Source organism: Luteimonas changyuni (assembly GCF_039548395.1).
GTDB lineage: Bacteria > Pseudomonadota > Gammaproteobacteria > Xanthomonadales > Xanthomonadaceae > Luteimonas.
In genome coordinates this window covers 1-115,343 of the sequence record NZ_JBCLUZ010000006.1, presented here as the reverse complement: position 1 = coordinate 115,343, position 115,343 = coordinate 1, and the positions used below count along the sequence as shown (strand labels likewise).

Below are 115,343 nucleotides of genomic sequence, written 5' to 3'. Positions count from 1 at the left end.
GCCGAGGCCTGGAAGAAGGCCCACGGCTACGCCTACGAGATCGCCGCCGACTATTCGCATCCGGTGGTGCGCTCGGCCAGCTTCCTGCTGACCACGGTCTGGAACCGGATCTTCCGCGGCGTGCTGGTCCACCACCTCGACCAGCTCAAGGCGGTGGCTCCCGGCAACGAGATCGTCTACGTGCCCTGCCATCGCAGCCACATGGACTACCTGCTGCTGAGCTACCTGCTGTACACGCGCGGCATCGTGCCGCCGCACATCGCCGCCGGCATCAACCTCAACCTGCCGGTGATCGGCACCATCCTGCGCAAGGGCGGCGCGTTCTTCATCCGCCGCAGCTTCCGCGGCAACGCGCTGTATTCGGCGGTGTTCACCGAGTACGTGGCGCAGCTGGTGGCCGGCGGCTACTCGATCGAGTACTTCATCGAAGGCGGGCGCTCGCGCACCGGCCGCCTGCTGCAGCCCAAGGGCGGCATGGTGGCGATGACCGTGCGCGCCTTCGTGCGCCAGCCGACGCGCCCGGTGCTGTTCCAGCCGGTGTACATCGGCTACGAGAAGCTGATGGAGGGCAACAGCTACTTCGACGAACTCTCCGGCAAGCCCAAGGAGGGCGAGTCGATCTGGGCGCTGCTGTGGGGCATCCCGAAGGTGCTGCGGCAGAACTACGGCCAGGTGGTGGTGAACTTCGGCGAGCCGATCGCGCTGGCCGACGTGCTGGCCGAACACGCGGCCGACTGGGACGGCAAACCGCTGTCCGACGAGGACAAGCCGCAGTGGCTGGCGACCACCGTCGACGCCACCGCGCAGCGCATCCAGGAGCGCGTCAACGGCGCCGCCGACGTCAACCCGATCAACCTGCTGGCGCTGGCGCTGCTGTCCACGCCCAAGCACGCCATGGGCGAGGGCGACCTGACCGCGCAGATCGTGCTGTCGAAGAAGCTGCTGGCCGAAGTGCCCTACAGCGCGCTGGTGACGGTGACCCCGCATTCGCCGGAGCAGATCATCGCCCACGGCGAGGAGATCGGCGTGCTGCACCGCGTGGTCCACCCGCTGGGCGACGTGCTGCGCGTCGACGGCGAGACCGCGGTGCTGCTTTCGTACTTCCGCAACAACGTGGTGCACCTGTTCACCGCCTCGGCCTGGATCGCGTGCTGCTTCCTGCACAACCGGCGCATGGCGCGCGAAACCCTGCTGCGCATCGGCCGCGGGATGTATCCCTTCCTGCAGGGCGAGCTGTTCCTGCCCTGGGACGAAGAAGGCTTTTCCGCGCGCATCGACGCCACCATCGACCTGTTCGTCCGCGAAGGCCTGCTGGAGCGGGTCAGCGAGGACGACGGCGGCATCCTCGCCCGCCAGGCGGGACAGTCCGACGAAGTATTCCGCCTGCGCGCGATCGGGCATCCGCTGCAGCAGGCCTTCGAGCGCTACTACATCGCGATTTCAGTGCTGGCAAAGAACGGCTCCGGCGCGCTCGGTGCCGGCGAACTCGAGAGCCTGTGCCAGCTCGCCGCGCAGCGGCTGAGCCTGCTGTACGCGCCCGCGGCACCCGAGTTCTTCGACAAGGCGCTGTTCCGCGGCTTCATCCAGAAGCTGCGTGAAATGGGGCTGGTCAGGCTGGACCAGAACAGCAAGCTCGCCTTCGACGAACGCCTGGCCTCGTTCGCGCGCGACGCCAAGTTGATCCTGGGCCGCGAGCTGCGGCACACGATCGAGAAGATCAGCCCCGAAGCGGCCCGGGAAGGAGAGGCGCCGGGCGCGCAAGGGGGCTGATGTACCGGTAGCAACGCGGTCCGCCGCCGAAGACCGGGACGCGTCCGCAGCAGGCAAGCCTGCCGGCTTCCTGTCCGGTCATTCAGGCCGGCTCGTCGGGGATCAGCGCCGACTCCAGGCGCTCGATGCAATCCCTGAGCTGCAGCTTCTGCTTCTTCAAGCGCTTGACCAGCAGCTCGTCCGCGCCCGGGTCGAGCTGCAGGCGCGAGATCGCGACATCCAGGTCGCGATGCTCCGTCTTCAACACCAGCAGGCGCTGGGCGAGTCGGCTCTGCTCGGGCGTGTCCGGGGAATCCATGCCCCGCCGAGGTTACACGCTGTCCGCGAACGGCGCCGGTAGAATGCATGCTCCAATGAGCACCGTCCCGTCCATCGCCGAACCCGCGCCCCGCGCCCGCAACAGGCTGGCCGACGAACCAGGCGTCGCGCCGCACGCCGGCAACGCGTCCTGATGCTCCGTCAACGCTCGTCCCGACCCGCATCCGCGGGCCGCCGCCGCGTCGCCTGAGACAGCGCGCGCACATCCTGACCCCCCACATCGACCACGGCAGCCATTCTCCATGTTCTTCCGCAACCTGACCCTGTTCCGCTTTCCCAAATCGCTCGACCTGGATGGCCTTGAAGAGGCGCTTGCCACCCATCCGCTCAAGCCCGTCGGCCCGCTGGAGCTGTCGTCCAGCGGCTTCGTCGCCGCGCTCGGCCGCGAGTCGGAGGCCTACAGCCATCGCCTCAACGACGCCGCCTGGGTCGCGGTCGGCGGCGAGGACCGGCTGCTGCCAGGCGCCGTGGTCAACGACATGCTCGCGCGCAAGCTCGACGAAGCCGAGGAGCGCGAAGGCCGCCGCCCCGGTGGCCGCGCGCGCAAGCGCATGAAGGACGAGCTGATCCACGAACTGCTGCCGCGCGCCTTCGTCCGGCCCTCGCGCACCGACGCCATGCTCGACCTCAAGCACGGCCTGTGCATCGTCGATACCTCGTCGCGCAAGAACGCCGAGGCGGTGGTCTCCGCGCTGCGCCAGGCGCTGGGCAGCTTCCCGGCGCTGCCGGCGAACGCCGAAGTCGCGCCGCGCAGCGTGCTGACGGGATGGATCGCGGGCGAGCCGCTGCCCGAGGGCCTGTCGCTGGGCGAGGAGTGCGAGCTCAAGGACGGCAACGACACCGGCGCGATCGTGAAGTGCCAGCGCCAGGACCTGGGCAGCGACGAGATCAGCCACCACCTCGAGGCCGGCAAGCAGGTCACGAAGCTGGCGCTGGTGCTCGACGACCACGTCTCGTTCGTGCTGGGCGAGGACCTGGTGCTGCGCAAGCTCAAGTTCCTCGACGGCGCGGTGGACCAGCTCGAAGGCGGCGACCGCGATGACATGCGCGCCGAACTCGATGCGCGCTTCATGTTGATGTCGGCCGAAGTGCGGCGTCTGTTCGAAATCCTCGAGCCGGCGCTGAAGCTGTCGCGCGTCGACGCCTGAACGCGATGTACGTGCGCCGCATGCACGCACACCGCATGCGCGCGCGCCGGTAGAATCCACACATGTCGTCCCTGCTCCGCCTGCTGCTCACGAAGTCCCCGGCACCGGGCACCCGCAACATCCAGCGCGACACCATCGCGCTGGCGATGGACGACGGCAGCGAGGTCGCGGTGCTGCGCGTGCGCGACCCGCGCGCGCGCCGCCTGCGGCTGTCGGTCGACGAACGCGGTGCGCGCCTGACCCTGCCTCCGCGCGCCAGCGTGGTCTCGGGCGAACGCTTCCTCGAACTGCACCGCGACTGGCTGCAGGCCCAGCTGCGCGCGCACGCCATCGACGACATCGTCGCGCCGCTGGAGCGCGGCACCACGCCGGCGCTGCCGCTGCGGGGCGCGATGGTTTCGCTCCGCTGGGAGCCGGGTCGCTATGCCTGCATCGTCCGCGATGGCGACGGCCTGGTGTTCCGCCACACCGGCCGCGGCGGCGACGACGCGCTCCGCCGCGCCCTGCGCGATTTCTACGAAGGCGAGGCCCGCGCCGACATCGGCGCGTGGCTGCCGCGCTACCTGCCGGGGCTGCCGCGCGCGCCGGCACGCGTGCGCCTGAGGGCGATGTCCTCGCAGTGGGGTTCACTGGCGCCCGACGGCACGCTCGCGCTCGACCTTTCGCTGGTGCTGGGCCGGCCGGCGGCGTTCGAATACGTGCTGGTGCATGAGCTCTGCCACCTGGTGCACGCCGATCATTCGCCGGCGTTCTGGGCCGAAGTCGAGGCCCGCTGCCCCGACTGGCGCACCGAGCGCGACTGGTTCCGCGAGCATGGCCGGCGACTCAAGGCGATGCTGAGGGTGCTGTCCGGTCCACCCGTCTGACATCGTTGTACGGATCAGGCCACCACGTTGGCGAGTCCGGAGCGAGTCCAATGCACCCCCCACTGCTTCCCGTGCTCCTGGCCGGCCTGGTACTCCTGGGAAGCGGCTGCCAGAACGCCGCGGACGCCGCGGCCGAAGCCGCGATCGAGCGCGCCACGGGCAAGCAGATGGACGTGGCTCGCGACGGCGACCGGCTGGACATCCGCGGCAGCGAAGGTGCGATGAGCATCGCCGCGGGCGATGGCGTCGCGCTGCCGACGGACTTCCCCGGCGACGTGTTCCTGCCGGCGAACTACGGCATCAACAGCGTGATGGACGTCGGTGGCGCGCGACTGGTGAGCCTAGAGGCGGAGGGTTCGGTCACATCGATGTTCAAGGCCGCGCGTAGCGACATGGAGCGCAAGGGCTGGTCGCAGACGCTGGCGATGCAGCAGGCCGACAGCGCCATGCTCGGCTTCAGCCACGGCGAGCGGGAAGCCACCTACACCTTCACCGGCCGCAATGGCCAACAGCTCATGGTCGGCATCCAGCTGCGCGACAGGGCCACGCGGCACTGAGCCGCGCTCAGCCGGCGAGGAAGCCGCCGATCGCGGCGGCGACCGCCTGCGGATCCTCCATGTGCAGATGGTGGCCACCGGGCAGCACCTGCAGCTCGCCGGCGGGCAGCAGCGCGGCGCGCGCGCGGCGCACGGGATCAGGCAGGTAGGGCTGGGCGGGATCGGCGAACAGCACCCGGGTCGGACAGGCGATGCCGGCCACCAGGTCCTCGACCTGGGCCTCGGTCATGCGCACCATCGTCGGCAGGGTCAGGCGCGGATCGCTGCTCCAGCTCCAGCCGCCGTCCACCGCCAGCGTGCCGCGCTCGACCAGCAGCCGCGCGGCGGCGTCAGCCAGGCCGTTGGCCTTCATCCGTGCGCGCACCGCGACATCGAGGTCCGGGAACACGCGCAGGCGCTTGGCATCGAGCGCGCGCGTGGACGCCACCGCTTCGCGCAGCCGCTCGACGGTGCGGCCGGGCTCTTCGGACAGCGCGCCCAGGGCTTCGATGGCCACCAGCCGCTCGATGCGGTCGGGGCAGGCCGCGGCCACCAGGCTGGCGATGCCCGCGCCCATCGAATGCCCGAGCAGCGCGAAGCGATCCCAGCCCAGCGCATCGGCGATGTCGAGCACGGTATGCACGGCACCGGCGAAGGAGTAGTCCATGCCGCGGGGCAGGTGGTCGCTCGCGCCGTGTCCGGGCAGGTCCGGCGCCACCAGGTCGACCGCGCCGAGCAGCGGCGCCAGCGGCACGAAGCTTGCGGCGTTGTCGAGCCAGCCATGCAGGGCCAGCACGCGCGGTGCGCCGGCGTCGCCCATGCGCAGGCCGCGCACGATGCCCATCGGCAGCGCGAGCGCGAAGTCGCGCATCAACGCCATGCGTCGAAACCGCGGGTGGCGATCGCCGCGAGCGCAGCGGCGTGCGCGGGCGCATCGTTGAGGCAGGGGATATAGGAGAGCTCCGCGCCGCCGGCCTCGCGGAAGAACTCCGCGTTCTGCAGCGCGATCTCCTCCAGCGTTTCCAGGCAGTCGGCGGCGAAGCCCGGACAGGCGACGTCGACGCGGCGGACGCCCTCGGCGGGCAGGCCGCGGACGGTGGCGTCGGTGGCCGGCGACAGCCACTTGCCGCCGCCGAAGCGCGACTGGAACGTGGCCTGCCAGGCATCGTCGGACAGGTCGAGCGCGGCGGCGATCGCGCGCGCGCCGGCGAGGCACTGCTGCTGGTAGGGATCGCCCTGGTCGACCAGGCGCTGCGGAATGCCGTGGAAGGAAAACAGCAGCCGGTCGCCGCGGCCGTTGGCCGCCCAGTGCGCGCGGATCGAGTCGGCGACCGCGGCCACCCACGCGGGATCGACATGGTAGTCCTCGACCATGCGCGCGGCCGGCATCTCGCGCGCGACAACGTCGGCCATCGAGGCGGTGGTGGTGGTCGAGTACTGCGGGTACAGGGGCAATACCAGCACGCGCGCGCCCTGGCCGCGCAGTTCGCGCAGCCGGCGGGTGAACGCGGGCTCGCCGTAGCGCATCACGTGTTCGACATGCACGCCGGGCAGCAGCGCCTGCACCGCCTGCGCCAGCCGGCGGGTGTGCACTTCCAGCGGCGAGCCGCCATCCATCCACACCTCGGCGTATTTGTGCGCGACCTTGCGCGAGCGCAGCGGCAACACCACCAGCCGCAGCAGCGGTTGCCAGAACAGGCGCGGCAGCTGCACCACGCGGGGGTCGGACAGGAACTCGAGGAGGTAGCGCGACACGGCGTCCGCGGTCGGCGCGGAGGGCGTGCCAAGGTTGGCCAGCAACAGGACGTCGCGGGCTGGAGGCGTGGCTTCGATCATGATCGGCTGCTGGCGTCTTGCGTGCGGGCGCGGCCCGCCAGTGTACGGTCAGGCCATGCGGTCCGGAGCGGCGGCACCCGGGCTCACCGCCGATTCATGGCCGCGCGACTAGCCTGACGGCCCACGCGGCGCGGTCGACATCGCACGCCCCGGGTCGCATCCTCCCAATACCGCCGTATCCGCCACGGAGTCGTCCATGACCGCCAAGCGCCACCTGCTCCGCCTGCCTGTCCTCGCCGCCGCGCTGTGCCTTGCGCTGGTTGCCGCGCCTGCATCCGCCGGCCCCGAAGAGGATGCGCGCGCGCTCAACGCGGTGCGCGTACTCACCGACATCCAGGCCATCCCGGAGTCGGCGATTCCGGAAAAGCTGTTCGACGAAGGCCACGCGATCGTGGTCGTGCCCGACACCCTCAAGGTGGGCCTGGTGATCGGCGGCCGCCGCGGCCACGGCCTGATGTCGGTGAAGAATCCCGACGGCACCTGGTCCAACCCGAGCTTCGTCAAGCTCACCGGCGGCAGCATCGGCTTCCAGGCCGGCGTGCAATCGGCCGACGTGGTGCTGGTCTTCCGCAGCCAGCGCGGCCTGGAGTCGATCGTCAACGGCAAGTTCACCCTCGGCGCCGACGCCGGGGTTGCCGCCGGCCCGGTGGGCCGCAACGCCTCGACCGCCACCGACGGCGAGCTCAAGGCCGAGATCTGGTCGTGGTCGCGTGCGCGCGGCCTGTTTGCCGGCGTGGCACTTGATGGCGCCGTGCTCTCGATCGACGACGAGGCCAACGAGGCCACCTATGGCCGCGACACCACGCCACGGATGATCTTCGAGGGCCGCGCCACCGGCCAGCCTTCGGCCGCGGTGGTCGACTTCCGCGACAGCCTGGAGGAGGCCACGGCATTGGCGCGTGCCAATCGCGGCACCGATGGAGCCTCGGGCGCCACCGCCGGAACCGACACCGCGGCGGCCACAGCGCCCGCACCGGTCGTCGAGACCGCGCCCATCCGCTCCGACAGCGTGCCGCCGCAGGGCCCCAGCGCGTTCCAGCCGGTCGACGACGCCCCGGTGACCTCCGAGCCGCTTCCGGCCGACGGCCTGCCGGCGCCGCTTCCCGATCCCATCGACTGACGCGCCGGATGCAGCGCCCGCGGTCCATGCCGCGGGCGACTTGGTATCCTGAGCGCCCGAACACACGCAGGTAGCGGCATGGGCAGTTTCAGCATCTGGCATTGGATCATCGTCCTGGTGGTCGTGCTGCTGATCTTCGGTACCAAGCGCCTCCGCGGCGCCGGCCGCGACCTGGGCGAAGCCGTCAAGGGCTTCAAGAAGGGCATCGCCGACGAAGACGACAAACCGGCCGGCCAGCTCGGCGACCAGACCCGCGACGGTGAGCGCAAGACCGAGCGCGACGACGACACCGTGCAGCGCTGATCCCGGCGCGGCGGGCCGCACGGCATGTTCGACCTCGGCTTCACCGAACTGGCGCTGGTGGCGCTGGTGGCGCTGGTGGTGCTCGGCCCCGAGCGCCTGCCGAAGGCCGCGCGCTTCGCCGGCCTGTGGGTGCGGCGCGCGCGCGCGCAGTGGTATTCGGTGAAGTCCGAGCTCGAGCGCGAACTGGCCGCCGACGAACTGAAGCAGAACCTCGACGCCGCGCGCACCGCGGCCACCGACCTCGAGCGCGAAGTGCGCACGGCGGTCACTGACGTCGACCGCGACGTGCGCCAGACCGGCGAAGACGCGCAGCGCGGACTCGTGGCGCTTCGCGACGAGCTTGCCGGCGGCGTGGAGCCCGGCGCCCGCGCCGACGCGGCTGCGGACACCGGCGCGGACAGGGCCACGGAGGCCGAGGCCGCGGGCGACGTCCACGCCGATTCCGGCACCGGCACCGCGGCTGCGGACCCTGCAGGCAGCGACCCGCCCCCACTGGCCAATGGAGACACCGATGGCCGGCACTGAGGGCGAAGGCCACATCTTCGACCACCTGCTCGAGCTGCGCAGCCGGATCATGCGCGGGCTGGCCGGCCTGGGCGTGGTGCTGCTGGTGCTGCTGCCGTTCGCCAACAGGCTGTATGCCTGGCTGTCGGCGCCGCTGGTGGCCAAGCTGCCCGAAGGCGCGCACCTGATCGCGGTCGAGGTCGCGTCGCCGTTCTTCGCTCCGCTGAAACTCGCGTTCTTCGCCGCCGTGGTGCTGAGCATGCCGTGGCTGCTCTACCAGGCCTGGTCGTTCGTGGCGCCGGGGCTGTACAAGCGCGAGAAGCACCTCGCGCTGCCGCTCCTGGCAAGCTCGCTGCTGCTGTTCTACGCCGGCTGCGCGTTCGCCTTCTACGTCGTGCTGCCCTCGGTGTTCGGCTTCCTCACCATGGTCACGCCCGAGGGCGTGGAAATGATGACCGACATCAACGCCTACCTCGACTTCGTGCTGGTGATCTTCCTCGCCTTCGGCATCAGTTTCGAGCTGCCTGTGGCGCTGGTGATCCTGGTGCTGATGGGCTGGGTGACGCCGGCGCAGCTGAAGGAATCGCGCGGCTACGCGATCGTCGGCATCTTCATCCTGGCCGCGGTCATCACCCCGCCGGACGTGATCTCGCAGCTGCTGCTGGCGATCCCGATGTGCCTGCTGTACGAGGCGGGGATCATCGCCGCGCGCATGGTCGCGCCGCGGCCCGACGCCGCCGGCGACAGCGGCACCGGCACCGGCTGATGCGCCCCGCCGGCTTCTGGCGGCGCTGCGCGGCATGGACGTTGGATGCGGCGCTGGTGGCGCTGCCGGTGCTGCTGCTGTGCCGGGATGCCATGCACAGGGCGGCGGCAACGTTCACGCAATCCTGGGGCGCGCTGGTCGATGCCGTGGCGCAGCGCATGGCGGCGATGATCCTGTCCCCCGCCACGTCCGCTTCGACAGCCCCCGACCCGGGCGCCATGACCAGCCTGGCCCGCGACTCGCTGCGCGATCCAGCCCTGCTCGCGGCCGCGGCCGACCTCCAGTCGGCGCTGATCGGGCTGCTGGGCGTGCCGATGGCGGTCTTCGTAACCCTGTTCCTGGCATGGTGCGTCGGCTTCGAACGCTCACCGCTGCAGGCCACGCCCGGCAAGCGCGCGCTCGGCCTGCGCGTGGTCGACCTGGCCGGCGACCGCATTGGAACAGGTGTGGCGCTCGCAAGGTTCCTGGCCGGCACCCTGTCGTGGCTGAGCCTCAACATCGGCCACCTGCTGGCCGGCCTTGCGCCCGATCACGCGGCGCTGCACGACCGGCTCAGCCGGACCCGCGTGGTGCTTGCACCCGGCGCACCGGAGCGGATGCCGCCATGGGCCACGGCCTGGCTGGTCCTTCAGGCGGTCGCGTGGCTGGCAGCCCTGGCCTGGGCCGCGCAGGCGATGGCCGTGCCGATGCAGGCGGCGCTGGACCGGGCGCTGTGGGGCTGAGCCGGGTCAGGCCACCACTTCGTGCTGGCTGCCACCCTCGGCCGGACCGTCGCAGACATCGCGCCACATGTAGTACATGACCCCGAACATCACCACGTACAGCGCAACCATCGCCGCAAGATAGGCCGGCGCGGCAAGCACCATGCCCAGGGCCGGATGCACCATGCTGCCCACGCCCATCAGCACCGCCACGACCAGGCCCAGCAGCAGCAGCGCCACCATCCCGGCCACCGTCACCACGATGCTCAGCACCAGCAGCGGCAGCAGGTTGCGCAGGGCGCCGAGCAGGCCGTCGCCCAGGGCCTCGCCAATGCCCCGGCCGCCAAGGGCGACCTGCCCCAGGGCGATCGCGTAGGCACCGTTGAAAAACATGCCGACGATGAACAGCAGGCCGAGGAAGGTGCCGAGGCCGCTTGGCAGCGGTGGCAGCACCGGCGTGGTGCCCGGCTCCGCGCCCTCGAGCGCTTCGAACACCGAACCGATCTGGGCGAAGAAGTCGCCGCCAAAGGCGAACGCCACGGCGCCGAACAGCACCATGCCAACCGCGATCAGCCCCAGCAGCACGCCAATCACGCGGCCGGCGCCCTGGCCACCGCCGAAGACATCGAAGATCGCCGCCGCGCGGGTTGGCGCACCGGATTCGCTGGCGTGCAACAGCCGCAGGTAGCCTGCGAACAGCGGACCCATCACCAGCAGCGAAAACAGCACCGAGAAGCCCATCAGCGCGATCATCACCCCGGCGCTGGTGACGCCCAGGACGCTCTGCACCACGATCTGGATGAGGCTGGGCACCAGTGCAACCAGCATCATCAGCGCCGCGCCGCCAAGGACCGCGCGCGGGTTGCCGCCGCCCAGGTTCACGGCGTTCATCAGCCAGCGCCAGCCGGAAGCCGGGCCCATCGTGCGTGTACTCATCCAGTGTCCCCGGGTAGCAGTGTGTCCGTGGCGACGCCACGCCCGCTTATCGTAACCCGGCGACCTCAGGCGTGGCGGCGCGCGCGGCGCACGAAGCGGCGCAATACCCGACGTGCGTCCGGCGCGGCGCGCACACCGGCGCGCATGGCGGCCGGGTCCAGGCCTTCGGCGGCCAGGCTGTCGCGGCGCGCGTCGATATAGCCGCGCATGTGGCCGGCGCTGAATTCCGGGTGGAACTGCACGCCCCAGGCCGCGTCGCCCCAGCGGAAGGCATGGTTGTCGTCGAGGTCGGAAGACGCCAGCGCGACGGCGCCGGCCGGGAGTTCCAGCACGCTCTGCAGATGGGTGGCCTGGGCCAGGAAGCGCTCCGGCAGGCCGGCGAACAGCGGATCACCCTTGGCCTCCGGACCCGGGTCGATGGCGACGGTGCCCATCTCGCGGCCGCGGGGGTTGTCGGCGACGGTGCCGCCCAGCGCGTGCGCCAGCAGCTGGTGGCCATAGCAGATGCCGAACAGCTGCGCGCCGTCGTGGGCCGCGTCACGAAGCCAGTCGGCCGTGCGCTCGCTCCAGGGTTCGCGGTCGCTGACCATGGCGCCGGAGCCGCTGACCAGCACGCCGGCATAGCCGCGATGCGACGGCGCTGCGTCACCGGACTGCACATCGACCACCTCGACCTCGCCGCGCGACAGCCCGGCGGCGGTGCGGATCCAGTGCGCGAAGCTGCCGTGGCGGCGCATCGATGCCACGGGACGGCCGGTCTCGAGGACCAGGAAAGGAGGTGTGTTCCGGGGCATGCAGTGCAACCTTGGACGTGCGGCCGCGGGGCGCGCGGGGGCGGCCGCTATACTAGCCCGCCCTCCATCCACGCCGCCTCCGGCGGGCACGGACCGCGCATGACCGCACCCACTTTCCAGCAGCTGATCCAGCGGCTCAACGACTTCTGGGCCGCGCAGGGCTGCGTGCTGGTCCAGCCGCTCGACCTCGAGGTCGGCGCCGGCACCTTCCACCCGGCGACGTTCCTGCGTTCGCTCGGGCCGGAGCCGTGGAACGCCGCCTACGTGCAGCCCTGCCGCCGTCCCACCGACGGCCGCTACGGCGAGAACCCCAACCGCCTGCAGCGCTACTACCAGTACCAGGTGGTGATGAAGCCCTCGCCCGACAACATCGTCGAGCTCTATTTCGAATCGCTGAAGAGCGTCGGCGTGGACCCGCTGGTGCACGACCTGCGCCTGGTCGAGGACAACTGGGAATCGCCGACGCTCGGCGCCTGGGGCCTGGGCTGGGAAGTCTGGTTGAACGGCATGGAAGTGACCCAGTTCACCTGGTTCCAGCAGGCCGGCGGCATCGAGTGCAAGCCGGTGCTGGGCGAGATCACCTACGGCCTCGAGCGCCTGTGCATGTATCTGCAGAACGTCGACGACGTGTTCGACCTGGTGTGGACGCACGGCCCCGACGGCACGCCGGTCACCTATCGCGACGTGTACCACCAGAACGAAGTCGAACAGAGCACGTACAACTTCGAGCACGCCGACGTCGCCGAGCTGTTCCACCGCTTCGACGCCTGTGAGGCCGAGGCGATGAAGCTGGTGGAACTCGGCCTGCCGCTGCCCGCCTACGAGCAGGTGATGAAGGCCAGCCACAGCTTCAACATGCTCGATGCCCGGCGCGCGATCAGCGTCACCGAGCGCCAGCGCTACATCCTGCGCGTGCGCAGGCTGTCGCAGGCGGTCGCCGAAGCCTATTTCGCGCAGCGCGAGAAGCTCGGCTTCCCCGGGCTGAAGTCCGCCGCGAAGAACGTCGCCTGACAGGGAGCCACAGCGCATGACCGAGGTCTTCTCCATTGCATTCGTCTACGCCTGGTCCGCGCCGGTGGCGTTCGGATTCTTCGCCGCGTACTGGGCGCAGCAGACCGGGCGCAATGCGTGGCTCTGGCTGCTGTTCGGCGTGCTGCTGATGCCGCTGGCCGGCATCGTCCTGCTGATGCTCAACGGCGACCGCAAACCGACCACGCCGGGCAACGGCCTGGGCCACCTCATCGCGGTCAACAAGGACCTTCCGTGACCGATACCGCTCCACTCCTGATCGAACTGGGCACCGACGAACTTCCCGTCGCCGCGCTGCCGGGCTTGGCACGCGCGTTCCTCGACGGAGTCCGCGACGCACTCACCGCGCGTGGCATCGCCTTCGCAGAGGGCGCACGGCCGCTGTACGGACCGCGCCGGCTCGCCGTCCTGCTGGACGGGGTGGCCACGGTGCAACCCGACCGCGCGTCCGAAGTGCTGGGCCCCTACGTCAACATCGCCCTGGACGCCGAAGGCCAGCCGACGCGAGCGCTGCAGGGTTTCGCGCAGAAGGCCGGCGTCGACTGGAGCACGCTCGAACGCACCACCGACCAGAAGGGCGAGCGTTTCGTGCACCGCTCGGTGACAACCGGCGCCGCCACGCGCGACCTGCTGCCCGAGGTGCTGGACGAAGCCATCGCGGCGATCCCGGTGCCCAAGGCGATGCGCTGGGGCGCGCATGCGCACGCCTTCGCCCGCCCCGTGCACTGGCTGGTGGTGCTGCTCGGCGGCGACGTGGTGCCGGCCAGTGCCTTCGGCATCGCGTCCGACCGCATGAGCCGTGGCCATCGCTTCATGCATGACCGGCCGGCCTGGATCGGCGCACCCGGCGACTACGTCGACGCGCTGCGCGGTGCGAAGGTGCTGGTGGATCCCGAAGAGCGCCGCGCCGCCATCATCTCCGGCGTCGAGGCCGCAGCCACGAAGCTCGGCGGCACCGCGCGCATCGAGCCCGGCAACCTGGCGCAGGTGGAATGCCTGGTCGAATGGCCATCGGCCGTGGCCTGCTCCTTCGACCCCGGCTTCCTGGCCGTGCCGCAGGAGGCGCTGGTGGCGACCATGGAAGCCAACCAGAAGTTCTTCCCGGTGCTGGGCGGGGACGGCCGCCTGACCGAGCACTTCATCGGCGTGGCCAACATCGCCTCGCGCGACGAATCCGAAGTGCGCAAGGGTTACGAACGCGTGATCCGCCCGCGCTTCGCCGACGCCCGCTTCTTCTTCATCGAAGACATGAAGCAGGGCCTGTCGGCGATGAACGACGGCCTGGCCACCGTGACCTACCAGGCGAAGCTCGGCAGCGTGGCCGACAAGGCCGCGCGCGTGGCCGCATTGGCGGAGGCGCTGGCACCGGCGGCGGGGATCGACGCGGCGCTTGCGCGCCAGACCGCGCTGCTGTCGAAGGGCGACCTGCAGTCACGCATGGTCAACGAATTCCCCGAGCTGCAGGGCATCGCCGGGCGCTATTACGCGATCCAGGATCCAGCGCTTGCGGGACTGTCCCCTGGCGATCGCGAGGCGCTGGCCAATGCGCTGGACGAAGCCTGGCAGCCCCGCGGCGCCGGCGACGCCATCGCGCCTTCGCCGCTGGGCCGGCTGCTGGCGATCGCCGAACGCATCGACACCCTGGCCGGCGGGTTCGCGGCCGGGCTCAAGCCCACCGGCAACAAGGATCCTTTCGCCCTGCGCCGCAACGCGCTGGCGCTTGCGCGCACGATCATCGAAGGCGGGCTGGAGCTGGATGTCCACGGAATGCTGGACTCCGCGCGTCGGCTGGCATTGGCCGCCATGGTCGACACCGCCGACTCCGCACTCGCCTCGGCAAGCGGCGAGAAAGAGCAAGCCCGCGCCCGCAAGTCCCTGGAGCAGGCGGTCGCCGAACGCGACGCGGACCAGCATTCCGCCGTCGATGAACTCTACGACTTCGTCATCGAGCGCCTGCGCGGCTACTACGCCGGCCGCGGCGTGCCGGTGCAGCAGTTCAATGCCGTGGCCGCGCTGCGCCCGGCGTCGCTGCGCGACTTCGACCGCCGCATCGACGCCATCGCCAGCTTCGCGAAGCTGCCCGAGGCCGAGGCCCTGGCCGCCGCCGACAAGCGCATCCGCAACATCCTGCGCAAGGCCGAGGGCACGGTGCCCGATACCGTGGATCCCACGCTGCTGCACGAGCCGGCCGAACAGGCCCTGGCCGCCGCGGTGGAATCCGCCTACGCCGACACCGGCGCGCCGCTTGCCGCCGGCAACTACGGCGATGCGCTCGCGCGCCTGGCCCGGCTGCGGCCGCAGGTCGATGCGTTCTTCGACGCGGTGATGGTCAACGCCGAAGATCCCGCCCTGCGCGGCAACCGCCTGGCGCTGCTGCAGCGGCTGTCCTCGCGACTGGGCAGCGTGGCGGCCATCGAACACCTGTCGGCCTGACACCGGGCCCGGGCCGGATTGCGTTAATCGCGCCTCGACACGCCCCCTGTATCCTTCATCGATGCATCCGCCCCGCCGCGCACTCCTCGCCGCCCTTCTGCTCGCAGCCACCGGCGGCGCGCATGCCGTCAGCGTCTCCTCGGTCGAGGTCAAGGGCCTCGACGACGAGATGGAAGAAAACGTCCGCACGTCGCTGTCGCTGGTCGATGCCATCGGCGATGAACTGGGCTGGCGCCGCCTGGGCTACATGCTTCGCGCCGCGGATGACGAGACCCGCGAGGCGCTGGAACCCTTCGGCTACTACTCTCCGCGGATCGTGGTCGAGCGCGTGCGCAACGGCGAGCGCCGGGTGGTGCTGGACACCGCTGCGACCGAGGGCCAGGACGCGGCCGATACGGCGGCCGCGACCGCGGCCGTGGTCCGCGAGGCCGACCGGGACCCCGGGCGCGCGCGCGACGACGCGCAGGCGCCGGTTTCGGTGGTGATCACGGTGGAACCCGGCGACCCCGTGCGCGTGCGCCGCGCCGACATCGCCATCATCGGCGATGGCCACGACGACCCTTACCTCAGCGAAGAGGTCGACGACTTCATTCCGCGCGAGGGCTCTGTACTGCACCACCCGACCTATGAAGCCAGCAAGGCGCGGATCAGCCGCCGGCTGGCGGAGCGCGGTTATTTCGACGCCGATTTCTCCGCCCGCCGGGTCGCGGTCACCCGCGCCGAAGAAGCCGCCGACATCGAACTGGTCTGGACCAGCGGCGACCGCTACGACATGGGCGCAACGCGCTTCACGCAGGCGCCGCACGAGGTGGTCGACAACAGCCTGCTCGAACGCCTGGTGTACTGGGAAGAAGGCCAGTACTACCACCAGGGCCGCCTGGACCGCCTGCGCACCTCACTCAACTCGCTCGATTATTTCAGCCGCGTCGACATCACCCCGCGCCCCGGGGAGGCCGAGGACGGCCGGGTGCCGGTGGACGTCACGCTCACGCCGGCCAAGCGCGATGTCTACAGCGCCGGCCTGAGCTACGGCACCGACAGCGGCGCCGGCGTCCGCCTCGGGCAGGAGCGCCGCTACGTCAACCGCCGCGGACACAAGGCGCTGTGGCAGGTGGACTATGCCCAGAACCGCAAGACCCTGACCCTGCAGTACCGGATCCCGGCCTTCCGCTGGCTCGACGGCTGGTACACGGCCAGCCTGCAGGCCGCCGACGAGCAGACCGACTACATCGACACCCGGCGCATCGAGTTCGTCGCCAGCCGCAGCGGCCAGTACAACCGCAACCTCAACCTGGTGGCCTCGATGCACGCGCTGCGCGAACGCTGGGCCTACGAGTACGAGGCCGACGCCGATCCCACGACGCCACCGGTGTACCGCTATGCCACGTTCACCTATCCCTCGCTGCGCGCGACCTACGTCGACCTCGACGACGCACTGTTCCCGCGCAGCGGCTACAGCGGCAGCTTGCTGCTTCGCGGCGGTGTGGAAGGTGCGGGCTCCGAGGCCAGCTTCGCCCAGGTCCACGCGCGCGCGCACTGGTACCTGGGCATCGGCGACAGCGACCGGCTGATCCTGCGCGGCGAGTACGGCCGCACCGAAACCAGCGCCCTGGTCGACATGCCGCCGAGCCTGCGCTACTACGCCGGCGGCGACGGCAGCATCCGCGGCTACGAATGGCGCGAGGTCGGCCCGCGCGTGGTCGACGATGACGACGACAGCTTCGCCCTGGGCGCGCGCCATGTGTTCACCGCCAGCGCCGAGTACGAACACTACTTCGGCGGCGGGCCCTGGGGCATCGGTGCCTTCGTCGACACCGGCAGCGCCTACGACGGCTCGCCCGACCTGCGCACCGGCGTCGGCGTCGGCCTGCGCTGGCAGACGCCGGTCGGCCCGCTGCGGCTGGATATCGCCCGCGGCCTGGACGATCCGGATTCGCCCTTCACCCTGCATCTCAACATCGGGACCAGCCTGTAGTGGCCCGCACGCCCGACCCCACTCCCGAAGAGCGCGAGGCGCGGATCGCGGATCTGCGCGCGCGGCGCAAGGCGCGCATGCGCGCGCTGGCGATCCGCAGCGCCATCGGCATCGCGGCGCTGCTGGTGCTGGTGCTGGTGGTGGCGTGGTGGCTGCTGTCGACGCTTGGCGGCCGCGACTTCCTGCTGTCGCAGGTGGTGTCGCGCCTGCCCGCCGGAACCACGCTGGAATGGCGCGATGCCGAAGGCCCGGCGTCCGGGCCGCTGACGCTGCACGACGTCGCCTTCCAGCAGCTGGTCTGTCCCGAAGTCGACGACACGCCGGTGCCCTACGGCCAGTGCGCGGCGCCCAACGCGCTGCGCTTCAGCGCCAGGCGGGTCACCATCGACCCGGCGCTGCGACCGCTGCTCGGCCGCGTGCTGCGCCTGGACGCGGCCGAGGTCGAGGGCGCGGTGCTGGAGCTGCCGCCGTCCGACGACGGCGAACCGTTCTCGCTGCCGCGCTGGCCCGAGGTGCTGCCGCAGATCGAACCACCGCTCGGCCTGCAGGCCGACGCCATCGAGATCGACGGTTTCCGCGTGCTGCGCGGCGGCGAGCCGATGATCGACATCGCCAGCGTCCGCGGCGGCATGGAGGCACGCAGCGGGCTGCTGCGCCTGCAGGACATCGTTGTCGACAGCGACCGCGGCGTGTTCAGGGCCGGCGGCGAGTACGCGCCCGGCGACGACTACCGCATGGACCTCACCGCCTCGGCGCTGCTGCCGGCGCCCGCGGGCAGCACGCGGCCGCGCCTGGGTTTGGTGGCACGCGGCAACGTGGCCGCGCTCGACGTGGCGCTGTCCGGGCATGCGCCGGCACCGGTGCGCGCGCGTCTGGGCCTGCGCGGCGGCGAGGACGCGCCGCGGTGGACGTTCACCGCCGCCAGCGAAGCGCTCGATCCCGCGCTGCTGGCAGGTGCCGGCGAGCCCGGCACGCCGCTGGCCTTCGACCTCGACGCCCGCGGCACCGGCGGCCGCGCCGAGCTGCGGGGCGACATCGCGTACGGCGAATTCCGCGCCACCGTGCAGCCCTCGGTGGCCATCCTCGATGAGCAGGTGCTGGAGTTCGACCCGCTGGTGGTCGACGTGCTCGACGGCCGCATCACCGTCACCGGCCGCGGCGACTTCGCCGATCCGCAGGCCGCCAGCGTCCGCTACGCAGTGCTTGCGCGCGGCCTGGCCTGGGCACCGACGCCCGCGGACGGGGCCGCCGCCGATCCCGCCGCGACCGTGCACGCCGACGCCGATATCGGCCTGGCCGGCACCGCCGAGGCCTGGGCCGTGGTCGGCCAGGCCACGCTCACCCGCGATGGCGAAGCCGCCGAGGTCGAGCTGCGTGGCCTCGGCGACCAGTCGCGCCTGGACCTGCGCAGCCTGGTCGCGCGCACGCCCGGCGGCAGCCTGGACGGCAGCGGGCACGTGGCCTGGGCGCCGGCGCCGGGCTGGTCGATCGATGCCGAACTCGCCGGCTTCGACCCCGGCTACTTCGCCCCCGATTTCAGCGGCGCGATCGACGGCCGCATTTCATCCACCGGCAGTACGCGCGACGACGGCGGCCTCGAGCTCACCGTCGATGCCAACGACCTTGGCGGCCAGCTGCGCGGACGCCGGCTCTCCGGCAGCGCCAGCGTCGCCATGCACGGCGCCGCCACCGGCAGCACCGCGCCGGCGGCCTACGAGGGCGAGGCCGCGCTCAGCGTCGGCGGCAGCCGGATCGACGCCCGCGGCCGCGTCGACCAGCGGCTCGACATTGAAGCGACGCTGGCGCCGCTGCAGCTCGACGACCTGCTGCCCGGCACCGCGGGACGCGTCCAGGGCACGCTCACCGTCGCCGGCGAGCGCAACACTCCCGACCTGCGCGCCGACCTCGACGGCAGCGGGCTGCGCTATGGCGACTACACCGCCGACAGCCTGCAGCTGCGTGGCCACCTGCCCTGGCGCAGCGGCGGCGGCGAGCTCAAGCTCGACGCGCGCGGCGTGCAGGCGGGCCTGGCCCTGGACACGCTGGCGCTGCGCGCGCGCGGTGCGGTCGAAGACCTTCAGCTCGACGCCGAGGCCCGCGGCGACATCGGCCACGCGACGCTGTCCGGCAGCGCCCGGCGCGGCGGCAACGGCCTCTGGCGCGGCGCGCTCGACGCGCTCCAGGTCGCCCCTGCGGTCGGTGCCGCCTGGCGCCTGCAGTCCACGGCCGCCTTCGCCCAGGCAGCGGGCGGGCGCTGGACGCTGTCGCCGGCCTGCCTGGCCCCGGAGGTCGGCGGCCACCTTTGCGCCAGCGCCGACTGGCCGCGGCAGGGGCTGTCGATCGACGGCGAACAGCTGCCGCTTGCCCTGGTCGCTCCGTACCTTCCCAAACAGGGCAGCGGCCGCCCCTGGTTCCTCGAGGGCAATATCGACATCGACGGCCGCCTGCGCCCGGCCGGCAATGCCTGGCAGGGCCATTTCAACCTCGCCTCGGCCAGCGGTGCGCTGCGCACCAGCGCGCGCTCACGCCGCGACGTGCTGTCCTACAGCGGCCTGGCGCTGGACGCGGAGTTCGATGCCAACCGCATCGCCGCAACGCTCGGCCTGGGTTTCAACGGCAGCGGCCGCATCGACGCGCAGCTGCGCACCGGCTGGGACGCGTACGCACCGCTGGAAGGCAATATCACCGCTGCCACCAGCGAGCTGACCTGGCTTGAACTGTTCTCGCCCGACATCGTCTCGCCCGAGGGACGCCTGGACGCCGACGTCAGCCTGGCGGGCACCCGCGCCGAACCGCGGCTTGGCGGCAGCGCCGCCCTGACCGGTTTCAGCGCCGAGATCCCGTCGCTGGCTATCGCGATCGTTGATGGCCAGGCCCGGCTGGAGGCCCTGCCCGACGGCAGCGCGCGCATCAGCGGCACGCTCGGCACCGGCGGCGACGGGCGATTGGCGATCGACGGCAGCCTCGGCTGGCAAACGGAGGGCTCGCCGCTGCTGCTGCAGGTGCGCGGCGACAACGTGCTGCTGTCCGACACCCGCGACCTGCGCGCGGTCGCCAGCCCCGACATCGAGGTGCGCTATGCCGCCGGCCGGCCACTGCAGGTCAGCGGCCGGGTGCTGGTGCCAAGCGCACGCATGGACCTGGAGCGGCTCAGCGACGGCGTCTCGGCGTCGCCGGACGTGGTGGTGCTCGACCCGGTCGATCCCGAAGAGGGCCCGGCCATGGCGATGGAGCTCGACCTCACGCTCGCCATGGGCGATGACGTGCATCTGAACGGTTTCGGCCTCGAAGGCGAACTGACCGGCGAGCTGCGCGTGCTCTCGCGCGCCGGTCGCGAGATGACCGGCCAGGGCATGCTCGAAGTCGGTGGCCGGTATGAAGCCTATGGCCAGGAGCTGGCGATCACCCGCGGCCGCCTTGAATGGTCGAACACGCCGGTCTCCGATCCGCTGCTCGACATCCGCGCCGAGCGCAAGGTCGGCGACGTGACCGCCGGCATCAACGTCGACGGCCGCGCCTCGGCGCCGCGCGCCCGGGTCTGGACCGATCCCGCCAGCGACGAGTCGGAAGCCCTGGCCCTGCTCGCGCTGGGACGCCCGCTGTCGAGCCTGAGCGGCCGCCAGGCCAGCGACCTCGATGCCGCATCCGCGGCGCTCAACGCCGGCGGCAGCCTGCTGGCAGGGCAGCTGGGCAAGCAGATCGGCCTCGACGACGCCGGCGTGATGGAATCGCGCGCGCTCGGCGGCAGCGTGCTCGGCATCGGCAAGCAGCTGTCACCGCGGCTGTACGTCGGCTTCGGCGTCTCGCTGCTGGGCACCGGCCAGGTGCTGACGCTGAAGTACCTGCTGCGCAAGGGCTTCGACATCGAAGTCGAATCCAGCACCCTGGAAAGCCGCGGCTCCGTCAACTACCGCCACGAACGCTAGCCGGCTTTCGCAGGAGCGGCTGCAGCCGCGAAGCCCTGTAGGAGCAGCTATAGCTGCGAAGCGTTCGTGGGAGCAGCTATAGCTGCGAAGCCGTTGCGGGATCGCCTGCAACCATAAAGCCATCGCTTCGCCCCGGTCGCGGCCATGGCCGCTCCTACAAAATCAGTTGCAGCAGCAGCTGTAGCTGCGAAGCCGTTGCGGGATCGCCTGCAACCTCAAAGCCATCGTTCGTCCCGGTCGCGGCCATGGCCGCTCCTACAAAATCAGTTGCAGCAGCAGCTGTAGCTGCGAAGCCGTTGCAACAGCAGCCACCCGCGAAGCCCTTGTGGGAGCAGCTATAGCTGCGAAGCCGTTGCGGGATCGCGTGCAACCTCAAAGCCATCGCTTCGCCCGGTCGCGGCCATGGCCGCTCCCACAAGTTCGTGGCTGGCGGCGGCAGCCGGAATCAGCTGGCGGCGGCGCTCACGGCCCGGCCGTCGCCGGCACGATCCGGGCGCCGCGCAGGCCGGGCACGCCGTCGTGGACATCCGTCCAGACCACGTGCGCGATGCCGCCGGCGACCGCCAGCTGCGGGAAGCCGGTGCCGCGGCCGCGGCCGGTGAGGTGGGCGACACCGATGCGCTCGAACTCCGTGACCAGGTCCGGCGAGCGCCGCGACAGCCACAGCGACTGGCCACCGTTTTCTTCCCGCAGCCACAGCACCCAGGCCTGGCCATCGCCGAGTGCAATGGCGACGCGACCGTGCACCGCTTCGCCGCGATCAAGCGTGACCGGTGCAGCGAAACTGTCACCGGCATCTCCGCTGTAGGCGATGCGTACCTCGGGCACGTCGCCATCGGCGGCCGTGTACCAGGCGACCACGGCCGTGTCACCGTCGGCGGCCACCGCGGGCCCGTTGACCGGGCAGGCCGGCATCACCCAGTTGTCGGCGTGCACCGCCTTCGGCGTGGTCCAGGCCTCGCCGTCCAGGCGCGTGGCCAGGATGTCGCGCACTTCACCCTCGGCGCGGCCGCGATAGACCAGCAGCGGACCGCGCGCGGTGACCGCGGCGCTGGTCTGGCAGCAGTCGCAGACGCTGGCGTCGATCTCGACGTCGGCGGCCTGGCGAAGGTGGCCGTCGAAGCTTGCGGCGCGCAGGGTCATCGCAGCCGGGTCTGCAACGGCAGCGGCACTGGCGGCGTTCGTCATCGCATCGGTGCCGCCGCTGGCGGCATTCGTTGCCGCGCCCGTCGTCGCACCGGTTGCCGCGTCGCCCGCTGCGCCCGCTGCGTCCGCTGCGTCGTGGTCCGCGTGCCCGTTGCCGGCAGTGTTGCGCCCGTCCAGCCACGCGATCCCGAGCGTGCCCTGTCCCTGCGGCCATATCGAGACGAAGCCGTGTTCGGTCTGCGTGCCGTCATCGTGCGGGCTCACCGGCTCGCTCCAGCTGCGGCCGCCGTCGAGCGAGGTGCTCAGCCGGACGTCATAGGCATAGGGCGCGTCGCCGTTCTTCTGCAGCCAGTGCGCCCACAGCGCGCCGTTGGGCGTGGCCATGATGTGCGGCGTGTCGGCCCAGTTGACGAACATGCTGTTGCCCACCGCGATCGTCACCGGCGCCGATTCCCAGCGCGCGCCTGCGAGGTCGTAGCTGGAGAACTGCAGGATGTGGCGGCGCCCGGGCTGCGAATTGGTCCAGGCCAGCAGCAGCTTCCCGCCGTCGACGGCGGCCAGGTCGGGAAGCGCCGAACCGGGCAGCATCGCCGGCAGCGGCCATTCCTCGACCACGCGCGCGGCGGCGGGATCGACCGCGGCAGTGGACGCCGCCGGGACGGGTGCCGGTGCCTCGCTGCCGCATCCGGCAACAAGGCCCAGCGCGGCAAGGGTGATCATGGCGATGCGCATGCCGGCAGCGTACCGTAGGGATCGACCATGTTCACCACCGTCGCCGCCTATACCGATCCGATCGAAGCCCAGCTCGCGGCCGGCCTGCTGCAGGCGGAAGGCATCCCCGCGCGCCTGGACGATACCGGCACCGCGATCGCCAACTGGGAATGGCGGCTGGCCATCGGCGGCATGCGGCTGCGCGTGCCCGACGCGCAGGCCATCCACGCGCGACGCGTGCTGGCGGCGCTGGACGCCGGTGAATACGCGCTGGACGAGGATGCGCCGTTCGACGAAGGCGACCAAGGCAGCATTCACGGCGCCCACGGCCTTGAGCACGTGTCTGTCGCGGGCGATACCGGCGGCAGCGGAGACCGCAGCTCGCGTGACTCCCGGCGCGAAGCCGGCGCGCTGCATGCACCCGACCGCGAAAGCGTCTCCAGCCGAATCGCCTGGGCGGCGCTGATGCTGCTTGGCCTGCCGCTGCCCTGGCGACGCCGGCGTGACCACGGAGCGGCAACCCGCCGCGTGTGAGCGCAGCGCGCCTGACCCGCGCGCGGCGCGCTGTCAACGGGTTCCGCGCATCGCGATGCGGGGCCACAATCGGCGCCTCCGCGGCTTGCGCCGCCCGATGCAAGACCACTGATGGCTGACCCCAAGACCGCGCTCGCGCGCAAGATCGCCCGGACCATCGCCGATGAGATCGGTGCCCGACAGACCCAGGTCGAGGCCGCCGTCGGCCTGCTCGACGAAGGCGCGACCGTGCCCTTCATCGCGCGCTACCGCAAGGAAGTCACCGAGGGCCTGGACGACACCCAGCTGCGCGATCTTGAAACGCGCCTGGCCTACCTGCGCGAACTCGAAGACCGGCGCGCCGCGATCCTCGCCACCATCGACGAGCAGGGCAAGTTGACGGACGAACTGCGCGCCGACATCGAGGCCGCCGACAGCAAGGCGCGCCTGGAAGACCTCTACCTGCCGTACAAGCAGAAGCGCCGCACCCGCGCCCAGATCGCGCGCGAGGCCGGGCTGGAGCCGCTGGCCGACGGCCTGCTGGCCGATCCGGCGCAGGTGCCGGAGGAATTCGCGCTGCAGTTCGTCGACGCCGAAAAGGGCGTGGCCGACGCGAAGGCAGCGCTTGAAGGCGCACGCGCGATCCTGCTCGAGCGCTGGGGCGAGGACGCGAGCCTGGTCGGCGAACTTCGCGAATGGCTGGCAAGCTGCGGCGTGATCCGTTCGAAGGTGGCCGAAGGCAAGGAGGCCGCGGGAGAGAAGTTCCGCGACTACTTCGACCACGCCGAGCCGCTGTCGAAGATTCCCTCGCACCGCCTGCTGGCGCTGTTCCGCGGCCGCCGCGAAGAATTCCTTCAGCTTGAACTCGACCCGGGCGCCGACCTCGACGCCGGCAACGCCTACGCCGAGGGCCGCGTCGCCCTGCAGGCCGGCATCCGCAACGACGGCCGCGCCGCCGACGCCTGGCTGCTCAACGCCTGCCGCCTGGCCTGGCGCGCGAAGCTGCAGCTGCACCTGATGCTGGACCTGTTCGCGCAGGCGCGCGAGAAGGCCGAAGCCGAAGCCATCACCGTGTTCGGCGACAACCTCAAGGACCTGATGCTGGCCGCGCCCGCGGGACCGAAGGCCGTGCTCGGCATCGACCCGGGCATCCGCACCGGCTGCAAGGTCGCGGTGGTGGATGCGACCGGCAAGCTGGTCGCGACCGACACGATCTATCCGCACGAGCCACGCAAACAGTGGGACCAGTCGGTGCACACGCTGCGCAGGCTGTGCGCCGAACACGGCGTGCAGCTGGTGGCGATCGGCAACGGCACCGCGTCGCGCGAGACCGACCGCCTCGCCGCCGACGTCATGAAGGCCGCGCCCGAACTGAAGCTGCAGAAGATCGTGGTCAGCGAGGCCGGTGCCTCGGTGTACTCGGCGTCGGAGCTTGCCGCGAAGGAGTTCCCCGGCCTCGACGTGTCGATCCGCGGCGCGGTGTCGATCGCGCGCCGCCTGCAGGACCCGCTGGCCGAACTGGTCAAGATCGAACCCAAGGCGATCGGCGTCGGCCAGTACCAGCACGACGTCGACCAGTACCGCCTCGCGCGCGCGCTCGACGCCCGCGTCGAGGACTGCGTGAACGCGGTCGGCGTGCATGTGAACACCGCATCGAGCGCGCTGCTGGCGCGCGTGTCCGGCCTGTCGTCGACGGTGGCCGCGAACATCGTCGCCCATCGTGATGCCAACGGCCCCTTCAAGCGCCGCAAGGACCTGCTGAAGGTGCCGCGCCTGGGCGACAAGACCTTCGAACAGTGCGCCGGCTTCCTGCGCATCGCCGACGGCGACGAGCCGCTGGACGGCTCCGCCGTGCACCCGGAAGCCTATCCGGTGGTCGAGCGCATCGTGGCCGCGACCGGCCGGCCGATCCACGCGCTGGTGGGCGACGCCGGTTTCGTGCGCACGCTGAAGGCGCGCGAGTTCACCGACGAGCGCTTCGGCGAACCGACCGTGCGCGACATCCTCGCCGAGCTTGAAAAGCCCGGCCGCGACCCGCGACCCGAGTTCAAGGCCGCGGTGTTCGCCGACGGCGTCGAGGACATCAAGGACCTGCGCGAAGGCATGATCCTGGAAGGCGTGGTGTCGAACGTCGCCGCCTTCGGCGCCTTCGTCGACATCGGCGTGCACCAGGACGGCCTGGTCCACATCTCGGCGCTGTCGGACCGCTACGTGAAGGACCCGCGCGAGGTGGTGAAGGCCGGCGACATCGTCAAGGTGAAGGTGCTGGAGGTCGACGTGGCGCGCAAGCGCATCGCGCTGACCCGGCGCCTGGACGACACCCCGGCGCCGCGGGATGCGCGGCCGGATGCGCGCCGCGATGATGGCCCGCGCGGCAACCGTGGCGGTGGCGGCAACCATCGCGGCGGCCCCGCGGCCCGCGGCGGCGGCACCCCCGCGCGCACCGCCGCGGCACCGGCCAACAACGCCCTGGCCGACGCCTTCGCCCGCGCCAAGCGCAGCTGAGCCACGCGCCCGTGCCCCGCCCAGCGGGGCATGCGGCCCGCCTCAGGCCGCGACGACACGGTCCCGGCCGCTGCGCTTGGCCTCGTACAGGCGCTCGTCGGCACGCCGCAGCAGGTCGTCCGGCTGCTCGCCCGCGGCGCGCTCCACCAGGCCCGCGCTGATGGTGCACACCAGGTCGTCGCCGAGCGATGCGATCCGCAGCGCGGCGATGTCCATGCGCACCTGCTCCACCCGGGACCGGCCAGCGTCCAGGGTCATGTCGTGGAGCACCACCAGGAACTCCTCGCCACCGGTCCGCCCCACGAACACGGACGGATCCCGCAGCGAGTCGAGCAGGCGCGCGCCCACGTGCGCCAGGACCTGGTCGCCGACCTGGTGCCCGTGGCGATCGTTGATGGCCTTGAAGCGGTCGACATCGAGCAGCGCCACGCACAGCGGGCTGCCGGTGGCCTCGGCGCGCGCCACCGCGGACTCCAGGCACAGGTCGCAGGCGCGGCGGTTGGGCAGGCCGGTCAGGGCATCGTGGTGTGCCTGGTGGGCGAGCTGCTCCATCAGCTGTTCGCGCTCGCGCGATGCCTGTTCCAGTTCGGCGTTCTTCTCGCGAAGCTCCTCGGTCCGCTGCGCGACCTTCGACTCCAGCCGCCGCTGGCGCCCGCGCTGGCGGCGGTCCGACCAGGCGTACAGGCCGGCCAGCAGCAGCGCCAGTCCGGACACGCCGAGCAGGCGCACGCTCGTGCGCGCCCACCAGGGCGTCGCGACCGCGAGCTCCACCTGCGCCTGGTTGGCCGGGCGCGACCAGTCCGCCGGCGCCCGCGCCACCTGGACCTCGAACCGCGCCGTGCCCGCCGGCAAGTGGGTGTAGGTCACTTCACCGGCGGTGCCGGCTTCGATCCAGTCGGCGTCGACGCCCTGCATCCGGTAGCGGTAGCGCAGGCTGTTCGGACTGCGCTGGCTGATGCCGGTGTACTGGATCAGCACGCGCCCGCCGGGCGGGACGTCCGTCGCCGGCACGCCGTTCACCAGCACCCGGTCGATCACCAGCGCGACCTGGCCGGCGGACGCGTCCGCGACCCGGGCGGGATCGAAGACCGCGATCCCGGCCGCGGTCGGCATCCACAGCTCGCCGCTGGCCATGCGCCAGCCGGCCGGCGAGCTGCCGCCGTTGGACTGGCGGCTGGGCATGCCGTCGTCGCGGGTGAAGGACTGCATGTCGAGTTGCACCACTTTGCCGCGGTCGACCTCGTCGAATGCACGGCGCGGGATCCGGGTCACGCCCTCGTTGCTGCTGACCCACAGGTTGCCGAAGTCGTCGGGCAGGATCCGGAACAGCGCGCTCCCGGTCAGTCCTTCCCGCCGCCCGTAGAGCTTGAAGGCGCCATCGCGATGGCGCAGCACGCCGCGGTCGCTCGCGATCCAGAGCGTGCCGTCGGGATCGGACAGGAAGTCGAAGGCGGACAGTGCCGGGAAGTCGACCTCCGGCTCCAGTACCGCCAGGCGGCCATCGGGTCCGCGTCGCGCCAACCCGCCGAGGAGGCCGACCCAGAGCGTGCCGTCGTCGGCGTGGTGCAGGGCGCGGACCGGGAGCGCCGGCAGCGCGGGGAAGGGCTGCGCCGCGGCCTGGCCGTCCCGCCAGGCCGTGAGCCCGCGCTCGGTGCCGATCCACAGCGTCCCGTCGGGATCCTCCAGCAGCGCGCGGACCTGCTCGGTGGCCAGCGGGCTGCCTTCCGGGACCAGGGCGCGCGCATGCGCCTCGGCACCGGGAGCGAAGTGCATCACGCCGCGGTTGTAGGTGCCCGCCCAGACGCCGCCATCGGAGGCCGGCGCCAGCGACAGCACCGACGCCGACGGCCATCCCGACCGCGGCAGCAGGACCTCCACCCGCTCGTCGCGGAGGCGACTCAAGCCGCCGGAATGCCCCACCCAGACCTGGCCGTCGGCCGTCTCCACCAGGCTGCGGACGTAGTCGTTGCGCAGCCCCTGCTCCTTGCCCACGCCCCAGACCGGCCCGTCGCCGACGCGGAACAGGCCATGCGTGGTCCCCATCCAGACCAGGCCCTCGCGCCCTTCGAACAGCGCGCCGGAGGCGAAACCCTCGATGCCGTGGCGCTGGTCCAGCTGCTGCCATTCGCCCTGCCAGTAGCGCAGCAGCGTGCTGTCGGTGGCGGCGACCCACAGCGCGCCCTGGCGGTCCTGGATGATCCCTTCGACCGCACCGCGGCGCAGCCGCTCCAGGCGATCGCCGCGCAGCCGCCAGACGCCATGTTCGCCGCCGATCCACAGGGCTTTGTCCTGCGTCCGTACCAGGCCCCGGATCTCGCCCGCGGGCAGTCCCAGGTCCGCGCCCAGGGTCTCCAGGCGGCCGTTGTTCCAGCGATACAGGCCGTGCCGGTTGCCGACCAGGAGGCTTCCGTCCTCCTGTGCCAGCAGCGCCAGCACGTCGAGTCCGGCCAGCGCGTCCCCGCCCCCGGCGCGCGCGCAGGCTCCGGCCCCGTCGGCCCGGTACAGGCCTTGGCGGGCGACGATCCAGTAGCCGCCATCGGTGCCAGGTGCCACCCGCGCAACCTCCAGCCCGGGAACATCCACGCATGCCGGGCGCGCGCGCCCGCCATCGGGCACGTACATCAGGCCGAGATGGTCGACCGACGCCAGCATCCCGTCCCCGTGGCGCATGATCTGGCGCGACGCAAGGCGCCGGCCGTCGGGGTGGTTCAGGTCCTCGACCGCGCGGAAATCGCGCCCGTCGAAGCGCACCGTGCCTTCCCAGGTCGCAATCCACAGGAAGCCGTCGCCGTCCTGGCTGATCGCATGGACCTGGCCGTGGGGCAGGCCGTCGTCGGCGTTCCAGCGGGTGACCGTGTAGCGCCCGGTCGGCTGCGCCGGGTCCAGAGCCAGGGCCGGGCCCGCGGCCAGCCATGCACAGGCCAGCGCCGTGGCCCATGCGCGCGAAAGCCACGCTGTCGCGCTGAGTCTGGATGCGTCCATGCCTGGCATGCCGTTCAACGTGCCCCTGTCCGCGTTTCGCCGCCAGTGTAACAACTGCCCCGGGGATGCCGCCCGCGGCTGCGCAGTGCATGGCCAGCCCGTGTCGATCCTCTCCGGACGGGGCACAGCTGACAAGCTGAACATCGTTCCGGTCGACGCCAGCCACGGCGTGGAACGCGGGCGGCGTGGATGGGACAATGGTGCGTAATGAGCCAGATCCTGCACACCGTCGACAACGATCCGCGCCCGACGCCTCCGGAAGCGCCCCTGCCCAGCGACTGCTGCGACAGCGGCTGCGATCCCTGCGTCAACGATTCCTACGCCGAAGAGCTGCAGTACTACCGCGAGCAGCTGGCGAAGTGGCTCGAGCGCCACCCGAAGTCCTGTCCTTGACGGGCCTGGGTCCGTTCCCGATCCACGCCGTCATCGCCGCGCTGGCCACCCTGTCCGGCTGGCTGGTCGTGCGCGCCTGGGCGCGGCGGCTGCCGGAGGCGCCGGATCCGGCGGACGTTCAGCACGCGGCCGCGTCGGCGCCCGCGGGCCCACCCGCCGCACCAGACGCCCGCCCGCAGCGGATTGCGGCAGCGCTGTTCGTCGACGCAGTGCTCATCGGCCTGCTGGCCGCACGCCTGGGCTACGTGCTGCTGTGGTGGCCCGAGTACATGGCCGCGCCGAGGTCGATCATCGCCATCGGCGACGGCGGCTTCCTGTGGTGGGCCGGGCTGGCGGCGGCGCTGGCCTTCGCGGGGTGGTCCACGCGCAGGCGCATGCCGCTGCGTACGCCGCTGCTGGCCGGCATCGCCGCCGGCATGCTGGCCTGGGTCGCCTTCGGCGGACTGCTGGTGATGATGCAGCGCTCGGCGCCGCCGCTGCCCGCGTTCGCGCTGACGACGCTGGACGGCGAGCCGACCACGCTCGCCGCGCTGTCCGGACGCCCCATGGTGCTCAACCTGTGGGCGACCTGGTGCCCACCCTGCCGCCGCGAGATGCCGGTGCTGCAGGATGCGCAGGCGCGCTACCCGGGCGTCGCCTTCGTGCTCGTGAACCAGGGCGAGGACCGCGGCACGGTCCGCGATTACCTGGACGCCGCCGGCCTCGAGTTCGAGCACCTGCTGCTTGATCCGCATTCGAAGGGGATGCTGGAGACCAACACCCGCGGCCTGCCGACGACCCTGTTCTTCAACGCCGACGGCCGCCTGCTCGACACCCACATGGGTGAGCTCACGCGCGCAAGCCTGGCGAGCGCACTGCAGAAGCGCTTCGGCGTGGCGGCCGGGAGCAGGGCCGCACAGCCGGACGGATAGCCCGACGGGGGCTGTCCGGATCACATCGCGAAGCAGAGCCGGCAACAGCGCACGCTTGATGCGGGTCAAGGACCGGCACCGGCGTCCGGCGCATAGTCCTTGCACGCGCCGGAGGCCGGTGCTCGCGACCGGTCCGGGCATCCACTCCCGGAGACCATCATGCGTATCCGCCAGGGGCCACCCGCCCTGTCGCGCGTTTCCGCGCCCCGCCTGTCCCTCGCCGCCATCGCCGCGCTGGCGCTGGTGGCGGGCAGCGCCCACGCCGCCGACACCTGGAAGACCAGCGGCGACGTCCGCTTCGGCTACGTCGCCTCCGAAACCCGCGCCCGCAGCGGCGCCACCACCGACGCCGACAGCGTGCGCGCCCGAGCGCGCTTCCGCGTGAGAGGCGAACTCGGCAACGGCTGGCACGCCAGCGGCCGCGTGGCCGCGCGCCTGGACAGCGAACAGGACGACGAGGAGTTCTGGATGCGCACCTACGCCCCGGGGCCTTCGGGTCTCGAGGACGGCCAGGCGACCATCGACGAGGCCTACCTCGAATACCGGGCTGCGGATTCGCCCTGGAGCCTGCGCGTGGGCCGCTTCCAGGCCGCTTTCGGCATCGACGACATCATGAAGAAGTCGCTGGACCAGAACGACAGCACCAACTTCGACATCACCTGGACCGACGGCGTCTGGTGGCAGTGGCGCGGCAGCGACTGGACCACGCACGTGATCGCGCGCCACAACGACCACCGCGGGCCCACCGGCACGCTGCGGCGACCGCTGGACTTCGCCGACAGCGGTTCGCGCGCCGGCCTGTTCGTGGCGGCGGAATCGAAAACCGCCATCGGCCCCGTGGTGCAGCGCATGGTCACCATGACCTGGCTGCCCTCGGCGCTGCGCACGAACGGCCTCGCCGATCCGGCGCTCGAGGACTACCTGGCGGTGACCGCCAAGGCCGCCGCCGAGTGGCCGCTGGGCGAGGGCGGCACGAAGTTCCGCCTCGGCGGCGAGATCGGCTGGGCGGCCGACACCCCGCGCAGGCAGGCGATGAACACCGGCACCGGCGACGCCGACGCGCTGTCCTGGCAGGCCTCCTTCAGCCTCATGGACGTGCTGCCCGACCATGACGTCGGCATCGTCTACGGCCGCGTCGCCGACGGCTGGCTGCTGTCGAGCGACTTCCGGCCCAACGACGAACTGCTGGAAGCGCGCTGGGTGTGGCAGGCGAGCAAGGCCTGGCAGCTCGACGCGCGCATCCGCCGACGCGAGGAACTCGACCTGCCCGCGAGCGCCGTCCGCCCGCGTCGCGATGACGACCTGTATGTGCGCGCGACCTGGAAATTCTGAGCGGAGTGCGGCATGAACCGTCGCCGGAGCAAGACATGCGCAACCTGAGACGCGCGCTGTGGGGAACGCTTGTTGTGCTGGTGGTCGCCTGGCTCGCGGCCGAGCCCACGGTCTTCCGACCCGGCGGCTTCTTCGCGCTGCGCGGCGCGATGGTGCAGCTGACCGGCGTGGTCGCGATCGGCTGCATGGGCCTGTGCATGGTGCTGGCGCTGCGTCCGCTGTGGCCGCAGGCCTGGCTGGGCGGTCTCGACAAGATGTACCGCCTGCACAAGTGGCTGGGCATCGCCGCGCTGGTGGCCGGCATCCTCCACTGGCTGTGGGCGACCGGGCCGAAGTGGGCGGTGGGCTGGGGCTGGCTTACGCGGCCGGCGCGCGGGCCGCGGGCCGTGCCCGGCGGCCCGGTCGCAGCCTGGCTGTCGGACCAGCGAGGGCTTGCAGAAAGCATTGGCGAATGGACCTTCTACGCCGTCGTGGTGCTGATTGCGCTGGCGCTGATCCAGCGCTTCCCGTATCGCCTGTTCCACAAGACGCACCGCCTGCTGGCCATCACCTGGCTGCTGCTGGCCTTCCATACCGTCGTGCTGATGCGGTCGGGTTACTGGCTGTCGCCGGTGGGCTGGCTGGTCGCGGCGCTGCTCGCCGCTGGCACCTGGGCCGCGCTGGTGGTGCTGGCGCGGCGCGTCGGCGCCCGCAGGAAAGTGCCGGGACAGGTCGACGCCATGCACTGGTTCGACGACGTGCACTCGCTTGAAGTCGAGGTCCGGGTGCGCGACTGGCCCGGCCACAAGCCGGGGCAGTACGCCTTCGTGACCGTGGACGCCTCGGAGGGCGCGCATCCCTACACGATCACGTCCAGCTGGAACCCGGCCCGGCCGGTCATCTCCTTCGGCATCCGCGAGCTGGGCGACCACACCCGTGGCCTCCGCGACCGGCTCGGCATCGGGCAGGCGGTGAAGGTCGAAGGGCCGTATGGCTGCTTCACCTTCGACAACGGACCGGCGCGCCAGATCTGGATCGGCGGCGGCGTCGGGGTCACGCCGTTCGTCGCCCGCATGAAGCACCTGGCGCGCGAACAGAGCGGGCACGGCGCGCCGGCCGACCGGCAGATCGACCTCTTCCACACGACCACCGACTCCGACCAGGAAGTGTTCGAGCGACTGAACGCCGACGCCCGCCAGGCCGGGGTGCGACTGCACATCCTGGTGGACGCACGCGATGGCCTGCTGACCGGCGAACGGCTGCGGGCCACCGTGCCCGACTGGCGCGACGCGGGCATCTGGTTCTGCGGACCCGCCGGGTTTGGCGAGGCGCTCAAGCGCGACCTGGCCGCGCACGGGTTCCCGGTGGAGAAGCAGTTCCACCAGGAGCTGTTCGCGATGCGTTGATCCGGCGAGGGCCGCCGATCGGGCACCCGATTGCACCCATTGGGCCGAAGAAGCGCGACGAATTGTCTGCGCTGGAGACGCCCGACGGGATGCCGCGTGCACGAGCCTGGGACCGGATACGCGCGCTGACTGGACGTGCGCTCGCCGCCGCTTGCCGTCGCAGCGCCGGCGTTCCGCAACAACCGGGCGCCGGCGGACTCAGCCGGCAAACCCGCCGTCGGCGATGAACGCGGCTTCCGCAGCGGTATCCTCGCGGCCCAGGACCCGGTTGCGGTGCGGGAAGCGTCCGAAGCGCTGGACGATGTCGTGGTGTCCCCGCATCCGCTCCACCTGCCGCGGCCCGATGCGCGCAGCCAGCTCCAACGAGTACGCCTGGTCGGCGGCGTCCTCGGAATGGGTGGACGGAAACACGAAGAACACGCGATACGCAGGCTCCACGCCCTCCATATGGCCGCGACGCACCGCTTCGCGCGCATGCAAGCGCGCCAGTCCATCGGTGGCATACATGTGCGCGGTGCCGCGGAAGGCGTTGCGCGGGAACTGGTCAAGCAGGACCATCAGCGCCAGCGCGCCGTCCGCGGTGTCGATCCAGTGGTCGCAGCGGCGCGCGGCCGCCTCCATGTGCAGGTCGAGGAAGCGTTCGCGGAAGTCGCGGTCGAAGCCGGGATCCCTGGCCATCCACAGGCCCTCGGCGACGACGCGCGCCCAGAACGAAACAACCTCGCCGACTCCTGCATCCATCGTGTTCACCAGTCCAGCGAAATGTTCACCGCGGCGCTGCGTCCCGGCCGCGTGTGGAAGCCGATGTTGTCCTCGTCGGCCGCCAGGCCGCGCACGCCGCTCCAGTTCCAGTAGCGGCGGTCGCCCAGGTTGAGCAGGCCGGCGTTGATGCGGATGCCGGGCCGTGGCTCCATCCACGCGTAGAGGTCGAAGCGCGCGTAGCCCGGCGGCTCGAACAGTTCGCCGGCGCCGTGGTCGACGCGGCCCTGGCCACGCACGGCCACCATCGCGCCCTCGACGCCCCATTGCCCACCCGATGCCTCGTAGCGCAGGCCGAGCGTGGCGCGCGGCGGGTCGATGCTGTTGAGCGGAACATCGCGACGGGTGTCGTCGCCCCGCGACCATGCCATCGCGCCGCGCAGCTGCCAGCCGCCGGGCAGCGCCTGATCGGTCCACGGCAGGTTCCACAGCAGGTCGCCCTCGATGCCGCGGATGCGCGCGCGGTCGCGGTTGACCGACTGGAACACCAGCGCGCGCGTGACCGGGTCGATCCCGAGGTTGGCGCGCGAGTCGATCAGGTCGCGGTAGCGGTTCTCGTACACCGACAGGCTCGCGCGCGCGGCTTCGCCCACGAAGCGCCAGCCAAGCTCCAGGCCCTCGCTGCGTTCCGGGCGCAGGTCCGGATTGGCGCGCACCTCGTAGTTGAACACCGGCAGCAGCAGGCCGATGTTGACGTCGCCGAAGGGCGGCGCGCGGAAGCCGCGGGCGTACTGCGCGAACAGGCTGTGGCCACCGTCCAGGCTCCAGCGCAGGGCCAGCCGCGGCGTCACCTGGTCGGTGTCGACGTCGACCGGGATGCTGTCCGGGAAGTCCTCCAGGTAGATCGCATCCGGATGCGCGCGCAGGCGGTTCCACTCCGCGCGCAGCCCCGGGATCACCGCGAATCGTTCGCCGAAGGAGATCTCGTCCTGCCAGAACAGGGCCAGGCTGGTATTGCGCGAGTCGGGGAAGTCGCGCACCGGCAGCGGCTCGCCAAGGATCACGCTGCTGGTCGCGCCGGTGGCCAGGTTGGTCTCGACGCCGTCGCGCAGGCCGCGGTAGTCCTGGCGCGCGACGTCGATGCCGAAGACCTGCCAATGGCTGCCGAAGCGGCCGGCGTGCCGCGACTGGCCAAGCAGGCCAAGGCCCAGGGCATTGCTTTCGTAGTTGAAACGGCGCCAGCGCCGGGATTCGAAGGGCGTGGCGGCATCCGGCAGCCGGTACTGGTCGCTGTCCTGCCGGACTTCGGTGTCCTGGTGGTAGAGCTGCGCCTGCAGCGACTGCAGCCAGCGCCAGCCGGGCTGCCATTCGCTGGCGATGCTCGCGCGCAGGCGCTGCTGGCGGTCGTCGGCGTCGAGCCGGTAGGTGGTGGCGTAGCGGCCGCTGCCGAAGCGCAGCGAATTGACCGAGGTCTGGCGCGACTCGCGGGTCCCGTCCAGGGTGACGACATGGCGACCCGCCGCGCCCGCGTCGCGCACCAGCTTGGCGAGCACGCTTTCGCGAACGAAGTCGAGCGGATTGGGATCATCCTCCGCGCGCCAGGCGCGGTTGCCGGCCTGATGCCCGCGGCGTTGCGCCGCGATCGCCATCGCCTGCCAGCCGTCGGCGCGGCCGCCGGCCCAGCTGGCGGACAGCAGGCGACTGTCGTCGACGCTGTCATGGCCGATGCGAACGCCAAGGTGCCGGTCGCCATCGGCGCGCTGCAGCAGCGCATCGGGATCGAGCGTGCGGAAGGCGACCACGCCGGCCAGCGCGTCGCTTCCATACAGCGTGGACGCCGGGCCGCGCTGCACTTCCACCCGCTCCACCGCCTCCATGTCGACCAGGTCGCGGCCGGCCGAGGCGAACTGGCCGATGCTGTAGTCGTCGGCCAGGGGGATACCGTCAACCACGATCCGCACCCGGTTGCCGTCCAGGCCGCGGATCGAGAAGCCGCGGGTGCCGAAGCGGTTGCCCTCCGACACCACCTCCACGCCGGGCACGTAGCGCACCAGGCTTTCGGGATCGCGCACCAGGCGCCGGTCGAGGTCTTCGCGCTCCACCGCGGCCACGCTCGAGACCACCTGGCTGATCGGTTCGGCCACGCGACTGGAGACCACAACCATGGTGTCCAGGGTGGTGACGCGCTCGCCGTCGCCTGGCGAGTCGCCGGATGTGGGATCTCCGGCGGCCGCGGCTGCGGCGGATGCCAGCAGCAGGGAGGTCAGCGCAAGCAGGGGCACGGGCTTGGCCACGAATCGGCTCCGGAAAGGCGTGGATGCGAATGCGCCGCATTGTCGCGGCGACAGGACGGCCTCCGCATGACCTGCGTCAAGACGGGCATGTGTGAATTGATCCAGATCAATTACGCCGCTCGCGGCAACAGGCACGGTCCAGGTTGGAACGTCCACTGATCGCACCCGCTGTCCGCCAGGAGCACGCTGATGAAACGTTCGACGATCGCCCTCGCCATTCCGCTCCTGCTTGCAGGCGGCACCTACCTGGCCGTGGGCCAGGGCGCCGACGCCGCACCCGGCGACGCGGTAGTGGACGGAGGACAGGCCTATCTGCAGAACTGCGCCGCCTGCCACCAACCCGACGGCAAGGGCCTGGCCGGCGCGTTCCCCCCGCTTGCCGGCTCCGACTGGCTCCGGGGCAAGTCACCGGCCCAGGTCGCGTCCACGGTCCTGGCCGGACTTGAAGGCGAGATCGTCGTCAACGGCGTCACCTACAACAGCCTGATGCCGGCGCAGAGCCACATCAGCGACGCCGATATCGCAGCCATCACCACCCATGTCCTCAACAGCTGGGACAACCCGGGCGGCAGCATCACCGAGGCCGAGGTCAAGGCGCAGCGCGCGGCGCTGGCGGTGAGCACCGACCCCGCGCAGGGCGAAGTGCATCCGGGTACCAGCCAGGCGCAGGCGGCCTACGAGGGTGCGCCATCGACCGTCAGCGGCAGCGACGTCACCCAGATCCGCACGCCGGGCGCGCCGGCCATGAGCGAGGCCGAGTTCACCGCGGCGAGCGAGATCTTCTTCCAGCGCTGCGCCGGCTGCCACGGCGTGCTGCGCAAGGGCGCCACCGGCAAACCGCTCACCCCCGACGTGACCCAGCCACGCGGCACCGAATACCTGAAGGCGCTGATCAACTTCGGCTCGCCCGGCGGCATGCCCAACTTCGGCACCGGCGGCGAGCTGACCGCGGACCAGGTCGACCTGATGGCCCGCTTCCTGCAGCACACGCCGCCGAATCCGCCGGAATGGGGCATGCCGGAAATGCTCGCCAGCTGGAAGGTGCTGATCCCCGAGGACAAGCGCCCGACCAGGCAGATGAACAACTGGGACCTGGAGAACGTCTTCTCGGTCACCCTGCGCGACGCCGGCGAGATCGCCCTGATCGACGGCGACAGCAAGCAGATCATCAACATCATCACCACCGGCTATGCGGTGCACATCTCGCGCGCCTCGCACTCGGGCCGCTACATCTACACCATCGGCCGCGACGGCAAGATCGACCTGATCGACCTGTGGATGAAGGTTCCCGACCGCGTGGCCGAGATCAAGATCGGCCTCGAGGCGCGCTCGGTCGAGACCTCCAAGTTCAAGGGCTACGAGGACAAGCTCGCCGTCGCCGGCGCCTACTGGCCGCCGCAGTACGTGGTGATGGACGGCCCGACGCTGGAGCCGAAGAAGATCGTCTCGACCCGCGGCATGACGGTCGACACGCAGGAGTACCACCCGGAGCCGCGCGTGGCCGCGATCGTCGCCAGCCATGAGCACCCGGAATTCATCATCAACGTCAAGGAGACCGGCCGCATCCTGCTGGTCGACTACTCCGACCTTGAAGCGCTCAAGACCACGACGCTCGACGCCGCACCCTTCCTGCATGACGGCGGCTGGGACTCGACCAAGCGCTACTTCCTGACCGCGGCCAACAACAGCGACAAGATCGCAGTGGTCGACTCGAAGGAGCAGAAGATGACCGCGCTGATCGACGTCGACAAGATCCCGCACCCGGGCCGCGGCGCGAACTTCGTGCATCCCACCTACGGGCCGGTGTGGGCGACCTCGGCGCTGGGCAACGAGAACATCACCCTGATCGCCACCGACCCCGTCAACCATCCCCAATACGCGTGGAAGGCGGTCGCTGTGCTCAAGGGCCAGGGCGGCGGCTCGCTGTTCGTCAAGACGCATCCTGCATCGACCAACCTGTGGGTCGATACCACCCTCAATCCCATCGCGGAGGCCAGCCAGTCGATCGCCGTGTTCGACATCAACAACCTCGGCAAGGGCTACGAAGTGCTGCCGATCGCCGAATGGGCGAACCTCGGCGAAGGCCCCAAGCGCGTGGTGCAGCCCGAATACAACAAGGCCGGCGACGAAGTCTGGTTCTCGGTGTGGAACGGCAAGGACCAGCGCTCGGCGATCGTGGTGGTGGACGACAAGACCCGCAAGCTGAAGGCGGTGCTCGACGATCCGCGCCTGGTCACGCCGACCGGAAAGTTCAACGTCTACAACACGATGAAAGACGTGTACTGAGATCTGCAGGGAGGAACGGGCGGGGCGGGAGCCGATCTCCCGCCCCGTTTTTCATGCGTGCTGCCTGCCGACAGCCTCGAGCGCGTGCATGCGCCGGGCGCGCTCCAGGTGCACCAGCAGCAGCGAGATCGCCGCAGGCGTCATGCCCGGGATGCGCTGCGCCTGGCCGATGGTCTGCGGCCGCACCTGCTCGAGCTTTTGCCGCAGCTCCGCCGACAGCCCGCGCACGACGGCGTAGTCGAAGCCTTCGCTGATCACCGCGTCCTCGCTGCGGCGCTGGCGCGCGATCTCTTCGCGCTGGCGTTCCAGGTAGCCGGAGTACCTGGTCTCGATCTCGACCTGCTCGGCGACCGCGGGATCATCCACCGCGGGACCGAACGCGGGCACCGCGACCAGCTTCGCGTAGCCAAGCTCCGGCCGGCGCAGCAGGTCCAGGCCGCTGCACTCGCGGCTGATGTCGATGCCCAGCACCGCGGACGCGTCGCGCCCGACGGCGTTGTTCGGCGAGGCCCACAGCGCGCCCAGGCGCTGCGTCTCCGCGGCCACCGCGTCGCGCTTGCGCGCGAACGCATCCCAGCGCGCGTCATCGACCAGGCCCAGCTCGCGGCCCACCGGCGTCAGCCGCAGGTCGGCGTTGTCCTCGCGCAGCTGCAGGCGGTACTCGGCGCGCGAGGTGAACATGCGGTAGGGCTCGACGGTGCCGTGGGTGACGAGGTCATCGACCAGCACGCCGATGTAGGCCTGGTCGCGGCGCGGCGCGAAGCCCTCGCGCCCCTGCACCGCGCGCGCGGCGTTGGCGCCGGCCAGCAGCCCCTGGGCCGCGGCCTCTTCGTAGCCGGTGGTGCCGTTGACCTGGCCGGCGAAGTACAGCCCGGCCACGGCCTTGGTTTCCAGCGTGGCCTTCAGGCCGCGCGGATCGAAGAAGTCGTATTCGATGGCATAGCCCGGCCGGGTGATGTGCGCGCGCTCGAAGCCCTGCACCGAGCGCACCAGTTCCAGCTGCACGTCGAAGGGCAGCGAGGTGGAGATGCCGTTGGGGTAGATCTCAGCCACGCCCAGGCCCTCGGGCTCGACGAAGACCTGATGGCTGTCCTTTTCGGCGAAGCGCACCACCTTGTCCTCGATCGACGGGCAATAGCGCGGCCCGGTGCCCTCGATCTGCCCCGAGTACAGCGGCGAGCGGTGCAGGGCGCCGCGGATGATGTCGTGCGTGCGCGCGGTGGTCTGGGTGATCCAGCACGACACCTGGCGCGGATGGTCGTCGCGGCTGCCCATGAACGAGAACACCGGACGCGGGTCGTCACCGGGCTGCTCGACCATCAGCGAGTAGTCGAGGCTGCGGCCGTCGACGCGCGGCGGCGTGCCGGTCTTCAGACGGTCGACCACGAAGGGGCCTTCGCGCAGGCGTTCGGCCAGGCGCACCGAGGGCGGATCACCCATGCGCCCGCCGGCGTGCTGCGCCTCGCCGACGTGGATCCGGCCGGCGAGGAAGGTGCCGGCGGTCAGCACCACCGCCTGCGCCTGGAAGCGCAGGCCGGTGTTGGTAACCGCACCGCGCACGACGCCCGCTTCGATCAGCAGGTCGTCGACCGCCGCCTGGAACACGGTGAGGCCCGGCTGCGCTTCCACCGCACTGCGGATGAAGGCCCGGTACAGCGCGCGGTCGGCCTGGCAGCGCGTGGCGCGCACCGCCGGCCCCTTGGACGCATTGAGTCGCCGCCACTGGATGCCCGCGGCATCGGCGGCGCGCGCCATGACGCCGCCCAGGGCGTCGATCTCGCGCACCAGATGGCCCTTGCCGATGCCGCCGATGGCCGGATTGCAGCTCATCGCACCGATGGTCTCGATGTTATGGGTCAGCAGCAGCGTGCGCGCCCCGGCGCGCGCGGCGGCAAGCGCGGCCTCGGTGCCGGCGTGGCCGCCGCCGATCACGATGATGTCGTGGCAGTGGAAGTTGTGATGCATATCGCATTATCGCGCTTGGGGGCGGGCGTGCGTCGACCGCCGGGAAAGTTGGCACGCAACCTGCGTCCGTTACAGGCGCACCCGGGATGGCAATCGCCTAGGGGGGCGTGGCCGGAGATTGGAACAGGGCTGGCCAAGCGCATCCAGGGGAAGCGAAGGGGCCGAACGTCGGGGGACGTTCGGCCCCGTTTTTTTGCCCGGGCTCCGGGCGGCGCAGTGCGCCTGGTCTGGAGCCGACGCCCGGCGGGAGCGGAACAGGGGGGATCCGGGATCCCCCGCCGGGTGTCGACATTGGTCACCCCGTATTACGTCAGGAAGCGACGCAACCGGTCAGTTGGCCCTAGCTTGCGACGACTGCGACCCCGACGCAAGCGCCTTGATCGCAGGAATGCGATGGGCGTCCGGTACTAGTCCTCCCGCTGCAGGCGGGAACGCGACGCCGGGGCCGGGCGGCTTGCGCGCGGCGCGGGTGCGCTGCGCGGAGCCGCACGCGGGGCCGGTGCAACGCGTGGCGGCGCAACACGCAGCCGGTTGGCGGGAGCGGGTCGCGAGGGAGCGACCCGGGCAGGACCTGCTGCAGGCACGCGCGACCTGGACTCCGGACGCGCCCCGCCATTCAAGCCCTGTGGCTGGCGAACGCGAAGACGGCTGTCCGCCGGCGCGGTTCCAGGCACCCGCTGGGCCGGAAGGTTGCCGCCGCGGGGCGGCGTGAGCTGCCGGTCGCGGGGCGGATTGCGCAGGCGGTCGCGTGAGGGGCTGCCGGATCCAGGCACGGGCACCGACGCGCCGGGCGGCCGTGCTGCAGCCCTCTCGCGGCGAAGCCGCTGGATATCTTCGCGCGTACGCAGGTGGGAGTTTCTCGGAGGCGGCTGCGGCGTATCGTCTGTCGGCGGACGGTGCGGCGGGCGGTGTCCATAACCCGGCCGGCCGTACCAGTAGCCGCCAACGCCGTACCAGGGATAGCCGTACCCGGGATAGCCGTAGCCGCCCCGGTAGCCAAGGCCACCGTAGTAACCGAGGCCACCGTAGCCATAGCCGGGCCCGTAACCGGATCCATACCCGTACCCCCCGTAGGGCGCGTAGTAGCCGTCGTCGTAGTACGACGAGCCGCCGTAGTAGTAGTCGCCGTAGCCGTAGCCGCTGTAGTCGCTATAGCCATAACCCGTCGCGCACCCGGTCAGCAGGGCCACGACGAGGACGATGAGGATCTTGCGCATGTCGCTTCCCCCCCAAGGGTGAGTACCACACAGGGTCGGCCCCGGCCATTGAATTGGCGCTTAACCCTGCTGAAATTCGCGTCGGCTGCTGAACCATGCGTTCAACTCCGCTAGTCTGGACCCATGCCTCCCGCCGTGGCCAATCTCGACGACATCCTGGCCGCCGCGGCACGGATCGCTGCCCATGCGAGACCCACGCCGCTGCGTTCGGCCACCCTGCGCGTGGACATCGGCGCACCGCCGTGGGCCGCATGAGGCGCCGCAGGCGCTACGGCCAGGCCCGGCGGCCACGCTCCGGGCTGCGCTGGCTGCTCCGGTTCACGCTGCTGGGCATGCTCTGGCTGCTCGGCGTCGCGGCCTGGATCGTCTACGTCGGCAGCCGCGACCAGGCCGGTCCGGCCGATGCCATCGTGGTCCTGGGTGCCGCGGCCTACGACACCCGCCCCTCGCCGGTGTTCACCGAACGCATCCGCCACGGCATCGATCTGTATGAGCAAGGGCACGCGCCGGTGCTGGTGTTCACCGGCGGCTACGGCGACGGCGCGCGCTTTTCCGAATCGCAGGTCGCGCGCACCTTCGCGCTCCGCGCCGGCGTGCCCGAGCAGGCGATCCTGATCGAGACCCTCTCGCGGACCACCTGGCAGAACCTGGCACGCAGTCGCGACCTCCTGTCCGACCATGGCCTGCAGCGCGTGATCGTGGTCAGCGACCCGCTGCACATGGCGCGCGCGCTGCGCCTGGCGCGCCAGCTCGGCATCGACGCCGTCGGTTCGCCGACGCCCAGCACCCGCTTCCGCAGCTTCCGCACGCAGTGGCGCTTCCTGGCGCGCGAGGTCTATTTTTTCCACCGCGACCTGGTGGTCTCGCCCGACTGAAGGCCTCAGCCCGGGCTGCCGACCAGGGTCAGGCCTTCGCGCAGCAGCCAGCGCGTGGCCGCGGCGCGATCGGCCTGCGGCAGGCCGTCGAGTACCCCCACCAGCCAGCGGAACGAGCGGCAGCGCGCTTCGCGGCTGGCCTCGTCACTGCCCTCGCTGGCCATGCCGAGCATGAAGCCCTCGTGCAGGAAGGTGGCGCTGACCGCGGCCGACTTCAGCACCTGGCGTGCGTGCACGGGGTCGTAGGGCTGCACCTGGCCCTGCAGGCCGGTCATGGCGATATCGGTGAAGGCCAGGGCGAAGCGTTCGCGGCTGGCGTCGTCGAGGCGGTCGACGGCGCGCTGGAACGCGGCCACGTCACGCGCTGCGCCGGGATCGAACAGAGCGCACAGGGCACCGGATTCAGTGTCCGAACGCGAACTGGCGTGGACGGCCTTGAACAGCCTGTCGATGGCCGGATCGGGTGCGCGCAGCAGGACTTCATCGCCCAGCGACAGCACGGCGGCGGGATCGAGCTGCGACAGGTCGATTGAATAGCGCTGCGCGGACGCCGGGAGCGCGACGCAGGCGGCCAGCAGGAGTGCGCACGCGGCGGGGAACACGTGCAGCGCGCGCCGGCGAGGATGCCGGCGCGGAAAAAGCGATGTGCGCGGCGGAGTGCCCGGGTCGGGGCCGTGGGGCGCGGGACGAGGCTGGAAGGCAGTCGACATGGCGCGAGTGTATGCAGCGATGGCCGGCGCTGGATGAACCGTGGCCGCAGCTGCGCCGCTCAGCCCCGGCGCCGGCGTACCGGGATGCCCGACGCGGGGAAGCGCGCCACGTCCTCGCCGCCTTCGCGGATCGGCTGCCCGTGCGCCGGCGCCCAGGCCATGGCGGTGATGGTTTCCCAGGTGGCCGGCAACAGGCCGTCGCCGCCGCGCCACTGCTCGTAGGCAGCCTGGGCGGCGACGAAGCGCCCGCGGCCTGTCAGCGCGCGGCGGCGCGTGGCCAGGGCATTGGTGGCGCCGAGTTCGCGCAGTCCGCGCATCAGCCCGGCCATCCCGGCGTGGCCGTGCACGTCGACGTCGCGGTCGAGCACCGGGTCGCGGAAGCCGGCGCGCATCAGCGCGTCGCCGAATTCCGCGATGCCCGCGAACGGCGACACGTGCGCGACGTCGTCGGCCTCGGCGAAGGCCGCGCGCAGCTCGTGCAGGGTTTCGGGGCCGAAGGTCGAGCACAGCAGCATGCCGCCGGGGCGCAGCACGCGGCGGAAGCCGGCGAACAGCGCATCGAGATCCTCCACCCACTGCAGGCACAGGTTGCTGAAGATCAGGTCGACGCTGTCGTCGGCCAGCGGCAGCGCGCGGGCGTCTGCGCAGATGCGGTCGATCGGGCGTTGCAGCGGATTCCAGCCGCGCTTCGGCGCGACCTGGTGCAGCATCGGCAGGGCGAGGTCGATCGCGACCACGCGCGCCTTCGGCCAGCGCTGGCGCAGCGCGACCGCGGCGGTACCGGGGCCGCTGCCGAGGTCGACGATGTCCGCCGGTGCCTGCTCGCCGAGATACTCAAGCGATTCCAGCAGCCGCGACTCGACCTCGCGCTGCAGGTCGGCGGCGGCGGAATAGCTTCCGGCCGCGCGCGAGAACGCGCGACGGACCTGCTGGCGGTCGAAGATGTGGTTCATCGCGTCCCCGCGGCGTGGCCGGCACTGGTTCCAGCAGGCGCGCCGGCGAACGCCTGCGCAAGGAACCCGGTGATCGCGTCGGCGACCTGGTCGGCGTGGGTCAGGAACGGCGCGTGGCCGCCGTGTTCGATCTGGACGAAGCTCGCGCCCGGCGCCCGCTCGGCGGCGGCGCGCATCGCACGCGGGTCAACCACGCGGTCGCGGCGGCCGGCGATCCACAGGCTCGGCACCTGGAGCAGCGGCAACAACGCCCGCTGGTCCACTTCGTGCAGCAGGTCGAGCCCGCGAGCGAGCGCGGCCGCCGGCGGCTCGCCGCGCGCGAACACCTCGCTCCGCAGCGCGCGCAGTTCGCCACGGGAGTCGTCCGAGCCGAAGGCTTCCAGCGCGATGAAGCGTTCAAGCGTGCCGTGATAGTCGTTGCGCAGGCCTTCGGCGAAGCCGGCGAAGATCTCCGGCGACATGCCGTAGCGGCCTGTGTCGTCGATCGCGGCTGTAGCCGCTCCCACAGGTGGAGGTGACGCTGTGGGAGCGGCTACAGCCGCGATTCCCGCAGCATCGCGCACAAAACGCGGTGCCGAACACATCATCACCAGCCCCGGCACCCGTTCCGGCCGCGTGGCCGCGGCGCGCAGCGCGAACATGCCGCCCAGCGACCAGCCCAGCCACGGCGCCACCGGCACGCGCGCGGCCACGGCCTCGGCCACGGCGTCCGGCTCAAGGGGCACCGCGCTGTCGCGGCTGCGGCCGTGGCCCGGCAGGTCGACCAGATGCAGCTCGAAGCGGTCGGCAAGGCGTTCCACCAGGGGCGCGAACACGCCGCCGTGCATCGCCCAGCCGTGCAGCAGCACCAGCGGTGCGCCGCGGCCACGGATGTCGATGTGCAGGTCGGCGCTCACTTCGTCGCCGGCGTCTGGCGGTGCGGCGCGCGGGCGTCCCGGGGGGCAGGCATGGGATTCTTCCGGATGGGCAATGCGGTGGGCCGACAAGTCTGGAAACCGTGCCGCACACTGTCAACCGGACGCAGCGCGCTCAAGTTGACGGCCAGCCATCGCCACGCCGCGATGACGCGCTCAGGCACCCCGGTCGGTCCGCAGCACCCTGGTCGCACGCACGCTGCCCGCGGCCGGCCGCGCCACCACCCAGGCGAAGCCGACGATGCCCAGCACCACCACGCCCGCACCCGCCAGCGCCACGCCCCGCGGCCAGTCTTCACCCAGCAGCAGCACGCCCAGCAGCACCGCGAACAGCACCTCGGAGGCCTGCATCGCCTCCACCCCGCCCAGCGCCAGCGGCTGGCTGCGCACCATGCCGGTGGCCTGGAAGAACAGCACCATCGCGATCACGCCCGCAAACAGCGCCACCGCCGCGCCCAGCCACAGCTGCGCCACCGTCGGCGCGCCCTGCGTGGTCCAGGCATACGCCGCCAGCAGCCACCACAGCGGCTGGCTGGCCAGGGTCATGCCGAACACGCGCTGGGTGGCGTTGAGCGTTTCACCGGTAGTCTCCAGGTGCAGCAGCAACATGCGGTTGCCGAGCGGGAACGCGAACGCGGCCGCCAGCAGGCAGGCCAGCGCGATCCAGCCGGCACGGTCCAGCGCGCCGCTGGCATGGCCGAACTGCATCAGCAGCACGCCGGCGAAGATCACCGCCGCCACCGCCAGCCCTGCGCGCGGGATCCGCCGCCGCGCATCGCGGTACAGGAACGGCGCGCACAGCATCCCCGCGATCACGGTGAACTGGAACGTGCCCGCCACCAGCCACGACGGCCCGCTGGCCGCGGCGTAGCTGAGACCCAGATAGAACACGCCAAACCCGATCAGTGAGCTGCGCAGCCACGCCCCGGGATGGGCCGCGATCGCGCGCAGCACGGGCTTCGCGCCGCCCTGGAAAGGCATCAGCGGCAGCATCAGCGGCAGCGTGAACAGATAGCGCAGCGAGGCGATCCACGCCCAGTGCATGGCCTGGTCGGCGGCGGCGCGGTTGATCACATAGGTCAGGGTGAAGAACAGCGACGCGCACAGGGCGACGCCGATGGCGGCTAGGGCGCGGCCCGCGGCGGGGACAGGGGCGTCGGTGGACACGGTTTGCGGCGGATGTCGGCGAGGTCAGGCCGCGCGGGCGTCGACGTGGTCGCGGACGCGGGCAAGCGCGGCCACCAGCGCGTCAACCTGGTCTTCGCCATGCGCGGCGCACAGGGTCACGCGCAGGCGTGCGCGGCCTTCGGGCACGGTCGGCGGGCGGATCGCGGCCACCCGGAAGCCCTCGGCCTCCAGGCGCGCGGCCATGTCCAGCGCGCGCGCGTTGTCGCCGCAGGGCACGGGCTGGATCGGCGTCTCCGAATGCGGCAGCTCGAAGCCCAACGCCTGCATGCCCTCGCGGAAGCGCTGCACCAGCGCGACCAGCTTCTCGCGCCGCCAGTGCTCGCGGCGCGCGAGCTTCACCGCGGCCAGCGCCGCGGCGGCCTGCGGTGGCGGCAGCGCCGTGGTGTACAGATAGGGACGCGCGGTGCCGGCAAGGTGGTCGATGAGATCGATGTCGCCGGCCACCACCGCGCCGTAGCTGCCCAGGGCCTTGCCCAGGGTGACCAGCTGCAGGGGCACGTCGGCCACGCCCAGGCGCGCGTCGGCCACGCTGCCGCGGCCGCCGGGGCCGAGCACCCCAATGCCGTGGGCATCGTCGACATACAGCAGCGCCGACTGCACGCGCGCGGCCAGCGCCAGCTGGCGCAGCGGGGCAACGTCACCGTCCATGCTGAAGACGCCGTCGGTGGCCAGCATCGCAGCGCCCGTGGGCACGGTGCGCAGCTGGCGCAGCGCGCCTTCGGCATCACCGTGGGGATAGCGGCGCAGGCGGCAGCCGGCCAGGCGCGCGCCGTCGATCAGGCTGGCGTGGTTGAGTCGGTCCTGGACGCTGGTGTCGCCGTCGCCGAGCAGCGCCTGCTGCACGGCAAGATTGGCCATGTAGCCACTGCCGAACACCAGCGCGCGCGGCACTTCCAGCCAGTCCGCGACCTCGCGCTCCAGCGCCTCGTGGGCAACGTGGTGGCCGCTGACCAGGTGCGAGCCGGTGCCGCCGACGCCGTCGCGGGCGGCGGCGCCCTGCATCGCATCGACCACCTGGAACTGCTGTGACAGGCCGAGGTAGTCGTTGCCGCAGAAGTCCAGCAGCCAGCGGCCGTCGATCTCCATGCGCACGCCGTCGCGACGGCCGACCACGCGGCGGCTGCGCACCAGGTCGCGCGCCAGCGCTTCGGCGCGCTGGGCCTGCGCGCGGCGACGGAGGTCGGGGCGCTTGGCGGGCATGGCGCGCTCCTAGGCCGCGCAGGTCCGCGGCGGCGGGGCGACGATGTCGGCGTGCACGGTGCCGGCCTGGTCGTGGCCTTCGGCATCGACGCTGATCGCCATCGCGCGCAGGCCCAGGCGGTCGAACAGCGCCTGGTCGTGGGCGACGTCCGGGTTGCCGGTGGTCAGCAGCTTCTCGCCGTGGAAAATGGAGTTGGCGCCGGCGCTGAAGCACAGCGCCTGCAGCTCGTCGGACATCTGCTCGCGGCCGGCCGACAGCCGCACCATCGACTTCGGCATCAGCAGGCGCGCGACCGCGATCGTGCGCACGAACTCGAAGGGATCGAGCTCGGCGGTGCCGTGCAGCGGCGTGCCTTCCACCTGCACCAGGCGGTTGATCGGCACCGAGTCCGGATGCGCGGGCATCGTCGCCAGGGTCTGCAGGAAGCCGGCGCGCTGGCGGCGGGTCTCCCCCATGCCGACGATGCCGCCGCAGCAGGTCTTGAGCCCGGCGTCGCGCACGTGTTCGAGGGTGTCGAAGCGGTCCTGCAGCTCGCGGGTGCGGATGATGCTGCCGTAGTGCTCGGGGTCGGTGTCGATGTTGTGGTTGTAGTAGTCGAGGCCGGCGTCCTTCAGCGCCTGCGCCTGGGTGCCGGTGAGCATGCCCAGCGTGGCGCAGGTTTCGAGGCCCAGCGACTTCACGCCGGCGATCATCGCCGCGACCTTGGGGATGTCGCGGTCCTTGGGCGAGCGCCAGGCGGCGCCCATGCAGAAGCGCGAGGCACCGGCGGCCTTGGCCTGGCGGGCCTTCTCCAGCACCGCATCGGTTTCCATCAGCTTCTGCGCATCGACGCCGGTGTCGTAGCGCTGCGCCTGGGGGCAGTAGGCGCAGTCCTCGGGGCAGCCGCCGGTCTTCACCGACAGCAGGGTGCTGACCTGCACTTCGGCCGGGTCGAAGGCCTGGCGATGGACGCTGGCGGCGCGGAACAGCAGTTCGGGCAGCGGCAGGTCGAGCAGCGCCTCCACCTCGGTGCGGGTCCAGTCGTGGCGCGGGGCGGCGGCGTCACCGGCGCGGAATTCACTGACGGCGGGCATGGCGTGATCCTGAAGGCGCTTGCGGAGCTGACCGGGCAGTCTGGAAAGCATGCCTGCACCTGTCAACCTCGCGCAGGCCATCGCGGTTGACGGCTGGTTCGGCCGGCTCGGCCGCTGCCTGTGGGCACCACGCTGCCTGGTTTGCGGAGAACCGGCCCGCGGCCGGCTCGACCTGTGCCCGGCCTGCGAGGCGGGCCTGCCGTGGATGCCGCCGGCCTGCCTGTCCTGCGCGATGCCGCTGCCGCAGCCGGCGCCTGGCGCGAACGCTGCAGCAGCGGGGGCCCCCGGTCCGCCGCGGCCTTCGCGGGTCCACCAACCCCGCCTCTGCAGCGCCTGCCAGCACGACCCGCCGCCGCTCTCCGAAGTCCACGCCGCCTTCCTCTACGGATTCCCGCTGGACCGCCTTCTGCCGCGCCTCAAGTTCCACCGCGACCTCGCGGCCGGCCGCCTGCTGGCCCATGCCATGGCCGCCTGCTTCGCCGGCCTCGCGCGGCCCGATGTCCTGGTACCCGTGCCGCTGCACCGTGCGCGCATGCGCCAGCGTGGCTACAACCAGGCGCTTGAGCTCGCGCATCCGCTTGGGCGGACGCTGGAGCTGCCGGTGCACGCGGGACTGCTGCTGCGCATCCGCAACACATCGGCGCAGTCGCGCCTGGACGCCGACGCCCGCGTCGGCAACCTGCGCGACGCCTTCGTGGTGGCCGGCCGCGGCGCGCCGCCGCCGCACGTCGTGCTGGTGGATGACGTCATGACCACCGGCGCCACCCTGCACGCCGCCGCCGATGCCCTGTTCGATGCCGGCGTGGACCGGGTGGACGCCTGGATCTGCGCCCGCGCGCCCTAGCCGCGCCGCGGCGCCTTACGAGCCCCGGGGATCGGTCACCGGCTCGGTGAGGGCCTGCGGCCCCGAGACCGGCACCGTGTGCAGGTCGCTCGGCTGGCGCTCGATCATCCGCCGCACCCGTGGTCCGTCGGCGCCGCGGTGCAGCGCGCGCAGCTGGGCCGGGATGGTCGCATCGTCGTGGGTCAGGCGGCTGTTGTGGCGGACGTACTCGAGCCAGGTGGGCGTCGCGTAGCGTTCGATCCACACCTGCGGATCGGCGAGGTCGCGCAGCACCCGCCAGTTGCGGGCGCCGTCGCGGCGGCGGATGCGACGCCGCTCCGCCATCGCGTGGAGGAACTCCGGGACGTCCTGCTCGTCGATCAGGTATTCGATCGTGATCACCACCGGCCCGGTGCGCGGCTGGACCGGCACGGCGGTGGCGGGTTCCTTCCAGCGGCTGAGCGGATCAAGGTTGAGTTCGGTCAGCCTGGCCAGCGGACGCCAGACGCCGAGCAGCGCGCAGGCGACCATCACCAGCGCGGCGCCGGCCAGCGCGATGCGCACGTCGCCCTTTTCGGCGATGAAGCCCCACAGCCAGCTGCCCAGCGCCATGCCGCCGAACGCCGCCATCTGGTACAGCGACAGCGCGCGCGCCACGACCCAGCGCGGCGTGGACAGCTGCACCGTGACGTTGAACGTCGACAGCGCCAGCACCCACGACGCGCCGCCCAGCAGCAGCGCCACCATCGTCAGCGGCAGCCAGGGGCTCATGGCCGCGCCGGCCGCAGCGACCGCGAAGGCGAGGCAGGCCCAGCGCACCAGGCCCTCGTTCGACAGCGCGCCACGCAGGTGCGTGCTGCCCATCGCGCCGCCGATGGCGCCGAGGCCGAACGCCCCCAGCAGCAGGCCGTAGGTCAGCGGGCCGCCGACGATGAGGTCCCTGGCGACCAGCGGCATCAGCGCCATCACCGCGCTCGCGCCCAGGCCGAAGACGAAGGCGCGTCCCAGCACCGTGCGGATGACCGGTGACATCATCACGTAGCGCACGCCCGCCGCCATCGCGCTGCCGAGCGCTTCACGCGGCAGCAGCCGCGGCTTCGGCTCGGGCTGCCAGCGGGCCAGCACCACGACCAGGGCGACATAGCTCACCGCGTTGACCGCGAACGCAGCCGCAGCCCCGGCGGCGGCCACGATGGCTCCGCCGACCGCCGGGCCGACGCTGCGCGCGATGTTGAAGCCCATGCTGTTGAAGGCCACCGCGCCGGGCAGCTCAGCGCGCGGCACCATGTCGCCCACCGATGCCTGCCAGGCCGGCGCGTTGAAGGCGGCGCCGCAGCCGATCAGGAAGGTGAAGAGCAGCAGCAGCCACGGCGTGATCAGCCCCGCCCAGGTGCACAGCGCCAATGCCACCGACACCAGCAGCATGAACACCTGTGCGCCCAGCATCATCCTGCGGCGGTCGAAGTTGTCGGCCATCGCGCCGGCCACCAGCGAGAACAGCATCACCGGCAGCGCGACCGAAGCCTGCACCAGGGCGACCATGTCGGCGGAGTCCGCGATCGAGATCATCAGCCAGGACGCGCCGACCGACTGGATCATGCCGCCGAAGTTCGATGACGCGCTCGCGAACCAGACCCGGCGGAAGATCGGGTAGCGCATCGCCGACAGCGCCGAAGGGCGCTGCACGGGGTCGGGCGGAATGTCGGGCGTCTGCGCCATCAAGAGCCAGGCCGGGAGGACCGGCGGCCATTGGGCCAGAGTCGATGCCTCGGCCGCGTCATGGTCGCGCCGGCCCCCTTGCGGTCATGGCCAAGGCCGATGCCGGCGCCGCGGTCACGCCCTACCGCGCAGCGCGAGGTCGGCGGCGATGCCGGCGAACACCGCCATCCCGACCCAGTGGTTGTGCAGGAAGGCCCGGAAGCAGGGCCCGCGCTCGCGGTTGCGGCAGATCCGGAACTGCCAGGCCACCAGCGCAAGCGCCACGCCCAGGCCGGCCCAGTACCACGTGCCCAGGCCCGCCTGGCGGCCGACCAGCGCCAGGCCGAGGAAGGTCAGTGCGTACAGCACGCCCTGCGCCACCAGGTCCATGTCGCCGAACAGCACCGCGGTCGACTTCGAGCCGACCTTGATGTCGTCGTCGCGGTCGACCATCGCGTACCAGGTGTCATAGGCGGTCGACCAGAGGATGTTGGCCGCGTACAGCACCCAGGCGACCGGCGGCACCTCGCCCTGCACCGCCGCGAAAGCCATCGGGATGCCCCAGCCGAAGGCCATGCCCAGGTAGACCTGAGGCAGGTGCGTGTAGCGCTTCAGGTACGGATAGGTCGCGGCCAGGAACACGCCGACGAAGCTCATCAGGATGGTCAGCCGGTTGAGCGTGAGCACCAGGGCGAAAGCCGCCAGCATCAGTACCGCGAACAGTGCCAGCGCCTCTCGGCCGCGGACCGCGCCGGTGGCCAGCGGGCGCTCGCGGGTGCGCTCGACGTGCGGATCCAGCCAGCGGTCGGCGTAGTCGTTGATGACGCAGCCTGCGCCGCGCGTCAGCCAGACGCCTGCGCTGAAGACGAACAGTATCCACAGCGGCGGCACGCCTCCGGCCGCGATCCACAGGCCCCACCAGGTCGGCCAGAGCAGCAGCAGCCAGCCGATCGGCCGGTCGGCGCGCATCAGCTTCCAATACAGGCCCGGGCGCTCGCGCCAGCTGGGCGCGGCGGGGACGCGTGCCTCGAAACGTTCGTAGGACATGGCCGATATGGTACCGCCGGGGCGTGGCCAAGGCGGCGGACCCAGCAGCGCGACAGCGCACCGCCAGGGCCGCGTGCGGGCCCCTCGCTTCAATTCGCCAGATAGTGGAAAATGGCGGTCTGCGCGCCTGTAGCTCAGCCGGATAGAGTAGTGGCTTCCGAAGCCATTGGTCGGGGGTTCGAATCCCTCCAGGCGCGCCATTCCACTGTCCGCATCGACCAGGCAGGCCGCACCGTCGCCCTGCCATCCGTATCGGGCACGTAGCCGGTGGGTCCCGGCCCACGCGGTGCTCCAGGGCGGTGGGCGCGCCTTGAGCGTATCTTGTGCTCCCGGCATGCGCCCTTCACGGCGCGCAACGTTGTTTGCGAAAGCATGTCCCCCTCTTCCTCCAGGAGTTTATGCATGAACATCAAGATCGCAGTGTTGACCGCCGCCTGTGCGCTGGCCCTGTCCGCCTGTGGCGAGACGGCGTCGCCGCCCGCGGCAACCGATGCCGCGCCGGATGCCGCATCGCCTGCGGCCCCGGCCGCGGACACGCCGGCCGAGGCGACGCCACCGGCCGCCGACACCACGCCGGCTGCGACATCGAAGGCGCCCGCGAAGGGCAGCAAGGTCGCGGTGATCAACGGCTGTGAAACCGAGATCGAAGGCAATGACGCGATGCAGTTCAACGTGAATTCCATCACCGTCCCCGCTTCGTGCGCCGAGTTCACCATCACGCTCAAGCACGTGGGCAAGATGCCCGTCGCCGCCATGGGCCACAACGTGGTGGTGACCACGGCGGCCGACATGGCGCAGGTTTCGGCCGACGGCATGGCGGCCGGCCTCGAGGCGGGCTTCATCAAGTCCGATGACGACAAGGTCATCGCCCACACCGACATGATCGGTGGCGGGGAAACCACCTCGGTCACCTTCGCGGTCAGCGAGCTCCAGGGCGACGGGCCCTACAAGTTCTTCTGCAGCTTCCCCGGCCACGCGGCGCTCATGAACGGCAGCATCAGCGTCGAGTAAGCGGCAGCCGGCATCCTGACTGTTGAAGGCGGGGGCGCGAGCCCTCGCCTTTTTTTGTGGGTCTTCCTCGCGACGGCCTCCCGACCACGACGGCGCTCGGCGTTGCAGCGGGCGCGCGGGTGCCGAGGCCCTCAACCGGCACGCGCGATCGACAGCCCCTGCGGGGTCCCTGGCCTATGCCGCCGGTTTGCCGTCAGGGCCGGTCACGCGGCCGGCGGCGTCGACGAACCAGGTGCGCACCGACGGGTAGTCCGCGAGCAACGGTCCGCGACGCGCCGGCGACAGGATCGAGAGGGTGGTGGAAAGTCCGTCGGCGAGTGTCGCCCGCGGCGCAGTGACCGACACCGACGCATGGTGGTTGGCGCTGCGGCCGGTGCGGGGATCCAGCAGGTGATGGAGATCCGGGTCGGACCCGAAGCGCGTGCCGTAGCCGCCGGACGTTGCCAATGCGCGATGCTCGCCGTGGTCGCTGCCCAGCGGCAGTTCGAACAGCGTGCGGCCCGGGTCGGTCGGGTCGACCACCGCGGCGCGCCAGGGCCCGCCATCCGGCCTGTGTCCGAGCGCGCGCCCCTCGCCCACGTCGATCAGCACGTTGCCGAACCCGTCGGCCAGCAGCAGGTCGGCGATCCGATCGGTGATGAAGCCCTGCGCCACGCCATTCAGCGAAATCGCCGCGCCGGGCCGACCCAGCCGTATCCGGGCCGCGCCCACTTCGACATCGGCGAATCCGACGCGCTGTCGCGCATGGGCGATGGCCTGGGGCGACGGACCCCGCGGCGACGCATCCGGCCTGGAAAAGTGCTCGAAATACAGCCGCAGCAACGGTTGCACGGTGGGGTCGAATGCACCGCCGCTGCGCTGCGCCAGCGAAAGACCGAACGACAAAAGCTCGACCAGCTCCGTCGGCGGATACTCCAGCAGGCCGGTCGCGTTGAGGCGCGAGAGTGCGGAATCGGGCCGGTACAGGCTGAACACGGATTCAAGCCGCCCGACCTCGGCCACGCAGCGGGCGACCATCGCCTGCGCATGCGGGCGGTCGGGGTGTACCAGCGTCATCGAGGCCGGTGCGCCCAGCGCCACGCCCTTCCAGACGGTGGGTCGCAGCGACGACGCAACCGCCGCCAGTGCAAGACCGCCCGGCATGGATCCCATGGCCGCGCACATGGCGGCGATGGAGAGAAAGCGTCGGCGCTTGAGCATGGCTCGATCCTCAGTGGTCGGGATGCTGCCGATGGCTGTCGGCAGCCGCAGGTTCGTGGCCGTCGGCCGGTTGCCCGGCAGTGTCATGCGTACCGTCGCCGTGGTCCATCGCGCCCGGCATCGTCGGTGACAGATCCACCGGCCCGAGGACGTAGTCGTCGGGAATGCCGTCCAGGCGGACGATCCGCCCGCCGTGCTCGGCGCGGAACGTCTCCGCCGCCGGCTCCGTGGAGAACGGCACCGCCTCCGGCGCGCCCATGCCGCCGGTCATGGTGCTTTCCACCACGAACCACGCGTTGCGCGCATCCACCCAGGTGCCCGCCTCCGGGTGCTCCCAGCTGCGGGCCAGCCCCATGTCGTTGACGTAGACCGCCGACACGTCGCGGGCTTCCTCCGGCAGGCGCAGGAAGGCGACGGTGTCGCGTACCGACGAGAACCAGATCGGACCCTCGCGGCTCTCCAGGTGGATCTGCCCCTTGGGGCCTTCGTGGTCGGAGAGCAGCATTCCGCAGTAGTGGCCGGTTGCATCGTCCGGGACTTCGGCGGCGACCGGAGGCGGTCCTGCGGGACCGGCCCTGTCACACCCGGTGGCCAGCAGCATCGCCAGGCCAAGGGCTGCCCATGTCAATCGTCCAATCCTCATATCGGTCTTCTCCTGAATGCAAGGACCGCCAGGCCCAACGGAACCACCACCCAGGCTGCGAGTACCGCGAGCAGGACGCCCGCGGGCATTGGCGCCGCGTTGCCGGGGCCGGCCAGGCCGCTGTAGAGGGCCACGCTGTCGTTGGCGGTCATGTTGAAGATCCGGTAGACGTCCGCCGGATTGAGCAGCAGCAGTGCGTCCAGCACGTTCTGGGTCACGTAGCGGCCCTGGTCGGCTACCAGGATGCCCAGCAGGGCGGTGTCGTAGAGCAGCACGAACACCAGCCAGGCGCCGACGGCCAGGCCGGCCGCGGTGGCACGCTCGCGCACCAGGGTGCTGGCCAGCACGCCCATCGACACGAACGCCGCACCCAGCATGATCGAGGTGAGCACCATCATCGAGAAGGCGCCCCAGGCAAGCGAGTCGGATTCGCTGCCCATGGCCAGCGCGCCCGCCGCGACGCCATAGCCGAGCAGGGTGGCAATGCCCAGGATGCACACGTGGCCCAGCGCCTTGCCCACGACCACCTGCCAGCGTGCCACCGGATAGGACAGCAGCAGCATCAGCGTGCCGCGCTCCTGCTCGCCCACGATGGCGTCGAACGACAGCAGCAGGGCAATCAGGGGCACCAGGAAGATCGTGAGGCTGGCCAGGCTCACCACCACGACCGCCATCGGGTCGGCCCTGACCGCACCTGTGGGGGCACTGCCGAGCAGCACCAGTGACAGCGACAGCGCGGCCAGCAGCAGCGTGGTCGCGACCACCCAGCGGTTTCGCAGCCCGGCCCGCACCTCCTGCATGGCAAGCTTCAGGACGTTCATGCCGCACTCGCCTCCTGCTCCACCAGATGGCGGTAAAGATCCTCGAGTCCCGGCGTCGCCGTAGTGATGTCCTCGATGCCGTCGACTGTTGCCAGGGTGCGCAGCGCGGCCATCTTTTCCGCAGCCGGCACGCTGAGCACGAGCGTGCCATCGGTACGCACCGTGCACCGGCTTCCTGCCGGAAGCCTCGCAAGCAGTTGCGCCGTATCGTGGCTGCCGTCGCGCACGCGCAGCCGGAGCCTTGCATCCGGCACCGCGCCCTCGCGCAGATCGTCCAGGGTACCGGCCGCCAGCAGGTTGCCGCGATGCATGACCGCCACCCGGTCCACCCGGTTCTCGACCTCGGCCAGGGCGTGGGTGCAGACCAGTACCGTGGCGCCGCTGCCGCGCAGCATGTCGATGGTGTTGAACACATCGACCCTGGACGCCGGGTCCAGGCCACTGGTCGGTTCGTCGAACAGCAGCAGGCGCGGCTCTCCGATCAGCGCCTGTGCAATTCCCAGCCGCTGCCGCATGCCCTTGGAGTAGGTCGAAACCCGGCGTTTGGCTGCGTGCGCGATCCCGACCATCTCCAGCAGTTCGCCGTTGCGACGCGGCGAGTGGCGCTTCAGCCCCGCATAGAACGTCATCAGCTCATTGCCGGTCATCGCGCCGTGGAAGGCGACGTTCTCGGGCAGGAAGCCAAGCGTGCGCCGGGCTTCGGCGCCGTGGGCACCGGCCGGGTCGACGCCCGCCACGCGCACTGTGCCCTCATCGGGCCGCACGAGTCCGAGCAGGAGCTTGATCAGCGTGGTCTTGCCGGCGCCGTTGTGGCCGACCAGGGCGGTCGCTTCACCGGCATGCAGGGCAAGGGTGACGTCCTGCACCGCAACCACGTCGCCGTATCGCCGCGTCACGTCGTTCCACTGGGCAATGACGCTCATCGTGCGTCATCCTGCGGCATCTGCGGCGGACGCATGAGTGGGGCGCTGTCCACCACGCCGCCCGTGGACAGGGCGGGGAAGCGCGACTGTGCCCAGCGCACCATCTGCACCGCCGGGCTGCTCACCAGCGCCTTGGCCTGCGGCAGTGTCCACAAGATCTCGTCCATCACGTCGTTGGGCCGGTACGGCCGGTCGCCGATGCCGTCGCCATCCAGGTCATAAGCCGGATTGTCGCTCCAGTAATTGCCCCGACCCTCCGACGCCCAGTCCATGTGGCGCGTGCCCACGTATTTGATCTGCATCCGGTTGGCCACGAATGCGTTGCCACTCAGGGCGTTGCCTTCGGAGCCAGCGGTGAAATGGACGCCGATCGGGCAGCCCTCGAGCCAGTTGTCCGTCATCTGGTTCTGGTTGGCGTTGTAGATGAACACGCACTTTTCGCCGCCGTTGCGGACCGTGTTGCCAACCACCCGCGAATCATTGGTGGCATTGAGCATCAGGCCATGGTCCCTGTCGTTGATGGACACGTTGTCGCGGATTTCCAGGCCTTTGGAAAACATGATCGCCCAGCCGACGTGGTTGCCGCGGGACGTGTTGCCGATGATCCGGCTGTCGTGGGTGTACATGTAGTGGATCGCGAAGCGCAGGTTGGAAAAGGTGTTGTCCCGGAAGGTGTTCCGGTTGCTGACCCTGACGTAGATGCCGTCGCGGCCATGGCTGATGGTGTTGCCGATCACCTCGGCGCCGGGGGCGTTCCAGATCGTGACGCCGTTGCCGGCTTCTGCCAGGCGCATGTCCTTGAACCCGGTGATGACGTTGCCTTCCACGATCGAGCCTGCGGCTCCATGGAGATAAACGCCGAACAGGTTGTCGACCAGCTTGTTGTCACGCACGTCTGCCCGCGACGCGGACTCCTGGACCAGGATCGCCGAGTCCATCGCCGCCAGGTCGGTGCCCGACCCGCTGATCTGGAGCCCGTGGACGCGCACATCCGGGGCCGTGACCGTGACCACGCTGCCGGCACCGGGCCCGGACAGCACCGCGCCGGGCTCGCCGACCAGCGAGAGTGCCCTGTCGATGACGACCGGGCCTGCGTGCCGGCCGGCCTCCAGGCGAACGGTGTCGCCTGGCGCCGCGGCTTCGATCACCGACTGGAGCGGGACGCCAGGTGCCACCCGAAGCTCGGCGGCGAACGCCTGGGCCGCGACCACGGTCCAAGCCATGCCGACAACGCACACAAGGGCATCAGCGACCGCCGCTGCGCGGCGACCGCCCATGCCGGGCCGGCGGCGCCGGTTGCACCGGGCCGCCGGGTGAAGCAGGTACCGCATCCGCTCAGGCCTCGACCAGCATCCGCCCCTTCATTTCCATATGCATGGCGTGGCAGAACCACTGGCAGTAGTACCAGTACACGCCCGGGCGGTCGGCGGTAAAGGTGACCGACGCCGTGGCCTGCGGACCGATTTCCATGGCCACGCCGTAGTTGACGATCGTGAAGCCGTGCGTGAGGTCTTCCACGCTGTCGTTGTTGGTCACGTACACGGTCACTTCATCCCCCCGCTTGACCGTGAAGTCGGTCAGGCTGAACGCCGGCGCCACCGAGGTCATGTAGACACGGACCTTGTTGCCGTCGCGGATCACCTGCGCCGCGGCCTCGAGGGTGACGCCATCCGTCGCGGCCTGCCGGCGCGCGTCTTCCCACATCGGGTCGTTGCGGTCCCAGACGTTGACCGGGTTGACCTTGGAACGGTGGATGATCTCGATGTCATGCGGCTCGGCGAACGAAGGGCCGTCGTGCACCAGGACCATCTCGTCGCCGGAGATGTCGATCAGCTGGTCGTTCTCGGGCTTGAGCGGTCCCACGTTGAGGAACCGGTCCTTGGAGAACTTGTTGAGCGACATCAGCCACTTGCCATCGGCTTCCAGGCTCTCGCCCATCGAGGTGTGGTTGTGGCCGGGCTGGTATTGCACGTCAAGCTTCTGGATGATCGGGTCGACGTCCTCGCCGTTGAACAGCTGCACGGCCTTCTCGATATTCCACTTCACCAACTGGCTGTCGATGAACAGCGTGGTGTAGGCATTGCCGCGCCCGTCGAACGCCGTATGCAGCGGACCCAGGCCGAGTTCGGGCTCGGCCACCACCGTGTCGCGCGGCTGGATGGTGCCGGCGAACAGCTCGGGGAACTTGCGCACGTCGAACACGGTGACGGTCGGCGACAGCTTGCCGTTGGCGACGGCGTGGATGCGGTCGGGCGCCATGTTCATGCCGTGCGGGCTGTTGGACACCGGAACGTAGCGGGTGAACGCCGAGTTCGCCTGCTTGCGGCCATCCAGGACCGGTGCGCCATTGATCATCTCGGCCTCGCCGTTCGCCACCGCGGCCTCGATCGCCTTGATGTCGAAGATGACGACGTGGTCCTGCTCGGCGGCGGACATTTCCGCCAGCGTCATGCCTTCCTCGGAGTTGTAGCTGGTCGCGAACGCGTACAGGCCGTCGTAATCGGCATCGACGTTGTCCAGGTTGCCGCTGACCATGACCTGCCAGGCAACCTGCATCGTGTCGCCATCGACCGCGGTGAAGATGTAGCGGTATTGCTCCAGGTCATTCAAGTTGGTGCCGTCGTTCTGCAGCGGCACGCTGTCTTCGCCGTTGCAGAACAGATAGCCGGTCTTCGGGTACTTCTGCAGGCGCATGCCATGCACGGTGTGCTGGTTCGGCAGCTCGAGGATCTTGTCGGTCTTCATCACGTCGCAGCGCACGCGCGCGACCCGCGTGTTGGCCTTGTCGTTCATGAACACGTAGCGGCCGTCGTGTTTGCCTTCGGTGAACGACATGTGCGGGTGGTGCAGGTCGCCGTTGAAGTGGGTCCCGCCGCGGGTGCTGAGGAATTCCCTCGTCTGCGGCGTCAGGCCTTCGGTGAGCACCTTGAGGCTCTCGTTGGTCTGGCCCCAGCCGGTGGCGCTGCAGCGGTTGAACACCGGGATCCGCATCAGCTCGCGCATCGACGGCATGCCGATGATGCGCAGTTCGCCGCTCTGCCCGCCGGAAAGGAATCCGTAGTACTCGTCGAGTTCGCCGGGTGCGATGTGGATCTTGGCCGCCGCATCCGACGTGGCCGTGCCGCCGCCCGCGGGCGGCGCGCCGGCCGCCGCGCCGGTGCCGTTGCCGGACGCGCTCCTGTCGCCGCAGCCGGCCAGGAGGCCGGTGGCGGCAGCGCCGGCTGCCAGAGCCACGCTGCCCGTCAGCATCGCCCTCCGGCCGGAATTCGGCAGCGACGTGTCGGCCGCCGGGTCGATCGATTTGCTCTTGTCGTCACTCACGTTCGTTTCTCCATTGGGAATTGGATCCATGCAGCGGGATTCACTGACTGGCATCGGCTGCTGCGGTCTGGTCGCCGTCTGCCGGCAGCACCGCCAGCGGTATTGACTTCGAGGCCGCCGCGCGCCTTTCGCGCTTGAGCCGGCGCTGGATCTGGACCGGGCACTTGGTATCGCTGTGGTACAGCACCTGGCAGTGCAGGCACGAGATGCACTCGTTCGGATTGATGTGGCCTTCCGGGTGGATCGCTTCCACTGGGCATTCCTTGAAACAGCGCATGCACGGGTTGCCGCACTCGCGGTAGCGCTTGAGCCAGTCGAACATCCGCATGCGCCCGGGGATCGCAAGCGCAGCGCCAAGCGGGCACAGGTACCGGCAGAAGAAGCGCTCGACAAAGAGCCCGGCGACGATCAGGGCCACGGCAAACAGCACGAACCACCACTCGCGCATGAAGCGAAGGATGATCGCGGTCTTGAAGGGCTCGACTTCCGCCAGCTGCTCGGCGAAGGCCAGCGACCCCAGCGAAACGCCGAACAGGACCAGGAAGATGATGTACTTGATCGGCCACATGCGCTGGTGGACGCCCCACGGGATCTTCAGCTGCGGCACCTTCAGCGCCTTGGCGACCCGGTTGGTCAGCTCCTGCAGGGCACCGAAAGGGCACAGCCAGCCGCAGAACGCCCCGCGTCCCCAGAAGATCAGCGCCACCGCGACCGAACACCACAGGATGAAGATCAGCGGATCGACCAGGAACGAGGACCAGTTGAAACCATCGCGGAGCGAGGTCGCGAATGTCAGGACGTTGACCACCGACAGCTGGGCCTGGGCCACCCAGCCCAGCCAGAACAGGGTGACCACGAGGTAGGCCAGGCGGATCCGGTCGAAGAGCAGCTCGCGCTTCACCAGGGCATCCTGGAAGAAGAAGATCAGGGTCAGCGCGATGAGCATCACGCCGAGCACGGCAATGGAGACGGTCTTGCTCTGCCACATCCGTTTCCACAGGGGATCGGTGTCCTCCTCGAGGAACGCGTGGGACCCCGTGCCGGCGCCCAGCCCGGCCGTGGGCAGCGTGCCGGCTGCGGAGGCGGGGTCCAACCCCGGTGCGGAACCGCTCGTGGTGTATTGCGCAGGGATCGAATAGGGCAGGTCGAAGGACACGAAGGCCTTGGTCAACGCACCGGTCGCCCGCTGCACGAGCAGCTGCAGGCGCCAGGGCTGCGCCGGATCGAACTCGCTGCCGTCCGGAATGACGAAGATCCCGATTTCCCTCAACGAAGGCGCGCCCTCGGCCCCGAGGGCACCCACGCGCCGATGGAACTGGTCACGGAAGCGGATCGTCTCGGCACCCTGGATCAGCTCGATGCGGTCGAAGATGCCGCCGCGGACATACCCGGACCCCTTGAACGAATAGATGCCTGACCCGCCGACCAGGATGGCCTGCTGGCCAGGCGCCAGCATCCGCAGCATGCTGGCGTATTCGCTTTCGCCCAGCAGGCTGCGTCCGATTGCCGGCTGCGACACCAGCGCCACGTAAAGATCAATGAACGGATCGTCCGGCGCGCCGGCCTGCGGACGCCGCGCGGCCTCCGGGTCGCCGGCTTCGGCGAAGCTGTCGTTGACCTCGCCTACGGTCAGGTGCAGGTGCGAGACCGCGCCCTCGTCGAGCAGTTCCTGCCAGCCGGCGATCGAGCCGGCCTCCGCGTCCACGGCGCGGGCTTGCGGCGCCTCGCCCGCAGCCGCGGCCGCAGCCGGCTGGCCGCCGTCCAGGCCCAGCAGGCGGGCCACCCGCGCTGCCGATCTCGTGACGCTTTCCCCCATCACCAGCACGGTCACGGTGGCGCCGCTCACCAGGTCCACACGCGGTGGCCCGGCTCCCGTGGCGGCGGCCTGCAGCGGGTTGTAGCCGACGAAAGGAGCCAGGTAATCGACGACGCGCTGCTCGGGTATGCCGATCAACACGATCGGTTCACTGTGCGCGACCATCCTGATGCCGGTGATGGTGCCGGCCGTGTCGAGCCCGACCAGGATGTGGATCGGCTTGCTGGAATATCCGTTCGCGTTGACGTACTGCGTGTTCAGGTAGGCGTAGCCAGCCAGTTGGTCGCCGCGGAACACCTGCGCGACCGGCGGCGACTCCCGGGTCGGCCCGAAGCGGTCGGCGCCTGGCACCAGTTCACCGGGCGTGACCTGGTTCACGAACGTGTCGAAAGTGGCCGCCGACTGCGCGACCGCCGGCAGCCACGACATCGCAGTCAACAGGACCATGGCAAGCACAACGCGCCACGCCATGCCGGGGGGATGCCCCAAGATCCACTCCTCGCGGTGCGTATGGGATGATGACGCCGCACTGCTGGTGTCAACATGCGCGGCTTCGTCCACGCGGAGTATAAGCGGGGTTTTGAAATGGGTCGAACACGTCCCGACAGCGATACGACCGACCCGCTTTCGCTCGGCCGGGACAGTGGCGACCAACGCCGCTTCGGGTCCGTGGAACGCGCGCGGCGACGGTCGCGGCTGCGCGCCGATCCCGGCATCGACGTGGTCGACATGCCCACGCTGGTGGGGATCGCAAAGGCCATCGAGGACGAAGCGGTCCGGCGTTACGCACTGCTCGCGGAGCTGATGGACCGTCGCGGAGAGCCCGCGACCGCCGCGGCGTTTCGAGCAATGCTGGAAGAGGAGCGCAGCCACGTGGCGGCCGTCGATCGATGGGCTGCTTCGGTTGGCGAGCCTGCGGTTGCAGCGGACGATTACGAATGGCTCCTGCCGGCCGACCTGTCCAGCTCCTGGGACGAGATATCCGGAAGCGCATTGCTGACGCCGTACCGGGCTTTCGCGGTGGCGGTCGAGAACGAAGAGCGCGCGTTCTCCCTCTACGCCTACCTGGCCGCCCACGCGCAAGACGCGCAGATCAGGGCGGAGGCCGAGAAGCTCGGCGGCGAGGAGCTCCGGCACGCAGCCCTGCTGCGCCGCTGGCGACGCCGGGCGTATCACCGCGAGCGCCGGACTGCGGCGCCGCTGCAGCCGCAGCTTCAGATCGATTCGACCGAGCTGCTGCGCGAGGTCCTGGCCCAGCACGAGGCGGCGATCGCCGCGACGCATCATGCGCTGGTACCCCGCCTGGAACGCGCCGGCGACGGGGCCAGCGCGCGCCTGCTGCAGCGTTCCATCCCCGCGGTGGCGCGCGAGGGGACGCCAGGTGAAGCGGCAGGCCCCGAAGCGTCCGCGTCGCCCACGGCGGGCGCGCCCGGTGACGAGGATCCGCGCCACCTGCTGGTCGATGCACAAAAGCCACTGGAAGCGCTTGCGGATGTGCTCGAAGCGGTCATGGCCACGGCCGAAGGTGATCTGTTCGAAGAAGCGGCGGCCGCGACGGACAGCATCGTCAGGCGTATCGCGCAGATCTCGCTGCGGATCGGCAGTTCCGGCGAAGCGTAAGCACTGCAGCCGCTGCTACGGGGTCGTGGTGGCGCCGCACCGCGACGCTCACACCAGCTCCTCGCCCTTGCGCCGCGCGCGGCGCACGTCGCGCCACACGCCGCGGCCCATGATGAACATCATCACCGCCACCAGCACCGGCCAGACCAGCACGTAGGCCGTCATCAACAGGTCTCTCATCGGGCCACCCCCGGGGTCTGCACCGGCCGCACCGCGGCACTGCCGCCGGTGCCGGTGTCTTCATCGTCATCGAAGTTGCGCACGCGCCTGGCGATCAGGGCAAAGTCGAAGTCCTCGTCGCTGCGGAAGCTGAGCAGCGCGCACACCACGGTGCTGACACCATAGGCGTTGAGCGAACTCAACAGCACCGGGTAGTCGCGCAGGAAGCCGAAGGTGAAGGGCGCCAGCGCCAGTATCGCCAGCGCGCCCACGGCCAGTCCGGCGCGCTTGCCGAAGAAGCCGAAGGCCATCAAGCCCAGGACCACGCCGGCGCCGACGGTCGCGAACGCCTCGAGTACCAGCGCATACATTCCCGCGATCGGCAGCAGTTCGAAACGCGCCACGGTGAACGCGACCAGCGACACCAGCACCGCGGTGGTGAAGGCGCGGTTGTTGACCTTCTTCCAGTAGACGCTGGCGATCACCGGGAACACGATCGAGCCCCACAGCGCGCCCACGAACACCAGCAGCGAAAGAATGTCGATCCGGAAGCTGGCGAAGACCAGGCCCGCGGTGGTGGCCACGATCATGGTGATGCGCCCCACCCACAGCATGGTGGCCGGGTTGACGCGGCCGCGCGCCAGGTTCTTGCCGTAGATGTCGGTCATCATGATCGACGACAGCGCGGCAAGATCGGAGTCGGCGGTGGACGACAGCGAGCCGATCACCATGATGAAGAACACGCCGATCATCACCGGCCCCAGGTAGCTCGATGCCATCTGCGGGATCAGGTTGTTGTGGTCGCCGCCGGCGGGCTCGATGCCCACCATCAGCGCCACCACGCCCAGCATGCCCAACCCGATCACGGTCGCACCGTAGCTGATGGTGGCGGTCAGGAACGTGGGCTTGATCAGGTCCTCGCGCACCGCGAACAGGCGCTGGGCGATGGTCTGGTTGCCGATGGCATAGGCCAGCACCGCCACGAAGTACGGCGCGCCCTGCTCCAGGAACGCGGTCTTCGAGAACATCGTCGCCTGCTCGGCGCTGAGGCGGTCCCAGCCCTGCGCCACCGCGTCGATGCCGCCGGCGTTGAAGAACACCAGCGGGATGATCAGCGCCGCGGCGCCGAGCATCGCGGCCACCTGGACGACGTCGGTCATGATCGATGCGCGAAAGCCCGACCACAGCGTGTACGACAGCGTGCCGACGCCGGCGATCACCACCCCGTGCACGAAGTCCAGCGGCGACAGCATCGCCACCAGGGCGCCTGCGGCGGTGAAGTTGGCCATCAGGCTGATCACGCTGCCGGCGATGTTGGAGCCGGCGAGGATCAGCTGGCTGGAGCGCCCGTGGCGGGCGTGCATGATCTCGGCCAGCGTGTGCGCTTCGGGCGCGACCTCGCGGAAGCGGCGGCCGAAGGGATAGATGAAAAGGATCATCAGCGCACCCCACAGGCCGTAGTGGATCGGCCCGGAGATGCCGTATTTGTAGCCCGACGTGGCGGCGGCGTAGAACGAGGCCGCCCAGATCCAGGTGGCGGTCATGCTGGCGGCGGAGATGCCGAAACCCACCGCGCCGTTGGAGTTCATGTAGCCGTCGACGTTCTCGCTCCTGCGCGCGATGCGCGTGGACATCAGGAACGTGCCGCCATAGAAGGCGAGCATCAGCAGCAGGACGGTGGGTGTTTTCAGTTGATAGAACGTGAGGTCGGCCACGGGCAGGCGGATGCTCCCTGGTTGACGGCCATGTGGGCCGGAACGGGACGCAGCACGCAGGACATCCTGCCGGACGGAAGAGGTCCGGGCGAAACCCTTGCCGGGGAGGAAAGACTGGAACAGCTGCGCCTTGGGGCGCCCCGGAATCGCCCTGGTGGCGACGGCATCGGAAGCGCGGCGAAGGGCATATCCTAGCAGCAGCCCGCAAACAGGCCGGAACACTGCGTTGCAAGGCGACTGTGCTCTATAATCCAGCGCAGCGGTGGCCGCCGGCCACGCACGTCAATGGTGTTCCGTGCGCAACTACGACCTCGACTTCCTCAAGCGATTCTCCCTGGTGATCGGCTTCCTGACCGTGGTGACACTCGGGTTGATCGTCCTGTCCTACTTCGTGCACGTGTCGCTGCCGACCGAGGTCGATCCCTCGACCGCCAGGCACACCGCCAACCGGCTCGCGCCTGTCGGCGCGGTGTATGCAGGCGATACCGGCGCCGCCGCCCAGGCCGCTGCGTCCATGGCCGCCGCCGCTGCCGCGTCCGCGCAGGTCGCCTATGGCGGCACGCTCGATGGCTCGGTCATCTACGGCAACCTGTGCGCCGGTTGCCATACCGCCGGCGTCGCCGGCGCGCCGAAGCTGGAGCCCGCGGACTGGACGGCGCGCATCGCACAGGGCACCGAAACCATGCACCGGCACGCCATCGAAGGCTTCACCGGCGCCACCGGCATGATGCCGGCCAAGGGCGGCAATCCTGCGCTGACCGACGAGCAGGTCATCGCCACCGTCGACTGGATGCTGGAAAACCTGAAGTAAGCTGGCCTCCCGACCGGTCGTCGACGCCGCCCCACCGGGCGGCGTTTTCATTTCCGCATCCCGTCTTCGCCCGAGAACGCCATGAGCCACCGCGCGCCCGCACTGTCCGTTCCGTTCCTGCTGCCGGCACTGGCCGCCGCGCTGGCGCTGGCCGGCTGCGTTGCCACGCCCGCCCGCGAGGCTCCACCTGCCGCTGCCGCAGTGGAGCTCGCGGCGCCGCCGGCCGACTGGAGCATCCACGACGGCCGCCGCGTGCGCATCACCGCGCCCCTGGTGGTCTCGGGCAACCACCGCATCGGCCGCGACAACACCGTGGTCGCCGCTTTCGGCGAGCGCCTGCAGACGCCGACCGAGGTCGCATTGCCGGGTGCAGACGCCAACGCGATCGCCACCGCCAACCGCATGCGCAGCCTTGCCCTGGTCCTGCCCGCGCAGGCTGCCGGCCATCCGCGCACCTGGCGCAGCGGCGGCGTGCTTGAAGCCGCCGAGGGCGACCTGAAGGTCGGCAAGGACGGTCCGCGACTGCATCTGCGCGACGTCGAGGTGCTGCAGCCCGCATCGCGTCCGGCGGCACCCACGGTAGCCGGCGAAGTCCGCGTGGCCAGCCTCAACCTGGAAAACCTGTTCAACGGCGACGGCCGCGGCGGCGGCTTCCCGACCGCGCGCGGTGCGCGCACGCCGGAGGACTACCAGGCGCAGCTCGCGCGCCTGGTGGCCACGCTCGGCTCGCTTGATGCCGACGTGGTCGCCCTGCTGGAGCTTGAGAACGACGGCTACGACGCCGACTCCAGCCTCGCCCGGCTGGTCGCCACGCTGGACCCGGACGGCCTGCGCTGGCGCTTCGTCGATGCCGGCACCGGCCCCGGCGACAATCCGATCCGGGTCGGCATCATCTACCGCGCAGATCGCGTCGAGGCGATTGGCCGGCCGGCCACGCTCGAGGCCGGCCCCTTCGGCCCGCTCAGCCGCGCGCCGCTGGCCCAGGCCTTCCGCGCCGGCAACGGCCCGGCGTTCGTGGTGGTCGCCAACCATTTCAAGTCCAAGGGCTGCCGCGACGCCACCGGCGCCGACCTCGACCAGGGCGACGGCCAGGCCTGCTTCAACGCCACCCGTCGCGCATCGGGCACGGCGCTGCGCGCCTGGCTTGCCGGCGACCCGACCGGCAGCGGCAGCGACCTGGTCGCGGTGCTGGGCGACCTCAACGCTTATGCCATGGAAGATCCCGTGCGCGGCTTCATCGATGCCGGCTGGCACGACGCCCTGGCCGCCGCCGATGGCGGACGGCCCTACACCTACGTCTACGACGCCCAGGCCGGCCGCCTCGACCACGCCCTGCTGAGCCCGGCCCTGGGCGGGCGCCTGCAGGATTCCGCCATCTGGCACAGCAATGCCGATGAAGCCGCGAACGTCGTCGATCCGGCGGTCAACGGCGGCGAAACCAGCACTGCGCCCTGGCGCGCCTCCGACCATGACCCGGTGATCGTGGGGCTGCGGCTGCGTACGCGATAGACCGCGGGCTTCGGCTGCGGACGCTGTGGATCCTTGGGCTTCGGTTGCGGACGTGGCAGGGCGGACACTGGCGGTCGCCGCTACAGATACTCCTACAAGAGCCACCCCGCCACTGTAGGAGCAGCTATAGCTGCGACCACCGTCCGCGGACAGCGGGGCGACTATCATTGGCGCCATGAGCCAGCACCTGCCATTTCCCGAAGCCTCCGGCGGCCTGACGCTCGCCGGCCCAGCCGGCGCGCTCGAGGTCGCCGTCGACCTGCCTGACGACGATGTCGCCCGCTCGGCCGTGACCGCCGTGATCTGCCACCCGCTGCCCACCGAGGGCGGCACCATGCACAACAAGGTGGTGACCATGGCCGCGCGCGCGCTGCGCGAGCTGGGCGTGGCCACGGTGCGCTTCAACTTCCGCGGCACCGGTGCCTCTGAGGGCGAATTCGACAAGGGCGACGGCGAGCGCGGCGACCTGCGCGCGGTGGCCGAATGGGTGCGCGCGACGCGCCCCGGCGACCAGCTCTGGCTGGCCGGCTTCAGCTTCGGCGCCTACGTCAGCCTGGCGATGGCGGCGGAGCTGCAGCCCTCGATGCTGATCTCGATCGCGCCGCCGGCCGGTCGCTGGGCCTTCGACAGCATCGCCACCCCGACGATGCCGTGGCTGGTGGTCCAGGGCGAGGCCGATGAAATCGTTGACCCGCAGGCCGTCTTCGACTGGCTCGACCGCCTCAAGGCCGAGCCGGAGCTGGTGCGGATGCCCGACACCAGCCATTTCTTCCACCGCAAGCTCATCGACCTGCGCGGCGCGATCAAGAGCGGCGCGCGACGCCACCTGCCGGCAGCCAATGGCTGAAGCAGCGGACGCGGCGCGTCCGTCGCAGGCCTACCGCGAGGGCGTGGCGCGCGGCGACTGGGACGACGATCCCGCCCAGCACGCGCCGCTGGCCGCGCTCGATCGCGTGCATGAGGCCGTGGTCGGCACGCCGCGCCGCGGCTGGCTCGCGCGCACCTTCGGCGGCGGCGAGCCTGCGCCGCAGGGCCTGTACCTGTGGGGCGGCGTCGGCCGCGGCAAGACCTTCATGGTCGACCTGTTCTACGCCGGGCTGCCGCTGCCGGTGGCCAAGCTCGATGCCGGCGGCAGCGGCGGCAACGGCAAGCGCCGCACCCACTTCCACCGCTTCATGCGCGTGGTCCACGAGCGCCTGCGCGAACATGCCGGCGAACGCGACCCGCTGGCGGCGATCGTGGCCGAATGGCGGCGTTCGCTGCGCGTGCTGGTGCTGGACGAGTTCTTCGTCAGCGACATCGGCGACGCCATGCTGCTGGCGCGGGTGCTGGATCGCATGTTCGCCGAGGGCATCGTGCTGGTGACGACCTCCAACATCGCACCGTCCGGCCTGTACGCCGACGGCCTGCAGCGCGCGCGCTTCCTGCCGGCAATCGACCTGCTGGAGCGGCACTGCCAGGTCGTCGAGATCATCAGCGACACCGACTATCGGCTGCGCGAACTGACGCGGTCGCCGGTCTACCGCGCGCCGCTGGATGCCGGGTCCGACGCCTGGCTGGACGCGCGCTGGCATGCGCTTGGCGGCGACGACGCGCATCGCGAAGGGTCGATCGAGCTCGACGGCCGGCGCATCCCCACCCGTGCGCGCTGCCCGGGCATGGCCTGGTTCGACTTCGAGGCGCTGTGCGAAGGCCCGCGCGCGGCCTCGGACTACATCGGGATCGCGAGCGAATTCCACACCGTCCTGCTGGGCAGGGTGCCGGTGATGGACGCCACGCGCGACGACGCCGCGCGCCGCTTCGTCACCTTCATCGACGAAGCCTACGACCGCAACGTCAAGCTGGTCTGCACCGCCGCGGCCGCGCCGCACGCGCTGTATGCCGGCGAGCGCCTGGGCGGTGCCTTCGAGCGCACCGCTTCGCGGTTGATGGAGATGCAGTCGACCGATTACCTGGCGCGACACCACCGCTGACGGCCGGCCGCTCCAGGAAGCGGCGGAATGTCCGACGGCACGTTCCGCCCGCCGTCGCAGGAGGTCGACCACGAAATATAGCGTTGACCGATGCCGGCAACCACATTATGTTGTGGCCGTCGGTTCCCGCGCCGCAGGGCTCGGGATGAAAAGGGAAGCCGGTCGAAAACCGGCACTGCCCCGCAGCGGTAGGTGGAAACGAGGTCGCACTCGCACTGGAACGGTGGTTCCGGGAAGCGGTGACCGAGGCGTGGAGCCAAAGGCTCCCGGATCCACGAGTCCGAAGACCTGCCGACAGCCGCGCGCATGCACATCGCGCGGTGCCGGCTGCGGAATCTCCGGGGGGAGATGGCTGGTGAAGCGCGCATGCGCCCGCGATCCGTCGTCCGGATCCGGAGCGCGTCCGTTGCGACGCCGCTAGTCCATCCCGTGATGACGCCGCCCGCCTCCTGCCGCGGGACAGGTGGCCGTGCGTCCCTCATCCAGGAACACACATGGACAAGCACGACGGCATCGCCGCCGACCCGGCTCCAGCCCCAGCTGCCTTCGCCGCGGAAGGCCCCGCCGACCGCGTCGCCACATGGATCACCAAGGAGGCGGGCAACCGCCGGACTCCCTACGACCGCACCCGCCTGGAGCGCGCCATCGACCGCGTGCATGCCGAATTCCCGCAGCTCGACGCCGCCGACTACAAGCGCAGCGTGTCCGGCTTCGTCGAGCGCAAGGACGCGGTCAACGCAGACGACCTGGTCGATCACCTGATCCGCGAGGCCGAGGCGCGCGTGGACGTGGCGGCGCCGGAGTGGGAGATGTTCGCCGCGCGGCTGTACCTGCACCGCCTGTACAAGCGCGCCGGCCGCAACCGTTTCTACGACGTCGAGCAGAAGTACGGCTCCTACGTGGGCCTGCAGGAAAGCCTGGCCGACCGCACCGTGTATTCCAACGACATCCTGCGCGCCTATTCCAAAGAAGAGCTGCAGGAAGCCGGCAGGATGATCGACCCCGGGCGCGACCTGTTGTTCAACTACAACGGCCTGTACCTGCTGGCCACCCGCTACCTCGCCACCGACACTTCGCGCGAGGTCTACGAGCTTCCGCAGGAGCGCTGGCTGACGATCGCGCTGTACCTGATGCAGGACGAGGCCGGCACCGGCAAGGGCGGGCGCGAACGGCGCATGCAGCTGGTCGGCGAGGCCTACTGGGCGCTGTCGAACCTCTACATGACGGTCGCCACGCCGACCCTGCAGAACGCCGGCAAGACCGGCGGCCAGCTGTCCTCGTGTTTCATCGACACCGTCGGCGACTCGCTGCAGGGCATCTACGACTCCAACACCGATATCGCGCGCGTGTCCAAGGGCGGCGGCGGCGTGGGCGCGTACATGGGCTACGTGCGTGCGTCGGGTTCGGCGATCCGGGGCGTGCCGAATTCTTCCGGCGGCGTGGTGCCGTGGATCAAGCAGCTCAACAACACCGCGGTGTCGGTCGACCAGCTCGGCCAGCGCAAGGGCGCGGTGGCCGTGTACCTGGACGTCTGGCACCGCGACATCGAGGCCTTCCTCGACCTGCGCCTCAACAACGGCGACCAGCGCCTGCGCGCGCACGACGTGTTCACGTCCGTCTGCATCCCCGACATCTTCATGGAGGCGGTCGAGCGCCGCGGCGACTGGTACCTGTTCGACCCGCACGAGGTGCACCGCATCAAGGGCTGGTATCTGCAGGACTTCTTCGACGAGAAGAAAGGCGAGGGCACCTTCCGGGCGAAGTACGAGGAGGTCGTCGCCGACGAACGCATCGCGCGCAAGACGATCAAGGCCATCGACATCTTCAAACGGCTGATGGTCAGCCAGCTCGAGACCGGCAACCCCTTCATGTTCTACCGCGACGAGGTCAACCGGAAGAACCCGAACAAGCACGCCGGCATGGTGTATTCGTCCAACCTCTGCACCGAGATCCTGCAGAACATGAGCCCGACGCGGCTGATGCAGGAGATCATCAGCGGCAACCAGATCGTGACGACGAAGCAGGCCGGAGACTTCGTGGTCTGCAACCTGTCGTCCGTGAACCTGGGCCGCGCGATCGTGCCCCAGGGCGGCCAGGGCGACCTGATCACCGACGTGCTGGAACGGCTGATCCCGATCCAGGTGCGCATGCTCGACAACGTCATCGACCTGAACCTGCTGCCGGTGCCGCAGGCCACGATCACCAACCGCAAGTACCGGGCCATCGGCCTGGGCACTTTCGGCTGGCACCACCTGCTGGCGCAGAAGGGCCTCGACTGGAACTCGGTCGACGCCGAGGACTACAGCGACACGTTGTACGAGCGCATCAACTTCCTGACCGTGCAGGCGAGCATGGCGCTGGCGAAGGAGAAGGGCGCCTACCCCGTGTTCGAGGGCAGCGACTGGCACAACGGCGCCTACTTCCGCGACCGTGACTACAGCAGCCCGCAGTGGCTGGAGCTGGCCGCTCAGGTGGCGGTGAACGGCGTCCGCAACGGCTGGCTGATGGCCGTGGCGCCCAACATGTCCACCGCGCAGATCGCCGGCAGCACCGCGTCGATCGACCCGGTCTACTCCGCGTTCTACTACGAGGAAAAGAAGGACTACCGCCGCCCGGTGGCCGCGCCCGGGCTGTCGCTGGAGACCTGGCCCTACTACGAGAAGGGCGCCTACCGGGTCGACCAGTTCGCAAGCGTGCGCCAGAACGCGCGCCGCCAGCGCCACGTCGACCAGTCGATCAGCTTCAACTTCTACGTGCCCAGCACCATCCGCGCCGGCACCCTGCTGGAGCTGCACATGAGCGCGTGGCGCGAAGGCATGAAGACGACGTACTACGTGCGCTCGAACGACATCGACATCGCCGAGTGCGAATGGTGTTCGAGCTGATCCCGTGGGAGCGGCTACAGCCGCGATACCACCCTCGTCGCAGCGTCCGATCGCGGCTATAGCCGCTCCCACACACAGGGAACCACCATGTCCGCCACCGCACCGACCACGTCCACGCCGCTCGACCGCATCCGGATCCTCGAGCCGCGCCATCCCAACCGCTCCACCGGGATCATCAACGGCCGCACCAGCGGCATCCTCAACTGGAACGACATTCCGTATCCGTCGTTCTACCGCGCCTACAAGGAGCTCTCGACCAACTTCTGGATCCCGGACGAGGTCGACATGAAGGCCGACGCCAGGCAGTACGGCGAGCTCTCGGCGCGCGAAAAGAACGCCTACGATTCGATCATCGGGCTGCTGGCGACGCTGGACTCGCCACAGACGCGCTTCATCTACAACGTCGCCGAATACATCACCGATCCGGCGGCGCACGCCAACGCCGCGATCATCGGCCAGCAGGAAGTGATCCACAACGAGAGCTACAGCTACGTGCTCGCCTCGATCACCGACCTGGCCAACCAGAATCGTGTGTTCGAGATCGCGCGCACGCACCCGACGATCCAGAAGCGCAATGCGCCGATCATGGGGTCCTACGACGACTTCATGCGCGAGAAGACCGCCGAGACCCTGCTGCGTTCGCTGATCCAGTCCTCGATCCTCGAGGGCATCAACTTCTATTCCGGCTTCGCCTACTTCTACAACCTGGTGCGCCAGAACCGGATGACCGGCACCGGCAAGATCATCAGCTTCATCAACCGCGACGAACTGGCGCATACCAAGTTCATCAGCGAGCTGATCCGCGCCATCGTCGGCGAGAACCCGGAGCTGCAGACCGACGAGCTGACCGCCTACGTGCACAGCGCCTTCGAGCACGCCATCGAGCTGGAAGTGCAGTGGACCGGCGAGGTGCTGGACGGCATCGACGGCATCGACGTCGACGAGATGGTCCGCTACGTGAAGTACCGCGCCAACAAGATGGCCGGAATGCTGGGCATCGAGAAGCTGTACTCGGACGCCACCGAGAACGTGATGCCGTGGATCAAGGCCTATGCCGACAACTTCACCGAGACCAAGACCGACTTCTTCGAGATGCGCAATGCCAGCTACAAGAAGACCAACGTCGACAATGGTTTCGACGATCTTTGAACCTGGACTGTGGGAGCAGCTATAGCTGCGATCGCGGCCATGGCCGCTCTTACCATTGGAGCATGGGCATGCGCATCCTGATCGCCTACGCATCGCTGAGCGGCAACACCCGCGACCTCGCGCGCACGGTAGGGGCGCGCTGCGAAGCGCTGGGCCACGCGGTGACCTGGGTCGAGACCGACATCCGGTCGCTGGCCGAGGCCGCAACAGACCCCCACCACGACCTCTACCTTCTCGGCGCCTGGACCGACAACGCCGGGCGTACGCCGCCGGAGATGAAGCGCTTCATCTCCGGGCTGGTCGAGGCCGTGGGCAAGCCTGAGCGGCTGGCCGTGTTCGGTACCGGCGAAACGCAATGGGGCGAGGAGTACTACTGCGGCGCGCTGCGGCGCATGGCTGCGTTCTTCGACAGCCGCTTCCCGCGCCTGGAGATCGAACAGATGCCGCATGGCGAGCGCGACGCGCAGCGGATCACGCATTGGATCGACGAGGTCCTGGCGACCGCCGCGAGCCCCGGCGGCAGCATTGGATGCCGAGCCGCGGAAGCGGACCGGCCCCGGCACATGGCACACGCACCGACCTCGACACCGACATCTACAGGGCCACCCCACATGCAAACGCTCGACGCCTCATCGCCTGAGGATTTCCACGCCGCCATCGCCGCCCACCCGCGGCTGCTGGTCGACTTCAACAAGGACAACTGCCCCGGCTGCCGGATGCTGGACATGTCGCTGCGGAAGTTCGCTGCCGATCCCGCCGCCGAGGGCCTGGTCCTGATGAAGGTGAAGCTGGAAGCCGTCGGCGACGGGTTCTTCCGCGACCTCGGCCTGCGCCAGACGCCAACGCTGTCGCTGTTCCGCGACGGCGAAGAGGCCGCGCGCCTGCCCGGCTTCCAGGCCCCGGCACAGGTCGCGCACGCGGTCGCACTGCACTTCGGCCGGGCCCCGGCGTGACACGCCCCGCCGCGGATGCACCCACCGAGGCGCGCCTGCTGGAAATGGTCTTCCCCGACCACACCAACCACCTCGGCACCCTGTTCGGCGGCACCGCGCTGGCCTGGATGGACAAGGCCGCCTTCATCGCCGCCTCGCGCTATGCCCGGCGCACGGTGGTCACCGCGCGCTCGGAGCAGGTCGATTTCAAGTTGCCGATCCGCCAGGGCCAGCTGGTGGAGACGATCGCACGCGTGGTCGAAGTGGGCCGCACCTCGATGCAGGTCGAGGTGGAGCTGGTCGCCGAGGACCTGCTCAGCGGCGACCGCGAGCTGTGCACCCGCGGCCGCTTCGTGATGATCGCGCTGGATTCGCGCGGCCGTCCGGTGGCGGTCGCGCCGCTGCCCGCCTGAGCCGTGGGCCGGGCCGCGAACGTGGCGGCCGCTCCGGAGCGGTTGCGGCCTCAACCCTCGTGTAGAAGCAGCTATGGCTGCGACCCGGCTACCCGCACAGTCGGTCGCAGCTGTAGCTGCTCCTACAGGGGAGCAGCGGAGTAAGCTCGCTTGATCACCTTCGGGAGAGTCACGTCATGCCGCACGCCATGCGCAAGCACGCGCAGTACGTTCCTGCCTTCGCCACCCTGACCCTCGCCTTGGCCCTTGCCGCGCCACCGCTGCTGGCGCAGGACGCCCAGCGCGCCGAAGTCGCCGCAGCGGCGCAGTCGCTGCAGCAGAAGGTCGTGGACTGGCGTCGCGACCTCCACCAGAACCCTGAACTCGGCAACCGCGAGACGCGCACCGCGGCACTGGTCGCGGAGCACCTGCGCGAACTCGGCCTCGAGCCGGAAACCGGCATCGCCACCACCGGCGTTACCGCGGTGCTCAAGGGCGGCAGGCCCGGGCCGCGGATCGCGCTGCGCGCCGACATGGACGCGCTGCCGGTGACGGAAGCCACCGGCCTGCCGTTCGCATCGAAGGCGACGACGACCTTCAACGGCCAGACCGTGGGCGTGATGCATGCCTGCGGCCACGATGCCCACACCAGCGTGCTGATGGGCGTGGCCGAAGCGCTGGTGGCGATGCGCGACGAACTGCCGGGCGAAGTGCTCTTCATCTTCCAGCCGGCCGAGGAAGGCCCGCCGGACGGCGAGGAGGGCGGCGCCGAGGAGATGCTGGCCCAGGGGATTTTCCGCGACTTCAAGCCCGAGGCGGTGTTCGGCCTGCACGTGTTCTCGACCCTCAACGCCGGCGAGATCGGCGTGCGCAGCGGGCCGACGATGGCGGCATCCGACCGTTTCAACATCGTGGTCAAGGGCCGGCAGACGCATGGCTCGCGCCCCTGGGGTGGCGTCGACCCGATCGTGGCCGCGGCCGACATCATCGGCACCGCGCAGACCGTGGTCAGCCGCCGCCAGGACATCTCCAGGCAGCCGGTGGTGCTGAGCTTCGGCGCGATCCACGGCGGCGTGCGCTTCAACATCATTCCCGACCAGGTGGAGCTGGTGGGCACCATCCGCAGCTTCGACGACGGCATGCGCGAGGCGGTGTTCGCCGACCTGGCCAACGTCGCCGAAAAGGTCGCGGCCGCGCACGGCGCCACGGTCGAGGCCAAGGTGCCTGACACCGCCGGCACCCCGGTCACCGCCAACGACCCGGCGCTGACCGCGCGCATGCGGCCCAGCCTCGAGAAGGTGGCGGGCGAGGGCAAGCTCATCGACATGCCGCTGAACATGGGCGCCGAGGATTTCTCGTACTACGCGCGCGAGGTGCCGGCGGTGTTCTTCTTCGTCGGGGCCACGCCCGCGGGGCAGGACCCGGCGACGGCACCAAGCAACCATTCGCCGGAGTTCTTCCTCGACGAGTCCGCGCTCGATGTCGGCCTGCGCGCGATGCTGCAGCTGACCCTGGACTACCTGCACGGCGAATGATCGCCAGCACGACAAAGACCCGCGCCGCCACCGTTCCCGCGGTCGCGGCCATGGCCGCGACCGCCGCGACGGCGGCCCCGGTCACGGGTGAAACAGCGGCCGTTGCCTGCAGGCGATAATGCCGCCATGACCAGCGAACTCCCCCTCGGCCGCGAGGTTGCCTACCCGCGCGCCTACGACCCGGCCCTGCTGTTTCCGATCGCGCGCGACCAGGGGCGCGACGCGCTCGGCATCGCCGCCGGGGCCCTGCCCTTCAGCGGCCACGACCGCTGGCACGCCTATGAACTTTCCTGGCTGGACACGCGCGGCAAGCCGGCCGTGGCCACCGCCACCTTCCTGGTGCCCGCGGACTCGCCGCGGCTGATCGAGTCGAAGTCGCTCAAGCTCTATCTCAACTCGTTCAACTCCACGCGCTTCGCCGACCTTGACGAAGTCCAGGCCCGGATCAGCGCCGATCTGTCGGCCGCGGCGGGCGCCACCGTCATGGTCGAGTTCGGGCTGCCACCGGTGGATGCCGGCGCAGGCAGGAACGCGCAGGCGGCGGCATCCGGGACCGGGCGGGACGCGCCGACGCCGGCATCGATCGATGACATCGAGATCGACTGCGACGAATACGATGCCCCCAACCCCGCGCTGCTGGCGGCCGACGCCGGCGAGATGGCGGACGAGGTGCTGCACTCGGCACTGCTGAAATCCAACTGCCCGGTCACCGGCCAGCCGGACTGGGCCAGCCTGCGCCTGGCCTACCGCGGCCCGCGCATCGACCGCGCCGGGCTGCTGCGCTACCTGGTGTCGTTCCGCGAGCACGCCGGCTTCCACGAACAGTGCGTGGAGCAGGTCTTCGTCGACGTCATGGCGCGCTGCCGGCCGGAAGCGCTGTCCGTGGAGGCGCGCTACACGCGTCGCGGCGGGCTCGACATCAACCCCTGGCGGGCCACGCCGGGAATGCCGCAGCCCGCGGCCGGGCGCGACCCGAGGCAGTAAGCGGCCCGCGACAGCGCGGGACCTCCACGCCGGCACGATGTTTCCTTAACAGGCGGCCGGTGTATATCTGTCGACGCTTCACGCGGCGCAGGAGGCCCGAATGAACAATCCCCAGAACCCGAACGACCCCGGCTCGCTGTCGCTCAAACCCGGCGCCAACGCGTCCGGAACGCCGGCAAAAAGCGGCACCGGCAAGCCGGATTTCAGCAACGTCCGCAGCGGCGTCAGCAGCACCGAGGCCCCGGCGGAGGGCCGCCCCGACTTCAGCAACGTGCGGTCTTCGGTCAGCTCGACCGAGGACGTCATCGGCGACACGCAGTACACCGTGCAGAAGGGCGACACCCTTTCCCACATCGCCAGGGCCCAGTACGGCAAGGCCAGCGAGTGGCGGCGCATCTTCGATGCCAACCGCGACCAGCTGGACGATCCCGACCGGATCCAGCCCGGCCAGACGCTGAAGATCCCGGCCGCGGCCCGCGAAGACGACGGCACCACGACCAGCCCCCACGGAGACAAACAATGACCCGACACCTGATGACCACCGCGCTGGCCGCGGCACTGCTGGGCAGCCTGGCCCTGGCCGGCTGCAAGAAGGACGAGCCCGTGGCGCCGCCACCTCCGATGTCCACGCCCGCCCCCGCCGCCACCCCGGCCGCGGCGCCCGCACCGCGGGTGAGCGTGACCTCGGTCGATCTCGGCACCGAGATCGACGGCGCCAACCGCATCGCCAGCCCGACGACCACCTTCACCCCCACCGACACCATCCATGCCTCGGTGGCCACGACCTCGTCGGACCCTTCGGTGCCGCAGAACGGCCAGCTGACCGCGCGCTGGACCTATGAGGGCGACCAGCTGGTGGACGAGACCAGCCGTGACTTCAGTTTCACCGGCACCGGCCAGTCCGCCTTCAAGATCAGCAAGCCCGACGGCTGGCCGACGGGCAACTATCGCGTCGAGATCCTGCACGACGGCGAAGTCGTGCAGACGCGGGACTTCGAGATCCGCTGAGCCCCTGGGCGGCCACGGGGCGCGGCCTTCCGGGGCCGCGCCTTTTTCGTGCCGCCGGCGGGACCCGGCCCGGCCCGCCGCGCGACGCGACGCCTTTGCCCGGACCGTCGCGAAGCGCGACAATGACCGTCCGAATTCGCCGCGCGCGCTCCGCAGCGCGGCCTCCCTGGAGGAACCCGATGGCAGACTTCACCCCGGCCGTGCCCGCAGGCGGCAGCCCGATCACCAAGACCGCAAAGGGACTCAGCGTCCCCGACCGCCCGATCATCCCCTTCATCGAGGGTGACGGCACCGGGCCGGACATCTGGAACGCCAGCGTGCGCGTGCTCGATGCCGCGGTCGAAAAGGCCTACGGCGGCAAGCGCAAGCTCGAGTGGATGGAAGTCCTGGCCGGCGAGAAGGCCTTCAACCAGACCGGCGAATGGCTGCCGGAGTCCTCGGTCGAAGCCTGCCGCGAGTACCTGGTGAGCATCAAGGGCCCGCTGACCACGCCGGTCGGCGGCGGCATCCGCTCGCTCAACGTCGCCCTGCGCCAGATGCTCGACCTCTACGTCTGCCTGCGCCCGGTGCGCTGGTTCGAGGGCGTGCCCTCGCCGGTGAAGAAGCCGGGCGACGTCGACATGGTGATCTTCCGCGAGAACACCGAGGACATCTACGCCGGCATCGAGTTCGAGCCCGGCAGCGCCGACGCGCAGAAGATGCTCGACTTCCTGCAGAAGGAATTCCCGAAGGGCTTCGACAAGATCCGCTTCGGCACCGCCGACAAGGCCAAGGCCTGGAACGACCAGCTGTCCGCGGTCGGCCAGCCGGCCACCGACACCTCGGTCAACGTCGGCATCGGCATCAAGCCGGTCAGCTGGCAGGGCACCGAGCGCCTGGTGAAGTCGGCGATCGAGTACGCGATCGCCAACGGCCGCAAGTCGGTGACCCTGGTGCACAAGGGCAACATCATGAAGTTCACCGAGGGCGCGTTCCGCGACTTCGGCTACAGGGTCGCGCGCGAGCAGTTCGGCGCGGTCGAGCTTGACGGTGGCCCCTGGCACGTCATTCCCGAGGGCAAGCCGGGCGCCGGCATCATCATCAAGGACGCCATCGCCGACGCCTTCCTGCAGCAGATCCTGCTGCGTCCGCGCGAGTACGACGTGTCGGCCACGCTGAACCTCAACGGCGACTACCTGTCCGACGCCCTGGCGGCGCAGGTTGGCGGCATCGGCATCGCGCCGGGTGCGAACATCAACTACGTGACCGGGCATGCGGTGTTCGAGGCCACGCACGGCACGGCGCCGAAGTACGCCGGCCTGGACAAGGTGAACCCGGGTTCGGTGATCCTGTCGGGCGAGATGATGCTGCGCTACATGGGCTGGACCGAAGCCGCGGACGCGATCATCAAGGCGATGGACGGTGCGATCGGCTCCAAGCGCGTCACCTATGACTTCGCGCGCCTGATGGACGGTGCCACCGAAGTGAAGTGCAGCGAGTTCGCGGACGAGATCATCAAGCACCTCTGACGACACTTCGCCACACGCTCCATTGTTCTCCCGCAATGCCCGCGACGCCCGTCGCGGGCATTGCCCGTTTCGGGGCCTGGATTTTTTGGCGATGTGTAGCGCGGCGTGGCGGTGGGGTATCCCGTGCGCAGGTCGGCTTCGCCGCCCTTGAATGCGCTCGGGATACCCCACCACCCCACCGCCTCCTATCGCCGGCGCGAGGTTGGGGGTGCCGCTTCGATGCGAAACGCCGTATGTGGTGGCCTACCGCGCGCGATCCACAGGTCGTCCTGCTTGCCAGGCTGATCCGCGGCGGAGGGTGGGTGGGGTCGCAGTGCGCATTCAAGGGCGGCGCAGCCGACCTGCGCACGGAGTGCCCCACCCACCCTCCGCCCTCGCGAAACCCTCCCAGGCGCCTACGGAGCGCGCGCACACCCACGGAGGAGGCGAAAGGACCGTCGTGGGGCCACACTCGGGCCATGGCCTCTTCAACAAGCGATCCGCTGGTGCCGCGCGCGGCCGCGCTGGTGCTGGATGCGTTCGAGGATTACGACGCGCGCTTCGGCGACCTGACGCGGCGGGCGCGGCGGCGCTTCATCCGTCGCGACTGGCGCGGAGCGCAGGCGGACGCACTGGCGCGCATCGAGCTGCAGGACGACTTTCTTCCAGAGGCGCTGGGGCGGTTCGAGGCGCTGGTGGGCGAGCGCATGCGCTCGCGGCCGTTCTGGGCGGCGGTGCGCGGGGCGTACGAGGCGCTGACGGAGGGCCGCAGTGACGCCGCGATGGCGCGCACGCTGTTCAATTCGATGTCGCGCCGGTTCTTCCTCACCGAAGGCGTCGCGCAGGCGCTGGAGTTCCACCAGCCGGGCGACGGCGCTGCCGGCGACCCGGCCTGTCCCGGCGAGCTGCATTCGCTGCCCGACGGCGCGGATGCCTGCGAGCGCTGGCAGAAGGCGCTGCGCGCGCGGGGCTTTCCACATCGCGATATCGACGCCGACGCCCGCGCCATCGCGGATGCCGTGGCCTCGCGCCTGCCGCTCCACGCCGCGAACGTTGCCGACGACGACGCGCGCCGCCCCGACGATGCGGGCCGCCGCGACGATCCCCGCGGCCCGGACATCGCCCTGCTGGACACCGTCTTCTACCGCGAGCGCCGTGCCTACCTCGTCGGCCGCGTCGAGGCCGCCGACGGGCCGCGGCCGCTGGTGGTGGCGCTGGTGAACGGGGCCGAAGGCGTGCGCGCCGATGCGGTCCTGGTAGAACGCGCGCAGGTCTCGATGCTGTTCGGCTACGCACGCAGCTGGTTCCACGCCGACCTGGCGCGCGTCGGCGATGCCGTCGCCTTCCTGCATGCGCTGCTGCCGGCCAAGCCGGTGTCGGAGCTGTACTCGGTGCTCGGCCGCGCCAAGCAGGGCAAGACCGAGCGCTATCGCGAGATCCGGCGCCACTTCGCCGCGCGGCCGGACGAGCAGCTGGTGCGCGCCGACGGCGTGCGCGGCATGGTCATGGCGGTGTTCACCCCACGCGACCTGCCGGTGGTGTTCAAGGTCATCCGCGACCGCTTCGCCGAGCCCAAGGACAGCGTGCGCGCCGACATCGAGGCCAAGTACCGGCTGGTCGCGCGCCGCGACCGCGTCGGCCGCCTGGTCGATGCACAGGAGTTCCGCCGCCTGCGCTTCCCGCGCGCGGCCTTCGCGCCGGACATGCTCGAGGAGCTGCTGACGCAGTGCGCCGAAACCGTCAGCGCCGAGCGCGACGTGGTGCTGCTGCGGCACTGCTACGCCGAGCGCCGGCTGCGGCCGCTGGACCTGTTCGCGCGCGAAATGCCGGAGGCCGAGGCGCGGCGGGCGGTGATCGACTACGGCCAGGCGATCACCGACCTGGCGCGCAGCGGCATCTTCCCCGGCGACCTGCTGCTGAAGAACTTCGGTGTCTCGCGCCACGGCCGCGCGCTGTTCTATGACTTCGACGAACTCTGCCTGCTGGAAGAGGTCAATTTCCGCGATGTGCCCGAAGTGCGCGAGGAAGACGAAACCCGGCCGCTGGAAGACTGGCTGTACGCGCGGCCGGACGACGTGTTCCCTGCGCTGTTCCCGAACTTCCTCGGGCTGCCGCCGCCGCTGCGGCAGGCCCTGCTCGAGGCGCATCCGGGGATTTTCGAGGCCGGCTGGTGGCGCGGCATCCAGGGGCAGCTGCGCGGCGGCGGTTATCTCGACGTGCCGCCGTATCCGCCATCGGCACGGCTGCCAGGCCCCGACCCCGGCGGAACAGCGACAGCGACAGCGCGTTCGGGCACAGCGCAGTGAGGCCGCGGCCGAAGCTGCCGGCAGCTGACCGCGGCCGAGGCACCGAGCGGGGGCGGCCTCCGGTACCGGCGCGGGCTGGACGACTTTGCGGGTAGGCTTGCAGCCCGGTCCACAGGAAACACCGCCATGATCCGACGCCTGCCTTTCGCCGTATTGCCGCTGATGCTCGCTGCCTGCGCCGGAGCACCCGCCGCGGGAGGCGATGCCGCCGCTCCTGCCGCCGTGCCGCCGCCTGCCACCGGGATGTCGATGCGCGCGCCCGACCCGCTGCTCGACCAGGCCCTGGCCGGCGCCTGGCGCTCGCCCGAAAACGTGGCCCGCGACCAGTACCGCCATCCGCGCGACACCCTGTCCTTCTTCGGCATCGAGACCGGCCAGACCGTGGTCGAGGTCACCCCCGGCGGCGGCTGGTACGCCGAGATCCTCGCGCCCTGGCTGCGCGCCGGCTACGTCGCCGCGGTCGTCGACCCCGCGGCCCTGCCCGAAGCCCGCCGCGACTACTCCGCGCGCTCCAGGGCCGGCCTGGAAGCGATGTTCGCCTCGGCCCCGGCGCAGTACGGCGATGCCCGCATCGTCGCCTACGATCCCGCGGCACCGGTGCTTGGCCCGGCGAATTCGGCCGACGCCGTGCTGACCTTCCGCAACGTGCACAACTGGCGCTCCTCGGGCCAGGCCGAGGGCATGTTCAAGGGCTTCTTCGACGTGCTCAAGCCGGGCGGCGTGCTGGGCGTGGTCGAACACCGCGCCGCCGGCGACGTGGCCGACGACGACAAGTCCGGCTACGTCGGCCAGGACCAGGTGATCGCGCTCGCGACCGCCGCCGGCTTCCGCCTCGATGAAGCCAGCGAGATCAACGCCAACCCGCGCGACACCCGCGACCATCCCAACGGCGTCTGGACCCTGCCGCCCGGCAACAACCACGACGCCGAGGACCGCCAGCAGTACCAGGCCATCGGCGAAAGCGACCGCATGACGCTGCGCTTCATCAAGCCCTGAGTGCTGGTCGCGTTCAACAAGCCGCACGGCGTGCTCTGCCAGTTCACCGACAGGAGCACGCCGCCGCGCCCGACCCTGGCCGGCTTCGGCCTGCCGCCCGGGGTGTATCCCGCCGGCAGGCTCGACCACGACAGCGAAGGCCTGCTGCTGCTGACCGATGACGGCGCGCTTGCCCACCGCATCACCGACCCGCGATACAGGCTCGCCAAGACCTATCTGGCGCAGGTCGAGGGTGAACCGGCACCGGAGCAGCTGGTCCGGCTGGCCGCCGGCGTCACGCTGCGCGACGGGCCGACGCGTCCGGCCCGCGCGCGCCTCGTGGATCCGGCGCCCGCACTGTGGCCACGCGATCCACCGGTGCGGGTCCGCCTGACCGTCGCCGACGCCTGGATCGAACTGGTCATCAGCGAAGGCCGCAACCGGCAGGTGCGGCGGATGACGGCGGCGGTCGGGCTGCCGACGCTGCGCCTGGTGCGGGTGGCGATCGGTGCCACGCGGCTTGATGGCCTCGCCCCCGGGCACTGGCGCGAACTCGGGCACGCCACCCCGTTTTCTTCCTGAACCGTTCAGCCGCAATCCGCTGCGCAAGCAGGCATTGCGATGGCCGCAACTCGGTTGCGGGATCTTTCTGCTACCGTCGGCGAAGGCGCGCGACATCCGTCGCGCGCAGCCGTGGAACAGCTTCATGAAGGCAAGCACGATCCATGGCCGGGTACTCGTCGTCGACGACCAGCCGGCCAACCTGCGCGTTGTGAGCGCACTCCTCGAACGCCAGGGATACCACGTGGCTGCCGCCGAAAGCGGCGAGGCGGCGCTCGCCGCCGCCGAGGAACAGCGGCCGGACCTGATGCTGCTCGACATGATGATGCCGGGCATGGACGGCTTCGGAGTAATGGAGGAAATCCGCATGCGCGCGCTGCTGCCACGGGTGCCGGTGGTCTTCCTGACCGCCGCCCAGGACCGCAGCCTGCTGTTGCGCGCCTTCGAGGCGGGGGCGGTCGATTACGTGGTCAAGCCCTTCATCCCCGAGGAGCTGCTGGCCCGGGTCAACGCGCACGTCGGCCTGAAGCTCGCGCGCGACCGTCTGGAGCAGGTGGCGCGCGAACGCCAGGAGCTGGTCAATCTGGTCGCCCATGACCTGAAGAATCCGCTCAGCAGCGTGGTCTTCGCCAGCGACATCCTGGCCTCGGGCACGCTGCGTCCCGAGCGCGTCCCGCGCTACTTGGAAGTGATCCGGGAAAGCGCCGAAGACGGCCTTGGCTACATCCGCCGCTACCTGGAAACCCAGGCCAGCGCCCGGGTGGCCACCAGCAACTCCGACGCCCGGGTGGGACTGGCCGAAGTGGTGGACTGGATCGTCCGCCGCTACGGCATGCAGCTGGAGGACAGCGGCTGTCGCCTGGTGGTGGGCGAAGTCGGACCTGCCGTGGTGGCGATGGATGCGCTGGTGCTGCGCCAGGTCGCGGGCAACCTGATCAGCAACGCGATGAAATACGCACCGGGGAGCGATGTCGACATCCACGTCGCTTCCGGCGTGACCGGGTTCTGGAAGCTGTGCGTTTCCGACCGCGGCCCGGGCGTCCCGAAGCACCGCCAGCGCGAGCTGTTCACCCCGTTCACGCGCCTGACGGACGATGACCCCGCGCGCGCCGGCTCATCCAGCGGACTGGGCCTGTCGCTGGCAAGGCAGATCGTCGCCAACGCCGGTGGCCAGCTGTGGTACGAGGACCGCGACGGCGGCGGCGCCTGCTTCGTGGTCGAACTGCCCGAGGCGCGGAGCGCGGTGGCTTCGCCCCGCTCCGCGGCGGCGAGCTCCCCGGCCTGACCTGGTCGACCGGGGCGGGTCCCTCCGGTTCTAGCGGTCGTCCTGCAGGGACGCTTCGCGCGACGTCGCGGCGTCGACTTCAACGCCCAGGTCGCCGGGCTCCAGCGCGTCCCTGATCTGCTGCGGACGCCGCATCGCGGCCTGCTCGGCGGCCTTGCGACGGTGCCGGAGCACGGCATAGGTCGCCGCGCCGATGCCGATCGCGGCCGCGGTCAGCGCCACCGGATGGCGACGGGCGACGATTCCGGCCGCACGCGCGCCGGTGCGCGCCGCGCCCAAAGCCACGCCGGCCTGGAGCCATTTGCCGGCGCCCTGCTGCACGCCGCTCAGCCAGGTGCCTGCATCGTGGGGAGCACCCTGGAGCCATTTGCCGGCACCGTCGGGCACGGCCTGGCGAAAGCCGTCGCCGAGGCGCCCGGCCAGGTCCATGGCCTTGTCGGGAATGGCGTTGCGGACGTCGCGGATGATGGTGCGCTTGCGCATGCGGATTTCCTCTGGATTGCACCGGCGCATGACGCCGGGACGGGAATGGATGACGGGACCGAGTCTGGCCCGTGCTTCGTGGTGCCGGCGTGATCCGGACCAAGCCGTTCAGCCACCGCGCGGTCGCGCACGATGGGTGGGCACGGCGTTCCAGGGATCCTCGGGCCAGGGGTGCCTCGGGTAGCGGCCTTTCATCTCGCGCCGCACCTCCGGCCAGGTCCGGTCCCAGAAGCTGCGAAGGTCGGACGTCACTTGCAGCGGCCGCCCGGCCGGCGACAGCAGGTGCAGCAGCAGCGGCACGCGACCGTCGGCGATGCGTGGCGTGTCCGGCAGGCCGAACAGTTCCTGCAGCTTGACCGCGAGCACCGGCGGCTGCGGCTGGCCGTCGCCATCGACGGCGTAGTCGATGGTCCGGGCCTGGCCCGATGGCACCGTGATGCGCAGCGGAGCCAGCGCGTCCATGCGCTGCTGCAGCGCCCAGCCGACGCGGACGCGGAGCGCGGCGGCAAGCGCATCGGCGTCGAGGGCGTCGAGTCTCGATTTGCCGGCGAAGGCGGGCAGCAACCAGTCGTCCAGGCTCGCGATCAGCGCGTCATCGGCGAGGTCGGGCAGCTCGAGCTCGGGCATCCAGGCGCGCAGGCCGGCGATGCGCGCGCGCCACTGGCGCAGGCCGTCGCTCCAGGGCAGCACGTCGAGCCCGAGCGCGCGCACGGCATCGGTCAGCGCCTGCGCGGCCGCGGCGGGATCGACGCGGCCGGCGGGGCGGCTGTCGAGGACGATGCCTGCGAAGCGGCGCACGCGTTCGCCGACCAGCGCGCGACGCGCGGCGTCCCAGCGGGTTTCGTCGCGCTGGCTGAAGCGCGCGCCGAAGTCGCGGCGCAGCGCGGCCTCGTCCACCGGTGCGGCGCGCAGCAGCAGGGCGTCGCCGCGGGCCTCGTAGCGCAGCTCGCTGGCCACCAGCCAGGGTTCGCCGATCAGCTCGCTGTCCTCCAGCAGGCGCGCCATGCGGCCGTTGGCGAGCTGGTAGCGGCGAAGGTCGCCGGGATGGCGGGCGGCGATGCGGTCGGGGAAGGCGTGCGCAAGCAGATCGCCGAGCGCGTGTGCGGGCGCGTCGACCACTGGCGACCCATCCAGCCGCAGGCGGCGGCGCCACTGGCGCGCGGAGGCGTCGATCGCGGCCAGCGCGGCGCGACTGGCATCGGCCGGGACGCGTCGCTCGCGAAACGCGGCCAGCGCGCGCCAGCGCGCGGCGACGGCGTCGCTGCGCGACCGCAGCGGATCGCGCGACTCGATCAGCGCGGCGAGATCGCATGCCAGCGCCCGCCCGCGGGCATCGCCCGTGGCCAGCAGCATCGCCGCCAGGCGCGGATGGGTGCCGAGCGCCAGCATGCGCCGCCCGCGCGCGGTGATTGCATCGCCTTCCAGTGCACCGAGCGCGCGCAGCAGGTCGCGCGCCGCGGCCAGCGCTCCCGCCGGCGGCGGATCGACGAAGCGCAGCTGGTCGCTGCCCCAGGCCGCCAGTTCAAGCGCCAGGCCGGCCAGCTCGACCTGGGCGATTTCCGGCCGCCGCTGCGGCTCCAGCCGCTGCGATTCGGGCCACAGTCGATACGTCCAGCCCGATGCCACGCGCCCCGCACGTCCCGCGCGCTGGTCGGCGGATGACTGCGCGATGCGGACCACGTCCAGGCGGCTGAAGCCGCTGTTGGGATCGTGCCGTGGCTCGCGCGCCAGGCCGCTGTCGATGACCACGCGCACGCCCGGCAGCGTCACGCTGGACTCGGCGACGTTGGTGGCCAGCACGATGCGCCGGCGGCCATCGGCGTCGGGACGCAGCAACCGGGATTGCTCCTCGACCGGCAGGTCGCCGTGCAGCGCGAGCACGTCGACCGCCGACCGCGCGCCACCGGTCCCTGCCGGATGCGCAGCGGCATCGCCGAGCGCATCCGCGAGCACCCGGGCCAGCCGCTCGATCTCCCGCCGCCCCGGCAGGAACACCAGCACGTCTCCCGGATGCCTGCCCAGCGCATGCTCGATCGCGCGCCGCGCCTGGTGCTCCAGCGCCTCGTCGCGACGCGCCGGGAAGTGCGCGACCTCGACCGGATGGCTGCGGCCCGCGCTCGACAGCCGCGGCGCATCCAGGAATCCGGCCAGGCGCTCGCCGTCGAGCGTCGCCGACATCACCACGATGCGCAGGTCCTCGCGCAGCCCGGCCTGCACGTCCAGCGCCAGCGCCAGCCCCAGGTCGGCGGCGAGATGGCGCTCGTGGAACTCGTCGAACAGCAGCGCACCGACGCCATCGAGCATCGGGTCGTCCTGCAGCATGCGGGTGAGGATGCCCTCGGTGACGACCTCGATGCGGGTCGCCGACGAGATCCGGCTTTCGAAGCGGATCCGGTAGCCGACGGTCCGGCCGACTTCCTCGCCGAGCGATGACGCCATGAAGCCAGCCGCCGCGCGCGCGGCCACCCGGCGCGGCTCCAGCATCAGGATGCGGCGGCCGGCAAGCCAGGGCGCGTCGAGCAGCGCCAGCGGCACCCGCGTGGTCTTGCCGGCACCGGGCGGCGCCTCGAGCACCAGGCGCGGATGCAACAGCAGCGCCTCGCGGATGGCCGGCAGCAGCGCGTCGATGGGAAATGTAGTGTCGTGCACGCGAGAAGAATAGAGCCTTCGGGCGCGGGGTCGGGGGGACGGGGACGGGGAAGGGGAAGGGGAAGGGCAGGCTTCTCGCGAAGGCGCGAAGACGCCAAGCCGGCGAATGGAAATCCGGACCCGGGGCGAGACCCGAAGCCGCGAACCCCCAATCCGCCGAAGCGCGTCGCTGTACGGGGGGCATGGACAGCGCACATGGATGTGCGCGGAAGGCGAATCAGCCATGGACGGCTGCTTCGCCGGTCCATGCCCCCCGTGCAGCGGCGTGCTCCCTCACGAAGCCCGCGCCCCGCCACCCACTACACCGCAACCCGCAACCCGCAACCCGCAACCCGCACCCAGAATGCCCGCCCCCTACAATGCCCTCATGCAACTCATCGACATCGGCGCCAACCTCACCCACGACAGCTTCGACCACGACCGCGACCAGGTCATGGCCCGCGCCCGCACTGCCGGCGTCGTGCAGATGGTCGTCACCGGCGCCAGCCGCGAACACTCCCCGATGGCACTCGAACTCGCACGCGCCCATCCCGGCGAGCTGTTCGCCACCGCCGGCGTGCATCCGCACCATGCCAGCGACTACACCGCCGAATGCGACGCCGAAATGCGCGCACTGCATGCGCATCCCGAAGTGGTGGCCGTCGGCGAAACCGGCCTCGACTACTTCCGCGACTTCTCCCCGCGACCCGCGCAGCGCAAGGCCTTCGAGCGCCAGCTCGAGATCGCCGCCGAGCTGTTCGCTTCGGGCCGCGGCAAGCCGCTGTTCCTGCACCAGCGCGACGCGCACGCCGACTTCATCGCGATCATGAAGGACTTCGAAGGCCGCATCGGTCACGCGGTCGTGCACTGCTTCACCGGCACCCGCGAAGAATTGTTCGACTGCATCGACCGCGACTGGCACATCGGCATCACCGGCTGGCTCTGCGACGAGCGCCGCGGCAAGCACCTGCGCGAAATCGTCGGCAACATCCCGGCCAACCGGCTGATGGTGGAAACCGACGCGCCCTACCTGCTGCCGCGCACGCTCAGGCCGATGCCGAAGGACCGCCGCAACGAACCGATGTTCCTGTCGCACATCGTCGAAGAGCTTGCGCGCGACCGCGGCGAAGACATCGCGCTGACCGCGGCCAATGCCACGGCCACCACCCGCGCATTCTTCCAGCTCCCCGCCCCGCCCCTGTAGGAGCAGCTACAGCTGCGACCCCACCGACCCGGAATCACGCGCGTCGGCGGGCGACACGTTGTTGCCGCCGCGCCTCGCAATCGCAGCTGTAGCTGCTCCCACGGGTTGGCGCAGTGGCGAAGGGACGCGATAGCGGCGAACCGCGCGTGATTACAGGCGGACCAACTCCACGCGGCGGTTCTTCGCGCGGCCCTCGTCGGTCGCGTTGTCCGCCACCGGCTGCGACTGGCCGTGGCCCTTCGCCTGCAGGCGCGCGGCCGCGATGCCCTCAGCGGCCAGCGCCGCCACCACGCTTTTCGCGCGTGCCTCGGACAGGCGCTGGTTATGTGCGGCATCGCCGGTGTCGTCGGTGTGGCCGTCGATCGACAGGCGCAGCGAAGGATCATCGCGCAGCAGCGCCAGCACCTGCCCGATCTGCGGCTTCGAGTCGGGAAGGATGTCGGCCTTGTCGACCGCGAAGTTGACCTGGATCGCGACCCGGCCGTCGGCGTCGAGCTGCTGCTTCAGCTCGGACGCCGGCAGCAGCGCCGCGGTCTGCACGAAGCCCTGGCGTTCGGCCACCACCCAGCCGGAGGAGAGGTAGTCCAGCGCCGCGTGCACCCAGACCTGGCGGCCGTCGGCAAGGTCCACCCGGTAGACGCGTGATTCGTAGTCGTCCCAGCTGAAGCCCGTGGCGTCGCTGTAGAAGCCCTTCAGCTCGCTGTCGTAGCGCTCCGACGCCTCCTTCGGAATCCGGCCTTCGAACACCAGCACGCCGCCGGCCTCGGCCATCATCGCCTCCAGGCTGCGGCGCACTTCGTGCATGGAGTTGGAGCGTTCCCCCGCCCTCACGTCCGCGGCGTAGGTCCGGCCCTCCACTTCTTCGAAGCCGGTGCCGGTCCAGAACGGGTACATGTCGAAGTCGCGCTGGCTGGGCCTGTTGCCATCGTCATAACCCGCCGGCAGCGACAGGTAGGGGAACGCGTCGCCCCAGTGAGCAGTGGCTTCGAACGGGCGCTCTTCCATCACCACCAGCGCAGCGCCGTGCGAATCCGTGGACAGCTGCATCCAGATGGTCCGGTCCGCCTGGCGGATGACGTGCACCGTGGTCGCGGTGTCGGCATCGAGGTTGACGCCTTCGATGAAGCCGCCGCCGATCTCGGCTTCAAGCTGCGGGCCGTAGTACAGATCGCGCCGCAGCGGACCCTCGAACACCTGCTTCGCGCCCGCCTGCGCGAACGCGGCCTCGAGGTTGCGGCGCAGCTCGAGCCGGGAGAACTCCTTGTCGCCGCGGTGATCGCGGGCGATGCCCAGCAGGCTGTTCCAGCTCGCGCCCTCCACCCAGTGCAGGCCGTCGCCGAGCCGGAACGGGAAGCGCGCGTGGCTGCGCTGGCCGGGCCGGTTGAGCGGACCGTAGCCGGAGGGCATGGAGAAGAACGGGAGTTCGCCCAGCGGCGCGCTGCTCAGCGGCACGCTTTCAATGTCGAAGGGCAGCAGTGCGATCGGGTTGCCTTGCTTGTCCTCGAGGCCGGTCCCGGTTCCGGGCGCATCGGCGGCGCCGGCATCAAGCGCATCGGTCGCATCGGGCAGCGCTACTCCAGCTGCGGCGTCATCGGCGGGCGGCGGCGCGGCATCGTCGGCAGCTGCGGCACCGGCAGCGGTCGCGGCATCGCTGCCGGAATCAGGCGCGCCACCGCAGGCGGACAGCATGATCGCGAGCACGCACGCGGCGGCCAGGTTCCCTTTGCGCATTCCTCTTGCTCCAGTGGGGGCGGAAGGCGCGAGGTTACAACACGATGTGGCTCAGCTGCGCAGCCCGACCCCGCGCTTCAGCAGCCACAGGCCCAGCGCGCCCAGCACCACCACGAAGACCAGCATCAGCGCATACGCCACCCACAGCGGCACGTCGCCCTGCCCGAGCAGGCCATAGCGGAAGGCGTTGACCATGTAGAAGATCGGGTTGGCGTAGGTCGCCGCGCGCGCCCAGTCGGGCAGCAGCTGGATCGAATAGAACACGCCGCCCAGGTAGGTCAGCGGGGTGAGGATGAAGATCGGCACGATCGCGACGTCGTCGAACTTCTTCGCGAACACCGCGTTGACAAAGCCGGCCAGCGCGAAGATGGTCGCGCCCAGCAGCACCGTGCTCAGGGTCACCCACGGGTGCGGGATGCGCACGGTGGTGAACAGCATCGCGATGCAGAGCACGATCACGCCCACCATCAGCCCGCGCAGCACGGCACCGGCGACGTAGCCGCCGAGGATCACCCACGGCGGCATCGGGCTGACCAGCAGCTCCTCGACGTGGCGGCCGAACTTGGCGCCGAAGAAGCTCGACGAGATGTTGCCGTAGCTGTTCTGGATCACGCTCATCATCACCAGCCCCGGGACGATGAAGTCCATGTAGCTGATGCCGTCCATGGTCCCGATGCGGCTGCCGATCAGGCCGCCGAAGATCAGGAAGTACAGGGTCATGGTGATCGCCGGCGGCACCAGGGTCTGGCTCCAGATACGCAGGATGCGCATCACCTCGCGGCGGGCGATGGTGCCGAGCGCGACCAGGTCGGCGCGCAGGCCCTCTGGCGTGGCGCGGACGGCGGCGTCTGTCTTGGCGGGTGCGAGGCTCATGCCGCAGCTCCGGTGCCGGGCGACGCGGCGGTATCGCTGGTCATGCGCACGAACAGCTCCTCGAGGCGGTTGGACTTGTTGCGCATCGAGCGCACGCGGATGCCGGCCTCATCAAGCGTGGCGAACACGCGGTTGAGGTCCATCGAGCGCGGCATGTCGATGTCGAGCGTGTGTTCGTCCATCGCCGCCACCCGCGCGCCGTCGATCGCGGGCAGCTCGGCCGGCAGCTCGCCTTCGACGTCGAGCAGGAAGCCTTCGACATCGAGCTTGGACAGCAGCGTGCGCATCGGGCCGGATTCGACGATGCGGCCGTGGTCGATGATCGCCAGGTTGCGGCACAGGTTCTCCGCTTCCTCCAGGTAGTGCGTGGTGAGGATGATGGTGGTGCCGCTGGCGTTGATCTCGCGCAGCGACTGCCACATGCCGCGGCGGATCTCGATGTCGACGCCGGCGGTGGGCTCGTCGAGGATCAGGAGCCGCGGCGAGGTCATCATCGCGCGGGCGATCATCAGCCGCCGCTTCATGCCGCCCGACAGCGTGCGCGCCATCATCTGCGCCTTGGGCGACAGATGCGCGCGCTCGAGTTCGACCTTCGCGCGGACCAGGGCCTCGCGGCGCGGCACGCCGTAGAAGCCGGCGTAGTTGACCAGGATGTCGAGCGGCTGCTCGAACATGTTGAAGTTCAGCTCCTGCGGCACCAGCCCGACCAGGCGCATCGCGCGCGCGCGCTCGGCCTGCTGGTCGACGCCGAACACCCGCACCTCGCCCGAGGTCTTGTTGACCAGCGACGAGATGATGCCGATCAGGGTCGACTTGCCGGCGCCGTTGGGGCCCAGCAGCGCGTAGAAATCACCGGGCACGACCTCCAGCGAAACCCCCTTCAGGGCTTCGACGCGGTTGTCGTAGGTCTTGCGCAGGTCGCGCACCGACAGGGCGGCGGGCGGGGCGGCGTGACTCATCGTGACTCCTTGGCCGCGGGTGCATGCAGGGGGGCGGTATTATAGGGGCCCTGCGGGTCCCGGCCCGGAAACGGTCCATCCCAAGTGCCCGCCCAGTTCCCGCTCAAGCTCGTTTCCCGCCGCATGCTGGCGCCCACCGTGGCCCACCTGGTGCTCGCCCGCGACGACGGCCAGCCGCTGGACTACATCCCCGGGCAGTTCGTGCAGGTGCATTTCAGCTACGGCGACGGCACCGCGACCAAGCGCAGCTACTCGCTGGCCACCATCCACGACCACGCGATGGGCCCAGGGGAATGCGTGGAAATTGCCGTCAGCTACGTCGCCGGCGGTGCCGCCACGTCGCTGTTCGAAAACCTCGAGATCGGCGGCACGGTCCAGGCCAGCGGGCCGTTCGGTCGCTTCTGCCTGCAGCCCGCCGACGACAACCGCCGCTACCTGCTGGTCGGCACCGGCACCGGCGTCACCCCCTACCGCGCGATGCTGCCGCTGCTGGCGCAGGCGATGGCCAACCGCGGCGTTGAAGTGGTGCTGCTGTTCGGCGCCCGCACGCCGGACGAGCTGCTGTACGGCGACGAGTTCCGCGCCTTTGCCCAAGCGCACCCGGGGTTCCGCTTCGTGCCCTGCTTCTCGCGCGAACTGCCCGCGCCCGGCAGCGCGCAGGACCATCCCGACGTGCGCCACGGCTACGTGCAGCAGTTCCTGGGCGAGTTCGCGCCGCAGGCCGAAGGCGACATCGCCTACCTGTGCGGCAACCCGGACATGGTCGACGCCTGCTTCGAGGCGCTCAAGGACCACGGCCTGCCCGTTCCGCGCATCCGGCGCGAGAAGTACGTCAGCAGCAAATAGCGCGGGAGGGTGTCAAGCCTGCTTGACACGGCCCCTCCGGTCGCGGCATCCTCGTGTCAAGCAAACTTGACACGAGGCATCGCCGCCATGCACTCCATCCAACGTCGCTACCGCCGCGAGTTCTTTCCCGCCATGGCGGCCTATGTGGTCGTGCTGTTCCTGTCGATATACGCGCTGCGCGCGGTCGACGCGACGTGGGCGCGCGCCATCCTGGCGCTGCTGCCGGCCGTGCCGGTCGTGTTCGTGGCGCGCGCGGTGCTGCGCTTCGTGCGCGACAGCGACGAGATGCAGCGCAGGATCCAGCTCGAGTCCTTCGCCCAGGCATCGCTGGTGCTGACCCTGGGCAGCTTCGCGCTCGGCCTGCTGGTGCTGGCCGGGGTGCTGCACGTCAATGCGGGCCTGGCGCTGATCCTCGTCCTGCCGGCGTACTCCTTCCTGCACGGCGTCTTCGCCTGCGTCACCACGCGCCGCTACCGGTGAAGAGCCGGGTCCGCGAACTGCGCGAGGCGAGCGGCTGGTCACAGGCGCAGCTGGGCGAACGTCTGGACGTCTCAAGACAGACGGTGAACGCGATCGAGACCGGCAAGTACGATCCCAGCCTGCCGCTGGCCTTCCGCATCGCGCGCCTGTTCGGCTCGCCCATTGAATCCATCTTCCACCCCGAGGATCCCGCATGAGTACACGTGGAACCCCCATCGCCGCGCTGCTGGCCGTCGCGCTCGCGGCCGGCTGCACGGCGCAACCCGGCGACACGCCGGCCGACGGCCGCATGCGCCAGGGCGCGATCGGATTCGAATCCTGCTCGCTGAGCGCGGTTGGCGCCAAGGCGGTCGAGGCGCAGTGCGCCAGCTTCGCCGTGCCTGAGGACCACGACGTCGCCGACGGTCGCCGGATCGAGCTCGCAATCGCCTTCCTCCCGGCCACCGGCCAGGCCGAGCCCGACCCGGTGCTGATGATCGCCGGCGGCCCCGGGCAGTCGGCGCTGGAGTCGTTTCCGATGGCGGCGGCCGCCTTCGACGACGTGCGCCGCAGCCGCAACGTGGTCCTGGTGGATGCCCGCGGCACCGGCGGCTCGGCGCCGCTGCACTGCAAGGGCGACGAGGGCGAGAACGCCTTCGGCCCCGGGGAGGACATGTCGCAGGACGCCATGCGCGCCTTCGCCGAGCGCTGCCGCGACGCGCTGTCGCCCGACCACGACCTGCGCCGCTACGCGACCATGGACCACGTCCGCGACCTCGAGGCGGTGCGCGAGGCCCTGGGCGTGCCGCAGCTCAACCTGGTCGGCATCTCCTACGGCACGCGGGTGGCGCAGCAGTACGCCCGGGCCTACCCGGCCGCCACGCGCACGGTGCTGCTCGACGGCGTCGCGCCCAACAGCATGGTGCTGGGCCAGGAACACGCGCGGAACCTGGAGCAGGCGCTCGCCACGCAGTTCCAACGCTGCCGCGCCGAACCCGCCTGCGTCGACAACCTGGGCGACCCGTCGGCGCTGCTGCCCGTGGTGCGCTCGGCGCTGGAAGCGGGCGATCTTGCGCCCGTCGACTACCGCGACCCGGTGAGCGGCGAGTGGCTCGAGGAAGCCCCGGCCTTCGGCCACCTGGCGGCGCTGCTGCGGATGTTCTCCTACCAGCCCGCGGCCGCGGCGACCCTGCCGCTGCTGCTGCACGACGCGTCGCAGGGCCGCTACGCGCCGCTGCTGGCGCAGTCGCGGATGCTGGGCGCGTCCCTGGGCGATGCAATGGCCCACGGCATGCAGCTGTCGGTGATCTGCACCGAGGACGTCGGCGAAATGTCGCTCGATCCGGACGACGCGGGCAGCGTGCTCGGCAATGAAATGGTGTCGTTGCTGCAGGCGCAGTGCGCGGCCTGGCCGACCGCGCCGCGCGCGGAGGGCTTCCGCGAGCCGCTTACCGGCGACGTCCCGCTGCTCGCGATCAGCGGCGAATTCGACCCGGTCACCCCGCCGCGCTACGGCGACGAGGTGGTCGCGCACCTGGCGAACGCACGCCACCTGGTCGCGCCCGGACAGGGCCACAACGTGCTCGGCGCCGGCTGCATGCCGAAGCTGGTCGCCCAGTTCATCGAACGCGCCGACGCCGCCGGCATCGACGCCGGCTGCCTCGACCGCCTGGCCCCGGCGCCGCCGTTCGCCGGCTATTACGGATGGGAACCCTGAGATGATCGAAGTCCAAGACCTGCACAAGACCTTCAAGGCCAAGTCCGGCCCGGTGCACGCGGTGCGCGGCGTCAGCTTCGAGGCCCGCGACGGCGAGATCACCGGCCTGCTGGGCCCCAACGGCGCCGGCAAGACCACCACCCTGCGCATGCTGTACACGCTGATGTCGCCCGAGCGCGGCACGGTGCGCGTGGACGGCCTGGACGCGCAGCGCGACGCCACCGCCGTGCGCCGCAGCCTGGGCGTGCTGCCGGACGCCCGCGGCGTCTACAAGCGCCTGACCGCGCGCGAGAACATCACCTACTTCGGGCGCCTGTATGGCCTCGACGAAGCCACCATCGCCGCGCGCATCGACGATCTGGCGGTCAGGCTGGGCATGGAGGACTTCCTCGACCGCCGCACCGAGGGCTTTTCGCAGGGCCAGCGCACCAAGACCGCGATCGCGCGCGCGCTGGTGCACTCGCCGCGCAACGTGATCCTGGACGAGCCCACCAACGGCCTGGACGTGATGACCACCCGCGGCCTGCGCGCCTTCCTGCAGGAGCTGCGGGCGCAGGGCCACTGCGTGATCTTCAGCAGCCACATCATGCAGGAGGTGGCCGCGCTGTGCGATCGCATCGTGATCATCGCCCAGGGCGAAGTACGCGCCAAGGGCACCCCCGATGAGCTGCGCGCGCAGTCGGGCGAAGACAACCTCGAAGACGCCTTCGTCAAACTGATCGGCACCGAGGAGGGCCTGTCCGCATGAGCCTGTTCAAGAACACGGTGCTGACCGTCGCCCGCAAGGAGCTGCTGGACCTGTTCCGCGACCGGCGCACGGTCATGCTGGGCCTGCTGATGGGCCCGCTGCTGTTCCCGGTGCTGATCCTGGGCATGGGCTCGATGGCCGAGAAGCGCGCGCGTACCCAGCTGGAGTCGGTGCTGGACCTGCCGGTGATCGGCGCCGCGCACGCGCCCAACCTGGTCCGCCACCTGGGCACGCGCGACATCAATGCGATCGACCCGCCGGAGGACGCCGAGCTCGCGCTGCGCAACCAGGACCATGACGTGGTGCTGCGCATCCCCGAGGCGTTCCCCGAGCGCTGGCGCGAGAGCCGGATGGCGACCGTGGAGATCCTCTACGACTCCTCGCGCCAGGATTCGCGGATCCCGGTGGCGCGGGTGCGCGAGGCGCTCGCCCAGTACGGCAACCAGGTCGGTTCGCTGCGCATGGTCAGCCGCGGGATCAGTCCGGAGGCCACGATCGCGGTGATGGTGGCGCAGCGCGACGTGGCCACGCCGGAATCGCGGCGCGGCATGCTGCTCGCCTTCCTGCCCTACCTGCTGATCTTCAGCGCCTTCGTCGGCGGTGCGTACATGGTGATCGACGTCACCGCCGGCGAACGCGAGCGGCAGTCGCTGGAACCGCTGCTGGCCACGCCAAGCTCGCGCAGCGCGCTGATGAGCGGCAAGATCCTCGCCGCCTGCGCACTGGGCATGCTCAGCCAGTTGCTGATCCTGGTCGCGCTGGCGGTCAGCATGGCGCTGGCGCCCAAGGCGCTGCAGATGGTCGCGCTGACGCCGCACATGCTGCTGTTGCTGCTGGCCGTGCTGATCCCGATCGTGCTGATCGGCTGCACCCTGCTGACCCTGATCTCGGCCAGCGTCAAGTCGGTGAAGGAAGCTCAGAGCTACATGAGCGTGCTGATGCTGCTGCCGATCATCCCCACCGTGGTGCTGATGGTCAGCCCGGTGAAGGAGCAGCTGTGGCAGTTCACGGTGCCCTTCCTGGCGCAGAACCAGATGGTGCTCAAGCTGGTGCGCAGCGAATGGATCACGCCGATGCAGTGGCTGGTCTACTTCGGCGCCAGCCTCGGCCTGGCCCTGGTGCTGTGGCTGATGGCCGCCCGCCTGTACCACCGCGAGAAGCTGGCGATCTCGGGCTGAGGCGCGTGGAAACAGAAACGCCCGGCCAGTGGCCGGGCGTCCGTCCGTGCGGCGACCGCAAGGCCGCCGCAGGGAAGCGGTGGCTCAGCCGCCGGGATTGAACGCGATCGTGCGCCGCGTGGTGACCGGTTCGGACACCGGCTCGAAGCGCCAGCGGCGGACCGCGGCCACGGCTTCGCGGTCGAAGACCCGCGGCGGGTCGGCGCGGACCACGCGCGCGTCGCTGACGCTGCCGTCGGGGCCCACCGTGAACTCCACCTGGACCTCGCCCGCCTGCGCGGCTCGCAGGGCGTCCGGCGGGTAGCGGGGTGCGGGCGTGCTGAGCGGCCGCAGCGTGGGCGACGCGGCCGCCGGGGCCGGTGTCGTGGCCGCCTGCTGGGCCTGCTGGCGCTGCTCGGCGGCGCGCTGCTCGGCGGCACGCGCCGCAGCCGCGACGCGCTCGGCCTCGGCGCGCTCGGCGGCTTCGGTGTCGGCACGCTGCTGCTGCGCCAGCTGCTCGCTGGCCTGGCGCTGCTCGTCGGCCTGGGCGCGCTCGCGATCGACTGCAAGCTGGCGCTGGCGTTCGACTTCCTGCTCGGCGCTCAGCGCCTGCTGGGCGATGCGCCGGTCCACGGTTTCTTCAGCCGTGACAATCGTGGCCTGGAGGCGCTGCAGGGCGGGATGGTTGGCGTCGGCGCGTCCGACCAGGGCCGCCAGCCGGCGTGCCTCCTCGAAGTCTTCGCGGTCGCGCGCCTGCTCGGTGGCGATCACCAGCATCGGCATGAGGTCGGTCAGTGCGCTGGCGACCGCGGCATCGCCGGGGGATTTCTCGCGCAGGGCCAGGTAGTACTCCAGCGCGTTGTCGCCGGCCGGCGCGTAGAGGCGGCTTTCGGCATAGGCGGCGCGTCCGCGCTCGCGAAGCTCATCGGCGCCGAGTTCGGCCAGGGCATCGGCCTGGATGGCGGCCTGTTCGGCGGCATCGGCCGCGCTGGCGCCGGCGGCCCCGCTTGTGGCGGTCGCGCTGCTGGCGGCATCGCTGCCGGCGTCGGCCGCGGGCGCGGCGGTGTCATCCTTGCCGCAGGCCGCGATGGCGAGGATGAGGGCCGCGGCAAGGGCCAGCCGGGACAGGCTCCCTCGCGCGGTGGCTTGGTTGTTCACGGACATCTGTTTGTACTCCCCCTGAGTGTGCGGATGCGCACGTATGCCTAGGACGCGACACGCGGGCCTGTTTGTCAACACCCCGGCCCCTCGAGGCGCCCCTGCGCTACTTGCCGACGCAGAAGCGCGAAAATATATGACCCAGCAGTTCATCGGCCCCGACCTGGCCGGTGATGTCGCCCAGCGCGCGGTGCGCGGTGCGCAGTGATTCCGCGGCCAGGTCCAGCGCTTCGCCGGCCAGCTCCAGCGCGGCCCGGTCCAGGTGCGCGGCGGCGCGGCCCAAGGCCTCGACGTGGCGCGCACGCGCGGTGAACTCGCCTTCCCCGGCGGCAGTATCGGCGATGACGGGCTCCCCGCCCACCATCGGCTCGCCCATCACCAGCCGGCGCAGGCGCAGATGCAGCTCGTCCATGCCCTGGCCGGTGGCTGCGGACACGCGCAGTTCGCCGGTGGGCGGCGGCGGGGCGCCCGCCGGCAGCAGGTCGGCCTTGTTGTGCAGCCACAGGATGCGCGGCACGCCGGCAAGCCCGGTGGCTATCGCGTCACGGCCGGCGTCGGGATCACGGGCATCGACCACGGCGATCGCCAGCCCGGCCTGCGCCAGCTCGTCGCGGGCGCGGCGCATGCCTTCGCGCTCGATCGCATCGCCTCCCTCACGCAGGCCGGCGGTGTCGACCAGGGTCAATTCGGCGCCGTCGACGTGCACGGTTTCGCGCAGCAGGTCGCGGGTGGTGCCGGCGATGTCGGTGACGATCGCCCGCTCGCTGCCCGCGAGCGCGTTGAGCAGCGAGCTCTTGCCGGCGTTGGGCGGGCCCACGATCACCGCGTCCAGGCCGTCGCGCAGGCGGCGGCCGCGCTCGGCAGTGGCCAGCAACGCCGCGAGGCCGGTACGCGCCCGGTCCAGGCGGGCAGCCAGTTCGGCGCCGCCCAGGGTGTCGAGCGGCTCGTCGGCAAAGTCGATCGCGGCCTCGGCATGGACGCGGATCGCCACCAGGGCCTCGGCAAGGGCCTCGACCCGGCGCGAGAACTCGCCGTCCAGCGAACGCCGCGCGGCGCGCGCCGCGGTCAGGTCGCCGGCGGCGACCAGATCGGCCACGGCCTCGGCCTGGGCCAGGTCGAGCCGACCATTGAGGAAGGCTCGCTCGGTGAATTCGCCCGGCCGCGCCATGCGCGCACCCAGCGCGCAGCAGCGTGCGACCACGGCCTGCAGCAGCACCGGATTGCCGTGGCCCTGCAGCTCCGCCACGTCCTCACCGGTGTAGCTGGCGGGGCCGGCGAACAGCAGCACGATGCCGTCATCGATGGTTTCACCCGCGGCGTCGACGAAGCGGGCGTACTGCGCATGCCTGGGCCTGGGCGCGCGGCCGCCGCAGACCGCGCGCGCGATCTCCGCCGCAGCCGGCCCCGACAGGCGCACGATGCCGACGCCGCCGCTGCCGGCGGCGGTGGCAACGGCAACGATGGTGTCGGTCACGGCCTGGCTCATTCCTGCATGCCGGGCGGACGATGCCGCCCTGGGCCGTCAGTCGCCGGCGAGCGCCTTGGCGGGCTTGTCGCCTGCGTCGGGCTTGCCGGAATCAGGCTTGTCCGCGTACTTGCGGATCAGCCACCACTGCTGCAGCAGGCCCAGCGAGCCGTTGGTCACCCAGTACAGCACCAGGCCGGACGGGAAGAAGACCATGAACACGCCAAAGGCCAGCGGCATCAGCTGCATCATCTTCTGCTGCATCGGATCCATGCCGACCATCGGCGTGAGCTTCTGCGTCGACCACATCACGATGATGTTGAGCACCGGCAGGATGAAGTACGGGTCGCGCGCGGTCAGGTCCTGGATCCAGCCGATCCACGGCGCGTGGCGCAGCTCCACCGACTCCAGCAGCACCCAGTACAGGGCCAGCCAGATCGGCATCTGCAGCAGCACCGGCAGGCAGCCGCCGACGGGATTGATCTTCTCCTTCTTGTAGAGCTCCATCATCGCCGTCTGGAACTTCTGCTTGTCCTCGCCGTAGCGCTCCTTGAGCTGGGCGATGCGCGGCTGGAACTTGCGCATCTTCGCCATCGACTGGTACTGGGCCTTGGACAGCGGGTACAGCACGGCCTTCACCACCAGCACCAGGCCGATGATCGACCAGCCCCAGTTCTGCACCAGGCTGTGGATCTTGTTGAGGATCCAGAACAGGCCCTCGCCCAGGAAGGCGAAGAAGGCAAAGCGGCTGTAGTCGACCGCGCGATCGAGGCCGGTGACCTGCTGCGCCTTGATCGGACCGACCAGCTTGGGGCCGACCCACAGGCGCGCGCTGGTAGTGGCCTGGTCGCCCGGTGCCACCGCCAGGCCGGGACCGACCTCGCGGATGAGGTACTGCGGCGCGCCGCCGGCACCGGTGGTGGCCTGCAGCGACACCGTGACCTCGTCGTTGGCGCCGGGGATCCAGGCGCTGAAGAAGTGGTGCTGGAGCATGGCCAGCCAGCCGCCGGACTGGCGCGCGTTGACCGGGCCCTCGTCGGCGAAATCGCTGTAGCGCACGCGCTGGTAGCCCTCGCCCGGGCTGAACCAGGTGGCGCCGTAGAGGCTGAAGGACTCGGGGTTGGTCCAGCCGGTCTTGAGCACCTGCGGCAGGCGGATCAGCTGGCGGTAGACATGGCCCTGCCAGAGCGCATCGCCCTTGTTGTAGACCGTGTCGCGCACTTCGATGGCGTAGCTGCCGCGGGTCAGGATATAGCTGCGACGGATGCTGACGCCGTCGGGGCCGTGCCAGACGAAGGGCACTTCGAGGGTGTCGGCGTCCGCGCCAAGCACGTAGCGGGTGCCTGCCGATTCCGGCACGAAGCCGGCCTCGTGGGTGGGCGCGGCGCTGCCCTGGCTGACCCAGCCGCTCTGCGCGGCATAGAAGGTAGCGGGGCTGTTGTCGAACAGGCGCACGGGCGGGCTGTCCTCGTCGCGCGTCTGCGGGAACCGCAGCAGGTCGGCGCGGGCGACCACGCCGCCGGCCAGGGTGAGGTCGAGGACATCGGTGCGGACGTCGACCTGGCCGGCGCTGGTCGGCGCCGGGGCCGCCGAGACCCCGGGGACCGGCGCCGCCTGCGGCGCCGCGGGCACGGCGCCGGGCACGTTCGAAGCCGCGCCGTCGGTGACCACCGGGACACCGGGGATCGTGGCGCCGGAGTCGACCGCCGCGGTGCTGGTGGCTGTGCCCTCCACGGCGACGGGCGCGCGCTGCTCCTTGCCCCACTCCATCCACAGCAGGGTCGCCACCATCAGCAGGGCGAAGATCAGGAAGGTGCGGGTCTGGTTCATGGGGCAGGAAGGCTCATTCGCCGGCGGGACGCGGCGTGGGGTCGGGAAGGTCCGCGGCAGGCGCGGCAATGGCGGAGGTCGCCGCGGGGATCGGCAGCGGCGCCGCGGGCATTGTGCCGCCCGGCTCGGGCGCGGGCAACGCGCCGGCACGGCGCAGCGCATCGTGGAACGCCTCGCGAAGGACGGTGCGCGTAGCGCCGGCCGCGGCGGGCCGGGCCACGATCACGAAGGCGGCGTCGGGAAGGCGGGCGCGGAGTGCGCGGAATTCTTCGCGCAGGGCGCGTTTGACCCGGTTGCGTCCGACCGCGCGCCGGTCGACCTTGCGCGACACCGCCAGGCCAAGACGCGCCGGCTGGCCGTCATGGAGCAGGTGCAGGGCAAGGATCGGTGTGCCGGTGCGGCGACCATCGCCGAACACACGGTCGAACTCGGCGCGCACGCGCACGCGCGCTTGGCGGGGCAAGCGGCGATTCATGGCGTGGCGGAACGCGACGGGCGGCAGGCGTTCAGGCCGCCCGGCGACATCAGGCGGTGAGGCGCTTGCGGCCCTTGGCGCGGCGGCGGGCAAGGATCTTGCGGCCGTCGGCGGTCGCCATGCGGGCACGGAAGCCGTGGTCGCGCTTGCGCTTGAGGTTGCTGGGCTGGTAAGTGCGCTTGGTGGACATGGCGGATGCTCGGGCGGGACGCGGCGGAAAGAACCGGAGATTCTATGGCGCGCCGCCGCCCCGGGTCAAATCGGGTTTTCAACAGCGCCTCTCGACGCGCGTCCGGCGCGGCGCGCGGGCGGGTACGCGGTGGTAGGCTGGCTGCCCCCTTTCACCTCCCGCCGCTCGTGGCCACGCCACGCCGCGCGGCAGGTCCGCTGTCGGTAGTCGAACCAGAAAATGGATGCTTGGCCCCGCTGTCTCGAACGCCTGGAAGCCGAACTCCCGGCCGAGGACGTGCATACCTGGCTGCGGCCGTTGCAGGCCGCGCGCCGCGACGACGCAACCGTGCTGTACGCGCCCAACGCCTTCGTCCGCGACACCGTGCACGAGCGCTACATGCCGCGGATCCGCGAACTGCTGGGCTTCTTCGGCGACGCCGGCGCGGTCTCGCTTGAAATCGGCTCCCTGCCCCGCGCCGCCGAACCCCAGCGCGCGCCGGCCACGGCCGCGGCCACCGCCGCGAGCGCGGCTGCCGGCGCCGCCGCTTTCCACGGCAACCTGGACAGCCACTACACCTTCGACAACTTCGTCGAGGGCCGCAGCAACCAGCTGGGTCGCGCCGCGGCCTGGCAGGCCGCGCAGAAGCCCGGCGTGCGCGAACACAACCCGCTGCTGCTTTACGGCGGCACCGGGCTGGGCAAGACCCACCTGATGTTCGCCGCGGGCAACGAGATGCGCCGCAACAATCCCGGCGCGCGCGTGCTGTACATGCGCTCCAACGACTTCTACAGCGCGTTCTTCCGCTCGCTGCAGGAACGCACGGCCGACCAGTTCAAGCGCCAGTTCCAGACGCTCGACGCGCTGCTGATCGACGACATCCAGTTCTTCGCCGGCAAGGACCGCACCCAGGAGGAGTTCTTCCACACCTTCAATGCGCTGTTCGAGGGCCGCCAGCAGATCATCATGACCTGCGACCGGTTCCCGCGCGAAGTGGAGGGCCTGGAGCCGCGCCTGAAGTCGCGCCTGGCCTGGGGCCTGCCGGTGGCGATCGATCCGCCCGACTTCGAAACCCGTGCGGCGATCGTGCTGGCCAAGGCGCGCGAGCGCGGCACCCACGTGCCCGAGGACGTGGCCTTCCTGCTGGCGAAGAAGATGCCCTCGAACGTGCGCGACCTCGAGGGCGCTTTGAACACGCTGTCGGCCCAGGCCAACTTCACCGGGCGCGCGATCACCATCGAGTTCGCGATGGAGACCCTGCGCGACCTGCTGCGCGCGCAGCAGGCGGCGATCAGCATCCCCAATATCCAGAAGACCGTGGCAGACTACTATGGTCTCCAGATCAAGGACATGCTGGGCAAGAAGCGGACGCGTTCGCTGGCCCGCCCCCGCCAGATGGCGATGGCGCTGGCCAAGGAACTCACCGAGCACAGCCTGCCCGAGATCGGGGATGCGTTTTCCGGACGGGACCACACCACCGTGCTGCACGCCTGTCGCCAGATCCGCACCCTGTCGCAGACCGATGGCAAGCTTCGCGAGGACTGGGACAAGCTCATCCGCAAGCTCAACGAATAACCGTCCGGCGGGCGCCACGGCCCGGTGGACCGGAAGGGGACAAACTGTGGACAACTTTGGAGCCGGAACAAGGACCGAAACTTGTCCACAGCTTGTCCAGCCTCGAAAGACGACATTGTCAACGGGGTTGTAGCGCAATAAAATCGTTATAAATCAGTTGCTTGGGTTGGTTGTCAACCGTTTTTTCCGACACCACCTCCACCGCTTTTAAAGATTTATCCATTCAAGAGCCAAGGCAAGGGGACATCACCGGCATGCGTTTCAGTCTGCAGCGAGAGGCCTTCCTGAAGCCGTTGGCACAGGTGGTCAACGTGGTTGAGCGCCGGCAGACCCTGCCGGTCCTGGCAAACCTGCTGGCGCTGGTACAGGACGGCCAGCTGTCGCTGACGGGTACCGACCTGGAGGTCGAGATGATTGCGCGCTGCGCGGTCGACGACTCCCAGGACGGCGAGGTCACGATCCCGGCGCGCAAGCTGTTCGACATCGTCCGCGCCCTGCCCGACGGCAGCAAAGTCACCGTTAGCCAGACCGGCGACAAGATCACGGTGCAGGCGGGACGCAGTCGCTTCACCCTGGCCAGCCTGCCGGCGAACGATTTCCCGTCGATCGACGAAGTCGAGGCGACCGAACGCGTCGAGGTGCCGGAAGCCGCGCTCAAGGAGCTGATCGAGCGCACCGCGTTCGCCATGGCCCAGCAGGACGTGCGCTACTACCTCAACGGCCTGCTGTTCGACCTCGGCGACACCCACCTTCGCTGCGTGGCCACAGACGGCCACCGCCTCGCCCTGTGCGAGACCGCGCTTGACGGCAGTGCCCGGGCCAAGCGCCAGATCATCGTGCCGCGCAAGGGCGTGACCGAGCTGCAGCGCCTGCTGGAGGGCGGCGACCGCGTGCTCGAGCTTGAAATGGGCCGCAACCACATCCGCGTGAAGCGTGACGATGTCACGTTCACCAGCAAGCTGATCGACGGCCGTTTCCCGGATTACGAAGCCGTGATTCCGATCGGCGCCGATCGTGAGGTCAGGGTCGACCGCGAGGTGCTGCGAGCAGCCCTGCAGCGCGCCGCCATCCTGTCGAACGAAAAGTACCGCGGCGTCCGCATCGAGGTTTCGCCGGGCCAGCTCAAGATCAATGCCCACAACCCCGAACAGGAAGAAGCGCAGGAAGAAATCGAGGCAGACACCTCGGTCGACGGCCTGGCGGTCGGCTTTAACGTGAACTACCTGCTCGATGCGCTGAGTGCCCTGCGCGACGACACCGTGATCCTGGCGCTGCGCGATGCCAACTCGTCCGCCCTGGTGCGCGAAGCCGCCAACGCGCGTTCACGCCACGTCGTGATGCCGCTGAGGCTGTGAACATCAAGTTCCACGTGGAACACGAACGCCCGGCATCGCCCGGGCGTTCTGCTTTTCAGGGCTGCCCGCGGTGCACCTGACCCGCCTCGACCTGCGCAACCTGCGCAACCTGGCCGATGTCAGCCTGCGACCCGGCCCCAGCCTGAACCTGCTCCTCGGGCCCAATGGCGCCGGCAAGACCAGCGTGCTCGAAGGGCTGCACCTGCTTGCCTACGGCCGCAGCTTTCGCGGCCGCGTCCGGGACGGGCTGATCCGCACCGGACAGGACGCGGTCGAAGCGTTTGCGGAGTGGCGCAGCGAAGGGGACGAGGGCCAGCACCGTGCCGGGCTGCGCCATTCCGGCAGTGGCTGGGAAGCTCGCCTCGACGGCGAACCCGTCGACCATCTGGGTCAACTCTGCGCCGCGCTCATGGTGGTGACCTTCGAACCCGGGAGCCACGCGCTGGTGTCCGGCGGCGGCGAGCCGCGACGACGCTTCGTTGACCGCGGCCTGTTCCACGTGGAACAGGGCTTCCTGCCGGTGTGGCGCCGCTACTCCCGCGCGTTGAAGCAGCGCAATGCGCTCCTCAAGTCCCGGGCGGGAACTGCACAGATTTCCGCCTGGGACCAGGAGCTGTCCGCTTCCGGCGAAGAGCTGACCCGCCGCCGCGTGCTCTACCTGGAAAGGCTGCAGGAGCGGCTGGCCCCGGTAGCTACCGCGCTGGCGCCGAGCCTGGGCCTGATGTCGCTCGAGTTCGAGCCGGGTTGGCGTCGTGCCAACCTGTCACTGGCTGACGCTCTGGCCGTAGCGCGCGAAAGGGACCAGATGCTGGGCCACACCAGCGTGGGCCCCCACAGGGCCGACTGGAAGCTTCGACTTGCCGACAAGGACGAGGGAGAGGCCCTGTCCCGGGGGCAGGCGAAGCTGGCCGCCCTGTCCTGCCTGTTCGCCCAGGCGGCCGACTGCGCCGTCGAGCGCGCCGACTGGCCGCTGATAGCGCTGGATGACCTCGCGTCCGAACTGGACGCAGAGCACCGTGCACGGGTAATGGCTTTCCTGGACGGGACACCGGCGCAGGTGTTCGTGACTGGAACGGATCGGTTGGAAGCGAGTGGGGAGGTGGTGGTGTTCCACGTGGAACAGGGGTGCGTTGAAGCGGCGGCTTGAAAGGTCGCTGTGTTTCACGTGAAACATTACTTCTGGCGTGAGCGGGGCAGGCCGTTGTGGTTGGACCAGGTCCCAGTTTGCGTTGGGCTTCCGGGTGATTGCTCCGGGAGGGTGCGCGCTGCCCGCCGTGGAGGCAGGGGGGATGCCCAGAGCCGGCCATGGATGGCCGGCGGCCGGAACTGGGAGCAGGATGCGCATATTCCGGCTGGGCATCCCCCCTGCCTCCGCGGCGGGCCCGGACCTTTTGGGCGGTGGTGGACGGGGGCAGCGTCGACGCAGATGTCGCAACCGGGCGGATCGTCACCGGATCAAGCGGCACAGCCACGCCACGCCACACCACGGCCACGCTCGCGAGCGCGCCCGCTCTTGATCTTCGACCCGAAGCAGGAAAACTCCACGGCCCGTCCCGCACACAGGGGGTGTGCGGAGAGCCGGCCATGGATGGCCGGCGCCCGGCCGCTGGGAGCAGGACGCGGAGACGGCCGGCGCAGCACACCCCCTGTGTGCGGGACGGGCAGCGCGGACTACAACGGAGAAATGCGCGGGACGGGCAGCGCGGACTACAACGGAAAAATGCACGGACGAGCGGCGCGGACTACACCGGAGAAATGCGCGGGACGAGCAGCGCGGACTACACCGGAGAAATGCGCGGGACGAGCGGCGCGGACTACACCGGAGGAATGCACGGGACATGCAGCGCGGACTGCACCGGACAAATGCACAGGACGGGCGGCGCGGACCCCAGCGGAGACGCTCCCGGCCCAGCTGTCACGTCAGCATCCGCAGCCTCGAACAGAGCCAGCCACGCTGCCGCGCCAGCCATGCGCCTCCCCCCGGTAGGGAGATGAACCGACAAAGGGATCCGGGACGGTGGTCATTGGAGGGTTCCCGTGGTCGGGATCGTGGCTTCCGCGGCTCCCGCACAGGAGCCCTTGCCATGCGCCGCAAACTGGTATAATGGCGGTCTCAGGCCCCTATAAGTAATGTGTCTTGCGCCGGCGTTGCCGCGCTGGCCGTTGCCGGGCGATCCCAACGGCCAGAAGCACTTAGATGACTGACGACACCGGCAGCACCCCCGAAACCGCCAACTCCGGCTACGACTCCAGCAAGATCACCGTTTTGCGCGGCCTCGAGGCCGTCCGCAAGCGCCCGGGCATGTACATCGGCGACGTGCACGACGGCACCGGCCTGCACCACATGGTGTTCGAAGTGGTCGACAACTCGGTCGACGAAGCGCTCGCCGGCCATGCCGACGACATCAACGTGGTCATCCACGAGGACGGCTCGGTTTCGGTGTCCGACAACGGACGCGGCATCCCGGTCGACATCCACAAGGAAGAACACGTGTCCGCGGCCGAGGTCATCCTGACCGTGCTCCACGCCGGCGGCAAGTTCGACGACAACAGCTACAAGGTGTCCGGTGGCCTGCACGGCGTCGGCGTTTCAGTGGTCAACGCGCTCAGCGAGCACCTGTGGCTCGATATCTGGCGCGATGGCGAGCACCATCGCCAGGAATACGCCCTGGGCGAGCCCCTGTACCCGCTCAAGGTCATGGAGCCGTCAGGCGGACGCCGCGGCACCACGCTGCGCTTCAAGCCCGCCACCGCGATCTTCAGCGACATCGAATTCCACTACGAGATCCTGGCGCGGCGCCTGCGCGAGCTCTCGTTCCTGAACTCGGGCGTCAGGATCACCCTCAGCGACGAGCGCGGCGAGCCGCGCCGCGACGTGTTCGAGTACGAGGGCGGCATCGCATCCTTCGTCGAGCACCTGGCCCAGCTCAAGACCCCGCTGCACCCCAAGGTGATCTCGGTCATCGGCGAAGAGAACGGCATCACCGTCGAGGCGGCGCTGCAATGGACGGACTCCTACCAGGAGACCATGTTCTGCTTCACCAACAACATCCCGCAGAAGGATGGCGGTACCCACCTGATCGGCTTCCGCGCGGCGCTCACGCGCACGCTGACCAATTACATCGAGCAGAGCGGGGTCGCCCGGCAGGCCAAGGTGCAGCTGTCCGGCGATGACATGCGCGAAGGCATGATCGCGGTGCTGTCGGTGAAGGTGCCCGATCCCAGCTTTTCCTCGCAGACCAAGGAAAAGCTGGTCAGCTCGGAAGTGCGCCCGGTGGTCGAGCACACCTTCGGCGCCAAGCTCGACGCCTTCCTGCAGGAAAACCCGAACGAGGCCAAGGCCATCGCCGGCAAGATCGTCGATGCCGCCCGCGCCCGCGAGGCTGCGCGCAAGGCGCGCGACCTGACCCGGCGCAAGGGCGCGCTGGACATCGCCGGCCTGCCGGGCAAGCTCGCCGACTGCCAGGAGAAGGATCCGGCGCTCAGCGAACTGTTCATCGTCGAGGGTGACTCGGCCGGCGGCTCCGCCAAGCAGGGCCGCAACCGCAAGAACCAGGCGGTGCTGCCGCTCAGGGGCAAGATCCTCAACGTCGAGCGCGCGCGCTTCGACCGCATGCTGGCCTCGGACCAGGTCGGCACCCTGATCACCGCCCTCGGAACCGGGATCGGCAAGGACGAATACAACCCCGACAAGCTGCGCTACCACCGCATCATCATCATGACCGACGCCGACGTCGACGGCGCCCACATCCGCACCCTGCTGCTGACCTTCTTCTACCGGCAGATGCCGGAGCTGATCGAGCGCGGCCACATCTATATCGGCCTGCCGCCGCTGTACAAGATCAAGCAGGGCAAGACCGAGATCTACCTGAAGGACGACGCCTCGCTTGATGCCTACCTCGCCGGCAACGCCGTCGAGAACGCCCTCCTGGTGCCCGCCGAGGGCGAGCCGGGGATCAGCGGCGCGGCGCTCGAGAAGCTGCTTCTGATCTACGCCGCGGCGCGCGAAACCATCACCCGCAACGCCTACCGCTACGATCCCGTCGTGCTCGGGGCGCTGATCGACTTCACGCCGCTGGACGCCGACATCCTGGCCGGCAACGTCGACGAACGCCACGAACTGGACCTGCTGGAGAACCGGCTCAACGAATCGGGCCTCGGCAAGCCGCGCTACCTGCTCGAATTCCAGCCGGCCACCGACACCGCCGGCCCGGCACTGGTGGTCAAGCGCCGCCACATGGGCGTGGACGCGGTGCAGGTGCTGCCGTTCTCCGCCTTCGAGGGCGGAGAGCTGCGGGCGCTGCGCGATGCCGCGGCGCTGCTGCACGGCCTGGTGCGCGAGGGTGCCAGGATCACCCGCGGCAACCGCGTGCAGCCGGTCGCGAACTTCGCCCAGGCGCAGGCCTGGCTGCTCGAAGAGGCCAAGAGGGGCCGCCAGATCCAGCGCTTCAAGGGCCTGGGCGAGATGAACCCCGAGCAGCTCTGGGACACCACGGTCAATCCCGAGACCCGGCGCCTGCTGCAGGTGACGATCGAAGACGCCGTCGGCGCCGACCAGATCTTCAGCACGCTGATGGGCGACGTGGTCGAGCCGCGTCGCGCCTTCATCGAAGACAACGCGCTGCGGGTGTCCAACCTCGACGTATGATCCGGCCGGTTGACGCCGTCTTCAGGTGGCGACGCCTACAACCCGTACAGCCCAACCAGGATGTCGCCATGAAGACACTGCCGCTTGCATTCGCCGTCGCCGCCACCGTCGCCATGGCCGCCTGCGCCACCACCACGTCGCCCACCGGACGCACCCAGTACGTGGGCGCGGTGTCGCAGGAGCAGCTCAACCAGCTCGGCGCCCAGGCCTTCACCGAGCAGAAGGCGCAGATGAAGCAGACCGCCAATGCCACGCAGAAGCGCTACGTGGACTGCGTGGTCCGGGCGGTGGTCGCCCAGCTCCCGGCGTCGCAGCGCCAGATCGCCTGGGAATCGGCGGTTTTCGTCGATGACAACCCCAACGCCTTCGCGCTGCCCGGCGGCAAGGTCGGCGTGTACACCGGCATCTTCAGCGTCGCGAAGAACCAGGACCAGCTGGCGGCGGTGATCGCGCACGAGGTCGGACACGTGATCGCCAACCACCACGACGAACGCATCACCCGCCAGATGGGCGCCCAAGGCGCGCTGGGCGTGGTCGGCGCGCTGGTGGGCTCGCGCTACGGCGAGGGTGCCACCCAGACCACCAACCAGCTTGGCGGCGCCGCGCTGCAGACGGCGTTCCTGCTTCCCGGTTCGCGCGTGCAGGAAAGCGAGGCGGATGTCGTTGGCCAGCAGCTGATGGCCGAGGCGGGGTTCGACCCGCGCCAGGCGGTCAATCTCTGGCAGAACATGATCGCCGCCAGCGGCGGCAACCGGCCCGCGCAGTGGCTGTCCACGCATCCGGACCCGAGCGCCCGCATCGGTGAGCTGCAGTCGCGAGCCACCAGCCTGGTACCGGCATGGGAGCAGGCCCGCGCCGCCGGTCGACGTCCAGCCTGCGGCTGAACCAGTCCGCCATCGTCCATTGGTGCGCTCGCGCCGAAGCTATCTCTTCTGGTAGTTTTGGCTCCCCCCCGGCACGAACGGCGCCGATCGTCTCGTGCCCTGCACACCCGAGGCCTGCCATGTCCGCAATGTCGACCCACCGTTCCCTGCTGGTTTCCGCGATCGTCGCTGTGCTCGCCCTTGGCGTAGCCACCGATGCAGTTGCGCAGACCCCCAGCGAGCGCGCCGCCGAGCGCCGCGCCGCCCGCCAGGCTGGCGCCGACGCCGGCAACCAGGACGCGCAGACGCAACAGGCCGCCGCGGAAGAGTATCCGGCCGCCACCCGCAAGCAGCCGGGTCTGAGCGCGAGCGCGCGCACCGGGCCGCAGCTCAACAAGGTCTCCGAGGCGCAGCAGGCCGGTGACCTTGCCGCCGCCGAAGCCGCCGCCGCCGGGATCCTCGACAATGACAAGGCCAACGCCTACGAGCGCGCGATCACCCTGCGCCTGCTGGCCGACCTGCTGATCGGTGAAGACAACGAGCGTGCCAAGAGCTACCTGCGTGAAGCCATCGAGCTTGACGGCCTTGGCAACAACGAACACTTCAACACCATGCTGACGCTTGCCCAGATCCAGATCCAGGAAGACGACTACGCCGGCTCGCTGGCCACGCTCGACCGCCTGATTGCCGAGACCGGCACCGACAAGGCCGATGTGCTGGTCCTGCGGGGCAACGCGCTGTACCGCCTGGAGCGCTACGACGACGCCATCGCCGCACTCGAGCCGCTGGTCAAGGGCAATCCGGAGGCCCGCAGCGACTGGACACAGCTGCTGATGGCGTCCTATGCCGAAAGCGGCCGGGCCAGCGACGCCATGGCGCTTGCCGAGCAGGTCGCGTCGCAGACCCCGGGCGACAAGCGCGCCCAGCTCAACCTCGCCAGCGTCTACCTGCAGGGCGACGACCATCCCAAGGCGATCGCCGTCTACGAGGGCCTGCGTTCGGCCGGCCAGCTCACCGAGGAGGCGGAGTACCGCAATCTTTCGGCGCTGTACCTCAACAGTGAAGGTGGCGAGCCCAAGGCCATCAGCGTGATCAACGAAGGCCTGGAGAAGGGCGTCCTCAAGCCCGACTACAGGACCTACGCGCAACTCGCGCAGGCGTACTACTTCAGCGACCAGCAGGGCGAGGCGATCAAGGCCTACCAGAAGGCCGCGCCGCTGGACGATACCGGCGCGACCTACCTCAACCTTGCCAAGGTGCTGGCCGCCGAAGGGCGCAGCGCCGAATCCAAGGATGCCGCGCAGAAGGCCATCGACAAGGGCCTGGATGACCCTGCAGAAGCACGCAAGCTGCTGGCGCGCTGACACAGTGCTCCGTGAAAAGAAGGTCGACGCTGCGGTAGAACCGCGCGGCATGATTGGTATAAGCTTGGAAATTCCCGCGCAGAAGCCGAGTGCGGATCCAGACATCATTTTTCGGGGCGCTCCCGGCCCGGCCAGAATCGAGTTTTCCGCATGACGCAGCACGCAACGACCCCCGACCGGAACAACGACCAGGACGAGGGCCTGAACTGGGCGCGTATCGCCGGCTTCACCATGGTGGTGGCGTTCCACGCCGCCGCGGTCCTGCTCCTGCTGGCGCCGGTGAATCCGCCGGGCGCTCCGCCGGAAGAAGAAGCGGTTACCCGCGTGGTGCTCATCGAGCCGCCGCCGCCGCCGCCCCCGCCGCCGCCGCCGCCGCCCAAGCCGCCGGAGCCGCAGCCGATCCGCGAGCTGGTGCCGCCGCAGCCGACCCCGCTGCCGCCGCCGCCCCAGGAGCCGCCGGTCGTGTTCGACGAGCCCTCGCCGATGGATACCCCGGCACCGCCGCCCGCGCCGCCCGCGCCGCCCGCACCGGTGGCGAACATCGGCGCCAGCGTCGATCCGTCATCGCGCAGCATGAACCCGCCGAAGTATCCGCCGGCCGCGCAGCGTGCAGGCATCACCGGCGAGGTCATCCTGATCGTTGAAGTCGACGCCAGCGGCAACGTCATCGACGTGTCGGTGGAGAAATCCAGCCGCAACCGCGATCTCGACCGATCGGCCGTCGCCGCCGCCCGTGGCTGGCGCTTCAACCCCGAGATGCGCAACGGCGTCCCGGTCGCAGGCCGCGTCCGCGTCCCGGTGGCCTTCGTCCTCTGACACGGGGGTGCGCCGCGGCGCGCCACCGCATCACATGCACTACCCGCTGTACCCGCTCCACCCTTTTCCAACACCACAACATCTAGAAGGTAAGCGTCATGCTGCAGGAAACCACTAACGTCCCCGCCGCCGGAGGCAGCAACGCTGCAGCGCTCCAGCAGATGGGTTTCGCGGACATGGTCCAACACATGGATGCGGTCGGCTGGGTGGTGCTCATCACCCTGCTGGTCATGTCGGCCATGTCGATCTACTGGATCATCTTCAATTTCATCAAGCACATGCGCCTGCGCGGCAGCGCCGACCGCGTGATCACCACGTTCTGGGAAACCCAGAACGCGCAGGACGCGATCCGCGCCATGGAAGAAGAGTCCAGGAGCGAGCCCTTCTCGAAGGTTGCCCTTGACGCCGCCCAGGCCGCCGCGCACCACCAGCGCCACGAAGGTTCGCGCCTGGTCGAGTCGCTCAACCGCTCCGAGTTCGTCGACCGCGCGCTGCGCCAGGGCGTGACCCGCGAGTCGCTGAAGCTCGAAGCCGGCCTGACCGTGCTCGCCACCGTCGGTTCGACCGCGCCGTTCGTCGGCCTGCTCGGCACCGTGTGGGGCATCTACCGTGCGCTGATCCGCATCGGTGCCAGCGGCCAGGCCGATATCGGCGCGGTTGCCGGTCCGGTTGGCGAGGCGCTGATCATGACCGCGCTCGGCCTCGGCGTCGCGATCCCGGCGGTGCTTGGCTACAACTTCTTCGTGCGCCTGAACCGCGGCCTGAACTACAAGCTCGACACCTTCGCCCACGACCTGCACGACTTCTTCGCCACCGGTTCGCGCGTCGGCGAGCAGAAGCGCTGACGGCGCAGTACGGCCAGTAAGGGAGAACCGACATGGCTTACAGTTCAAGCGGTAATGGTGGCCATGACAAGGTCAACGCCACGATCAACATCGTGCCGCTGGTCGACGTGATGCTGGTGCTGCTGATCATCTTCATGGTCACGGCACCGCTGATGGCCCACAAGGTCGCGGTCGAGCTCCCGCAGGCCAACCTGGACGAGCGCGATGACAAGGCACCGGCCGCCCCGCCGATCACCATCGCGGTGACCGACGCCGGCGAGGTCTATCTGAACGACCAGCCGGTCACGTTGCAGCTGCTGGAAAGTTCGCTGGCGGTCGAGGCGCAGAAAACGCCGCAGCCGTCGGTGAACGTCCGGGCCGACAAGACCACGAAGTACGGGATGGTGAAGGAAGTCGTCGATCTTGCGCAGGCCGCCGGCATGCGCAAGGTGGGCTTCGTCGCCACTCGCGAGAACAACTGACCCGGAGTTTGCAACATGGCTTTTTCCTCCAATTCCGGTGACGGCCCGATGGCCGACATCAACATCATTCCGCTCTGCGACGTGATGCTGGTGCTGCTCATCATCTTCATGGTCACGGCCCCGCAGCTGTCGTATCCGATCGATATCGACCTGCCGCAGCGTTCGCTGAATCGTCCGGACAATCCGGTCGAGCCGCCGGAGCCGATCAAGCTCCGGATCGACGGCTCGGGCCAGGTGTTCTGGAACGACAGCCCGGCACCGATCACGGCGCTGCGCAGCATGATGGAGACCGAGGTCCAGCGTGACCCGGCCAACCAGCCGACGCTGCAGATCGATGTCAACGAGGATGCCGATTATGGTGTCCTGGCCAAGGTCCTGGCCGAGGCGAAGAACGCGCAGATGATGAAGATCGGCTTCGTCAAGAACTGATCCCGCACCACCGTCGGCGGCGTCGCCTGCAGCGCGCCGCGGATCGGACAACACGTTTGCTTTCTTGCGCCGCCCCACAAGGGCGGCGTTTTTTTTGGTTCTTCTCCCGATTGCGTGGAGCTTGCGGGTGATTGTTTCGGGAGGGTGCGGGTGATTGCTCCGGGAGGTTGCGCGCTGCCCGCCGTGGAGGCAGGGGGGATGCCCAGCCGGAATATGCGCATCCTGCTCCCAGTTCCGGCCGCCGGCCATCCATGGCCGGCTCTGGGCATCCCCCCTGCCTCC

98 protein-coding genes, 1 tRNA gene, 1 pseudogene and 1 riboswitch (1 of these 101 running past the window's edge) are annotated in these 115,343 nt (G+C 70.3%); of the genes and pseudogenes, 62 read left to right on the top strand and 38 right to left on the bottom strand.

All coding sequences use genetic code 11. From position 1 onward, the window contains the following. Window positions 1-1,770 carry the 3' portion of a glycerol-3-phosphate 1-O-acyltransferase PlsB gene (gene plsB, locus WCD84_RS04515; RefSeq protein ID WP_343280571.1) on the top strand. It extends 843 nt beyond the left edge of the window, so only the last 1,770 of its 2,613 coding nucleotides appear in the window; its start codon lies beyond the left edge, outside the window; the stop codon is at window positions 1,768-1,770. 82 nt (window positions 1,771-1,852) lie between these two features. On the opposite strand, the gene WCD84_RS04510 is transcribed toward plsB, so the two are convergent. Next, window positions 1,853-2,068, bottom strand: coding sequence for a YdcH family protein (locus tag WCD84_RS04510; protein ID WP_343280570.1), 216 nt, complete (start codon window positions 2,066-2,068; stop codon window positions 1,853-1,855). A 262-nt stretch (window positions 2,069-2,330) separates the two neighbouring features. Here WCD84_RS04510 and WCD84_RS04505 point away from each other — a divergent pair, with 262 nt between their 5' ends. The 3 genes from WCD84_RS04505 (at window position 2,331) to WCD84_RS04495 (ending at window position 4,659) form a co-directional block, all read left to right on the top strand. Further along, a complete protein-coding gene (locus tag WCD84_RS04505; protein ID WP_343254482.1) occupies window positions 2,331-3,236 on the top strand; it encodes a recombination-associated protein RdgC in 906 nt (301 codons plus the stop codon). Window positions 3,237-3,298: 62 nt separating this feature from the next. Continuing rightward, window positions 3,299-4,102 (top strand): YgjP family zinc-dependent metalloprotease, encoded by an 804-nt coding sequence (locus WCD84_RS04500; RefSeq protein ID WP_343280569.1) that lies wholly within the window; start codon window positions 3,299-3,301, stop codon window positions 4,100-4,102. A 50-nt stretch (window positions 4,103-4,152) separates the two neighbouring features. Beyond that, window positions 4,153-4,659: a hypothetical protein gene (locus WCD84_RS04495; RefSeq protein WP_343280568.1), complete on the top strand. Its 507-nt coding sequence runs from the start codon at window positions 4,153-4,155 to the stop codon at window positions 4,657-4,659. Window positions 4,660-4,666: 7 nt separating this feature from the next. Here the strand turns inward: WCD84_RS04495 and WCD84_RS04490 are convergent, their stop codons facing one another. Next, window positions 4,667-5,509, bottom strand: a complete 843-nt coding sequence (locus tag WCD84_RS04490) for an alpha/beta fold hydrolase (protein WP_343254547.1) — start codon at window positions 5,507-5,509, stop codon at window positions 4,667-4,669. Continuing rightward, window positions 5,509-6,474: a ferrochelatase gene (gene hemH, locus WCD84_RS04485; RefSeq protein WP_343280567.1), complete on the bottom strand. Its 966-nt coding sequence runs from the start codon at window positions 6,472-6,474 to the stop codon at window positions 5,509-5,511. The genes WCD84_RS04490 and hemH overlap by 1 nt, the downstream gene beginning before the upstream one ends. Before the next feature lie 196 nt (window positions 6,475-6,670). On the opposite strand from hemH, the gene WCD84_RS04480 reads away from it, so the two are divergent. From WCD84_RS04480 to WCD84_RS04460, 5 genes are all read left to right on the top strand, one after another. Further along, a complete protein-coding gene (locus WCD84_RS04480) occupies window positions 6,671-7,594 on the top strand; it encodes a lipid-binding SYLF domain-containing protein (protein WP_343280566.1) in 924 nt (307 codons plus the stop codon). A gap of 78 nt (window positions 7,595-7,672) precedes the next feature. Beyond that, a complete protein-coding gene (gene tatA, locus WCD84_RS04475) occupies window positions 7,673-7,897 on the top strand; it encodes a Sec-independent protein translocase subunit TatA (protein WP_343254487.1) in 225 nt (74 codons plus the stop codon). A 24-nt stretch (window positions 7,898-7,921) separates the two neighbouring features. Further along, window positions 7,922-8,422, top strand: a complete 501-nt coding sequence (gene tatB, locus WCD84_RS04470; RefSeq protein WP_343280565.1) for a Sec-independent protein translocase protein TatB — start codon at window positions 7,922-7,924, stop codon at window positions 8,420-8,422. After that, on the top strand, window positions 8,409-9,167 hold the full coding sequence (gene tatC, locus WCD84_RS04465; RefSeq protein WP_343280564.1) for a twin-arginine translocase subunit TatC: 759 nt from the start codon (window positions 8,409-8,411) through the stop codon (window positions 9,165-9,167). The genes tatB and tatC overlap by 14 nt, the downstream gene beginning before the upstream one ends. Further along, on the top strand, window positions 9,167-9,889 hold the full coding sequence (locus tag WCD84_RS04460) for an RDD family protein (RefSeq protein WP_343280563.1): 723 nt from the start codon (window positions 9,167-9,169) through the stop codon (window positions 9,887-9,889). The genes tatC and WCD84_RS04460 overlap by 1 nt, the downstream gene beginning before the upstream one ends. A gap of 6 nt (window positions 9,890-9,895) precedes the next feature. Here the strand turns inward: WCD84_RS04460 and WCD84_RS04455 are convergent, their stop codons facing one another. After that, window positions 9,896-10,804, bottom strand: coding sequence for a hypothetical protein (locus tag WCD84_RS04455; RefSeq protein ID WP_343280562.1), 909 nt, complete (start codon window positions 10,802-10,804; stop codon window positions 9,896-9,898). A gap of 65 nt (window positions 10,805-10,869) precedes the next feature. After that, window positions 10,870-11,598: a glutamine amidotransferase gene (locus WCD84_RS04450; RefSeq protein ID WP_343280561.1), complete on the bottom strand. Its 729-nt coding sequence runs from the start codon at window positions 11,596-11,598 to the stop codon at window positions 10,870-10,872. 99 nt (window positions 11,599-11,697) lie between these two features. Between WCD84_RS04450 and glyQ the strand changes: the two genes are divergently transcribed. The 5 genes from glyQ (at window position 11,698) to WCD84_RS04425 (ending at window position 20,961) form a co-directional block, all read left to right on the top strand. Continuing rightward, window positions 11,698-12,609, top strand: a complete 912-nt coding sequence (glyQ, locus tag WCD84_RS04445; protein ID WP_343278749.1) for a glycine--tRNA ligase subunit alpha — start codon at window positions 11,698-11,700, stop codon at window positions 12,607-12,609. A 16-nt stretch (window positions 12,610-12,625) separates the two neighbouring features. Continuing rightward, window positions 12,626-12,865, top strand: coding sequence for a hypothetical protein (locus WCD84_RS04440; protein WP_343254494.1), 240 nt, complete (start codon window positions 12,626-12,628; stop codon window positions 12,863-12,865). Continuing rightward, the gene (gene glyS, locus WCD84_RS04435; protein WP_343280560.1) at window positions 12,862-15,060 is read left to right on the top strand and encodes a glycine--tRNA ligase subunit beta; all 2,199 of its coding nucleotides are present in this window, start codon (window positions 12,862-12,864) and stop codon (window positions 15,058-15,060) included. The genes WCD84_RS04440 and glyS overlap by 4 nt, the downstream gene beginning before the upstream one ends. 61 nt (window positions 15,061-15,121) lie before the next feature. Further along, entirely contained in the window at window positions 15,122-17,035 is a 1,914-nt protein-coding gene (locus tag WCD84_RS04430; protein ID WP_343280559.1) for an autotransporter assembly complex protein TamA, read from the top strand. Further along, the gene (locus tag WCD84_RS04425) at window positions 17,035-20,961 is read left to right on the top strand and encodes a translocation/assembly module TamB domain-containing protein (protein WP_343280558.1); all 3,927 of its coding nucleotides are present in this window, start codon (window positions 17,035-17,037) and stop codon (window positions 20,959-20,961) included. Before WCD84_RS04430 ends, WCD84_RS04425 begins: the two co-directional genes overlap by 1 nt. A gap of 462 nt (window positions 20,962-21,423) precedes the next feature. Here WCD84_RS04425 and WCD84_RS04420 read toward each other — a convergent pair whose 3' ends face one another. Next, the gene (locus WCD84_RS04420) at window positions 21,424-22,839 is read right to left on the bottom strand and encodes a sialidase family protein (RefSeq protein WP_343280557.1); all 1,416 of its coding nucleotides are present in this window, start codon (window positions 22,837-22,839) and stop codon (window positions 21,424-21,426) included. A 27-nt stretch (window positions 22,840-22,866) separates the two neighbouring features. Here WCD84_RS04420 and WCD84_RS04415 point away from each other — a divergent pair, with 27 nt between their 5' ends. Further along, window positions 22,867-23,352: a putative signal transducing protein gene (locus tag WCD84_RS04415; protein ID WP_343280556.1), complete on the top strand. Its 486-nt coding sequence runs from the start codon at window positions 22,867-22,869 to the stop codon at window positions 23,350-23,352. 111 nt (window positions 23,353-23,463) lie between these two features. Beyond that, window positions 23,464-25,836: a Tex family protein gene (locus WCD84_RS04410; RefSeq protein ID WP_343280555.1), complete on the top strand. Its 2,373-nt coding sequence runs from the start codon at window positions 23,464-23,466 to the stop codon at window positions 25,834-25,836. A gap of 42 nt (window positions 25,837-25,878) precedes the next feature. Here the strand turns inward: WCD84_RS04410 and WCD84_RS04405 are convergent, their stop codons facing one another. Continuing rightward, window positions 25,879-28,818: a two-component regulator propeller domain-containing protein gene (locus tag WCD84_RS04405; protein ID WP_343280554.1), complete on the bottom strand. Its 2,940-nt coding sequence runs from the start codon at window positions 28,816-28,818 to the stop codon at window positions 25,879-25,881. Between the two features lie 207 nt (window positions 28,819-29,025). Between WCD84_RS04405 and WCD84_RS04400 the strand changes: the two genes are divergently transcribed. The 4 genes from WCD84_RS04400 to WCD84_RS04385 all read left to right on the top strand — a co-directional run bounded on the left by WCD84_RS04400 (window position 29,026) and on the right by WCD84_RS04385 (window position 32,839). Beyond that, a complete protein-coding gene (locus WCD84_RS04400; protein ID WP_343276334.1) occupies window positions 29,026-29,211 on the top strand; it encodes an oxidoreductase-like domain-containing protein in 186 nt (61 codons plus the stop codon). Then, a complete protein-coding gene (locus tag WCD84_RS04395) occupies window positions 29,208-30,122 on the top strand; it encodes a TlpA disulfide reductase family protein (protein WP_343278739.1) in 915 nt (304 codons plus the stop codon). The genes WCD84_RS04400 and WCD84_RS04395 overlap by 4 nt, the downstream gene beginning before the upstream one ends. 159 nt (window positions 30,123-30,281) lie before the next feature. Beyond that, window positions 30,282-31,454, top strand: a complete 1,173-nt coding sequence (locus WCD84_RS04390) for a porin (RefSeq protein WP_343280553.1) — start codon at window positions 30,282-30,284, stop codon at window positions 31,452-31,454. 35 nt (window positions 31,455-31,489) lie between these two features. After that, window positions 31,490-32,839 (top strand): ferredoxin reductase family protein, encoded by a 1,350-nt coding sequence (locus tag WCD84_RS04385; RefSeq protein WP_343276331.1) that lies wholly within the window; start codon window positions 31,490-31,492, stop codon window positions 32,837-32,839. Between the two features lie 198 nt (window positions 32,840-33,037). Here WCD84_RS04385 and WCD84_RS04380 read toward each other — a convergent pair whose 3' ends face one another. Both WCD84_RS04380 and WCD84_RS04375 read right to left on the bottom strand, forming a co-directional pair. Continuing rightward, complete coding sequence (locus WCD84_RS04380; RefSeq protein WP_343278737.1) at window positions 33,038-33,580, bottom strand: DUF924 family protein; 543 nt, start codon at window positions 33,578-33,580, stop codon at window positions 33,038-33,040. Between the two features lie 5 nt (window positions 33,581-33,585). Continuing rightward, window positions 33,586-35,832, bottom strand: a complete 2,247-nt coding sequence (locus WCD84_RS04375) for a TonB-dependent hemoglobin/transferrin/lactoferrin family receptor (protein ID WP_343278736.1) — start codon at window positions 35,830-35,832, stop codon at window positions 33,586-33,588. 189 nt (window positions 35,833-36,021) lie between these two features. On the opposite strand from WCD84_RS04375, the gene WCD84_RS04370 reads away from it, so the two are divergent. Further along, complete coding sequence (locus tag WCD84_RS04370) at window positions 36,022-38,118, top strand: cytochrome D1 domain-containing protein (protein ID WP_343278735.1); 2,097 nt, start codon at window positions 36,022-36,024, stop codon at window positions 38,116-38,118. 51 nt (window positions 38,119-38,169) lie between these two features. Here WCD84_RS04370 and mnmG read toward each other — a convergent pair whose 3' ends face one another. Both mnmG and WCD84_RS04360 read right to left on the bottom strand, forming a co-directional pair. Beyond that, entirely contained in the window at window positions 38,170-40,083 is a 1,914-nt protein-coding gene (gene mnmG, locus WCD84_RS04365; protein WP_343280552.1) for a tRNA uridine-5-carboxymethylaminomethyl(34) synthesis enzyme MnmG, read from the bottom strand. Between the two features lie 407 nt (window positions 40,084-40,490). Beyond that, on the bottom strand, window positions 40,491-41,300 hold the full coding sequence (locus tag WCD84_RS04360) for a hypothetical protein (RefSeq protein ID WP_343280551.1): 810 nt from the start codon (window positions 41,298-41,300) through the stop codon (window positions 40,491-40,493). A gap of 123 nt (window positions 41,301-41,423) precedes the next feature. Between WCD84_RS04360 and WCD84_RS04355 the strand changes: the two genes are divergently transcribed. Both WCD84_RS04355 and WCD84_RS04350 read left to right on the top strand, forming a co-directional pair. Further along, window positions 41,424-41,555, top strand: coding sequence for a hypothetical protein (locus tag WCD84_RS04355; protein WP_343254516.1), 132 nt, complete (start codon window positions 41,424-41,426; stop codon window positions 41,553-41,555). Continuing rightward, the gene (locus WCD84_RS04350; RefSeq protein WP_449280061.1) at window positions 41,552-42,175 is read left to right on the top strand and encodes a YdcF family protein; all 624 of its coding nucleotides are present in this window, start codon (window positions 41,552-41,554) and stop codon (window positions 42,173-42,175) included. Before WCD84_RS04355 ends, WCD84_RS04350 begins: the two co-directional genes overlap by 4 nt. A gap of 5 nt (window positions 42,176-42,180) precedes the next feature. Here the strand turns inward: WCD84_RS04350 and WCD84_RS04345 are convergent, their stop codons facing one another. From WCD84_RS04345 to bioB, 6 genes are all read right to left on the bottom strand, one after another. Continuing rightward, entirely contained in the window at window positions 42,181-42,777 is a 597-nt protein-coding gene (locus WCD84_RS04345; RefSeq protein ID WP_343254517.1) for a hypothetical protein, read from the bottom strand. A 167-nt stretch (window positions 42,778-42,944) separates the two neighbouring features. After that, entirely contained in the window at window positions 42,945-43,838 is an 894-nt protein-coding gene (gene bioC, locus WCD84_RS04340; RefSeq protein WP_343254518.1) for a malonyl-ACP O-methyltransferase BioC, read from the bottom strand. Next, window positions 43,835-44,722, bottom strand: a complete 888-nt coding sequence (locus WCD84_RS04335) for an alpha/beta fold hydrolase (RefSeq protein ID WP_343280581.1) — start codon at window positions 44,720-44,722, stop codon at window positions 43,835-43,837. The genes bioC and WCD84_RS04335 overlap by 4 nt, the downstream gene beginning before the upstream one ends. Before the next feature lie 186 nt (window positions 44,723-44,908). After that, window positions 44,909-45,919, bottom strand: a complete 1,011-nt coding sequence (locus WCD84_RS04330; RefSeq protein ID WP_343280550.1) for a multidrug resistance efflux transporter family protein — start codon at window positions 45,917-45,919, stop codon at window positions 44,909-44,911. A gap of 24 nt (window positions 45,920-45,943) precedes the next feature. Further along, entirely contained in the window at window positions 45,944-47,140 is a 1,197-nt protein-coding gene (gene bioF, locus WCD84_RS04325) for an 8-amino-7-oxononanoate synthase (protein WP_343280549.1), read from the bottom strand. Between the two features lie 9 nt (window positions 47,141-47,149). After that, the gene (bioB, locus tag WCD84_RS04320; protein WP_343280548.1) at window positions 47,150-48,214 is read right to left on the bottom strand and encodes a biotin synthase BioB; all 1,065 of its coding nucleotides are present in this window, start codon (window positions 48,212-48,214) and stop codon (window positions 47,150-47,152) included. Between the two features lie 49 nt (window positions 48,215-48,263). On the opposite strand from bioB, the gene WCD84_RS04315 reads away from it, so the two are divergent. Next, entirely contained in the window at window positions 48,264-49,058 is a 795-nt protein-coding gene (locus WCD84_RS04315) for a ComF family protein (RefSeq protein ID WP_343280547.1), read from the top strand. Window positions 49,059-49,073: 15 nt separating this feature from the next. Here WCD84_RS04315 and WCD84_RS04310 read toward each other — a convergent pair whose 3' ends face one another. Beyond that, window positions 49,074-50,756 (bottom strand): MFS transporter, encoded by a 1,683-nt coding sequence (locus tag WCD84_RS04310; RefSeq protein WP_343254523.1) that lies wholly within the window; start codon window positions 50,754-50,756, stop codon window positions 49,074-49,076. 114 nt (window positions 50,757-50,870) lie between these two features. Beyond that, window positions 50,871-51,782, bottom strand: a complete 912-nt coding sequence (ubiA, locus tag WCD84_RS04305) for a 4-hydroxybenzoate octaprenyltransferase (protein WP_343280546.1) — start codon at window positions 51,780-51,782, stop codon at window positions 50,871-50,873. Window positions 51,783-51,905: 123 nt separating this feature from the next. Between ubiA and WCD84_RS04300 the strand changes: the two genes are divergently transcribed. Together WCD84_RS04300 and azu are read left to right on the top strand one after the other, a co-directional pair. Next, a tRNA-Arg gene (locus tag WCD84_RS04300) sits at window positions 51,906-51,982 on the top strand. A 202-nt stretch (window positions 51,983-52,184) separates the two neighbouring features. Continuing rightward, window positions 52,185-52,793 (top strand): azurin, encoded by a 609-nt coding sequence (gene azu, locus WCD84_RS04295; RefSeq protein ID WP_343254525.1) that lies wholly within the window; start codon window positions 52,185-52,187, stop codon window positions 52,791-52,793. A gap of 174 nt (window positions 52,794-52,967) precedes the next feature. Here the strand turns inward: azu and WCD84_RS04290 are convergent, their stop codons facing one another. The 7 genes from WCD84_RS04290 to WCD84_RS04260 all read right to left on the bottom strand — a co-directional run bounded on the left by WCD84_RS04290 (window position 52,968) and on the right by WCD84_RS04260 (window position 62,006). Next, complete coding sequence (locus tag WCD84_RS04290; RefSeq protein ID WP_343278723.1) at window positions 52,968-53,993, bottom strand: FAD:protein FMN transferase; 1,026 nt, start codon at window positions 53,991-53,993, stop codon at window positions 52,968-52,970. A 10-nt stretch (window positions 53,994-54,003) separates the two neighbouring features. After that, window positions 54,004-54,621, bottom strand: a complete 618-nt coding sequence (locus WCD84_RS04285) for a nitrous oxide reductase accessory protein NosL (protein ID WP_343278722.1) — start codon at window positions 54,619-54,621, stop codon at window positions 54,004-54,006. A gap of 11 nt (window positions 54,622-54,632) precedes the next feature. Beyond that, entirely contained in the window at window positions 54,633-55,457 is an 825-nt protein-coding gene (locus tag WCD84_RS04280) for an ABC transporter permease (protein ID WP_343254528.1), read from the bottom strand. Continuing rightward, window positions 55,454-56,380, bottom strand: a complete 927-nt coding sequence (locus WCD84_RS04275) for an ABC transporter ATP-binding protein (protein ID WP_343254529.1) — start codon at window positions 56,378-56,380, stop codon at window positions 55,454-55,456. Before WCD84_RS04275 ends, WCD84_RS04280 begins: the two co-directional genes overlap by 4 nt. Beyond that, window positions 56,377-57,603, bottom strand: a complete 1,227-nt coding sequence (locus WCD84_RS04270; protein WP_343280545.1) for a nitrous oxide reductase family maturation protein NosD — start codon at window positions 57,601-57,603, stop codon at window positions 56,377-56,379. Before WCD84_RS04270 ends, WCD84_RS04275 begins: the two co-directional genes overlap by 4 nt. Window positions 57,604-57,715: 112 nt before the next feature. Further along, complete coding sequence (gene nosZ, locus WCD84_RS04265; RefSeq protein WP_343280544.1) at window positions 57,716-59,701, bottom strand: TAT-dependent nitrous-oxide reductase; 1,986 nt, start codon at window positions 59,699-59,701, stop codon at window positions 57,716-57,718. Between the two features lie 40 nt (window positions 59,702-59,741). After that, entirely contained in the window at window positions 59,742-62,006 is a 2,265-nt protein-coding gene (locus WCD84_RS04260) for a 4Fe-4S binding protein (RefSeq protein WP_343254532.1), read from the bottom strand. Window positions 62,007-62,060: 54 nt separating this feature from the next. On the opposite strand from WCD84_RS04260, the gene WCD84_RS04255 reads away from it, so the two are divergent. Then, entirely contained in the window at window positions 62,061-63,137 is a 1,077-nt protein-coding gene (locus WCD84_RS04255; RefSeq protein WP_343280543.1) for a ferritin-like domain-containing protein, read from the top strand. A gap of 48 nt (window positions 63,138-63,185) precedes the next feature. Here WCD84_RS04255 and WCD84_RS04250 read toward each other — a convergent pair whose 3' ends face one another. Further along, window positions 63,186-63,317: a putative transporter small subunit gene (locus WCD84_RS04250; RefSeq protein ID WP_343254534.1), complete on the bottom strand. Its 132-nt coding sequence runs from the start codon at window positions 63,315-63,317 to the stop codon at window positions 63,186-63,188. Then, window positions 63,314-65,011, bottom strand: a complete 1,698-nt coding sequence (locus WCD84_RS04245; protein WP_343280542.1) for a sodium:solute symporter family protein — start codon at window positions 65,009-65,011, stop codon at window positions 63,314-63,316. The genes WCD84_RS04250 and WCD84_RS04245 overlap by 4 nt, the downstream gene beginning before the upstream one ends. A gap of 295 nt (window positions 65,012-65,306) precedes the next feature. On the opposite strand from WCD84_RS04245, the gene WCD84_RS04240 reads away from it, so the two are divergent. From WCD84_RS04240 to WCD84_RS04155, 18 genes and pseudogenes are all read left to right on the top strand, one after another. Beyond that, window positions 65,307-65,822 carry a c-type cytochrome gene (locus WCD84_RS04240; RefSeq protein WP_343280541.1) on the top strand — a complete coding sequence of 172 codons (516 nt, stop codon included), beginning with the start codon at window positions 65,307-65,309 and terminating at the stop codon, window positions 65,820-65,822. An 81-nt stretch (window positions 65,823-65,903) separates the two neighbouring features. Next, the gene (locus tag WCD84_RS04235; RefSeq protein ID WP_343280540.1) at window positions 65,904-67,331 is read left to right on the top strand and encodes an ExeM/NucH family extracellular endonuclease; all 1,428 of its coding nucleotides are present in this window, start codon (window positions 65,904-65,906) and stop codon (window positions 67,329-67,331) included. A gap of 175 nt (window positions 67,332-67,506) precedes the next feature. After that, window positions 67,507-68,178: an alpha/beta hydrolase gene (locus WCD84_RS04230; protein ID WP_343280539.1), complete on the top strand. Its 672-nt coding sequence runs from the start codon at window positions 67,507-67,509 to the stop codon at window positions 68,176-68,178. Next, window positions 68,171-69,304, top strand: a complete 1,134-nt coding sequence (gene zapE, locus WCD84_RS04225; protein WP_343280538.1) for a cell division protein ZapE — start codon at window positions 68,171-68,173, stop codon at window positions 69,302-69,304. Before WCD84_RS04230 ends, zapE begins: the two co-directional genes overlap by 8 nt. A gap of 103 nt (window positions 69,305-69,407) precedes the next feature. Next, window positions 69,408-69,614: riboswitch (cobalamin riboswitch) on the top strand. Window positions 69,615-69,798: 184 nt separating this feature from the next. Next, a complete protein-coding gene (locus WCD84_RS04220) occupies window positions 69,799-72,189 on the top strand; it encodes a ribonucleoside-diphosphate reductase subunit alpha (RefSeq protein ID WP_343280537.1) in 2,391 nt (796 codons plus the stop codon). Between the two features lie 87 nt (window positions 72,190-72,276). Further along, a complete protein-coding gene (locus tag WCD84_RS04215) occupies window positions 72,277-73,338 on the top strand; it encodes a ribonucleotide-diphosphate reductase subunit beta (protein WP_343280536.1) in 1,062 nt (353 codons plus the stop codon). Window positions 73,339-73,406: 68 nt separating this feature from the next. Then, window positions 73,407-73,901: pseudogene (locus tag WCD84_RS04210) on the top strand (flavodoxin); the annotation flags it as partial. Between the two features lie 48 nt (window positions 73,902-73,949). Beyond that, the gene (locus tag WCD84_RS04205) at window positions 73,950-74,291 is read left to right on the top strand and encodes a thioredoxin family protein (RefSeq protein WP_343254551.1); all 342 of its coding nucleotides are present in this window, start codon (window positions 73,950-73,952) and stop codon (window positions 74,289-74,291) included. 44 nt (window positions 74,292-74,335) lie between these two features. Next, a complete protein-coding gene (locus WCD84_RS04200; RefSeq protein ID WP_343280580.1) occupies window positions 74,336-74,683 on the top strand; it encodes an acyl-CoA thioesterase in 348 nt (115 codons plus the stop codon). Between the two features lie 176 nt (window positions 74,684-74,859). Beyond that, entirely contained in the window at window positions 74,860-76,197 is a 1,338-nt protein-coding gene (locus tag WCD84_RS04195) for an amidohydrolase (RefSeq protein ID WP_343280535.1), read from the top strand. 87 nt (window positions 76,198-76,284) lie between these two features. After that, window positions 76,285-77,181: an NADPH-dependent 7-cyano-7-deazaguanine reductase QueF gene (gene queF / locus WCD84_RS04190; protein ID WP_449280060.1), complete on the top strand. Its 897-nt coding sequence runs from the start codon at window positions 76,285-76,287 to the stop codon at window positions 77,179-77,181. 136 nt (window positions 77,182-77,317) lie between these two features. Next, a complete protein-coding gene (locus WCD84_RS04185) occupies window positions 77,318-77,704 on the top strand; it encodes a LysM peptidoglycan-binding domain-containing protein (RefSeq protein WP_343280579.1) in 387 nt (128 codons plus the stop codon). Next, the gene (locus tag WCD84_RS04180) at window positions 77,701-78,189 is read left to right on the top strand and encodes a hypothetical protein (RefSeq protein WP_343254545.1); all 489 of its coding nucleotides are present in this window, start codon (window positions 77,701-77,703) and stop codon (window positions 78,187-78,189) included. Before WCD84_RS04185 ends, WCD84_RS04180 begins: the two co-directional genes overlap by 4 nt. A gap of 179 nt (window positions 78,190-78,368) precedes the next feature. Continuing rightward, window positions 78,369-79,697 (top strand): isocitrate dehydrogenase (NADP(+)), encoded by a 1,329-nt coding sequence (gene icd / locus WCD84_RS04175; protein WP_343280533.1) that lies wholly within the window; start codon window positions 78,369-78,371, stop codon window positions 79,695-79,697. A 458-nt stretch (window positions 79,698-80,155) separates the two neighbouring features. Continuing rightward, window positions 80,156-81,982 (top strand): bifunctional isocitrate dehydrogenase kinase/phosphatase, encoded by a 1,827-nt coding sequence (gene aceK / locus WCD84_RS04170; protein WP_343280532.1) that lies wholly within the window; start codon window positions 80,156-80,158, stop codon window positions 81,980-81,982. 126 nt (window positions 81,983-82,108) lie between these two features. Next, entirely contained in the window at window positions 82,109-82,978 is an 870-nt protein-coding gene (locus WCD84_RS04165) for a class I SAM-dependent methyltransferase (protein ID WP_449280059.1), read from the top strand. Next, window positions 82,979-83,539, top strand: coding sequence for a pseudouridine synthase (locus tag WCD84_RS04160; RefSeq protein ID WP_343280531.1), 561 nt, complete (start codon window positions 82,979-82,981; stop codon window positions 83,537-83,539). 124 nt (window positions 83,540-83,663) lie between these two features. Next, window positions 83,664-84,803, top strand: coding sequence for a hybrid sensor histidine kinase/response regulator (locus tag WCD84_RS04155; protein WP_343280530.1), 1,140 nt, complete (start codon window positions 83,664-83,666; stop codon window positions 84,801-84,803). Window positions 84,804-84,833: 30 nt separating this feature from the next. On the opposite strand, the gene WCD84_RS04150 is transcribed toward WCD84_RS04155, so the two are convergent. Next, the gene (locus tag WCD84_RS04150) at window positions 84,834-85,286 is read right to left on the bottom strand and encodes a hypothetical protein (protein ID WP_343280529.1); all 453 of its coding nucleotides are present in this window, start codon (window positions 85,284-85,286) and stop codon (window positions 84,834-84,836) included. Window positions 85,287-85,394: 108 nt separating this feature from the next. After that, a complete protein-coding gene (gene hrpB, locus WCD84_RS04145; RefSeq protein WP_343280528.1) occupies window positions 85,395-87,935 on the bottom strand; it encodes an ATP-dependent helicase HrpB in 2,541 nt (846 codons plus the stop codon). Window positions 87,936-88,302: 367 nt separating this feature from the next. Here hrpB and WCD84_RS04140 point away from each other — a divergent pair, with 367 nt between their 5' ends. Continuing rightward, window positions 88,303-89,118: a TatD family hydrolase gene (locus WCD84_RS04140; protein WP_343254558.1), complete on the top strand. Its 816-nt coding sequence runs from the start codon at window positions 88,303-88,305 to the stop codon at window positions 89,116-89,118. Between the two features lie 150 nt (window positions 89,119-89,268). Here the strand turns inward: WCD84_RS04140 and WCD84_RS04135 are convergent, their stop codons facing one another. The 3 genes from WCD84_RS04135 to WCD84_RS04125 are packed head-to-tail and all read right to left on the bottom strand — an operon-like array spanning window position 89,269 to window position 92,681. Next, window positions 89,269-90,849 carry an OmpA family protein gene (locus WCD84_RS04135; RefSeq protein ID WP_343254559.1) on the bottom strand — a complete coding sequence of 527 codons (1,581 nt, stop codon included), beginning with the start codon at window positions 90,847-90,849 and terminating at the stop codon, window positions 89,269-89,271. 51 nt (window positions 90,850-90,900) lie between these two features. After that, window positions 90,901-91,722 (bottom strand): ABC transporter permease, encoded by an 822-nt coding sequence (locus WCD84_RS04130; RefSeq protein ID WP_343280527.1) that lies wholly within the window; start codon window positions 91,720-91,722, stop codon window positions 90,901-90,903. After that, the gene (locus WCD84_RS04125; protein ID WP_343280526.1) at window positions 91,719-92,681 is read right to left on the bottom strand and encodes an ABC transporter ATP-binding protein; all 963 of its coding nucleotides are present in this window, start codon (window positions 92,679-92,681) and stop codon (window positions 91,719-91,721) included. The genes WCD84_RS04130 and WCD84_RS04125 overlap by 4 nt, the downstream gene beginning before the upstream one ends. Window positions 92,682-92,765: 84 nt before the next feature. Here WCD84_RS04125 and WCD84_RS04120 point away from each other — a divergent pair, with 84 nt between their 5' ends. From WCD84_RS04120 to WCD84_RS04095, 6 genes are all read left to right on the top strand, one after another. Then, on the top strand, window positions 92,766-93,527 hold the full coding sequence (locus tag WCD84_RS04120; RefSeq protein WP_449280058.1) for a ferredoxin--NADP reductase: 762 nt from the start codon (window positions 92,766-92,768) through the stop codon (window positions 93,525-93,527). A gap of 87 nt (window positions 93,528-93,614) precedes the next feature. Then, complete coding sequence (locus WCD84_RS04115) at window positions 93,615-94,007, top strand: hypothetical protein (protein WP_343254562.1); 393 nt, start codon at window positions 93,615-93,617, stop codon at window positions 94,005-94,007. Next, window positions 94,004-94,204, top strand: a complete 201-nt coding sequence (locus WCD84_RS04110; protein WP_343254563.1) for a helix-turn-helix transcriptional regulator — start codon at window positions 94,004-94,006, stop codon at window positions 94,202-94,204. Before WCD84_RS04115 ends, WCD84_RS04110 begins: the two co-directional genes overlap by 4 nt. Continuing rightward, complete coding sequence (locus WCD84_RS04105) at window positions 94,201-95,703, top strand: alpha/beta hydrolase (RefSeq protein WP_343280525.1); 1,503 nt, start codon at window positions 94,201-94,203, stop codon at window positions 95,701-95,703. Before WCD84_RS04110 ends, WCD84_RS04105 begins: the two co-directional genes overlap by 4 nt. Before the next feature lies 1 nt (window position 95,704). After that, a complete protein-coding gene (locus WCD84_RS04100) occupies window positions 95,705-96,451 on the top strand; it encodes an ABC transporter ATP-binding protein (RefSeq protein ID WP_343280524.1) in 747 nt (248 codons plus the stop codon). Next, window positions 96,448-97,629, top strand: coding sequence for an ABC transporter permease (locus WCD84_RS04095; protein WP_343280523.1), 1,182 nt, complete (start codon window positions 96,448-96,450; stop codon window positions 97,627-97,629). The genes WCD84_RS04100 and WCD84_RS04095 overlap by 4 nt, the downstream gene beginning before the upstream one ends. A gap of 84 nt (window positions 97,630-97,713) precedes the next feature. On the opposite strand, the gene WCD84_RS04090 is transcribed toward WCD84_RS04095, so the two are convergent. The 5 genes from WCD84_RS04090 to rpmH form a co-directional block, all read right to left on the bottom strand. Then, the gene (locus tag WCD84_RS04090) at window positions 97,714-98,772 is read right to left on the bottom strand and encodes an energy transducer TonB (RefSeq protein ID WP_343280522.1); all 1,059 of its coding nucleotides are present in this window, start codon (window positions 98,770-98,772) and stop codon (window positions 97,714-97,716) included. A gap of 100 nt (window positions 98,773-98,872) precedes the next feature. Beyond that, complete coding sequence (gene mnmE / locus WCD84_RS04085) at window positions 98,873-100,252, bottom strand: tRNA uridine-5-carboxymethylaminomethyl(34) synthesis GTPase MnmE (RefSeq protein ID WP_343280521.1); 1,380 nt, start codon at window positions 100,250-100,252, stop codon at window positions 98,873-98,875. Window positions 100,253-100,288: 36 nt separating this feature from the next. After that, the gene (gene yidC, locus WCD84_RS04080) at window positions 100,289-102,061 is read right to left on the bottom strand and encodes a membrane protein insertase YidC (protein ID WP_343280520.1); all 1,773 of its coding nucleotides are present in this window, start codon (window positions 102,059-102,061) and stop codon (window positions 100,289-100,291) included. A 13-nt stretch (window positions 102,062-102,074) separates the two neighbouring features. After that, window positions 102,075-102,536, bottom strand: coding sequence for a ribonuclease P protein component (gene rnpA, locus WCD84_RS04075; RefSeq protein WP_343254570.1), 462 nt, complete (start codon window positions 102,534-102,536; stop codon window positions 102,075-102,077). Between the two features lie 49 nt (window positions 102,537-102,585). Further along, window positions 102,586-102,726: a 50S ribosomal protein L34 gene (rpmH, locus tag WCD84_RS04070; protein ID WP_343254571.1), complete on the bottom strand. Its 141-nt coding sequence runs from the start codon at window positions 102,724-102,726 to the stop codon at window positions 102,586-102,588. Between the two features lie 219 nt (window positions 102,727-102,945). Between rpmH and dnaA the strand changes: the two genes are divergently transcribed. From dnaA to WCD84_RS04020, 10 genes are all read left to right on the top strand, one after another. Continuing rightward, on the top strand, window positions 102,946-104,280 hold the full coding sequence (dnaA, locus tag WCD84_RS04065; RefSeq protein ID WP_343254572.1) for a chromosomal replication initiator protein DnaA: 1,335 nt from the start codon (window positions 102,946-102,948) through the stop codon (window positions 104,278-104,280). Between the two features lie 254 nt (window positions 104,281-104,534). Next, window positions 104,535-105,635, top strand: a complete 1,101-nt coding sequence (gene dnaN / locus WCD84_RS04060; RefSeq protein WP_343254573.1) for a DNA polymerase III subunit beta — start codon at window positions 104,535-104,537, stop codon at window positions 105,633-105,635. A 70-nt stretch (window positions 105,636-105,705) separates the two neighbouring features. Continuing rightward, window positions 105,706-106,782, top strand: coding sequence for a DNA replication/repair protein RecF (gene recF, locus WCD84_RS04055; RefSeq protein ID WP_343280519.1), 1,077 nt, complete (start codon window positions 105,706-105,708; stop codon window positions 106,780-106,782). 1,050 nt (window positions 106,783-107,832) lie between these two features. Continuing rightward, window positions 107,833-110,283 carry a DNA topoisomerase (ATP-hydrolyzing) subunit B gene (gene gyrB / locus WCD84_RS04050; RefSeq protein WP_343280518.1) on the top strand — a complete coding sequence of 817 codons (2,451 nt, stop codon included), beginning with the start codon at window positions 107,833-107,835 and terminating at the stop codon, window positions 110,281-110,283. A gap of 68 nt (window positions 110,284-110,351) precedes the next feature. Beyond that, complete coding sequence (locus WCD84_RS04045) at window positions 110,352-111,167, top strand: M48 family metallopeptidase (RefSeq protein WP_343256200.1); 816 nt, start codon at window positions 110,352-110,354, stop codon at window positions 111,165-111,167. Between the two features lie 128 nt (window positions 111,168-111,295). Next, a complete protein-coding gene (locus WCD84_RS04040) occupies window positions 111,296-112,510 on the top strand; it encodes a tetratricopeptide repeat protein (protein WP_343280517.1) in 1,215 nt (404 codons plus the stop codon). A gap of 150 nt (window positions 112,511-112,660) precedes the next feature. After that, a complete protein-coding gene (locus tag WCD84_RS04035; protein WP_343256202.1) occupies window positions 112,661-113,326 on the top strand; it encodes an energy transducer TonB in 666 nt (221 codons plus the stop codon). Between the two features lie 98 nt (window positions 113,327-113,424). Further along, window positions 113,425-114,171 carry a MotA/TolQ/ExbB proton channel family protein gene (locus WCD84_RS04030; RefSeq protein ID WP_343256203.1) on the top strand — a complete coding sequence of 249 codons (747 nt, stop codon included), beginning with the start codon at window positions 113,425-113,427 and terminating at the stop codon, window positions 114,169-114,171. Window positions 114,172-114,203: 32 nt separating this feature from the next. After that, a complete protein-coding gene (locus WCD84_RS04025) occupies window positions 114,204-114,632 on the top strand; it encodes an ExbD/TolR family protein (RefSeq protein ID WP_343256204.1) in 429 nt (142 codons plus the stop codon). 15 nt (window positions 114,633-114,647) lie between these two features. Beyond that, window positions 114,648-115,061, top strand: a complete 414-nt coding sequence (locus tag WCD84_RS04020; protein ID WP_343256205.1) for an ExbD/TolR family protein — start codon at window positions 114,648-114,650, stop codon at window positions 115,059-115,061. The last annotated feature ends 282 nt before the right edge of the window (window positions 115,062-115,343 follow it).

Excerpts from the sequence above, each read along its gene's own strand:
- rpmH (WP_343254571.1), bottom strand. The coding sequence starts at position 102,726 with ATGTCCACCAAGCGCACTTACCAGCCCAGCAACCTCAAGCGCAAGCGC.
- WCD84_RS04310 (WP_343254523.1), bottom strand. The coding sequence starts at position 50,756 with ATGGCGCAGACGCCCGACATTCCGCCCGACCCCGTGCAGCGCCCTTCG.
- WCD84_RS04510 (WP_343280570.1), bottom strand. The coding sequence starts at position 2,068 with ATGGATTCCCCGGACACGCCCGAGCAGAGCCGACTCGCCCAGCGCCTG.
- WCD84_RS04405 (WP_343280554.1), bottom strand. The coding sequence starts at position 28,818 with ATGGACGCATCCAGACTCAGCGCGACAGCGTGGCTTTCGCGCGCATGG.
- mnmE (WP_343280521.1), bottom strand. The coding sequence starts at position 100,252 with ATGAGCCAGGCCGTGACCGACACCATCGTTGCCGTTGCCACCGCCGCC.
- WCD84_RS04275 (WP_343254529.1), bottom strand. The coding sequence starts at position 56,380 with ATGAGCGTCATTGCCCAGTGGAACGACGTGACGCGGCGATACGGCGAC.
- WCD84_RS04380 (WP_343278737.1), bottom strand. The coding sequence starts at position 33,580 with ATGGATGCAGGAGTCGGCGAGGTTGTTTCGTTCTGGGCGCGCGTCGTC.
- hemH (WP_343280567.1), bottom strand. The coding sequence starts at position 6,474 with ATGATCGAAGCCACGCCTCCAGCCCGCGACGTCCTGTTGCTGGCCAAC.
- WCD84_RS04130 (WP_343280527.1), bottom strand. The coding sequence starts at position 91,722 with ATGAGCCTCGCACCCGCCAAGACAGACGCCGCCGTCCGCGCCACGCCA.
- WCD84_RS04045 (WP_343256200.1), top strand. The coding sequence starts at position 110,352 with ATGAAGACACTGCCGCTTGCATTCGCCGTCGCCGCCACCGTCGCCATG.
- WCD84_RS04490 (WP_343254547.1), bottom strand. The coding sequence starts at position 5,509 with ATGCGCGACTTCGCGCTCGCGCTGCCGATGGGCATCGTGCGCGGCCTG.
- WCD84_RS04440 (WP_343254494.1), top strand. The coding sequence starts at position 12,626 with ATGACCGAGGTCTTCTCCATTGCATTCGTCTACGCCTGGTCCGCGCCG.
- WCD84_RS04135 (WP_343254559.1), bottom strand. The coding sequence starts at position 90,849 with ATGCGCAAAGGGAACCTGGCCGCCGCGTGCGTGCTCGCGATCATGCTG.
- WCD84_RS04115 (WP_343254562.1), top strand. The coding sequence starts at position 93,615 with ATGCACTCCATCCAACGTCGCTACCGCCGCGAGTTCTTTCCCGCCATG.
- gyrB (WP_343280518.1), top strand. The coding sequence starts at position 107,833 with ATGACTGACGACACCGGCAGCACCCCCGAAACCGCCAACTCCGGCTAC.
- WCD84_RS04255 (WP_343280543.1), top strand. The coding sequence starts at position 62,061 with ATGCGCGGCTTCGTCCACGCGGAGTATAAGCGGGGTTTTGAAATGGGT.
- mnmG (WP_343280552.1), bottom strand. The coding sequence starts at position 40,083 with ATGCATCACAACTTCCACTGCCACGACATCATCGTGATCGGCGGCGGC.
- WCD84_RS04420 (WP_343280557.1), bottom strand. The coding sequence starts at position 22,839 with ATGCGCATCGCCATGATCACCCTTGCCGCGCTGGGCCTTGTTGCCGGA.
- bioF (WP_343280549.1), bottom strand. The coding sequence starts at position 47,140 with ATGCCCGCCAAGCGCCCCGACCTCCGTCGCCGCGCGCAGGCCCAGCGC.
- WCD84_RS04505 (WP_343254482.1), top strand. The coding sequence starts at position 2,331 with ATGTTCTTCCGCAACCTGACCCTGTTCCGCTTTCCCAAATCGCTCGAC.
- WCD84_RS04410 (WP_343280555.1), top strand. The coding sequence starts at position 23,464 with ATGGCTGACCCCAAGACCGCGCTCGCGCGCAAGATCGCCCGGACCATC.
- WCD84_RS04400 (WP_343276334.1), top strand. The coding sequence starts at position 29,026 with ATGAGCCAGATCCTGCACACCGTCGACAACGATCCGCGCCCGACGCCT.
- WCD84_RS04455 (WP_343280562.1), bottom strand. The coding sequence starts at position 10,804 with ATGAGTACACGCACGATGGGCCCGGCTTCCGGCTGGCGCTGGCTGATG.
- bioC (WP_343254518.1), bottom strand. The coding sequence starts at position 43,838 with ATGAACCACATCTTCGACCGCCAGCAGGTCCGTCGCGCGTTCTCGCGC.
- tatB (WP_343280565.1), top strand. The coding sequence starts at position 7,922 with ATGTTCGACCTCGGCTTCACCGAACTGGCGCTGGTGGCGCTGGTGGCG.
- WCD84_RS04360 (WP_343280551.1), bottom strand. The coding sequence starts at position 41,300 with ATGCGCAAGATCCTCATCGTCCTCGTCGTGGCCCTGCTGACCGGGTGC.
- WCD84_RS04430 (WP_343280559.1), top strand. The coding sequence starts at position 15,122 with ATGCATCCGCCCCGCCGCGCACTCCTCGCCGCCCTTCTGCTCGCAGCC.
- WCD84_RS04035 (WP_343256202.1), top strand. The coding sequence starts at position 112,661 with ATGACGCAGCACGCAACGACCCCCGACCGGAACAACGACCAGGACGAG.
- bioB (WP_343280548.1), bottom strand. The coding sequence starts at position 48,214 with ATGCCCGCCGTCAGTGAATTCCGCGCCGGTGACGCCGCCGCCCCGCGC.
- WCD84_RS04390 (WP_343280553.1), top strand. The coding sequence starts at position 30,282 with ATGCGTATCCGCCAGGGGCCACCCGCCCTGTCGCGCGTTTCCGCGCCC.
- WCD84_RS04280 (WP_343254528.1), bottom strand. The coding sequence starts at position 55,457 with ATGAACGTCCTGAAGCTTGCCATGCAGGAGGTGCGGGCCGGGCTGCGA.
- WCD84_RS04020 (WP_343256205.1), top strand. The coding sequence starts at position 114,648 with ATGGCTTTTTCCTCCAATTCCGGTGACGGCCCGATGGCCGACATCAAC.
- WCD84_RS04355 (WP_343254516.1), top strand. The coding sequence starts at position 41,424 with ATGCCTCCCGCCGTGGCCAATCTCGACGACATCCTGGCCGCCGCGGCA.
- WCD84_RS04140 (WP_343254558.1), top strand. The coding sequence starts at position 88,303 with ATGCAACTCATCGACATCGGCGCCAACCTCACCCACGACAGCTTCGAC.
- WCD84_RS04100 (WP_343280524.1), top strand. The coding sequence starts at position 95,705 with ATGATCGAAGTCCAAGACCTGCACAAGACCTTCAAGGCCAAGTCCGGC.
- WCD84_RS04385 (WP_343276331.1), top strand. The coding sequence starts at position 31,490 with ATGCGCAACCTGAGACGCGCGCTGTGGGGAACGCTTGTTGTGCTGGTG.
- WCD84_RS04195 (WP_343280535.1), top strand. The coding sequence starts at position 74,860 with ATGCCGCACGCCATGCGCAAGCACGCGCAGTACGTTCCTGCCTTCGCC.
- WCD84_RS04290 (WP_343278723.1), bottom strand. The coding sequence starts at position 53,993 with ATGCTCAAGCGCCGACGCTTTCTCTCCATCGCCGCCATGTGCGCGGCC.
- WCD84_RS04415 (WP_343280556.1), top strand. The coding sequence starts at position 22,867 with ATGTTCACCACCGTCGCCGCCTATACCGATCCGATCGAAGCCCAGCTC.
- WCD84_RS04150 (WP_343280529.1), bottom strand. The coding sequence starts at position 85,286 with ATGCGCAAGCGCACCATCATCCGCGACGTCCGCAACGCCATTCCCGAC.
- WCD84_RS04090 (WP_343280522.1), bottom strand. The coding sequence starts at position 98,772 with ATGTCCGTGAACAACCAAGCCACCGCGCGAGGGAGCCTGTCCCGGCTG.
- dnaN (WP_343254573.1), top strand. The coding sequence starts at position 104,535 with ATGCGTTTCAGTCTGCAGCGAGAGGCCTTCCTGAAGCCGTTGGCACAG.
- rnpA (WP_343254570.1), bottom strand. The coding sequence starts at position 102,536 with ATGAATCGCCGCTTGCCCCGCCAAGCGCGCGTGCGCGTGCGCGCCGAG.
- WCD84_RS04250 (WP_343254534.1), bottom strand. The coding sequence starts at position 63,317 with ATGAGAGACCTGTTGATGACGGCCTACGTGCTGGTCTGGCCGGTGCTG.
- WCD84_RS04215 (WP_343280536.1), top strand. The coding sequence starts at position 72,277 with ATGTCCGCCACCGCACCGACCACGTCCACGCCGCTCGACCGCATCCGG.
- WCD84_RS04205 (WP_343254551.1), top strand. The coding sequence starts at position 73,950 with ATGCAAACGCTCGACGCCTCATCGCCTGAGGATTTCCACGCCGCCATC.
- WCD84_RS04180 (WP_343254545.1), top strand. The coding sequence starts at position 77,701 with ATGACCCGACACCTGATGACCACCGCGCTGGCCGCGGCACTGCTGGGC.
- WCD84_RS04450 (WP_343280561.1), bottom strand. The coding sequence starts at position 11,598 with ATGCCCCGGAACACACCTCCTTTCCTGGTCCTCGAGACCGGCCGTCCC.
- dnaA (WP_343254572.1), top strand. The coding sequence starts at position 102,946 with ATGGATGCTTGGCCCCGCTGTCTCGAACGCCTGGAAGCCGAACTCCCG.
- WCD84_RS04125 (WP_343280526.1), bottom strand. The coding sequence starts at position 92,681 with ATGAGTCACGCCGCCCCGCCCGCCGCCCTGTCGGTGCGCGACCTGCGC.
- WCD84_RS04315 (WP_343280547.1), top strand. The coding sequence starts at position 48,264 with ATGCCTGCACCTGTCAACCTCGCGCAGGCCATCGCGGTTGACGGCTGG.
- WCD84_RS04480 (WP_343280566.1), top strand. The coding sequence starts at position 6,671 with ATGACCGCCAAGCGCCACCTGCTCCGCCTGCCTGTCCTCGCCGCCGCG.
- WCD84_RS04500 (WP_343280569.1), top strand. The coding sequence starts at position 3,299 with ATGTCGTCCCTGCTCCGCCTGCTGCTCACGAAGTCCCCGGCACCGGGC.
- zapE (WP_343280538.1), top strand. The coding sequence starts at position 68,171 with ATGGCTGAAGCAGCGGACGCGGCGCGTCCGTCGCAGGCCTACCGCGAG.
- azu (WP_343254525.1), top strand. The coding sequence starts at position 52,185 with ATGAACATCAAGATCGCAGTGTTGACCGCCGCCTGTGCGCTGGCCCTG.
- tatA (WP_343254487.1), top strand. The coding sequence starts at position 7,673 with ATGGGCAGTTTCAGCATCTGGCATTGGATCATCGTCCTGGTGGTCGTG.
- WCD84_RS04495 (WP_343280568.1), top strand. The coding sequence starts at position 4,153 with ATGCACCCCCCACTGCTTCCCGTGCTCCTGGCCGGCCTGGTACTCCTG.
- WCD84_RS04270 (WP_343280545.1), bottom strand. The coding sequence starts at position 57,603 with ATGGCTTGGACCGTGGTCGCGGCCCAGGCGTTCGCCGCCGAGCTTCGG.
- WCD84_RS04165 (WP_449280059.1), top strand. The coding sequence starts at position 82,109 with ATGATCCGACGCCTGCCTTTCGCCGTATTGCCGCTGATGCTCGCTGCC.
- WCD84_RS04040 (WP_343280517.1), top strand. The coding sequence starts at position 111,296 with ATGTCGACCCACCGTTCCCTGCTGGTTTCCGCGATCGTCGCTGTGCTC.
- WCD84_RS04025 (WP_343256204.1), top strand. The coding sequence starts at position 114,204 with ATGGCTTACAGTTCAAGCGGTAATGGTGGCCATGACAAGGTCAACGCC.
- WCD84_RS04220 (WP_343280537.1), top strand. The coding sequence starts at position 69,799 with ATGGACAAGCACGACGGCATCGCCGCCGACCCGGCTCCAGCCCCAGCT.
- aceK (WP_343280532.1), top strand. The coding sequence starts at position 80,156 with ATGGCCTCTTCAACAAGCGATCCGCTGGTGCCGCGCGCGGCCGCGCTG.
- WCD84_RS04350 (WP_449280061.1), top strand. The coding sequence starts at position 41,552 with ATGAGGCGCCGCAGGCGCTACGGCCAGGCCCGGCGGCCACGCTCCGGG.
- yidC (WP_343280520.1), bottom strand. The coding sequence starts at position 102,061 with ATGAACCAGACCCGCACCTTCCTGATCTTCGCCCTGCTGATGGTGGCG.
- WCD84_RS04030 (WP_343256203.1), top strand. The coding sequence starts at position 113,425 with ATGCTGCAGGAAACCACTAACGTCCCCGCCGCCGGAGGCAGCAACGCT.
- WCD84_RS04370 (WP_343278735.1), top strand. The coding sequence starts at position 36,022 with ATGAAACGTTCGACGATCGCCCTCGCCATTCCGCTCCTGCTTGCAGGC.
- WCD84_RS04230 (WP_343280539.1), top strand. The coding sequence starts at position 67,507 with ATGAGCCAGCACCTGCCATTTCCCGAAGCCTCCGGCGGCCTGACGCTC.
- icd (WP_343280533.1), top strand. The coding sequence starts at position 78,369 with ATGGCAGACTTCACCCCGGCCGTGCCCGCAGGCGGCAGCCCGATCACC.
- WCD84_RS04155 (WP_343280530.1), top strand. The coding sequence starts at position 83,664 with ATGAAGGCAAGCACGATCCATGGCCGGGTACTCGTCGTCGACGACCAG.
- ubiA (WP_343280546.1), bottom strand. The coding sequence starts at position 51,782 with ATGTCCTACGAACGTTTCGAGGCACGCGTCCCCGCCGCGCCCAGCTGG.
- WCD84_RS04235 (WP_343280540.1), top strand. The coding sequence starts at position 65,904 with ATGAGCCACCGCGCGCCCGCACTGTCCGTTCCGTTCCTGCTGCCGGCA.
- WCD84_RS04460 (WP_343280563.1), top strand. The coding sequence starts at position 9,167 with ATGCGCCCCGCCGGCTTCTGGCGGCGCTGCGCGGCATGGACGTTGGAT.
- WCD84_RS04095 (WP_343280523.1), top strand. The coding sequence starts at position 96,448 with ATGAGCCTGTTCAAGAACACGGTGCTGACCGTCGCCCGCAAGGAGCTG.
- WCD84_RS04105 (WP_343280525.1), top strand. The coding sequence starts at position 94,201 with ATGAGTACACGTGGAACCCCCATCGCCGCGCTGCTGGCCGTCGCGCTC.
- glyQ (WP_343278749.1), top strand. The coding sequence starts at position 11,698 with ATGACCGCACCCACTTTCCAGCAGCTGATCCAGCGGCTCAACGACTTC.
- tatC (WP_343280564.1), top strand. The coding sequence starts at position 8,409 with ATGGCCGGCACTGAGGGCGAAGGCCACATCTTCGACCACCTGCTCGAG.
- WCD84_RS04200 (WP_343280580.1), top strand. The coding sequence starts at position 74,336 with ATGGTCTTCCCCGACCACACCAACCACCTCGGCACCCTGTTCGGCGGC.